Below are 115,343 nucleotides of genomic sequence, written 5' to 3'. Positions count from 1 at the left end.
AAAAATGACTGAATTGATGAAAGTACAATTAACCAAAGATGCACCTGCCGCCCATTGGGGCAAAGCCGATGTAACTTTTACTGCAGGCGGCGCGCAAATTCATTTAGCCGGTGGTGATGAACTACGTCAAATTCAAATGGCGGCACGTAAACTACGCAGCCAAGGCATTAGCTGCGTTGTATTAGACGGGGCGTTGTGGGATCTCAATAGCCAGTGGGTATTCGCCCAAGGTTTTGCGACAGCGAAAACAGGCTATCAAATCCATTGGTGCGGCGATGATGCGGTGCAAACTGAATTACAGCGTCGCTTTGATGTGGCAACTTTTGCCCGCCAGCTTATCAACGACACACCTGAAAACTTATCGCCAGTGAAATTAGCCCAACAAGCGGCGACATGGCTGGCAGATGTGGGTGGCGACAAAATTAGTTATCGTATTATCGAAGGCGAAGCGCTGCTTGAAGAACAGTGGATTGGTATCCATGCAGTGGGTCGCGGCAGTGAACGCCCACCAGCAATGTTAGAGTTAGACTTCAATCCATTAGCTGCCGATGCACCTGTATCGGTTGCGCTTGTGGGTAAAGGGATTACTTTTGATTCTGGCGGTTACAGCATTAAAGCCTCCGAAGGCATGTTAGGCATGAAATGCGATATGGGCGGCGCCGCCACTGTGACCGCTGCGCTCGGTTTAGCGATCAAATCAGGCCTAAATAAACGGGTTAAACTGTTCTTATGTTGTGCAGAAAACCTGATCAGCGGCCGTGCTTATAAGTTAGGTGATATTCTGACCTACAAAAATGGTGTAACTGTTGAAGTGGTTAACACTGACGCAGAAGGGCGTTTAGTGCTAGCCGATGGTCTGCAAGCTGCTTCTGCAACCGGTGCACCTTTTATTATCGATGCTGCCACATTAACGGGCGCTGCTGTAATGGCAGTTGGCTCAAACTACAACGCAATTTTCTCGCCACAGGCTGATGTATTGCAACTGGCTCAGCAAAAAGCCATCAGTGTTGCCGAGCGTGTTTGGCCGTTGCCGCTGGACGCTTGGCATAAAGAAATGTGCCCGTCGGCCTATGCCGATACGGCGAACAGCCGCGCCATGAAAGGCGGCGGTGCGGGCGGCGCTTCTAATGCGGCAGGTTTCCTATGGCGCTTTGTTGCACCAGAAGCAAAATGGTTGCATGTTGACTTAGCGGGCGCCTTTGAAGATTCAGCTTCTGCACTGTGGGGCGCTGGCGCCACGACTCACGGTGTATTGACCATCAGTGAATTAATCAAAGGCTAAACCTAGGTCAAAGTCAGCTATGTTAGCTAAGATCTATTGAGGTTTTACTGACTTGATGAAAACCGCCTTCGGGCGGTTTTTTATTGCGTGAAATCAGATACTACACGTTCGCTTGGCTATTACGTGGCTCCATGGCATGTTATGGCTAAGGTGTGTGTTGGAGAAACATGATGATAACGATACGAAAAGCGACTAAAGATGATGCTCAAGCCTGTTGGGATATTCGCAACGCGGCCATTAATAAAGGCTGTAGCGGATTTTATGATGCGGATGATTTACTTATTTGGACCGAGGGTGAATTAACCGAGCAGTTTAGCCGTATTGTTGCAGCACATTTTTATGTGGCAGAGCAGTTTAGTGTAAATACGCAGCTTAAAACCGTGGTCGGTAGCATTATGCTTGATGAACCCTATGCCCAGTTAGAAGCGCTGTTTGTCGCCCCAGATGCCATGGGAATTGGTGTAGGTAAAGCCTTATTACAGTTTATTGAAACCATGGCTTTTAATCAGGGTATTGCTCAACTCAGATTAGAATCAACCCTTAATGCGGTAGATTTTTATCGCCACAGTGGTTTTGGCGGTGAAGGCCTAGAAGAGGACTCTATTTACTGTTCGCCCAGAGGCATCGCCTTAGAATGTATGGTGATGTACAAGAATTTAGTGCGTAGAAAATGACGTTAAAATGGGATTGCTGACATATTCAAGGAAATCAACAGAGCAAGTATGGATGTGGAATTAACTCTGAATGTAATGGTCAAGGAAATCAACGGATCAAGCATGGATGTGGAATTAACTTTTCATGAGAGGTTGCTGACATATTCAAGGAAATCAACAGATCAAGCATGGATGCGGAATTAACTTTTCATGAGAGGTTGCTGACATATTCAAGGAAATCAACAGATCAAGCATGGATGCGGAATTAACTTTTCATAAGAGGTTGCTGACATACTCAAGGAAATCAACAGATCAAGATGGGGGAATTAACTCCCAAGAGTATGCCAACTATCGTTCTTTCGCCTGAAATCCCGATGCTGACAAGATTAGCGTTAATGGCTTAAATAAAACTTAATCCATAGGTAAAAGACTTTATTTAACCCCTTTTTTAGCTACTTATATTTCACACATGCTGAGCGTTAGTTTGCTTCTGGGCTATTGAGTTGTTGGCGCTTTTCCATTAAATCCTTAACTAAGGGTGTAAGAATTAACTCCATTGCTAAGGACATTTTCCCACCTGGAACTACTAAGGTATTGATTCGTGACATAAATGATCCTTGGATCATGTTGAGATAATAGGGGAAATCGACATTGTTGATGCCGCGAAAGCGGATCACCACAAAACTTTCGTCCAAGCTCGGAATATTTTTAGCGCTAAAAGGGTTAGACGTATCTACTGTGGGCACCCGCTGAAAGTTGATATGCGTACGGGAGAATTGTGGCGTCATGTGCTTAATATAATCGTCCATACTACGCACAATCGATCCCATTACCTTCTCACGACTATGGCCACGTTCAGAGGTATCGCGGATAATTTTTTGGATCCACTCTAAGTTGACGATAGGCACCATGCCGATCAGTAGATCGACATGCTGCGCGACATCCGCTTCATCAGTCACAACACCGCCGTGCAGGCCTTCATAGTAGAGCATGTCGGTGTTTTCAGGCAGAGGCCGCCATTGGGTAAACGTACCGGGCATTTGGTTGAAAGGCACGGCTTCATCGAAGGTGTGTAAATAACTGCGTGTTTCACCTTGACCCGTGCCACTGTAATCGCGAAAACATTGTTCTAGTCGGGCAAAGTTATTGGCCTCAGGGCCAAAATAACTGAGGTTTCGATTCTCTGTTTGAGATTTGCGGATCATCACTTCCATCTCAGCGCGGGTAAAATGATGAAAACTGTCACCTTCGACAAAAGCGGCGTTGATCCCAAGTTGCCGAAAAATATGGCTAAAGGCGGTGGTAGTGGTGGTGGTTCCTGCGCCTGATGAGCCTGTTACTGCAATAATGGGATGTTTTGCTGACATGTATTCTACCTAACTAGGAACCAAAAGAGCCGCTTATGAAGAAGCGATAAAAACGCGAGTACTATTTATACGGTACAGAGGTAGGACGGGTCAATCTTGCTGCTGTGCTATTTGATCTGCCGAGCGTATGGCGAAGGACTCGTCGTCCTCGCTGTACTCTAGCTTTAGCTTCCCCTGTTTAAGTGCTTGTTGACATTGGACTATCGCTTGAGATAACTCCTGTTCATCAAGGCTGCTAAAGCTGCCATCTTCCACTTGGCCGAGTAAATACTCACGGATTAAATTGACTAGGGTTTCTTTAGGGAGTTGTAACAGGGTTTCATAGGGAATGAGCATCGGTATTTCCTTGTGCGATAGCGTCGCGATTGATTGGACTAACATTCGATTGGTCAAGGTTATACTTGCCCACTAGAAACTGTAAAACTCGGCTTTCTAGATAGTAATGGGGTCTCCAAGGCGTGCCGCCATCGATAAAACCAACATGGCCGCCATGGGCATGTAATTCGTATTCCACATAGCCTGATAATTGACTTGGACGCGGGATAACTGCGTCAGTCATAAAGGGATCGTCCTTGGCATGTATAATCAGTGTTGGTTTTGAGATGCGGCTGACAAAGGGCAAGCCACTGGCACGAGTATAGTAATCGTCAACACCATCAAAACCGTGCAAAGGCGCGGTGACTTTATCGTCAAAATCATAGAAGGTGCTTAAACGGTCAACCTCTAACTGGCTTAGTGGCATAGATATAGCCAAGTCGGGATCGCTCAGCTTATGGCTTATTTTTTGTCGTAACTGTTTAATCAAATGACTTTGATAGACCCTTGAAAACCCGTGTTCTAAACGTTTTGCACAGGCCGATAATTGCAGTGGCGCCGAGACAACTACTGCGCGGGCTAATAAACTATCATCTTGATATTCACCTAAATATTTAGTCAGTACATTACCTCCTAAACTGTAACCCACGGCTAATAATGGTGAGTGTGGATAGGTATTTTTTAATATGGACAAACTAAACTGTAAATCGTCGGTGTCACCACTGTGATAACTGCGGGCGAGGCGATTGGCCTCACCTGAACAACTTCGGTGATGATGTACTACCGCTGCCAACTGTTGTGCTTTACAGGCTTGCAGTATCCGTCTGGCATAATGGGATTGAGCACTGCCTTCTAACCCGTGGATAATGACCACAATCGGTTTGCCAACTTGTGGAAGCCCCTGCCAATCTAAATCGATAAAATCGCCATCGGGTAACTCGACTCGTTGCCTTTGTAAGTCAGGTTTAGCCACTTTAGTGAATACGGGTAAAATCGTTTGTATATGTGGGCTCTTGGCCCACCAAGGTGGCATAAAGATATTTGGCATGGGTATTTATCTTGGTATCGGCTATTGCTGAAAATTAAAACGTGTGTTTAATTTATACCTAATTATTTAACAATGTAGAAACTCGTATGTTGAGGTCGCTTAGGTATAAACTGGCCGCTATTGTAGCACAATTGTTTTTTATACCGATATTTGGACGGATAGTTAGGAGCAGCAAATGAAGCGACGAACCTTTTTAATGAGCGCATTTGCCGGTACGGCGGCGTTAGCTTTAGGGGTTAATCTCTATTCGCCCGAGTTTAGTTTACCCGAAGACAGTGAGGCTAAAGATTACCGTTTGCTATTTAGCGTGCTGTTACCTGTGATACTCGATGGCGCCTTGCCTGATGTGACAACCCACAAGTTAGCGGCGCAAAATCGCACCTTAGATGCCATTAAGCAATCCATTGCAGTATTGCCAGATGAGCAGCAAACCGAGTTGTTTGAACTACTGGATATGCTTGAAAATCGCCTTGGGTTACTGGTGCTTACTTCTAGTATGACGCCGTTATTAATGCGCTCTCCCGCTGAATTAACTGACATGTTAGAAACGTGGCGTCACAGTTATTTTGCGCTGTTACAAACGGCTTATTTAGGATTGCGAGAACTCATTATGGCCAGCTTTTATGCCTGTCCTGAGCATTGGAACCGTTTACATTATGCTAAGCCAGAGCTATTTAAATCGTGAGCGTTTTAACGTTTAAGCCCTTTAAACCTGAGTTCCTTAAAACTGAGTTCTTTAAAACTTGAGTATTAAATAAAAACTGACTTGTAGGCGTATTAAAAGTCGAATAATAACAACCTTACCCGCGACAGTGGAGCACCCAAGTTGGCAATTATAGATCCCATAGTGAATGGCTTAAACTCAGGTTGGTTGTACACCGATGCGAGTCAATTGCAAGAAAACCAAACGTTTGAAGCCGATGTGATTATCGTTGGTACGGGGGCTGGCGGCGGCGTTGCGGCTGAAATCCTCACTCAAGCGGGGCTGAGTGTCATCATGATTGAGGCGGGACCGCTGAAATCGTCTAGTGATTTTAATATGGAAGAGCGCGTCGCTTACCCTAACTTATATCAACAGGCGGCGGCGATGAAAACCACCGACAAGGCGATTGGGATTTTTCAAGGTCGTGCTGTTGGTGGCTCAACCACTGTTAACTGGACCACTTCTATTCGCACGCCAACTGAGGCGTTAGCTTTTTGGGCACAACATAAATCAGTTGCTGGGCTCAATCGCGAGAGCTTAGATCCTTGGTTTGAAAAAATGGAGCAAAGGCTCAACATCCACGAGTGGAATTACGAACCCAATCGTAATAATGCCGCCCTAAAGCAAGGGTGCATAAACTTAGGCTGGGATTATACCGTGATCAAACGCAATGTAGCTGGTTGCTGGAATACTGGCTATTGCGGCATGGGTTGTCCCGTCAATGCAAAACAGTCGATGTTAGTGACTACGATACCCGCAGCGCTTGATAAAGGGGCGCAGCTGATCAGCCGCGCTAAAGTGATGAAGATTGAGCACCATAATGGTCAAGTTTTTGCGTTAAAAGCACAGGCGCTGGATACCCATTTACGCCCGACTGACGTTGAGCTGCTATTTAAAGCTAAACATTATATTTTGAGTGCTGGCGCTATCCATACTCCCGTGTTGTTGATGCGATCGCAGGTGCCCGATCCCTATCAGTTATTAGGCAAGCGTACTTTTTTACACCCAACACTATTATCAGGTGGTGTATTTGCCGATGCGATTAATGGTCATAGCGGCGCGCCGCAATCTATCTACTCCGATGAATTTGTCTGGAAAAATACCGCCGATGGTGAGCTGGGTTATAAACTTGAAGTGCCGCCAGTGCACCCAATTTTAATCGCCTCTAAAACCTTAGGCTATGGCGCAAGTCATGCCGAATTAATGTCGCAGTTCAATCAGTTGCAAGTGACTATTGCCCTTATCCGTGATGGTTACCATCCCGACAGTCAAGGCGGTGAAGTGCACTTAACGCCTAAAGGCTTTAATTTGGATTATCCGTTGACCGATGCCTTTTGGCGCGCCGCACGCCGCGCCTTTGCCAGTATGGCGGAATTACAATTTGCGGCAGGCGCGCTAAAAGTGCTACCGATCAGTGATGGCATGCCATATTTGTCGTCGTGGAAAGAGGCGAAAGAGAGTATTGCCAATATGGCGCTCGCACCGCTGCGCACTATCGTTGCATCAGCGCATGTGATGGGCGGTTGCCCTTTTGGGGAAGATGAAAAGCTTTCTATGGTCGATAGTTATGGTCAGTCGCACTATTTAGCTAATTTATCTGTGATGGACGGTTCTGTTTTTCCGACTAGCCTTGGAGCCAATCCTCAGTTATCGATTTATGGCATCACGGCACGTAATGCCACTAAGCTAGCCGAGAAGTTGACCGCTGGCTTAACTTAACTATCAGCTAAAATATTTAGCACAAATATCATCGAACCTATAACAGTATCACACCTATAACAGTATCAAAGTGCGCTCAACAATCTGATACTGTTATTCTTTTTACTACAATGTAGGGTAAGTAGAAACTATCGCAGATTAACCTAGCATTGTGATATCGACTGTTATCACTTTGATAAACTCACGGGTAAGTGCCCTGTTTTAACTAAGATAATGGTTTCTTCTTTTACAAACGGAAAATGGCCGCTCATATGTGGACTACGTATCCAAGTGTGGCGCGGATATTCGCCCTGTTCATCTTGAAACTTACCCGTTAGCACTAATATTTCTTCGCCACCAAAATGGCGATGGGGCTGAAAGACTTCATCTTTAGGCCATTTTACTAGCGCGGTATGCTCATGTTCAAACTCGTGCAGTGGCATAACTTGTAGGCCACCCATTCCTGTTAACCATTTAGTATGCTGGGTATTGAGTTTAACCACGTCAGTATCGCGCGGATCAAATTGATTAAGTTTCACAAAGATGATGCAACCTTCTTTACTAAAGGGCGCATGCTGGCTCCCCGGTGGATGGCGCAGATAACTGCCTGCGGGATAATCGCCATTTTCATCTGAAAATACGCCCTCAAGCACAAAAATCTCTTCACCAAACGGATGCTGGTGGGTCGCAAACTGCGAGTTCGCATCATATTTCACTATGCTACTGGTGTGCCCGGACTCTTTAGCTTCCCGTTCTAGCGGTTTGCGCCACACGCCTTTTGCAGGACTTGGCAGCCATGTTTGCTGCTGCGTATCGATAACGATGCGCTCGCTAAAGTTCATATTGAGCATAGTGTTACGCCTTATTTATCTTGAATGTCAGTACGTTAAGCGGCTTCATTTTAATCGTTGTGATGTAAAGTGATTGGCCTTCAATATCGGTAACGTTAAATTAATAGCATTTCAAATTTGAGCCACTGTTAATGTAACTCAGTTTTAATGTGGCTCACTTTTAATCTGCAAGGTTAAATCAGTTTCGTCCTGCCATCACGCCGCCGTCAATATCCCAAATGGCACCTGTAACCCAACTGGTTTCATCGGATAACAAAAAGCAAATGCTGTTTGCCACATCAAGCGCAGTACCTACTCTACCAATAGGATGAAAACCATTAAAGCTTGTCATGACTTGGTCAAGCTCTGCCGCGTCAATAAAAGCATGGTAGATGGGCGTGTTCACAACGGCGGGCGATACCGCATTCACTCTAATATTCTGGTCGGCAAGCTCCATAGCTAAGTGCTGCGTTAATGCATGTAATCCCGCTTTTGCCATCGAGTACGCCGATGATGGCGTTGCTTTTATAGCTTGCTTGGCCCACATAGAACCGATATTGACTATGCTGCCCCCTCCGGCTTGGATCATTTTATGGGTCACTGCTTGCGTAATTTTAAATAGCGCTTTATTTAAATCCATATAAAGATCGTAATCAGACTCTGAATGGTCGATAAAGGATTTAGGATTAAAGTAACCTGCGGCATTGACCAAATAACCTACTTTTTGTTCGAGCTGGTCAATGTGATTAATTAGGCGATTGATATCCGCAGCTTGGTAAAGGTTTGCTTGAAAACCCTCAACCTTCACGCCTTGTGCGCGGTAAGCATTGTTAAGTGTTGCTACTGCAGTGGTGAGTTTATCTTGCTGATTACCCACAATCAGCAGTGACACACCTTGCTTAGCAAGTTGTTTCGCTGTTTCAAAACCAATGCCGCTGCTACCACCGACAATAATCGCAAGATGTGCGCTATTAAATTTCATATTTTTATCCTAAGAATGATCAACGTGATAATCTTATGAATTCAATAACTATTTTAACAGTAAGTACAAATCGGTAAGTCAGGTACTTTTTGGTACATCTTTATGAATAACAATGAAAAAATTATTGTGAGAAAAACGCCGCCAGAACGCTCTGCCCGTATGGTTGAGACTATTTATGGCTGCAAATGGTCATTAACGGTTTATCAGCTTTTGGCCAGCGGAGTACAGCGGCCAGGAGAAATGGTGCGCTCCGTTGAGGGGCTTTCAACTAAAGTGTTGAACCAATGCTTAAAAAAGAACATCGAATTTGGCATTTTAGATAAAGTTATTTTTAACGAACTCCCGCCACGAGTTGAGTATCAAGTGACCGACTTTGGTCAAAAGTTTCTGCACATTTTGGATGAGTTAGAAAAGTTGCAGCAAGAAATCGACGCCTAATCTTACGGTTGGCGTCAATGTTTGCGATATTTTTATGGTTTGAGTCATGAACGTTAATAATGGCAGTCGGTTAATCTTGACCCATACAAGTGAGAATCATTGACTGTTTAGTGATGGTTAACGGTTTTATAAGACAGTCGCTTGTCGCTACAAGTTTGTAGCGCTAGCGAGTGATGAGATGTATTAACTAAATTGCAGTTACACAGAATCTGTTACCCCCTCTCGATAGAGCTTAAATACCTTGCCATGCAGCATTCAATCGCTGCTGCGCGGTCAACGTGTCATGCAATCTAAGCGATTAGTAGCATTTAACAAAGAGGCTAGAAAAAGCGATCACATCGCAATATATCTGCATCACCGAGTGCCTAGGGCGCTAACATGCCCATACTGTTGACATCAGCATCACCAAGACCAAATAAACTTAAATAACTCACTAGGTTACTCGACTGGCCGCTTGGCAGTATTCCACTGAGTTGATTTAAAATAGTCCGCTGGGCTTTGCGCTCCATCATTAATTCGACATCCAGCATTTGCTGATATTCGTTTTCAGCTAGGCGAGTTTTAGCAAGGCGACGCAGGCGGCGATAGGGCGACACAAAGCGTTCATCCCATTCGTTAATTGCAGTCGCCAGCATTTGCCACTGCTGCACGCTATATTCCCTTGGCCCCGCAACATCGAGGGTAATATCTAAATATTGCGCCAGCAAAAGTAGGTTTACGTTGACCTGGCAACTGTCTTGTAATTCGAGGCATAGGGCTTTATTTTGCCCATAACTCATATCACACCATTGCCAAATTTGACTGTCTAATTGGGTTACATCTGACATACTTTTCCTTCAAACACTAGGGTGCTTTTATGCGCGCGTATTACTGGCTCATGATCTCAAGTTCAAGAGCGTCAATCTCTTCTTGCAACTCAAGCCATTGCATTTCACTTTCTTCTAAGGTTTGCGTCAAGCGAGTTCGTTCGCTAAGTACCGCGGTTAGTTTCGCTTTGTTATCTTGATCATATAATTCGCTATCAGCCAATAAATGTTCTAACTCAGCAAGGCGCTCGCTCAGCTTATGTTGATCGGTTTCTAACTTAGTTTGCTTACGTTTTAAAGGCGATACTTTTTGGCGTACTTCAGCTTCAAGACGCTTTTGCAGCTTTTTATCTGCAGCAGGTTTGAGCTCGTCATTATTGCTGTTTTGGCTAGAACTTGCCTTTGCTGCATCGAGCAACCATTGATGGTAATCCTCTAAATCGCCATCAAAAGCGCGGACTTCACCTTGATCAACCAGATAGTAATCACTACAGGTTAAGCGCAGTAAATGACGGTCGTGCGATACGATAACCATTGCGCCTTCAAAGGTTTGTAGCGCCATAGTTAAGGCGTAGCGCATTTCTAAGTCTAAATGGTTGGTCGGTTCATCGAGCAGTAAAAGGTTAGGGCGTTGCCATACCAATAGCGCTAACACTAAACGCGCTTTTTCGCCGCCAGAAAAGGGACGTACTGGTGAGAGCGCCATATCGCCGTTAAAGCCAAAACCACCTAAAAAGTTACGTAATTCTTGTTCTCTGGCATTAGGCGCTAAACGCACTAAATGCTGCATTGGTGTATCGTCGAGGCGTAAAAACTCAATTTGATGCTGGGCAAAGTAGCCAATATTGACGCCAGGATTCGGTTCATACAAACCGGTTAGTGGCGACAGTTGACCAGATAACAGCTTGATTAATGTTGATTTACCCGCGCCGTTACGGCCCAATAATCCAATGCGCGCACCCGGCACTAAGTTTAAATGCACTTTACTGAGTATTTGTTTTTCACCATAGCCAACGGCGACTTGCTCCATCTTAATCAACGGATTTGGCAGGGCTTCTGGCGCACGAAACTCCATATAAAATGGGCTATCGGCTTGTGATGGTGATAGTTCAGCCATACGCTCTAGCGCTTTTAAGCGGCTCTGTGCCTGCTTGGCTTTACTTGCCTTGTAGCGGAAACGGTCAACGAAGGATTGTATATGCGCGCGTTCTTTTTGTTGGCGCTCAAAGGCAACTTGTTGCTGCGACATACGCTCGGCACGAATACGCTCAAAGGCACTGTAATTACCTTTATAGAAATTGAGTTTTTGATTTTCAACATGAACGATTTCATCAACGATTTCATCGATAAAATCTCTGTCATGGCTGATTAGAATTAGCGTGCCTTGATAGGATTTAATCCAACCTTCGAGCCAGTACATGGTATCTAAATCTAAGTGGTTGGTCGGCTCATCGAGCAGTAATAAGTCTGAGCGGCACAATAGCGCTTGGGCTAAGTTAAGGCGCATACGCCAGCCGCCCGAAAAGCTTTTTACCGGATTACTTTGGTCGGCTTCACTAAAACCTAATCCTGCTAATAATGAACCCGCGCGCGAATGAATCGCATAACCACCAATAGCGTCTATTTTGCCGTGTAACAATGCAATCGCATTGCCATCGTTATCTTCTTGCGCCTTGTGCAATAGGGCTTCTAATTGACGATATTCGCTATCACCATCGATCACATATTCCAGCGCCGAGACGTCGAGCGCAGGGGTTTCTTGGGCCACAGTGGCAATTTGCCAGCCAGAAGGCAGGCTAAACTCACCTTTATCTAGGCTTAAGTGACCTAAAATTAATGCGAGCAGTGAAGATTTACCTGTGCCGTTAGCACCGACTAACCCGACCTTATGGCCAGGATAAATCGTCAGAGAGGTCTCATCTAGCAGGGTTTTACTGCCACGGATTAATTGCGCTTGGTTGATGCTGATCATTGACTACAACTTGGTTAACACGAGAATTTATCAGGGCACAGATGATAGCGTACAACCCTGTTTCAAACCACAACCTGACTCGATAACTCGGACAATTAATCGACTTTTCAGGATGATCTTTCGTGAATCGCATCACATCGCCCTAAGGCTTCATACTTTAAGGTAACGCTGGTATTCAAGCATCACTGTGGCAAAATAGCGGCAATTCATTCGGCCGAATCACTTGGCCTCGCTATCTGGTCCTTTATCTATTATGACAAACACTAAAATCAAAAAGCGTTTCGTAGCCGGTGCTAAGTGCCCAAAATGCAGTGCTAAAGACACTATTTTGCTCTACAAGGAAAACGGCATCGAAACCGTTGAATGTACTGAGTGTGACTACCGTGAACAGCAAACCGATGAAAAGGTTGCTGAAAAAGCCACCGGCGCTGTGATCGGCGTGTTTAAACCGGATTAGGTTTCGCTAGGTAGTCCAGAAAATTAGATTCGTAAAAAACTCTTCGATGCGCAGTGTCGATTGGCAATATTACTTCAGTGATACGACGCCTATTGTTTTTAAAATAAGCTTCCCAGAGGGCTCGTCGGTGGCATCCATGCCACCGACGGCCACTTCCGTAATAATGCTAATCCTAACTAACCCTCTCACTGCTCATTCTGCTAAAAAACTATTGCCTCAACGGCTCAAAGATTAGCCATTTTTTGTTTGATAACTAGAGATACAAAAAGTAATAGATACTAAAAAGTAAGACCTGACCATGAGGGATTGCAAACATCGTTACAGTGAATCAGACTTGCCTAGTCTGGTTCACGCGCGAACGCGATCATTTTTCATGAGCTTTGGGCTAACAAATCTTTGCCTCATTCCGTGTTTCAGTTCGTTAGCTTAATCAAAAACTCCCGCTCCTGTTACCATACAAATTCTCGTCTTTTTTCCTAATGTTTGATCCTGCCGTAAATCGCCTAACAATGTATGGGTATACAGTCGTATTTAAATTTAGGTATTTTGGGATGATTTGAAGACAAGAACAGTGCGCACTAACTCCATCAGCAACAAATAAAACTCTATAAAATCAGGTGACTATAGTCGCTGACTTTGAGTTAATCGGTTTGGAAAACGCGCATGCGCGTTTTTCCAGATGGTTTATTTGGCAGAAAGCTGATAAGTTCTTTTCATACAAATAGTTAACCGTGCGCGTTTTCACTGGTCCAACGAGGTAAACGCGCATGCGCACGAATAAAATGTTAGGCAATCAATGAACTACGGATTACGATGAAAGCTTTATTTATTGGTGCTGGGGCAACATATGACTGCGGCATGCCTCTTGTCTGGGAGTTGACTGCTGAAATAAGACGTTGGTTAACTCCTGAAAAATTAATTGCATTCAATAAAAATTGGAAGTCTCAAGGTGGTGGCTGGGATCAAGATGTTATCTCATGTGTTGTATCTCTATTAGAAAATGAGAATTTACATTATGAGAACATCATTGGAGCCATTGAAGTAGAGTGCTCTAGGGAACGAGATCAACTTAAGAGGCAGAGTTATCATGCTGCGCTTGGCTTTCTACTTCAGGCTGTATATGGCTTACTGATGGAGCGTCAGGTGAAGAATACGAGCTATGCATTGGCCGCGTTGGAAGACTTTTCCTCAATCAAGGAAATGGTCAACAATAACAAACCGCTTTGGATTTTCTCCCTGAATCATGATTGCATCATTGAAATGTTGGCGCTCAAATTAGAAATTCCATTAAAGTCAGGTTTTAATGAGGAAGTTAATATCCCGATGAAAACCGCCAACGGTTCGATATATAGCTTCCCCTTTGAAAGGTTAAGTCGGAAATCCATTGAAGAAAATCAATATGATTTTTTTAGACACGGTGAGTTCGGCATTAACCTTATAAAGCTTCATGGGGCCTTAGATATATTTGGCCAAAATGACGAGCTTAACTACCTGAAAGTAAAGTCCGCTACAAGTAGCCCAGACTCTCTATCTTCACAGATTCAACTACTAGATAAAATAAATCAAGATATTGCAGTCCGAGATGGAATTGTATGCACGAACGAAAATATCTATGAAGATGAAAATGGAGAAATTCAGTTTCTACGGAAAAGCCTGCTATCAGGCGCTCACAAGTTTACTAATAAACTAAGCCAGATAGCGCCATCTGAGTTTCTATCGCTTTTCAAAGGGAATCTGAATTATGCCAATGAGCTTATTTGTATAGGTTATAGCTTTGGAGACAAACATATAGACGATCAGATAGCAGACTGGCTATCCTTCTCAGCATCTAGAAAGCTGAATATTGTCAACCCAGGAATCAATAGCTGCCCTGAGAGAATGAAGCATTTATCTAGTCAGGTGACATGCAGCCCACTTGGTGCTGCTGACTTCTTTACCCAATTAAGCAATAAGAAGCCAACGGTGTTTCAAGCCATGTTATGAAAAGCTAGAACATTAGCTCGTGATAAAATAAAACGTGATCTGACAGAAAATGCCTAACAAGCGCATGTTGTCGGACTGGTTTTTCGCGGTGCTCCAAACCAGCCGCAAATACGGGCGTTATCTCCATAGAAATTTGAATCCGAAACTGACGAGTTAGAGCAAATGGGCTATCACGCTTTTGTCCCAAAGTGAGCCAGTGAATCACTCTACATCAGACTGATTCACGCGAGCCCCTAAAACCCGCCCTAATCCCCCGTTTGCGGCTATTCTGGGGTGGTTTTTCCCCTTAAGATGAATCAAATCTCTAGAGAACTGATTCATCTTCCTGTTATGCCCATTCTGACTAGTTATATCAAGTGTTGATTGGTTTGTAGTTGAAAGAGGCGTTATTAATAGAATATCTAATCCGAATCTGGTTAATTAAGAGTAAATTATCTAACAAGGTTATGCTTCATATTTTTAGATGGCGATACAGTTGTATGGGGTGTGAGAATGGCCATTGGGGCATCAGTGACCGTTGGCGACATGGATGTCGCCGTCGAGCCCTCACGGAAGAGTTTACGGCGTGTCACTGGGGAGGCAATGGCAAGTGATTAAACGTTATTCAGTTTTTCTTTCAAAACGCTTAAGTGATAAGTCTAGTTTAAGCTAGCTAGAACGCTTTGTACTCAATCTTCAACCGTTCTATTTTATCGAATGTTTAGGCCGTGATTTCGCGTTATTCTTTTGTAAACTTCCTTGTTATTCTGCCTCCATCAGCAAAGCGTTTGCGTCTTGTGTTAGCCGTATAATCTTGACGTTTCACGCACCGCTTTGCTCAACCGATAGGAGAGCAGCAATGAAAGTATTAAGTCAGTTTTCCGCCAAAGCCGCGATGGATGGCGATGGGGTCAATATTCGCCGTGTCGCCGATTTTGTGACGACTAAATTTGATCCTTTCTTGATGATCGATGAAATTAAATCCGATGATGAACAAGACTTTATTGGCGGTTTCCCCGCACATCCCCATCGTGGGATGGAGACCTTCACTTATATTCGCAAGGGCGGCTTTGAGCACCGTGACCAAATGGGCAATGTGAAGGCGATCCGTGCAGGCGATGTGCAGTGGATGAGTACTGGGTTCGGGGTAGTGCATTCTGAAATGCCGCTGGCCGATGCGGTTGATGGTCTGCATGGGTTCCAAATTTGGGTCAACATGCCTGCCAAAGATAAGTTGCGCCCCGCGACGTACCAAGATACTGCGGGTAGTGCGAGCGTTGAAGTGACTAATGACACAGGTGCTAGCTTAAAAGCCTTAGCGGGTGATTGGGGCTTTAAAGATCAACCGCTGATTAGTGCGACCATTCAAGGATTAGCGGGCGAAGCTGCTATTGCTGATTTGAGCTTAGCGCCAAACGCTGAGGCTACGCTTGATTTGTCTCAACATGAGTTGGTGGCTTTGTATTTATATCAAGGTGACTTAAGCAAGGGTGAAGATTCACAATGGTCACATCATCAGGGCGAGTTTTTAGTGCTCGATAGTCAAAGTGTGATCAAATTTAAAGCTGATGAGCGCGGCGCTGGCATGTTACTGTTTGCGGGTAAACCTATCCGTGAAAAAATTGTCCAGATGGGCCCCTTTGTGATGAACACCCAAGCAGAAATTCAACAGGCGATCCGCGATTATCAAGAAGGGCGTTTTGGCCACATCGCGTAATTTATTAAATTAGCCGCACTGAGTTAATTCTGAAGCTAAATCTAAGCCCTGACTTCTAGCAGGGCTTTTTTGTTGCTGTTCAATCCTGTGGTTTGCATTGCTTAAGGGCTTAGGTAAAAGTCGCGCTTTGTTGCTACAATAGCCGTGCTTTTGGGTTGAGCTGGCTTAGATTTTTAATCTAGCCTAAAGCTAACCTTAATGTAAATAAATCAGTTAAATCGATAAGTAACGCAATTTCAGTAACCTAGCAGCCGCTTCGTTACCTACCACAGGATATTCACCTTGAGCAACTCTGATACTAAGCCTAATCCATCAATGGCTTTTTCGACTCTTAAGCTAAAACCCGAACTGCTTGAGAACCTTTCTTCTATGGGCTACAACGAGATGACGCCAATTCAGGCGCAAAGTTTGCCGCCCATTTTAGCGGGGCAGGATGTGATAGGTCAGGGTAAAACTGGCTCGGGTAAAACGGCCGCTTTCGGCCTAGGGTTACTGAACAAGTTAGATGTTAAACGCTTTCGTATTCAAACCTTAGTGTTATGCCCAACCCGCGAGTTGGCCGACCAAGTGGCGCAGGAAATCCGTACCCTTGCCCGTGGTATTCATAACGTTAAAGTGCTGACACTTTGCGGCGGCGTGCCTATGGGGCCACAGGTTGGCTCGCTGGAACACGGCGCGCACATTATTGTCGGTACGCCGGGTCGTATCGTCGATCATTTAGATCGCAATCGCTTAGATTTAAGCAATCTCAACATGTTAGTGCTTGATGAAGCCGATCGCATGTTAGAAATGGGCTTCCAACCCGCCCTCGATGCCATTATCGAACAAGCTCCGCGTGAGCGCCAAACGCTGCTATTTAGCGCAACGTTCCCTGAGCAAATTGAATCGATTGCTAAGCAAATCATGTATGAACCGACCATGGTTAAAGTGGAAGGTAATCACGACAGCTTAAGTATTGCTCAGCATTTTTATCACTTAGACGATGACAAGGCGCGCATGCAAGCGCTGCAATTATTGTTGTTAGAACATAAGCCTGAAAGTGCGGTAGTGTTTTGTAACACTAAGCGCGAAACCCAAAAAGTAGCCGATGAGCTTGAAGAGTTAGGCTTTAGCGTATTGGCTCTACACGGCGATTTAGAGCAAAGAGACCGAGACGAAACTCTGCTGCAATTTGCTAACAAGAGTGCTTGTGTGCTGGTGGCGACCGATGTTGCTGCCCGTGGTTTAGATATCGATGCGCTCGATGCTGTGTTTAACTATCACGTTGCCTACGACACCGAAGTCCATATTCACCGTATCGGTCGTACAGGCCGTGCGGGTAGTAAAGGCGCCGCTTATACCTTCTATAACGACCAAGACGGTTACAAGATTGCCTTGTTAGAAGAGTACTTAGATCGCGAAATCACTAGCGAATCATTACCATCTGAAAGCCTGCTCGGTAACACGCCCGCCGCGCCAACCATGATCACTTTGCAGATCGATGGCGGTAAGAAAGAAAAGCTGCGTCCAGGGGATATTTTAGGTGCACTGACGGGGGATAACGGTATTGAAGGCTCGCAAGTCGGTAAAATTCAAGTAACCGATTACCGCGCCTATGTGGCGGTTAATCGTCAAGTCGCTAAAAAAGCGTTGAACAAACTAACGGGCGGCCGCATTAAGGGCAAATCTTACCGTGCTTGGCCGATGAAATAAGACATATAAGCTGAATAAGGTTAATTGAGAGCCGACTCGATAAACCTAAGCAGCGGTGATTTAAGGGGAGTGGACTTAGGTTCATTCCCTTTTTTATATAAAAAATCCGAATGTATTAAATACATTCGGATTTTCATTTAGGCCAATAAGCGGCTAACTGAGTGTTTTATACCAACAATCGTTATTAGTCATCAAAATTGCCTTTTCAGTCGATTTACTGGTTATTTCATACGGCGGCGAATTGCTGCCAAAGGTAATAAAAAGGCTGTTAACCAACCCAGTGCACCGCCACCTGACGACTCGACTTTTTTAGCATTCACAGTAATCGTTGCAGTACCTGGATCACTCTCAAGTTTTCCGTCAGAAGCGGTCACTGAGAAAGTGAATACGTGGTCGCCAGCAGGAGCCGCGAAGTTAATTTTGCTACCACCATTGGTAAATGCGACTTTAGTGCCACCAGTTTGTACCCAGTTATAGGTTAACGTGTCGCCGTCAGCATCTTTCGCATTGGCCTCGGCTGTGACAACATAGCCTTCTGTGCTGACCATACCTGCCGGTGAAACCGTGGGTTTTGTATTATTAATCAATACAGTTACCGTTGCAGGTGCTGAAGTGTTACCCATAGTGTCCAGTGCAACAACTTCAACTTCTATCGTTTTGCTTTGTTGATTAATCACGGCGTCAGTACTTAAACGTACCGTGCCATCCTTATCGACTATGACCATACTGCTGCTAGAACCTAAGGTCACAAACTCAGAGAACGGGCTGGTAATCATATCAGGGTCGGTTGCAGTTAATGTACCTATAACAGTACCTGCTGCGGCACCTTTATCCACTGAAAGTGTCACGTCTGCTACTGTTGGTGCAGAGTTACCTTCATCTGAAGTATTGGCTGTAACTGACATAGAACCTGAATCGGATAAGAGCATAAAGCCGATTGCATTGTCGCCAACTTCAGCTTTTAAGGTTGCACTTGCACCTGGTTTTAGCTCAGTGACTTCATTACCTTCGGTATCAAGGAGCATGGCTGAGGTGCCTGAACCATCCAATAGCAATGTTGCAGTTACACTGTCTTCATCGCCTGAGGGGGTTGGCGCCCAGTCATTATCTTCAGTGCGAAAACGAACCGTGATAGTTTTACCTAAATCGGCTTGAGTTAGCCCTAAATCTTCAAAACAGGCGGTGCTAGTTAAAAAGTCATTACCTGTCACGTGGTACACAGGTTCTAATATCGTACCTTCATCGCCATAGGGAGAGACTAAGCCATAAATGACTTTAGGATAAGCTTCATTAAACCAGTTCAAATTGGCTGTGGCTACGGTGTAATCCCACTCGCCATCATTATTGAGGTCATAATCGACTGAATAATTACCCGCTAAAGGATGAATAATCGGATCGCGCATTTGGAAGGTGTTATAAATCGCAATACCTGCATTACATGAGCCATCTACTAAAGTCTCACTTGATACATTGAGCAAGTCGTGACGCTTGGTGATATCTACTGGGCTAGTTGCTAACAACGGCGCTGTAAATGGATCGCTAATGGATGTTGCACCTACGTTGGTGAGTGTACGCACTAAACCATCGGCAGTTTTTTCGGTAGTCACAGATATGGCTGCCGCTGCTTTCGGTAAAATGTGATAAACCAAATGTAATGCTTTTTCTTCGCCATCCATGAATTGAATCGCGCCATCGTATTCTGATAGCGTAAGTGCTGTTGATGCATCCTCAGCAGTGCCATCAAGCTCATAGGATGATGTGAGCGTCCATTCAGGCAGCTTTGTTGGGTCAATCGTTGCGGTCACATCGAAGCTAACCGTTTGTCCCGCTGGGATTGTCACACTTGCTGGTAATTCAAAGCTCAGCGCTCCAGAATCGATATCATTTTGGAAACGTTGCTCGGCTTTGAGCGTATAGGTTTTCTCTGCAGTGGAGAAGTTTTTTACTGAAACCGTTTTAGTGACTGAAGTGGTTTTATTGAGAGCGAGCAAACCAAAGGCTAATGCGGCTTGTTTTGTCTCTTTATTCCACGCGATAACAGGTAAATTAACTGCTTTTTCAATATCGACTAAACCTGAACCAATATAACTAATCGGTGCTAATTCGGCATCGGGATTAATCGATTTGGGTTCAAGTGTTACGTCTAGATTTGCGGCGTTCATCATCGTTGCTTTAATTTCAAAGGCATTACGATGAGGTAAGGCTTCACGTACGATACTGATAGCACCGGCTGTGATAGGGCTAGAGAATGAAGTACCACTAATTGGAGTTAAGCCATCACCTTTACCGGGTTCAGCGGTAAGGATATCGGTACCTGGAGCGGTAATTTCAGGTTTTAAAGTACCCGCAATAGAAGGGCCGCGTGATGTAAACGTAGCAATAGCACCCGCTGTCGTCACTTCAGTTGATGAAATACTAAAGGCAACATCGCCCGCAGCAAGAGCTGCTTTAATCGCATCACCGTCTTCTTTTGATACCATGACAGATGGAATGGTGATGCTATCATCCTCACCACCCATCACTATGGTGCCCGCAGCATTGTTTGCCACTACGACAAATGATGCCCCTTTAAGCTGAGCATTTAATACTTTAACGGCAAAGCCACATACACCACGATCGATTAGTACCGTTTTACCGGTTAAATCTTCAGTGTATGCGAGGCAACCATCCGTATTGGCGGCAGGATAGACCATTGGCGCTGTTGCATTGGTAAAACTGTACACATTTGATGTATTAAATCCGGCACCAATAGCATCAACAGCCCCGCCCATGAACATGGCATCTATTTTGCCAACTTTAGTGGTGGGGTGTGTCATCGCTCCAACTGATAGGGCACTATTGGTGGTACTCGGGCCGCCAACGATAAAAGGGGTTGCGCCATCGTTACCCGCAGAAATAACCAAGTTAACGCCAAGCTGCACCATTTCATCGATTAATACTTGAACGGCGCCGCCATCGGTATCACCAAAATCGCCGCCTAAAGACATGTTGACAGTATCAACGCGATCACTGATGTCTCCATCGCCATTAGGGTCCATTGCCGCTTCAAGAGCATTGAGCTGTGCAATACCTGAACAAGTTTTTTCACAAATAGAATAAACCAATAGTTCAACGTCTGGTGCAACACCTACGACAGAGTGACTAACATGGGTACCGTGGTTAGTCGTGGCGTCAATGGGGTTAGGATCGTTATTAACAAAATCCCAACCGCCAATCACTTTACCTTGTGGCCAATTAGGCGCTTCACTCTTAGCCGCAACGGCAGTGTTATAGTCAGCAATTAAGCCCGAACCGCCCAGCGCTTTGTGAGTGTAATCGACCCCTGTATCAAGAATGGCAACACGCTGACCTTTCCCTGAGGCAACGCCTGCTTCAATAACGGCTTTGGCTTTTATGTATTCAGCACTGGCGTCAACATTAAGCTTGTAGTCATAGACAGGTAATATCTCGGCGACTTCAGGATTTTTGAGTAAAGAGGTGATTTTTTTATAATCGCCCTGAACGATAATGGCGTTAACTAATTTTGACGTCGTAGCCACAACCTTAATATCGGCATCCATGCTCTGAATGGCATTTTTCACTTTTGATTGTGAACTTTCGATATTGCTCATTGCTGACTGACGATTAACCCCTTTTAACTGACTCTGTTGGGCAATCGAAGGCGCTTTTAAGCGGATCAGCCAAGCAGAGGCTTGTTTTTGATCATTGCTTTTACTTTTAGTGACACTGAGACCCGCATACTTATCCGTTGTTTGGTTAGTTGTATTGTATTGGGTGGGTGTACCGGCAAGTGCTGCGCCAGATAATAGGGCTGCAGAGATAGCGATTGATAGTTTCGTTTTCACAACTTCTTCCTTGTCAATTAATACGTTAGCACTTTATTTTCTAAAGTGCTGACGGTCGAATTGTTATAGTTATGCTTCGCTCTTTGGCGATAGCAATAGAAGTTGTAACACGGAAAGATAATATAGTTAACAGTTTGTAGCGAAAAAGATGTAAATCACACTTTGCCGTATTTTGTGTTGTTTGTGTGTTTTTTGATGATGTTAAGTTATGGCTTAACGGCTCTTACTATGGGGTTTTGTAGACTAATTAAGGTTTCTGTTGACTGGATTTCATCAATGGATTGAATGCGATTAATCAATACATGTTGTAAACCATCGATGGATTGGCACATAACCTTTACAAAAATACTGTAATTGCCAGTGGTATAGTAGGCTTCAACGACCTCTTCTAAGGCATTAAGTTTTGCAATCGCGGCAGGATAATCGCCCGCACTCTTCAGATTGATACCAATAAAACAACACACGTCATAGCCGAGGGCTTTGGGATTTACCGTGATCTGTGCACCGGTAATAATGCCCGCTTGCTTCATTTTTTCGACGCGCACATGAATCGTGCCAGCACTGACGCTAAAGCGTTTTGCAAGTTCAGCAAATGGCGTGCGCGCATCTTGCATTAGGGCTTCGAGGATATGGTTATCAAGTTGATCGCGTTGAAATGCGGTATCCATAATTAAATTCTCTATAACGTAATGAATTGTCATCAAGTTACGTTTTTTTCTAGAGAATTGCTATAGCATTTAGGTATATTCGCCGCGATTAGTGATCATTGTTCGCCTTGTGGCTCGCAAAAGGGAGCTTCAGCGTTAAAAGTCATACTGATTGCTGAATATGGGTGTTTGATGGTGAGCTCTGCAGCATGCAATAACAAGCGAGGTGCTAATGATTTTGCCAGTGGATCAGCATAAAAACCATCCCCTAAAATAGGGTGACCCAGCGCCATCATGTGTACGCGTAATTGATGTGAGCGACCAGTGATGGGGGTGAGTTTGACCAGTGTTGAGCGTTTGGCACGACTCAATACTTGGTAGTGAGTCAAAGATGGTTTGCCCACAAGATGATCGACCTTTTGTTTAGGCCGATTCGGCCAATCACAGATCAGTGGATAATCAATACTGCCAGTATCATGTTTGATATGACCAGCAACTCTAGCAAAGTAGGTTTTGCTGGTTTCTCGATCATGGAACTGGCGTTTTAATTCACGCTCAGCACTACGGATTAAGGCCACAACAATCACACCAGAGGTTGCCATATCCAGTCGGTGCACAATTTGGCTATGGGGATATTCGGCTTTAACGCGGGCATAAACACTGTCGTAATGGGCAGGCGAGCGACCGGGCACAGACAACAACCCCGAAGGTTTGTTAATCACGATAATGTCTTTATCTTGATAAAGGATATCTAGCCAAGGAGTGGTCGGTGGTTGGTATATAAAGTCAGTCATCATGAGGCCTATTCGTCAATGCGCGGCAAAGATACCCTGCTAGGCCTGAGGGTGCAAGTGCAGCGCCTAAAGATTGCCAGCGACATGAATCTTTCAGAGATACCTAAAGCACAGAAGTAAAGCGTATTAGTTGATGATTTGCTGATAGAGCTAAATTTTAGATTTTGTTATACTCACCTCCTTTTCGTTATTGATGATTTTGAGCCTGTAAAGCCATGAGCCAGCCAGATATTTACACCCCTGAGAATCTTTCTCACGTTCATAACCGCCTTGAGTTATTGGCGCCTGCAAAAAATGCCGATTATGGTATTGAAGCCATTCGCCATGGTGCCGATGCGGTTTACATTGGTGGCCCAGCATTTGGCGCACGGGCAACGGCAGGCAACAGTGTTGAAGATATCGCGCGTCTGTGCACTTATGCTCATCAATATCATGCGCAAGTATTTGTTGCTCTCAACACTATTTTGATGGATGACGAACTGAGCGCCGCCGAAAAACTGATTTGGCAATTGTACGAGGCAGGGGTTGATGCGTTAATCGTACAGGATATGGGCGTGTTGCAACTTAACTTGCCACCGATTGCCCTGCATGCCAGTACCCAAATGGATAACCGCAGCCCAGAAAAAGTAGCATTCTTAGAACAGGTTGGCTTTTCTCAAGTGGTACTCGCCCGTGAACTGGGCTTAAGCCAAATCCGTGATGTTGCAGCACACACTAATATGCAACTCGAGTTTTTCATTCATGGCGCGCTTTGCGTGGCTTACAGTGGTTTATGTAATTTAAGCCATTCTTTTAGTAATCGCAGCGCTAACCGCGGTGAATGTTCACAAATGTGCCGTTTACCGGGCAATCTTAAGACTCGCCAAGGTGATGTATTGGCACAAAACGAACATTTACTGTCCTTAAAAGACAATAACCAAACCGATAACCTTGATGCGTTAATCGATGCCGGTATTCGCTCGTTTAAAATTGAAGGTCGCTTAAAAGATTTAAGCTATGTTAAAAACGTCACCGCGCATTATCGCCAAAAGCTCGATGAGATTATCGCGCGTCGCCCAGAGTTTAAGGCGTCGTCCCATGGTCGTTGTGAGCACAGCTTTATTCCTGATCCCGAAAAGACCTTTAACCGTGGTAGTACCGATTATTTTGTTAATGAGCGTAGCCAAGGCATTAAAGATTTCCGTTCGCCTAAATACATAGGTGAAGAAGTGGGTAAGGTCATCGGTATAGGTAAAGACTTTATCCAAGTAAGCTCAAGCCATGAGTTTAATAATGGTGATGGTTTAGCATTTTTCCCAGCTAACTTTGCCACGGCAAAACAGTCCGACGATAAGTTGCAAGGCTTGCGGGTTAATCGTGCCGAAGGGCTTAAATTACATGTGTTGCAAGTGCCACGGGACTTAAATGTCGGCATGACACTGTATCGTAACCATAACCAAGCCTTCGAAACCCAGTTAGCCAAGGAGTCATCTAAACGGATTATTGGTGTTGATTTACGTTTGACTGACACCGATGATGGCCTAGCACTGACATTGACTGATATCTATGGATTAAACGCCACCGTTAATTTAGCGGTCGACAAAACGCCAGCCACCGATATTGATAAAACGTTGCAAAATACTCGCACTCAGTTGGGTAAACTCGGTAGTACCGACTTTGTTGCCCGCAGCATTAGTATCGATACCGCGCAGGCATGGTTCTTGCCCGCCTCAGTGCTTAATGGTCTACGCCGTGAAGGCGTTGCAGCGTTAGAGGCCGCCCGTGTGCAAGGTTATGTGCGTCCACTGCCGTGGAAACATAATCAAAATGCGGTGTATCCGGTTAAACATTTGAGTTACTTAGGCAACGTAGCAAACGAAAAAGCGAAAGATTTTTATCAACGCCACGGCGTGATTGAAATCCAAGATACCTATGAGAAGAATGGCGTAACAGAAGACGTACCATTAATGGTCACTAAGCATTGTTTGCGTTTTAATTTCAATTTGTGCCCGAAAGAAGTGCCGGGAATTAAAGCCGATCCTATGGTGCTTGAAATCGGTAACGATGTGCTTAAGCTGGTGTTTGATTGTCAAAAATGCGAAATGATGGTGGTGGGTGAGAATCGCCAAGTCAGAGGTAAAAAGGATCTCTGGACTGAAGCTTAAGTGAAACGGCTAACATCTTAAAGAATAAAAAAAGTGCGCTTAATAGCGCACTTTTTTTATATTTATTTTATAAGTCAGAAATAATTAGGGTCAGCATGAGATTGTTGGATACTTTGCCCACAAAACAGTAAAAATATATGTTTAGAGCATTCTATGTACTACTTAATCTAAAGTGATTTTTATTTGAACAATGAATCGATTTTATTATTCATAGGGGCTGATTAATTGCACCCGTTCGTCCAATTAATAAAATATCCGCATTACAGTAGCACTTTGTTGAGCACCCGTTGCCAGTTGCCGCCCATAAAACGGTCGCGATCAGTAGCTTTAAAACGCGCCTTAGCTAAGGCATCGTCGATACGACTCATGCGCTCAATATGGTTAAGCTCAGGGATCACCACATGTCTTGGCTCTGCATCGAAACCAAGTACACCTTTTGCTCGCAAGCTATACCACCATTGCTGATATTCTTTAATACCTTGGGTATTGTCGTTATCCAGTGCTAATAGGTTTTCTTGGCCACGCAGCGGGAAATCATTGGCGATTGCCACGCAATCGACACCGCCAATGCGCGACACGTATTCTAACTGACGAATATAATCGTCAATCGTAGGCACAGCATTATTGGTGAGCCAAAAACTCATCATAAACACACCAAATACGCCGCCGCTATCGCCAATGGCGCGGATCACTGCATCGGGAGAACAGCGGGCATTGTTTACAATACCGCGCGCCGCGCCATGACTTTGTACAATTGGTGATTTCGTTATCTTAGCGACATCTAATGCGGTTTGGGCGCTAGAATGACTCACATCCACCAAGATGTTGGCGTGATTGAGTTTGGCGATAAGCTCGCGTCCGTGGGCGGTGAGCGGATTATTAAGCCCACCATTGGCGTTGCTATCTAACGCGCCTCCCGCAAAGGTATTGCCATAATGGTGGGTAAGTTGCAGTACACGCAGACCTTGCTGATGGAACTCATCCACTCGCGCCCATTGGTTAGCGTCACTGTCTGCTTCGACGCAATCAGCCCCTTGGATTTGAAAAAATACCGCAGTGCGCTTGCTATCGCGGGCGCGTTGAATATCTCGTCCTCTCAAGCCTTGCAGTAAAATATCAGGACTTGCGCTTACCCGTTTAGCGGCTTGCTGAATGCTTTCCATGCAGGCTTTATAGGTGCGTTTATAGTTTTGCGTGCCATCGGCTTGTTCTATGGTCTCAATGGCCGAAATATCGCAAACATAGGCATCGAGTTTAGAGGCGGTTACATCACTTAAGTCATCGGGAAGAAAAGATAGACCATCAACATATATCCGCCTTTGTTCGGCGGCAAAGCTAGGTAAACTGGCGAGTGGGCTTAACAGGGTTGCTGCACCAAAACCTTTAAGGAGAGTACGACGGTAGTGATTGACTGCCTTGATGGGCATGCTTGGTTCCTATCAATAACGCAAATGTATCTTCTTTATACCTTTTTGGGATGTAGAAGTCTTTGATTAAATCCCTTTGTTGGCCTTTGTCCCTGAGCTAGATAGGTGATAACTGGCGATTAGCAAGTCGCTTTATCTCTGGCTTATCGCTGTTAACTAACTCCTTTGTCTATGATTATCTCGTGGCTTCAACCATAGCGTTTGCCAGTGAGTTAAGGCCGTTGGTACGCGATGGGCTGAGCTGGCCTTCTAGCCCTAGTTGTTTGAAGTAAGCCGTAGGATCAAAAGCTTGGATCTCATCGCGGCTTTTACCATGGCAGGCGCCAAGTAATAATCCGATCAATCCTTTAACGATACGGGCGTCACTGTCGGCTAAATAATAGTGTTTGCCTGCTTGCTCTAGATGATAAATCCACGCATCACTTTCACAGCCTTTGACCTGCGCTGCATCTACGCGAAACTCAGGGCTAAGCTTTGGTAAGTCTTTCCCTAACAGCATTATTTGACGATATCTTTCTTGCCAGTTAGGTGCCTTGGTAAAGCGCGTTAGCAAGGTTTCTGCACCTTGCACCGCATAGTGAAAATCTGCCTCGTTTGGTATCGGCATAATCGAGTCTGTCATTGCGCTACATCCTATCTTACTTATTTGAGCATCCTATACGTGGCATGCGGAGTCACGGCTAAATACTGCTTTATAGTAGTAAATCTTTTACCGAGGCTAACGCGGCAATAAAGCGGTCGATATCGTCTTTATGGGTGTAAATACCGATAGAGGCGCGGCAACAGCCCTTAAGGTTCAAACTGTGCATTAATGGCATGGCGCAGTGGTGGCCGCAGCGTACGGCTATGCCTTGTTGATCTAATAAAATGCCCACATCTTGATGATGTTCATCGGCAAGATTAAAGGCGACGACGCCGATATTGTCATCAAAGGCACCGTATAAGTGCACTTCACCGAGTGCGTGTAATTGGCATTGTAAATAGTTAAGCAGCTCGGCTTCATAGGCTTGAACTTGCTCCGTAAGCTCGGTTTGTAAAAAGGTAATGGCCGCACCTAAGCCAATTACTTCGGCAATTGGCGGTGTGCCCGCTTCTAAGCGGTTCGGCAGGCTACCAAATTCTGTTGCTTCAAAGCTCACGCGTTTAATCATCTCGCCGCCAGTTAATAATGGCGCGAGATTATCTAACACGTCAAAACGGCCGTAAAGCACGCCAACGCCCGTGGGACCGTACATTTTATGCCCAGAGAAGACGTAAAAATCACAATCGATTTCAGTCATATTCAGCGTTAAATGTGCAACTGCCTGCGCGCCATCAACTAAGGTGATGGCGCCTTGGGCTTTGGCTAACTGCACTAACTGAGCCACGGGATTGACTGTGCCTAGTGCGTTAGATACATGACATAGGGCAACGATTTTAGGCTTAAGTGCTAACAAAGCTTGATAGGCATTGATATCTAAGCGGCATTGTTTATCTAGTGGAATCGGCTTAATCACTGCGCCTGTGCGTTTTGCCAGTTCTTGCCAAGGGACAATATTGGCGTGGTGCGCCGCCGAGTCGATTAAAATCACATCGCCTGCGGTTAATTGTGCGGTTAATCCAAAAGCAACTAAGTTGATTGATTCAGTGGTGCCGTGGGTAAAAATGATTTCTTCGCGGCGTTTGGCCTTTAAAAAATGTTGTAATTGGTCGCGCACTTTTTCATAGCTTAGGGTCGCCCGCGCCGATAGCTGATGCGCCGCACGGTGCACATTAGCATTGTCGTTGGCGTAATATTGCGCCATCGCATCTAACACTATTTGTGGTTTTTGGCTGGTGGCCGCCGTGTCGAGATAACATAAGGGGTAGCCATCAAGCATCTGCTTTAAAACAGGAAATTGTGCACGGATGTTTGCGTTGTGGGGTGTTAGCAAGGCAGATTGAGTCATGGATGAGACTAAGGCAATGAAAAAGGCAAATAGATCTTCTGTTATCTGCAATATGAATGCAAGTGTTAGAGGATTTGCTAGCCCAGCAATAGTGTTTGTAGGTTTATGCCGTTATCTTTTTGCTTAATTCCAAACTTTACACTGATTACAAATAGCGACACCGTTATATAGGTCATGCGTTTTTCTACTTTTGCAGATACTGCATGACTGACCGTCAGTATTTTCATCTAAGGTTGCAGCATGTTCTACTTGGGGGATTTCCTGCGGCACTACCTCTGAGCCACAATGTTTACACCTTCGGGCCGCGCATTTTATTTCTTCAGCGCATTCTGGGCAGTCACGATAAAGTGATTTATCTTTTTGAACATTTTCATTTGGGTGTGCTTGAGCTTCATTTTTCGCGATTGCAGGCATACAAGCAACGCAAATAATGCCAATCAATGGGCTCACAATAAATGAGATGAAGAACCATAGAACGGCTGATCTGTTTTTACTCGAAGCTATAATTGCAGTGACAAAACATAGCATTAGCCAAAAAAATATATAGAACATGATAAGGTCCATTTAATCAATTGAGGTGTCATTCTACCGCTGAAAGCCTATGGCATCAGGTGGATTTACCTGATGCCATAGTTGCACTATTTAACCCGATTTAATCCGATTTAATCCGATTATCGACTATGGACAAGGTAATCTAAATTTCTCGGACAGTTGGTTTAAGCGCACGAGCAACTCAGGCGATAGCATAATGTTGAGGCTGTCGATATTTTCTTTGAGTTGGTACAAATCTGTGGCACCGATAATGTTAGAGCCGACAAACTTACGTGAGTTAACAAAAGCTAATGCCATTTGCGCGGGCGTAAGCTTAAACTCGCGCGCCAAATCGACGTAGGCCTTGGTGGCCTCAAGCGCCATTTGTGAGCCTGTGTAACGGGCGAAACGCTTAAATAAGGTGAGGCGAGCGCCTTCGGGCCATTGATCATTGCAGTATTTGCCAGTTAAGGCACCAAAGGCCAGCGGCGAATAGGCGAGTAGTGGCAGGTCTTCACGGTGGCAGATTTCACTCATACCCACTTCAAAACTACGATTTAGCAAGTTATACGGGTTTTGCACACTGACAATACGCGGTAAGCCGTGCTTTTCGGCGAGTTGCAGGTACTTCATCAACCCCCACGGAGTTTCGTTCGACACCCCGATATAACGCACTTTCCCTTGTCTGATAACTTCCGCTAGGGCTTCTAAGGTTTCGAGAATGGGCGTTTGTTGTTCATCATCTTGCTGTTCGTAAAATAGCTCACCAAAAAAGTTGGTATTACGATCGGGCCAATGGATTTGATAAAGATCGATAGTGTCTATTTGCAATCGCGCTAAAGATGCATCAACGGCTTGATGGATATTGTTCCAGTCCAGCGCCATATTTTTACGAATATAATCACTTTTTCCGCCAGGTGCCGCAATTTTAGTGGCGATAACCAGATCGTCACGGTTGCCCCGAGCCTTAATATATTGGCCTAAAATCCGCTCTGTTTCCCCTTGGGTTTCTGGCTTTGGCGGTACAGGGTACATTTCCGCCGTGTCGATAAAGTTGATGCCATTGCCTATGGCGTAGTCCAGCTGTGCAAATGCTTCGGCTTGGTTATTTTGCTCGCCCCAAGTCATAGTGCCCAAACAAATTTTACTGACCTCGAGATTGGAATTCGGTATGCGTCTGTATTCCATCTACTTCTCCTACTGAAACTATCTTAGTTTGAGGCTACCAAGCTTTTGCTGTAAAGCAAAGGTTAAACCATAGGCAGAAATGTTAATACGCTAAAAAATGACCAGTAAACTCATCCTTTTTATGCTCCATTAAAGGGGGAAGTTGGTTGTAATTTGTTCGCCGAGATACCGTTTCAACGCCTTGACGACTTTATTGGGATAGAAGCGTGATTTAGGGCTTATTTCACCAATATTCTGGTCAACTAAATCAGACTTAACGCATTAATTAATAAATGGTTATAAAACTACATTTACAATGTATGTGCCGGTAAATATGTCGATCAACATCACACTTAATAATAAATTCATGTATTTAACTTACGAATTGGCGGCAGAGTGTGACGCCAATAGCGGAATTTCTGTTCACAAAGCTATACCCTAAATGTATCTAAAAATTTTTTATGGTTGATATTTGTGATGGCAGATTTTTCAAACCAAATTGTAACGATTAAAAAAGGTCTTAATTTACCCATAGCGGGTGAGCCTTTACAGATCATTGAACCCAGCAATAAGCCATCTCTAGTGGCCATAATGGGCGAAGAATATATTGGCTTAAAACCGACGATGTTAGTCGAGGTGGGTGACAAGGTTCAAAAGGGTCAGCCATTATTTGAGGACAAGAAAACGCCTGGCGTACTGTTTACCGCGCCAGCCAGCGGTGAAATTGTCGCTATTAATCGGGGTGATCGCCGAGTGCTGCAATCTGTAGTGATCCGTTGTGATGGCTTAGATGTGCAGCAGCAGATCCGATTTGACATTCATGCCGATGTTTCAGCGTTATCTAGAGAAGTGATTCAAAAGCAACTGCTAAATAGTGGCTTGTGGACGGCTTTACGTACTCGCCCTTTTTCTAGGGTGCCGGCGGTAGATGCCATGCCAGCGGCTATTTTTGTTACCGCGATGGATACCAATCCCTTATGTGCTAATCCACGATTAATTATTGCCGAGCAAGCCGAGGCTTTTAAAGTGGGATTGCAAGTGCTGAGCCGTTTAACCGAAGGTAAAGTTTACCTGTGTCAGGATAAAGGTGAAGCCATTGTCAGCGAGTCATTGCCGCAACTTGAGGTGCGCCGTTTCGATGGTGTTCATCCAGCAGGTTTAGTTGGCACCCATATCCACTTTACTTTGCCCGTGAGTTTAGCGCGGCAGGTATGGCATATCGGTTATCAAGACGTGATTGCCTACGGAAAATTATTCCAAACTGGCGAGTTGTATACTGACCGCGTTGTAGCCTTAGGTGGCCCTAGCGTGCTCAATCCCCGCCTTTTACGCACCCAGTTGGGCGCTGAGTTAAGTCCCTTAGTCGCCAATGAAATCAAACCCGGCAATCAGCGCGTGGTATCAGGCTCTGTGCTATCAGGCCATACCGCTAAAGATGTGCATGACTTTTTAGGCCGATTCCATAACCAAATCTCAGTATTAGCTGAAGATGCACACCATGAAATGTTGTCTTGGGTACGCAGTGGTACAGATAAGTTCTCTATCACCCGCGCCGTGACTTCACGTTTGTTTGGCGCAACTAAGCTGTTTGAGTTTACGACGCATCAAGGCGGTTCTGCGCGCGCCATGATGGCCTTTGGTCAGCTTGATCGCGTTATGCCTCTAGATATTTTACCCACCTTATTAGTGCGAGACTTAGTCGTGCGTGACACCGATGAAGCGCAAGCTTTAGGGGCATTGGAGTTAGATGAAGAAGATCTGGCGCTGTGTACCTTTGTATGTCCCGGCAAATATGACTTTGGTAAAGAATTACGTGCCTGTCTAGATGTTATCGAGAGGGAAGGTTAATGACCAAACAAGTTAAAAAACCTGATTTACAGGAAGCCACTGATTTACAGCAAGCGACTGATTTACAACAAGCCACTGACTTACAACAAGAGTATTACGCCACCGGTAAGTCAATGAAGGGCTTTTTGCGCTCATTGGTGATAGCAAATGGCCGCAGTACTAAGGGTAAAGTGCATGTGCGTGATGCGATTGACGTAAAACGCACCATGACGCTGGTGGGCATATGTTTGTTACCTGCTATTTTATTTGGCTTATACAACATTGGTCTACAGGCTCAAGTCGCGCTAGCAAGTGGTTTAGCGACTCCCGACATCTGGAAACTGGCTATTTTTAATAGCTTGCTCGGTGGTCTTAGCCAAGACACTGGCGTACTGGGCTTATTTCTCTATGGCCTTAGCTTTTATCTGCCAATTTACCTCACTGCACTGCTCACTAGCCTGTTTTGGGAAGTGGTGTTTGCACGGGTACGCGGCCAAGAATTACATGAAGGTTTCTTTGTAACAGCACTACTGTTTACCTTGATTTTGCCGGTATCGACTCCGCTGTGGCTAGTCGCTATGGGGATTTCCTTTGGTGTAGTGGTGGCTAAAGAGCTGTTTGGCGGTATGGGGTATAACTTCCTCAACCCTGCATTGGCAGGTCTTGCCTTTATCTATTTTGCTTATCCGTCAGAAGTCGCCACGGTACAACAGTTAGTCGCTGTTGATGGTTTTACTGGCGCAACGGCGCTGGCGCAAACCGCTGCGGGTAAACTGAGTTTTGCTGATTATTCATGGTTTAGTGCCTTTAGTGATCCTAATTGGTTGAATAACTTTTTGGGCTTTACCGTGGGGGCGATTGGCGAAACCAGCACGCTGGCAATTTTGCTCGGTGGACTGATGCTGCTTATCACTCGTTTAGCGGACTGGCGTATCGTTGTTGGCGTGATGCTGGGCATGATAGTAACGGCAACTATTTGTAATTACATTGGTTCTAGTAGTAATCAAATGATGCACATGCCGTGGACTTGGCATTTGGTGACAGGCGGTTTTGCGCTGGCGATGATGTTTATGGCTACCGATCCGGTGACGACCTCCTATACCCGCCAAGGTAAATTTGCCTATGGTGCCTTGATTGGTTTTATGACTGTACTCATCCGTGTGGCAAATCCAAAAATGGCAGAGGGAGTCATGTTAGCGATTTTGTTCGCTAACCTTTGGGCGCCGTTGTTCGATTATTTGGTGGCCCGCGCCAACATCAAACGGAGAATTAAACGTCATGGAATTTAAAAAAGATACTGTAGCGGGGACTATGGTCTTCACCATTACGCTTTGTTTGTTGTGCTCTTTTATGATTACAGGCACCGCTGGCATATTAAAAGAACGTAAAGTGGCTAAAAAGCGCGACGAAGTACAACGTTATGTGCTGATGGCCGCCGATGTAGATTTAGGTCAGGGCAATGAGTTTAGGGAGATTTTCGCTAAATCCGTTCAGCCCTTATTGATCAACCTAGACACAGGTAATGTGGACTCAGACGCTAACGTACTCGATTTTGATGAGCGTATGGCGGCGATTAATCCTGAGACATCAAGTACACCTAAAAAAGATATCGCCAAGATTAAAACCCGTGCGAACGATGCCCGTGTGTTTAAAGTATTAGATGCCAACGGCAAGTTAACCAGCGTGGTGGTGCCTTTTTATGGCAAAGGTTTGTGGTCTATGATCTACGGCTATGTGGCGGTTGAACCCGATTTCAACACCATTAAAGGGCTAGTCGTTTACGAGCACGGCGAAACCCCAGGTATCGGCGATTTTTTAACGGATCCTAAGTGGATGTCACTGTGGAAAGGTAAACAATTGTTTGATGAAAAAGGTAAGTTTTCGATACGTCTTGTGAAAGGCGGCGCTAAACAAGGCGATGTTCACGGCGTGGATGCGGTGAGTGGCGCAACCATGACAGGTCGCGGCGTGCAGCGGGCAATGGAGTTTTGGTTTGGCGTGGAAGGGTTTCAAACCTTTTTCAACCAGCTGAAAGCGACGGCCGCGCAGGGTGAATTGCAAGGTGAGTTGGGAGAGGCAAAATGAGTAACACTTTATCCATGCGTGACATGCTAACCGGGCCAGTGTTTGCCAATAACCCCGTTGCGATGCAAGTGCTGGGCGTGTGCTCGGCACTGGCGGTCAGTAACTCAATGCAAACCGCAGTGGTTATGACGCTGGCGGTAACCTTTGTGTTGGTGTTTTCTAACCTAATTATCTCCGCTATCCGTAACTTTATCCCTAACAGTGTGCGTATTATCGCGCAGATGACCGTTATCGCCTCTTTGGTGATTATCGTCGATATGGTATTGCAGGATGTGGCTTATGAGCTATCAAAGCAACTATCTGTATTTGTAGGGTTAATTATTACCAACTGTATCATCATGGGGCGAGCAGAAGCCTTCGCGATGAAATATCCACCGCATTTAGCGGTTGTCGATGCACTCGGTAATGCCACAGGTTATGGCTTGATTTTGATAAGTGTGGCCTTTGTGCGTGAGCTACTAGGTACCGGTAATTTGTTCGGTCATCCGATATTTACCACCATTGAAAACGGCGGCTGGTATTTACCCAACGAGATGTTCAAGCTACCACCGAGCGCCTTCTTCCTAATCGGTGTGTTGATTTGGACCATCAATGTGATCCAGCGGAAACGGGGTTAAGGAGCTGATATGGAACATTATATAAATCTATTTTTGCAGGCTACTTTTATCGACAATATGGCGCTGTCGTTTTTCTTGGGCATGTGTACCTTCTTGGCCGTGTCTAAAAAGGTGTCTACCGCCTTTGGTTTAGGCGTCGCCGTGATTGTGGTAATGACCTTAGCTGTGCCGTTAAATCAGCTGATTTACGTCAAAGTGCTTGCGCCCGGTGCATTGTCTTGGGCGGGTTTACCCGGTATCGATTTAAGTTACCTGCAATTGATCACTTTTATCGGTGTGATTGCGGCGTTAGTGCAAATCCTGGAAATGTTTTTAGATAAATACATTCCTAGCCTGTATGACTCCCTCGGGATTTTCCTGCCTTTACTCACAGTAAACTGCGCGATTTTTGCTGGAGTGATTTTTATGGCTAACCGTGACTACAACTTCGGTGAGTCAGTGGTGTTTGCTATGGGCTCGGGTGTCGGCTGGGCGGTAGCGATTGTGCTGCTGGCCGGACTGCGCGAAAGAATGAAATTCAATGCGATTCCTGAGGGCTTACAAGGTATTGGTATTACCTTTATCACCACAGGTTTAATGGCGCTGGGCTTTATGTCTTTCTCTGGGATCTCGTTGTAAAGAGCTGCAGGCGAACCATTAGCTGAGAAAGCGTAACCGCATTCTTTTTAGAAAGAGCTAGAAAAGGGTAATACGATGGAAATGGCAATTGGCATAGGCATGTTTACGCTTGTAGTGTGTCTGTTGGTGATAGTGATTCTACTCGCCAAAAAACAATTAGTGACAACGGGTGAAGTCACTATCGGCATTAATGACGACGCTGAAAAAAGCATTAAAGTTGCGGCGGGTGACAAGTTGCTCGGCGCGTTAGCAAGCCAGAGTATTTTTATTCCGTCAGCCTGTGGTGGCGGCGGAACCTGTGGCCAGTGCCGCGTGACCATTAAATCGGGCGGCGGGGATATTCTGCCGACCGAAATGGGTCATATCACCAAGAAAGAAGCCAAAGAAGGTTGTCGTCTCGCTTGCCAAGTATCGGTGAAAACCGATATGGAGCTAGAGATCGACGAAGAAATTTTCGGGGTGAAAAAGTGGCCATGTAAAGTGATCTCTAACGATAACAAAGCAACGTTTATCAAAGAGTTATTACTCGAATTACCCGAAGGTGAAGATGTTCGCTTTAAAGCAGGTGGCTATATTCAAATTGAAGCACCCGCCCATGTGGTGAAATACGCTGATTTTGATATTCCAACAAAATACCGTGGCGATTGGGATAAATACGGCCTGTTTAACATTGTCTCGACCGTCAACGAAGAAGTGTTGCGCGCTTATTCTATGGCCAACTATCCCGATGAAAAGGGCCGCATTATGCTCAACGTGCGCATTGCAACGCCGCCATCGCCCAATGTACCGCCGGGTAAAATGTCATCTTATATCTTCAGTCTGAAAGCGGGCGATACCGTGATCATCTCCGGACCATTTGGTGAGTTCTTTGTAAAAGAGACCGATGCTGAAATGGTGTTTATCGGTGGCGGCGCGGGTATGGCGCCTATGCGGTCACATATATTCGATCAGCTTAAGAGCAAAAAAACCACCCGTAAAATGAGCTTCTGGTACGGCGCCCGTTCAACCCGTGAAGTGTTTTACCAAGCAGATTTTGACGCCCTAGCGGCTGAGAATGAAAACTTCGTTTGGCATGTGGCGTTATCTGAGCCCTTGCCTGAAGATAATTGGACGGGCTACACCGGCTTTATTCATAATGTGATTTATGAGAATTATCTTAAAAATCATAAGGCACCAGAAGATTGTGAGTACTACATGTGTGGTCCTCCAATCATGAACTCCTCAGTGATTAAAATGCTTGAAAGCTTAGGTGTTGAACCCGAAAACATCCTACTCGATGACTTTGGCGATTAGCAGTTAAACGCTTAGATTAAAGCTTGAAACTAAAAACTCGCGTTAAGTAAGGAAACTTAACGCGAGTTTTTTTTGTTTTGGCTATTAGGAGGGAAGCCTTAAATCAAACGCTAGTCGATTTTAAACGACTTGTAGGTGATTTTTTAATTAAGTATAAACTCACTAATAACTTTAACTAACTCAGGCTTAATAGGTAAATCCGGTTGGTTGTATGTTTGATAATTTGCTTGTTTATCAAGAGTAGCCTCTTTGAAAATATGATTCATTTCTTTAATCACAACTTTATCTGCCTTTTTATTTGCTGCTGCAAGCTTATCAGCATCCATTAAGCCAACTTGAATATCTGTAGAACCTTGAATAATCAACACCGGTTTATTAAGTTTAGAAATTTCTTTTTGTGGATCGTATTTGAACCAAGAAATCATATAAGGTTGTACACTTGGGCGAAATAATGAGTTTAAAAATTCAGGAACATTTTCAACTGTTTCTCCTTGCAATAGTTTATCTAAGATAGGTGTTGATTGCTCTATCACAACGGGAGGTTGAGCTGCTAATTGTTCTCGTATTGTTTGATCTATTGGCTGCCCTGAACCAGCTATAGAAATAAATTTATCTACATCTTTTTGCTGTGAAACAACCATACCAATTAATGAACCCTCGCTATGACCTATAACAACTATTTTATTAAAACGACTTAAATTATTGAGGTATTCAACCCAATGGCTTGCATCATCAATATAATTATCAAAACGCAGGTCAATTTCTTTTAACCCTGAGCTTTTACTTTTACCAATACCTCTTTTGTCATATCTCAACGATGAAATGCCTACTTTTGCAAGTTCATCAGCCAACATTTTTAAAGAATTATTTGTCATTGATGGGTTATTACCATCTCTATCAGTTGGTCCTGACCCTGCAATAATTAATGCAACTATTTTCGAATCTTTTACATCATCGGGGGTTAACAAAGTTCCCTCTAATTTTCCTGTGCCTGTTTCGATACTTACAATTTGCTTAATTGAAGTAGCGAATGAACTAAAAGTAATAAACCAAAGTAATACGATAAAAAATATTCTCATAATTTTCCTTATTAAAAAACCTAGTGATCCATTTTAGCTCAACAACATAATGCACTTTTGGTTTGCCTACAACTTTTACGAGCTAAAATTGCTTAAATTACAGTCATCAAAAGTTGAAGGGCTAAAGCTGAAAAAAGATGGTATATGCATAACTTCTAGGTCGAATGGGACCCTTTCACATCAACTTTTCTATAGGCAAAGCTTTACTTGGCCTATTTCCCTTTTTAGCTGTGAAACCCATTTCTGGGCAATAGTTCTTTAGCTAAACGAACAGTTAGAGGGGTGATGAGGATTGGCATTGTTGCAGCAGTGACCGTTGGCGACATGGTTGCTCACTCACATCCATGTGATCGCAACATTCGTGCATCCATGTGCTGCAGATGCCGTCGAGCCTATAGGGGTGCTTCTCTTAAAAGAAATAGACGTCGAGCCACTGTAAAAACAGTAGTAATAAAAACGTAACTAGCTTTGGGACTAAAGCATCTAGGACAATAGATTTATATTGCTTACGTTTGAGTCGCTTGTGAGGCGCAGCTTACAGGGGCAAACGAAACCATACTTATTCTTGGTCTGGCGGTGAGCCTGTATCACATTTCTTGCAGTTCAATTTAAAGCCAAGCATACCCGTCCTTCCGTTTTGTGATATTACCCATGGTCTTACTGACCACGGAGGGTTGTGGCGTACATGCTGAAAGTGACCGCAACTTAATTTCGCCACCCAATGATTCTCTGCATCAAGATGAAAATCTATTATCGGTTGTTCCACAAAACACCTATCCTTATTTTTAACTATATGTATTACATGTAATTTATTATTTTTCTATCGTTTTCATATACAAAAAACATCAGGAATGTACAAGTATATTGATTTATAAATGTTAAAAAGTAAGTAGTTAATATCGAGCGCCAAGGGGTCGTTAGGATTGGCATTGTTGCCCTAAATAACGGTTAACGATATAGATTTTATCATCGCGCTTATTAAGGGGGATGCTAATAAAGCTAAAGTGCGTCAAGTCAGTGGGGATCAATGGTAGTCATTATTGTTCCCCTTGACGCTTGCATCGATTTATTCCTACACGCCTTCCTCTAACACCGCTGCATGTTCTATTGATTAAGCTCTAGCAACATCGGTATTTCACAGGCATCGTGGCCTGTGTTACCTAGCGGTGCTGATAAATGCACAAAGCCCAATTTCTCATAGAGTTTTACCGCTTCATTTAGTACCGCTGTAGTTTCTAAATAGCAGTTTTGATAACCCGTTTTGCGGGCAAAATCGAGTGCCATTAACGCTAAGCGTGTCGCGAGTCCTTTGCCGCGAATTTCGGGCATAAAGTACATTTTTTGCAGTTCACAAATGCCATCATTGTTGGCTAAAGGCGCAATGCCAGCACCGCCTAAAATGCGGCCTTCTAATTCGATAATCCAATAGTTGGCGCCCGCTTGGGAGTAAATCTGGCTGAGGCAATCTAAGGTTGGGTCTGCCACGCCATAGCCTTTATCTGCGGTTAAACCGTATTCAGCAGAAACATCGCGGATGACTTTGGCGATTGCGGCATCATCTTGGGCTGTAGCTTGGCGAATCTGACAACCACTTTGCTGCTTGGCGTTATGTACGGCTTGGTTATATAACATAAGAGCTTCTTCTATTTGTGAGGTTTGTGCAGAGGTTAATTGGGCTAAAATTTCTTGAAATAATTGATTTTGCTGCGTATCTAATTTTACGAGTAATTTTTTACCCGCTGGCGTGAGTTGCACCACTAAGCAGCGGTTATCCCGTGGGTGAATTTGACTGTGGGCAAGATTTTTATCAACCAGATGTTTAATCGCTCGACTGGCGTTGGACTTATCGATGCTGAGTTTGCAGGCCAGCTCTTTGATGGTTAATGGCTGCTTACCTAGCTCAAATAAAGTATGTGCTTGCACGGGCGAGAGAGGCAAGTCTCCAAAGGCGGCGTTGAGCATGCCTAAATTTCTCACCAGATAGCGAGATAAGTGCCTGAGCTCTGTGGATGAATCTGGCTCAGCCGTTTGCCTAGTTTGAGGCGTTGGCTTAACTTGCGTCGCCATTATTGCAGAGCCTTGAGTCGATACTGCATCTGTTAGCGCCATAGCTGAATAGGTTTGGTTGTAGGTCACAACTAAGTTAGCGGGCTTCAACTGCGCTTGCAACATGTGACTAACAAGTTTGTGCGTAAATATCGGGATTTAGCAGTGGCGCCATGGCGAGAATTATCGCTTGAGTGTAATTGCTTTCACGGGTTGCATGCCCGTGGGTGAGTAAGCCAATAGCGCCACCTTTCTGCTTGATATTGATGGTGTTAAATAACCTATCCATCACATGCCCGAGTTCTTCGCCTGCTTCTAATGCGCGATAAACCTGCATTGGCAGCGGCAAAATTGCGCTACGGCCAATGGCGAGTTGGTCTTTATGACCAATAGCGATGTAGGCGAAAGTGGCTGGACCAAAGTCAAAGTTATCAACGCCACCCTCCATGGCAAAGTAGTAATCAGCCTTGGTTGCTTGCGTGTCTTGTTGTTGACAATAGTGCACCCGATTAATCGCGCCTTGGCGAGTTTCACTATCCGTCATTGGCTGCGCCGCTACGCCTGAAGGCGCATCCATACCCTTTACTTCGATAATGCTATCGGGGAACAGTTGCGCCATCGCCGTCGTTGCTGCATTGATTTTAACTGGGTTTTTAGAGCCCACTTTTATGTTAATTATTTTTCGCTGCACATTTTGTTTCATATATGTTGCTTATTTTGGTTATTAATGTGGACGCTCGTTTGAATCATTGCTTAAATGGTCTGAGGTGTCTAAGCGTTTGGGTTTTCTATTTTGCCACAGTCTTTGGTGAAGCTCAGTAAAAAAGCCAACAGTAGGGGAGGCAAAATAGCCAGCTTAGGCACTAGGAAGCGACATGCAACTATTGCTCCTTCAGTCATTTGTCTGGACAGGCAGTAAGGCAATGTCATTGAAGGAATCAAAACCAAGAGATAATAATAATGAAATTCAACAAACTCATGATCGCAATGGGAATGGCCTGCGGTGTCATACTCGCAGGTTGTAACGATAGCGACGATAGCTCTACGCCTACCGAACCTGAAACCCAATTACAAACTTTTGCGCCTAATGGTTTACTCAAAGCCAGTATTCGCCGTACTACCTACGGCGTGCCGCATATCCAAGCCGATAACTTAGAAAGCCTAGGTTTTGGTAGCGGTTATGCACAAGCGCAAGATAATTTATGTGTGTTAGCCGATGGCTTTATTAAAGCTAACTCGCAGCGCTCTATGTATTTTGGCCCCCATGCGTCAATTGATTTTACGACCGGTCTACCCACGGCTGAAGATAACGGCAACTTGATTTCAGACTTTGCCTATAAAGCATTAAAAATCAGGGCACAAGCCGAAGAAAAATGGCCTAGTTTTAGTGAAAACTCACGGGCATTAATCCAAGGTTTTACCTCTGGTTATAACCAATATCTTGCAGATGTCGAAGCGGGCAAACAAACGGCTGAACCTTTTTGTGGTGGTCAGCCTTGGGTGAAAGCCATAGCACCAGAGGATGTGGTCACCTATCTGTTTTCTATCGCGTTATTACCGGGCGCGGCTAATTTTCTCGATTTAATTTTCTACGCTAACCCAGGGGATGCGCAGGAATATATGCCGCGTATTGTTGGGCCTGCGCCAAGCCAAGACCAAACGGCATTTGTTGCCGATATGCAATCTAAGTTGATTGCCCGCGTGGCTCGTATTACTACGCCAGAGACCAATCCTGGTGAGTTAGGCTCCAACGGTTGGGGTTTAGGTAAAGATAAAACTGAAAATGGTAAAGGTATGGTGCTGGGTAATCCGCACTTCCCGCATACGGGCAACCTGCGTTTTTGGCAGTCGCATATCACTATTCCTGGGCATTTAGACATGATGGGTGGCTCGCTAGTCGGTATGCCTGGACCGATTAATATCGGCTTTAATAAAGACTTAGCTTGGACGCATACCTTTTCAACTGCTGAACATTTTGTGATATATAACCTTGAGTTAGTCTCAGGCGATCGGATGCAATATCTGTTTGATGGTAAGCCGTTGCCGATCACCAAAGAGACAGTATCGATTTTAGTTAATGGCGGCCCAGCGGGCATGCTGGTGGCTGAGAAGGATATTTATACCACAGCCAAAGGCCCTATGGTCGAAGCACCCGCTGCGTTAGCGCCATTTGGTTGGGATGATGGCGGCGCCTTTATGCTCCAAGATGCCAATATGGGCAATATGGATCCGGTTGACCATTGGCTAGCAATGGATATGGCGACCAATAAAGAAGAGTTTCAACAAGCCTTTAAAGATTACGACGGGGTTATTTTTAATAACACTATGTATGCCGATAAAGAGGGTAATGCCTTCTATATTGACGATTCTACTGTGCCGGGATTGTCAGAAGCGGCGGTAGTGTTACTCAAAACTTCGCCAGACATTAAGGCGGCAAAAGAGAAAGCTGGCTTTACGATTTTACCCGGTAATACTTCGCTGTTCAGTTTTGATGGCCCAACACCCTATGAGCGTGCGCCCAAACTTGAACGCACTGACTTTGTGCAAAACTCTAATGATTCATTCTGGTCAACAAACTTAAATGAACCACTCACTTATTTCTCGCCCATGTATGGTGTAGAAGCGGGGCAGTTATCACTGCGTACACGTATGGGGCTGAGCTTAATGCAAGATGCCGCTGGTGCAGATGGCAAGTTTAGTTTGGAAGAGCTTGAAGCAGCGGTGTTATCTAATCGCAGTTATTTAGCTGAGCTAGTGTTGCCTGATTTGATTGCCCAGTGTGATGCCCAAGGCAGCACGCCTGTGGTGGTGTCAGCGAGTTTATCAAAAGATGTCACTTCGGCTTGCGCAGCGTTAAAAGCATGGAATGGTAAGCAAGATAACGACAGCAAAGGCGGCGCCTTAGTGCGTGAGTTTGCCCACCAGTTTAGCCAAACGACGATGTTGACCCAAGGGTTTGATCCCGCTAATGCGGCCACAACTCCTAAAACGTTAACTGCCGATGGCAGTGCATTAGTCGCCTTGGCTTACGGTGCACTTAACCTTGAGGCGGCAGGCTTTGCCTTAGATGCACCATTAGGTGATGTGCAGTTTGTGGAAAAATCTTTGCCCGATGGAACGCCAAGTGGAACACGTTTACCTTGGCCGGGTAGCCATAATACTGAAGGTGGCTTTAACGTGTTCTCGACCAGTTTGTCGGGCGATGACACTTTGATCCCGCAGCACAAATACGCACCTGTTATGGATGTGGTCACGGGTAAGGCGATGAGTTCTGGTTTAACCGCGAAGGGATATCAAGTCCGTTACGGTTCGAGCTGGATGATGGCGGTGCATTTTACCGACGAGGGGCCAGTAGCGCGGGGGATTTTAACTTACTCTGAGTCGAGTAATATCTTAACTCCAGCTTTTGCCGATCAAAGTATCTTGTACTCGACTGAAAAAAGCTTCAGGCCGCTGTTGTTTAAAGAGGCGGATATCGCCCCTGCAGTGTTATCAACAACGGAGTTGAGTTTACAGAAACCTTAAACTCGATAGATTTAACTGCTCACCGTTTATTATTAATGGCTCACCGTGAAGTTTAATTCGCGCTGAGCCGTTTTTTATGCAGGGTAAAAACTGATAGTTATTTGTAAAAATTTAACATTGCCAATAGTGATCTAGATCAACTTTGCTTGCATGTTTGTGGTGTCGCGTCACATTTTATGGTTTTTTGTGATTCAAATTGATTTAGCTGTTTTTATCAACGCACAGGCAATGTCACGACATTGGGCTTTTGGTGAAAAACTTGTAATTTAATGGGGTTTTAGTGTTTGTTTTTTGCTGATAAATTGATGATTTATTACGTTAAATCAGAGATCTGCATCCCAATATTAGTTTATTATTAAATTCCCTTACATTAAGCGGTGTCAGATCAACTTTTATAGACTTTTTTTGGTTATCCTTAGCACGAATTTATTAAATCAGTCACATGTAAGGTAACTTCTATATGCAAAAAGATGTGATCAGTGTTCTTGGAACACCTCAAAGCACGCAAGAAAATAACACCACAAAAGACTTACCTTGGACACGCCAAGATACTACTTGGATGTTGAGCTTGTTTGGCACTGCAGTAGGTGCTGGTATTTTGTTTTTACCGATTAACGCGGGTATGGGCGGTTTTTGGCCGCTGGTACTAATGGCCGTAATTATTGGCCCTATGACTTATCTTGCTCACCGTGGTTTATCTCGTTTTGTGTGTTCATCAAGCATTCCCGGTAGTGATATCACCCAAGTAGTGGAAGAGCATTTTGGTATTGGTGCAGGTAAGGCCATTACAGTGCTGTATTTCTTTGCTATTTACCCGATTGTGCTTATTTACGGAGTGGGGATTACCAACACCGTTGATAGCTTTATCGTGAACCAGTTAGGTATGGCATCGCCACCACGCTTCATTCTATCAGGGGTGTTAATTCTTGGTATGATGGCTGTAATGGTTGCTGGTGAAAAATTTATGCTGAAAGTAACTCAACTTTTAGTGTATCCGCTGGTGGGTATTCTCGCTTTTATGTCCCTTTATTTAATGCCTGAATGGAAAATGGACGCGCTACAAGTGGTGCCAGAAGTGGGTGCATTTTTAGGAACCGTCTGGTTGACTATCCCTGTGTTAGTGTTTGCCTTTAACCATTCTCCTGCGATTTCACAGTTTTCAGTATCATTAAAACGCGACCACGGTGCTAATGCTTCTCGTAAAGCCGATGTGATTTTACGCAACACTTCGATGATGTTAGTCGGCTTTGTGATGTTGTTTGTATTCTCTTGTGTGTTGTCGTTATCGCCAGCTCAGTTAGCTGAAGCTAAAGCACAGAATCTACCGATTTTGTCTTACTTAGCTAACGTACATTCAAGTGGTTTTGTAAGCTACTTTGGTCCGTTTATTGCCTTTATCGCGATTGTGTCTTCTTTCTTCGGCCATTACATGGGCGCGACAGAAGGCATGAAAGGTGTGATTGTTAAGCAGTTACGTTCAAGTGGTAAATCTGTTTCTGATGTGAAAATCGACAAGTTTATCTTAGGCTTTATGTTCTTCACTATCTGGGCTGTGGCTGTGATTAACCCAAGCATCTTGGGTATGATTGAAGCCTTAGGTGGTCCAATTATCGCTGCAATTCTGTACATTATGCCTATGTATGCTGTGTATAAAGTACCAGCATTAAAAGCATATCGCGGCCGTATTAGTAATATCTTTGTTGTTATTGCAGGTTTACTCGCGATGACAGCAATCGTATTTGGTTTCTTTAGCTAGGGTTGAATGTTCGTCGACGCGCGGCATTAAGCTATTGCGTCATTTGTTAAAAAGGTCGAGCCACTGGCTCGACCTTTTTATTTTTGTGAATATTTTAAAGTGCTTATTTTTCTTCAAACATTAAGTAGTAACTCTGCTTCATTCCTAGTGCTTGGTAAGTCTGCTGGGCAGCAAGGTTTTCTTGTTCGACATATAAACGAAAACTTGCGGCGCCGCCATTGGTTTCGGCCAGTTGTTTAACTTGGTTATACAGTTTGCCATAGATACCTTGACGACGATTTTGCGGGCGAATATACACACTTTGGATCCAGTAATAATCCTTAGCACGCCAATCGCTCCATTCAAATGTCACCATCAGTGAGCCTACGATTTCACCAGCGATTTCGGCGACGAGATAAAACCCTTTTTGTGGGCTTTCAAGTAACGTGCCCACGCCTTGCGTGAGTGTGGTTTCATCTAAGGCTAAGCCTTCTGTTTCTTCGGCCATGGCTTGATTAAATTGCACTAAGGCCGTTAGGTCTTGGGCTTTCGCTTTACGGATTAACATACAACAACTCCTAGGCGGGTATCTTGATAGACCCTTCTTGTTAATAGAGGGATTTTTAGCGCCACTTTAACATAAAGTACAAAGCAAAAAACGACTAATGCCATAGCTAAATACAGGTTGAGATGATGACTATTAATCGCTGCTGTTAGCGTCGCTAACTTGGCGCAAGCTTAGTTTGTTACCGATTTATCGTTTTGTATAAAAGGCATTTTAGTCGACATTATTGACGTGTTTGGCTGATTTTGCGGCGGTTGATTCTTACGTGATACAGATCATCCTTAGATTTTTATCCTTTATGCTAGACTCTGCGCTCTGCTAATTAGGGGAATCGATTAGCACCTGCCAAGGATGGAATTTCGCCATATCTTCATTTCAAATTCAAGGTTATTAACATGTCAAAACAAACATCGTCAGCGTTAGGCCGCGTATGGTCCTACTGGATGTCAGTACCTTTATGGCTACAAATTCTTGTGGGTATGATACTGGGTATTACGGTCGGCGTGGTATTTGGTGAGCAAGCGACCGTGTTAAAACCGATTGGTACCTTATTTGTTAACATTATTAAGATGTTGATTGTGCCCTTGGTATTTTGTTCGCTGATTGTCGGTGTCACTTCAATGGAAGATACCGCTAAAATGGGGCGAATTGGCTTTAAATCTTTTGCCTTTTATCTTTGCACTACCGCAATCGCGATCAGTATCGGCCTAGTTGTTGGTTATGTGATTCAGCCTGGTGCGGGCCTTAATTTACCCCTACCTTCTGGTATGTCTGATGTGGTTAAAGAAGTGCCTTCTGTCATGCAGACATTGCTTGATATCGTACCGACTAACCCGATTGCAGCATTAGCAAATGGCCAAATTCTGCAAGTGATAGTGTTTGCCGTTGCCTTAGGTATCGCCTTGGTACTGATAGGTGACCACGGAAAACCTGCAATTAAAGTATTCGAAAGCTTAGCTGAAGCCATGTATAAACTCACCGATATGGTGATGAAGTTAGCGCCTTATGGGGTGTTTGGCTTAATGGCTTGGGTGGCGGGTGAATACGGTATCGATATGCTATTGCCGCTGCTTAAGGTGATTGTTGCTGTTTATATTGGCTGTATTATTCACGTATTAGGTTTCTACAGTATTGTTTTAAGCGTGTTTTCTAAGTTGAATCCTTTGCATTTTTTCAAAGGGATCAGCAATGCCATTGCAGTGGCTTTTACGACCTCAAGTTCTGCCGGTACGTTGCCCGCTAGCATGAAGTGTGCAAGTGAGTATTTGGGGGTTAATAAGAAGATTTCGAGTTTTGTATTACCTCTTGGCACCACAATTAACATGGATGGTACTGCGTTATATCAAGGCGTTACGGCACTTTTTGTAGCGCAAGCTTTTGGTATTGATCTCACTTGGGTGGATTATCTCACTATTATTTTAACTGCTACCTTAGCTTCTATTGGTACTGCTGGCGTGCCTGGTGCCGGTTTAGTGATGTTGACCTTAGTGTTATCGACTGTGGGTTTACCGTTAGAAGGCGTGGCGTTAATTGCGGGGATTGACCGTATTTTAGATATGGCGCGTACTGTCGTAAACGTCTCGGGTGACTTAGTGGCCACAACCGTGATTGCCAAATCTGAGGATGAGCTCGATATGGAACACTACAATGCCGATATGGTGCAAAGTGCTGTGTTAGCAGAGCAGAATATCATTCTCGAAAATACGGCAGCTAAAACCGTTAAGTCATAGCGATAAAACTGTATTTTGAGTATACAAAAACCGCCTGATGGCGGTTTTTCTCATTATTTATCTTATCTCGATTCCGCGTCAGCTTGATCTGAATCGATTGAGATATAATGCTTATTTCAGTTGGCTTAGCACCAACAGAGGTTTGTCGTCACTACCGAGTAAGGTCAGTCGACCTTGGACTAATTTGGCTTGGGTCACTAACGGCATCGCTTGCATCACTTTATGCTCCTGCTGCATTAAAGCATCAACGCAGGCTTTCATCGTACTACCTGCAGGAGATAGCTTAAGCTCTTGGCCTTGTTGGGTATATTGGCCAAAAAAGTTATTACAACTGTTGTTGCCGTGCAACTTACCTTCGGCTTCGAAGGTAATTTGTGCTGGGCTATAATCGATAGTGGGTTGACCTTGTACCATCTCAATTTGCCAACTGCCCAGCAATGGAATGGTGTCGTTTTTAGCGCTATCAGTACTCTCACAAGCAGTAAGCCCGAATAGTAACGCACTTAATATGAATGCTTTTTTTAACATTATCGCGGTTCCTTTTTCATTATTCTTGCCATAGTGTGACAAGTTTAGCTCAAAATCTAAAGAGGTTTATATGACGGATAGCATTAAAAATACTATGAATTTGTTGAAGTTTTTACATTGGTTAGGTGTATTGATGTTAGTTTGTGGGCTTGGTCTGTATATGTTGACTCAATGGAGTCTAGATATCAGTGGGATGTTAGTCATTGCTTGCTTGATTGGTTTAGGGCTAGTGCTTATGTCTCCTTATCCGGTAGTGCTATTTATCCAATGGGCTAAGCGCCAAGACGATATCGGTAAATAAAACCTTGGCTTAGCTGTGGCTCTATTTTTAAACTTGTATACTTACCACGATAAGTGCTCCCAAAATGATACTGCGAGAATGCTGTGAAGATTAGATTAGCCTTACCCCAAGACATTGATTTATTAGCGATGCTAGAGAAAAAACACCTCAATGACGAGTTAGCATCTGCCGCGATGGGGCTGCAAGGCCAAGCGTTTTCCCATCGTGAGTTAACTGAGCTAGTAAACAAGCATTGGGTTGTGGTGGCACAGGTTGAGCAGCAAATTGTGGGTTATGTTATTGCTGGTCGCTGGGGCTTTTTTGAGCATTGGCCCATGTACCGCACTTTACTCAATCGTTTACCCCAACTTGATTGGGATGGGCCTAAATTAACCAAAACTAACTCTTGCCAATATGGGCCGATTTGGGTGCAACAAGCCTACAGAGGGCAAGGTGTTTTTGCGGCGTTAGTTAATGAAATTCGCCGCCAAGTTGCCCCGCATTTTAGTTATATGTTGACCTTTATTGCTGAAGATAATGAGCGCTCTTTTGCCGCCCATTCAGGGAAAGGCCAAATGCAGGTGGTGGACTTTTTTACCGTAGCCGCACGAGATTATTATTTAATGGCGGCAAAAACACAGCTGTAATCACGCTAATTACTTTGCACTGGCTCAGGCTTATATATGCAAGATTTAGTATTAATGGCAGCCAATGCGACAGTGAATGATGGGAGTCGTACATGAGTACACAATTTGTTGAAGCATTATTAACGGCTTATGCGAGGGTTAATTTAGCGGCTTGGGATAATTTGAGAATTATCTTATCTGAGTGTGCTCAGCATGGGCATGAGGCGAGGGGATTGGAAGTCGAGTTTGCCTCATGCTCAGGGCAACAGCCGCACTATTGGGTACAAATAGGCCATATATGGCTCGATTGCGGCCGAACTAATGCGTATTCGGCGGCAATGACAATATTAACGGATGAAGATGTTATCCGCGCAAACACTCAAAAAACCTTAGAGTGCGCGATGTTATCTCAAGAGCAGATTGGTCTACTTTGTATGCAAAACGCCCATTTCGACCATTGTATTTAAGCGTTTTGCTAGGCTAAAAACAGTGCTAATTACGAGCTGTTTTGTGATGACACCGCAAGTCATGCTGTTGATTACCGCTTAAATGATGCTAAGCATAACGGCTAATGTATAGCCGTATTATTGTATTAGAGCTTTTATAGGTATCTAAAATCTACTGCTAGCATTAGTCATCTCAGCCATAAAATGTGTATTAATTATCCAATACACGCCATCAAATTGGCCGGCAAACTTTAGCTCTAAAACAGCGTTATTTTCCAACGAAACGGTTATCGGATAGCGTGGTTAAGGGATCTTGTCCATGCTCATACCAACCATCGCGGGTCGGGGTGATATTATCGAAAGCTTGAATATAGGGTTTGATATCGATAATTGGAGTCTGGTTTAATATATCGATCCCTTTTACATAAATACGATTGCCTTCGATGCGTTCAATTTCAACAATTGATAGCCCAATAGGATTGGGGCGTTTCGGGGAGCGGGTTGCAAAAATACCGCGTAATTGATTATCTAAAAAAGGCTTTACCTTTAAGGTGTAATCATTACAGCGGTGTAAGTGAAAGAGCACATATAAATGTGAAAATTCGTGTAAATCGGCTAATCCTTCAGTAAATTCAGCATCGATCACTAATACTCCCTGATTATTTGCCACTTTACATCCTTGAATTGGCATATTCGCTATGTCGTTATATTCGCTTTCAACAAAGCCTATTGCAGAGAAATTGATCATGATTAACTATCCTATGATTAACCCATTAAGGTTAATTTAAAACGATAAAGCCGCCATGCTGGAGGGCGGCTTTGTGCTTGAAAACAGATTGTCTCGTTATATTTTAACCTCAACACCTAACCAGTAATTGAGACCTTGTTCGATAAATCCTTCTGAATACTCATAACTATGGTCAAAAAGGTTATTGACTGAGGCATTGAGTTTTACATTTTCTGATGCAGTATAGTCAACTCGGATATTGGTTATTACAAACCCGGCAGCAACTTGAGAAGCATCGCTATTACTATAATTGGAAGAACGCGCTTCTTCTGCAAGTGTAATGCCGATAGGCTCCCATGGTGTAACCGTAATCCACGCATTCGCCATTTGGGTTGGTAAGCCAGTAATTTCGCCTATTTGACCACTTTTTACATCACTATTTGTATAGCTATAGCTCAGTCCCATTTCAGCAATACTGTTGATACGACCCTTGAGGCCTATATCGACTCCCGAATAATCAACTTGGCCTATATTTCGATTTTGTAATGTATTGGCATCAATATTTACCGCCTGAATTGCATCATCCACACGATTATAATAAATACTGGCTTCATAGCTCCAATCATCGTTGAATAAACCATTATAGGTAATATCAATACTACGAGCGCGCTCTGCATCTAAGTGTGGATTAACGATTGCCACTTGACCCGTAGAAGGCTTAGAGGTCGTATAGCGTTCTTTTAGTGTAGGGAAGCGGCTGCGATCAGAAAATGATACCGATAGATAATCCTGCTGACGAATTTGATATTTCGCCATTGCTTGCCAGTTAAAAGCATTTTGGTCATTATCGTCGTATTCAGTAATGCTACCGTTATTTTCAAATTGCATTGCTTGTAAGCTAGTGCGTTTATCGTAACTGATGCCCGCCACAATATTAAGCTTTTCATCGACAGCCCATTGGTATTCTGTGGATGCAGAAATAGTGCGATCTTTAAAGCGATCATAATCGCCAATAGGATCGTCTTTTTCCCTATGGATATCTTCTTTCCAATGAATTGCGAAAGCGAGTTGGTCTTGCTGGCGGACTTCTGCGGCTAATTGTAATCCTGCACCATTACTATAATCATCATAATGACTATAAGAGCCATTTTTATTATTTAAATCTTTTAATGAGTTATACATCATTAGGGTATTAACAAAATTATCATGGTAAACGCGGCTTTTAAGCGTAAAAATATCGCCTAATTTAGTCGTCCCTTGATAGTAATAACTTTCTTTATCATATTCAGGCCACTGCCAATACCGTGACTTTTGTGGGCTAGTACCTGCATAGGGTGGATTATTTTTTTCACTGTTTTGATTAATATAAGTAAAAACATACTCATCGTCAGCATTAGGGGTAAACCCCAGTTTTACTATGCCACGTTTATCATCTGCTGCAGAGTTGATTAACTCCCCATCTGAGCCAGCAATATCATTATCTGTGCCGTAAGGTAAGCCTAAGTAATCTTGTTTTAATTGGCTACCGGAAAACTGTAGATAGCCTAAATCATTACTCATACTTAATGAGGCATTAGCATCGTAGGCGTTAGTTTTATTACGGGTAAACCCTTGGCGGTAGCCTGCGCTGGCTTCTAACGTTTCTGTGGGTTTATGGGTGGTTAAATTAATTGAGCCGCCCATTTGGTTAGGCCCCTGTAGGAGTGAGGTATATCCTTTTGATACCTCAATCGAATCGAGGTTAGAGGTTAAAAATCGGCCTAAGTCTAGATTACCATCGTAGGGGATATAAATCGGAATGCCATCGTAAAACACCGGGACTTGGCGATTGTCAAAACCACGCACTCGTACTTGTAATTCGTTGCGACTCCCCGATTTTTGGAGTGAAACACCGGGAATCGTGCTTAAGGCATTAGCGACATTATTTTTACCTAATTTCTCTATCGTCTTTTGGTCAATGCGCGCACTGGTATCAGCAACGGCGCTCCCCCATATCGTTATTCTTTCTGGATTATTATCTGCTAATTGATTTTGTGCTATTTCATTAGCTATTAGAGGGTGTGAAATTCCCATTGCAATTAATAATGGAAGATAGATTTTTTTATATTGCATAGTAATCTCTTTCTTATAGATGTAGTTAAGTGAAATAGCAGCGCCTGATGACTGCTATTTTATTGATATTCAATTTTGGTCTTTATTAAAGTTGCAGTAGCTTGCTACTTATTTACTTAATGCCACTTTATCCCAATACACTAATGCCCAATCTCTAGATGGGGATATTAGTGCTTCTCCGATGCGGCTTTTATGTTGATAGTAATCAAATAAGCGATTATTCTCTTCATCTGTGAGTCCGCCTAATGACCAATCAATTGTTTTAGAAAACTGCTCGAAATTGTTATTTTTATCTAAACAATTATTTGATTTAATATAATCAACCTGTGGGTTAATCCCCATTTGATATAAAATGTTGACGGCAAAAATGTAATTAGGTAGTTCAATTACTTTTCGCCCGATTGCAGCTTGTATTTCAACATCCACAAAAGAGGTGGATACCGTATGTGTGGTATAAACCCTGAGTTTAGCTTTATCGTTAAGCTTAATGAGCGCCGCACGTAAGTCGGACACTAAGGTGGAGCGTGATGCAACGGCGATATCACATTGTGGAATATCCTGCCAATCATCTTCCCATGATTTATTCAGTAGGCTGACATTATTCAGTCCCATTGCGTTTGCCCGACGATGTGTGACATCTAACATGCCTTGGCTGTAATCTACGCCATAAACATGAGTTAGGTTTTCGGCTATGTTCAAACAGACTGAACCGGGACCACAACCCATATCGAATAAAGTTGAGGCGCCGCGCAAATCAATTTTTGCTAATAGTTGGGTCAAGTAACCGTCATTAGCAGGAGCACAATCGTTTGCCATGGCTTCTGCGCGCTTGTCCCAATGCTCTGGTTTTTTAGTGGTTCGCCCCGCTAATTGCATTTGCTGTTGGTATAATCCAGCGAAATCCAGCTCATCTAATAACATTGTTTTTCCTCATGTTTATCTTTAAATATCGAGGCCCAAGTGGTTTCTAATATCGCTTTCTTGGACACCATAAAGTGTGGTGAGACGCTTTGCGCTAAGCATGTCGTTAATCGAACCTTGTTGTATTGGTTGATCTTTTGCCACTAGTACTACCTTGTCTGCTACGGCCTTAGCATGCATAGGATGGTGCGTTGACATTAATACTGTCATGCCCTCTTTTTTAAGCGTGCGGATCCTTTCGAGTAAGGTAATTTGATGACCAAAATCGAGGCTAGCTGCTGGCTCGTCCATGATAAGTAGTGTGGGTTGTTGGATCAGTGCTCTGGCGATTAAAACCAACTGGCGCTCACCGCCACTGAGTGAAGGATATTGCCGTTTAGCGAGATGGGCGATATCAAGCATTAGCAACAACTCCATTGCCAAAGCGCGGTCTTTGACGCCAGGCTGGGAAAATAATTTTAGATGCGCGCAGCGACCCATCATCACCATATCAAGCACACTAAATGCAAAAGGACCATCATGTGCCTGCGGTACATAGGCCACGGTTTGTGCCAGCTCGGTGGTGTTCCATAAATGGAGGGCTTTATCGTGTAGTTGAATACAGCCACCCTTGAGCGGCAAAATTCCTAATAGGCTACGTATAATGGTGGTTTTGCCGCAACCATTCGTCCCCAAAAGACAGCACACTTCTCCCGTTTTTACGGTAAAAGAAACATCGCGGAGGACGGGATGTCGGTTATAACCGATATCGGCATGATTGAAATTGACGATAGTCACAGCCGCTCTCTCCTCATCAGTAAAATAAGGAAAAATGGCGCGCCAATCAGTGCGGTAATAATACCTAAGGGCAATTCTACAGTACCGACGCTGCGGGCAATGGTGTCGGTAAATAATAATAAAATGGCACCGACCGCCATCGACAATGGCAATAATTGTTGGTTATTCGCACCGATTAATGTGCGGCAGATATGAGGAACCACTAATCCAACCCAACCAATAATACCGGCAATGGACACAGTGCAGGCGGTGATTAAGGTCGCACTAATGATAAAGATAATCCGTAAGCGGGTGACATTAACGCCAATTGCTTTGGCTTCGTCATCGGGAAGGCTTAAAAGGTTCATGCGCCAACGTAGTAGAAATAATGGCAATAATCCTATGAGGATTAATGGCATAGCGATAGCAATATCATCTAAGGTAATTGAGTTTAGGCCACCAAGTAGCCAAAACGTAATCGAAGGAAGCTCAATATAAGGGTCTGCAAACACTTTTATTAGTGAAATCCCGGCACCGCATAAAGTGCCGATGGCGATCCCAATCAATACGAGTGATAACACCGGATCTTGTCGGCGCGTAAATTTGGCAATGACACACACCAACACGACTACTGTAATGCCCCCTGTAAAGGCAAAAGCCTGAATGAATAACATAGGTAATCCAAGCAAAATTGCCGCGCTTGCTCCTAAACCCGCTCCGGCAGAAACGCCTAAAATATCCGGTGAAACTAACGGGTTACGGAACATACCTTGATAGGCCGTACCTGCGGCAGAAAGGCTGGCACCCACCAATATGGCGGCCAACATTCTAGGCAGACGAATTTGCCAAAATACAATTGAAAGGCGAGGATCGCTGGATAAATGGGAAGAAAAAATCAGTTCGTTAATTTGCCCTAATGAGAGGGGATATTTGCCTGCTGTGAGCGCTAAAAACATACTCATTAAGAGTAGTAAGCTCACAACCCCGATGGTTTTTGACATCATCATGGCTGTTTCACTAATTGTTGGTATGACTCATCACTGAGCGTGCTATGGAAAAATAGCTCGAAGAAGGCTTGTGTATCTGCCTGTAACCCTGCCTGTATTTTAGGATCGAAATGGGCATGTAATCTTCGCAAACCTAATAAACGATTAATGCCCGGTGGTGCATCTAACCAACCAAACGGAAAACGAGGGTAGTGTAAAACCTGCTGTTGCTGCACAGCGTTAATACCTTGCCATTGGCTGTTGGTTAAAATGTGCTGATATGTGGATTCATCCTGTGTTAAAACTACATCCGGTTGCCATAGCAGTAATTGCTCCATTGATACTTGTCCAAGGCCATGGCGCCCAGCTTGTTTTGCTACATTTTCTAATCCAAGTAGTTCGGCTGCCTCGGTATGTAATGACCCCGCTAAACCGGTTTCTAATCCTTTTGCGCCTCTGGCGGCATAGAACCGCAGAGGTTTTCTTTGAGTTGATGAAAAGATGCGGGCATCAGTTAGTATTTTTTCAGCCATATTAGCTAAGGGTTCAGCCCTTGCTACCACGCCAAGAACATCAGCTACTTGCCTGATTTGTTCGGCTGAGTCAGACAATTTACCGCTAACTAAAAGATAGGGGATCCCCGTGAGTGCGGTAATACGCTCCGCCTGAGAGCGAAAAGTGTCAGTAACACTGCCGCTGTCGATAATAATATCTGGTTTGAGTGCGAGTAACTGTTCAATCGACAAGGTGCTAGCACGGCCCGATAATCGGCCTAGTTTAGGTAGTGTCTGTATGCTTTGTGAGAACCATGGGTTATTTCGTGGGATTTCAAAGGCTGAAAATCCAAGTAGTTTTTCGGGTACTAGGGCTAACAGTAATATATCAGCAGGAGCGCCAGCACTGAGTACGCGTTGGATTTTGTTAGCCGCAGGGAGCTTACCAAATGGGAAGACTAATGATTGATTCATCGCCCATAGTGTTGAGGGTACTGCAGTTAAAAGGCCGCAAGAAGCTAACGCTTTTAATAATAAACGCTTCTTTGTATCCATGAAATAATGCCACAATATTCGATATATAGTTATGTATATAGCGAAGGGTATGGAAACATTAAAATGATGTCAAGGTGTTGCAATTTACGCTGATAGAAATGTGATTTAGCTCTAAGTTGTATGATTTTTGTGAGTCTTAAGATTTGTTGCTTAGTAATTTTTATGCACTGGATTTTTATTAGCGCGCCGTTTTTCCGTGCATTTGCATGTAGTTCAGTTAAATCTGCTTGTTGCAGATTGAGTTAGCAGGTTTATTTAATCGGTTAAGTTAAATTTAGGATGTAAAAAAACCGCTGGGTAGCGGTTTTTATGTTTTGTAATCATAGCAGCTTAAATCGTAAACGATTTAAATTATAAACCCGCGTCAGCGCGCAGTGCTTCTGCTTTATCGGTCGCTTCCCAAGGGAACTCGTTACGACCAAAGTGGCCATAAGCGGCAGTTGCTTGGTAAATTGGGCGAGCTAAATCTAACATCGCCGTTAAGCCGTATGGACGTAGTTCAAAGTGTTGACGCACTAACTTGATCAGCAGTTCTTCAGACACTTTACCTGTACCGAAGGTTTCGATGCTGATAGAGGTAGGCTCTGCCACACCAATCGCGTAAGACACTTGGATTTCACAGCGATCAGCAAGACCCGCTGCAACGATATTTTTAGCCACATAACGGGCGGCATAGGCTGCACTACGATCCACTTTTGATGGATCTTTACCTGAGAATGCGCCGCCACCGTGACGGGCCATGCCGCCGTAGGTATCAACGATGATCTTACGACCGGTTAAGCCACAATCACCTACAGGGCCACCAATAACAAAGCGACCAGTTGGGTTGATAAAGAATTTAGTATCTTTATTTAACCATTGAGCAGGCAGAACTGGTTTGATGATGGTTTCCATCACGCCTTCAATTAAGTCGGCTTGTGAAACGTCATCTCTGTGCTGAGTCGATAACACGACAGCATCGATGCCGACAATTTTGCCATCATCATAGGCAAAAGTGACTTGGCTTTTCGCATCTGGACGCAGCCAAGGCAGGGTGCCGCTTTTACGTACTTCAGACTGGCGCTTTACTAATGCATGGGCATAAGTAATAGGCGCTGGCATTAATACATCGGTTTCGTTGTTGGCATAACCAAACATTAACCCTTGATCGCCAGCACCTTGCTCAGCAGGATCGGCACGATCTACACCTTGATTAATATCGGGTGATTGCTTACCAATGGCGTTTAATACTGCGCATGAGTCTGCATCAAAGCCCATATCTGAATTGGTATAACCAATTTCTCGCACGGTTCTGCGGGTGATTTCTTCGATATCAACCCAAGCAGAAGTGGTGACTTCGCCGCCCACTAATACCATGCCAGTTTTGACATAAGTTTCACACGCCACGCGTGCTTTTGGATCTTGAGCCAGAATTGCATCTAGCACAGCATCAGAAATCTGATCTGCAATTTTATCGGGATGACCTTCTGAGACCGACTCAGAAGTAAACAAGTGCTTTGCCATAGTAGGAAAATCTCGTCGTTAGCATTCAAACGTGTAGAAGCATCTACATCTAGACGGCTATTTTAGTGGAATTTCACTTTGATGACACCCCCTAAGCAAAATATTTGCGTATAAAGTGAGGTGTACCCCAAATGTGAAGATAATATCATCGCTTGGTTTATGATATAAGTTGATGAATTTAATTCATTTAAATTCATCTTTTCATTTTTAAATTAATCTGAAACCGTATGCGAACTCTCTCTAGCTTAGGCCATTTTATCCATAATGTTGTTAGGTATCAGTGACAAATAAGCCATGCTAATTTACATGCTAGTGCTATTAATACTGGGTATTTAGCGTGTTTAACGATCAATATACGTAAATTGGAGTGCTTTGGATCGGTTAAACTTAAGTGCTTTAGTGCATTTTCGTTTGCGTCCTCTTCGGATGTAGGGGAAAATATCCATCCAAATTGCCCGCTAGACCTCACAAACAAGCAGGAGAGAGCATGTCTTCCCGTAAAGTACTCGCAAACGCAATCCGTGCGTTAAGTATGGATGCAGTTCAAAAAGCTAATTCAGGCCATCCCGGCGCCCCAATGGGTATGGCAGATATTGCTGAAGTGCTGTGGAATGATTTCCTTAAGCACAACCCGACCAATCCTAAATGGGTAGATAGAGACCGTTTCGTTCTTTCTAATGGTCACGGTTCAATGCTGATCTACTCTTTACTACACCTGAGTGGTTATGAGTTACCGATTGAAGAACTGAAACAGTTCCGCCAACTGCATTCAAAAACACCGGGTCATCCAGAATACGGTTACACCCCAGGTGTTGAAACTACAACGGGTCCACTCGGTGCGGGCATCAGCAATGCTGTCGGTATGGCGATTGCTGAAAAAACCTTAGCGGCACAGTTTAACCGTGACGGTCACGATATTGTCGATCACTACACTTACTGTTTCCTTGGCGACGGCTGTTTAATGGAAGGTATTTCCCACGAAGCCTGTTCATTAGCCGGTACGTTAGGCTTAGGCAAACTGGTTGCATTTTGGGATGACAACGGTATTTCTATCGATGGCCATGTTGAAGGCTGGTTCACCGATGATACGCCAAAGCGTTTTGAAGCTTACGGCTGGCATGTTATTGCAGGTGTTGACGGTCACGATAGTGATGCTATCCGCGCGGCAATCGAAGCGGCTAAAGCGGTTACCGATAAACCAACAATGATTTGCTGCAAAACCATTATTGGTTTTGGTTCACCTAACAAATCTGGCAGCCACGATTGCCACGGCGCACCATTAGGCGATGCAGAAATTGCCGCAGCCCGTGAGTTTCTTGGCTGGCCATATGCCCCATTTGAAATCCCAAGCGAGGTTTATGCAGGTTGGGATGCTAAAGCTGCGGGTGCTGCCCGTGAAGCAGCTTGGAATGAAAAGTTTGCGGCTTACGCTACTGCCTATCCAGAACTGGCTGCTGAATACGATCGCCGTGTACTAAAAGGTGAGTTACCTGCTGATTTTGAAGAAAAAGCGCAAGCATTTGTTCAAGCATCACAGGACAAAGCTGAAGGTATTGCAAGTCGTAAAGCCTCACAAAATGCCATCGGTGCTTTCGGTGCTATGTTGCCTGAACTGTTAGGCGGCTCTGCTGACTTAGCGGGTTCTAACTTGACACTATGGTCAGGTTCTAAAGGTATTCAGGACGATCCAGCTGGTAACTACATCTACTACGGTGTGCGCGAATTTGGCATGAGCGGCATTATGAATGGTGCATCGCTGCACGGTGGTTTCATCAACTACGGCGCAACGTTCATGATGTTCATGGAATATGCCCGCAACGCAGTCCGTATGTCAGCGCTGATGGGGATTCAAAACATTTTCGTTTATACCCATGACTCTATCGGTCAAGGTGAAGATGGTCCAACGCATCAGCCCGTTGAGCAATTAGCTAACTTGCGTATGACGCCAAATATGGCCGTATGGCGCCCATGTGACGCGGCAGAAACAGCGGTTTCTTGGAAAGCGGCTATTCAACGTCGCAATGCTCCAACATCGCTTATCTTTAGCCGCCAAAACCTTAAAGCTCAAGCGCGTACTAGCGAACAGTTAGCTAATGTGGCTAAAGGTGGTTACGTATTGCAAGACTGTGCTGGTACGCCAGAATTTATCTTGATTGCAACGGGTAGCGAAGTACAACTAGCAATGGATGCCGCTGCGGCATTAACCGAACAAGGTAAACACGTTCGTGTGGTTTCTATGCCATCAACTACTGAGTTTGATAAGCAAGATGCCGCTTATAAAGAATCTGTATTGCCACGAGCAGTAACTAAACGTGTAGCGATTGAAGCTGCGCATAGTGACTTCTGGTATAAGTACATTGGTTTTGAAGGCAAAGTTGTAGGTATGACCACTTTTGGTGAGTCAGCACCAGGTAACGTGTTACTTAATCACTTTGGTTTCACTGTTGAAAATGTGCTGAATGCTGCAAAATCACTGGGCTAATGGCTTAAGAGATTAGATTCAATACAAAAGGTTAAACTTTTTAAGCGTTAATCTGTATAATACGGCTTGCAATGTTTTGCAGGCCGTTTTTGTATTTAGAGGAAATAGAGACCTCAATGATCCGAGTTGCTATCAATGGTTATGGCCGTATCGGTCGCTCTATTCTTCGTGCTTTGTATGAGTCAGGGAAGCGGCAGCAAATGCAGATTGTCGCGATTAATGAACTCGCTAAACCTGAAGCCATTATTCATTTGACCCAGTACGACACTACCCATGGTCGGTTTGCCCACAAAGTGAAGCTCGCAGACGATCACATGTTAATTGGCGATGATGCGATTAAAATTCTGCACGAGCCCGATCCCACAAAACTCCCTTGGCATGAAATGGATATAGACATAGTCTACGAGGCCACCGGTGTATTACTCGACCGTAAAAGCTGTGAAGCCCATATTCATGCTGGCGCTAAACAAGTACTGATTAGCCATCCATCCTCTGCCGATGTTGACGCCACGATTGTGTATGGCGTTAACCACGATTTACTCTGCGCAGAACATACCGTCATCTCTAACGCTTCTTGCACGACTAACTGTATTGTGCCGGTGATCGATGTACTCGATTATCATTTTGGCGTTAAAAGTGGCGCGATTACCACGATCCATTCCGCGATGAATGATCAGCAAGTGATTGATGCTTACCACGATGATTTACGTCGCACCCGCGCAGCGAGCCAATCTATTATTCCTGTAGACACTAAACTTGCACGTGGTATTGAGCGTATTTTGCCGCACATGAAAGATAAGTTTGAGGCTATTTCGGTGCGTGTGCCTACCATTAACGTGACCGCGATCGACTTGTCTGTAACCCTTGATAAAATTGTTGATATAGCCACGGTTAATCAGGTGTTGGAGTCCGCAGCCAACGGGCGATTTAACGGTATTTTAGGCTATACTGACGAGCCCTTAGTTTCATGTGATTTTAACCATGATCCGCGCTCCAGTATTGTTGATGGCACTCAAACCCGTGTCAGCGCTGGCCAGTTAGTAAAGCTTCTGCTTTGGTGTGATAACGAGTGGGGTTTTGCCAACCGTATGTTAGATACCAGTTTGGCGATGATTGCAGCCAAACGAGGCTGATAAAAAGTAGATTATTCACCGGTGGGTCATTCAGTTATATGCCAATTCGACGGGATGTCGAGTGCCTAGCGGCAGTAAATTGATACCGGCCATGTGTGAAACCAGTTTGTTTTTTGATTATAAAAGGAAGCGTTACCATGGCAATTATCAATATGTCAGATTTAGATCTACAAGGTAAGCGTGTGCTTATTCGCGAAGATCTCAATGTGCCCGTTAGCAATGGCGTCGTCACCAGTGATGCACGTCTGCGCGCCTCTTTACCGACTATCGAGTTAGCCCTTGCTAAAGGCGCCGCCGTAATGGTGATGTCGCATTTAGGTCGCCCGACTGAAGGTGAATACAATGCCGAATATTCACTGCAACCAGTGGTTGATTACTTGGCAAAAGCTCTGCCTTGTAAAGTGCGTTTAGCGACAGATTATTTAGACGGCGTCGATGTTGCTGTTGGCGAAGTGGTGGTGTTCGAAAACGTGCGCTTTAACGTGGGCGAAGGCAAAAACAACGAAGCGCTGTCGCAAAAAATGGCAGCATTGTGTGATGTCTATGTAATGGATGCCTTTGGTACAGCGCATCGCGCGCAAGCATCGACCCACGGTGTTGGCATGTTTGCTCCAATCGCCTGTGCTGGCCCATTATTAGCACAAGAATTAGATGCCTTAGGCAAAGCGTTAGATAATCCAGCGCGTCCTATGGTGGCTATCGTTGGCGGCTCAAAAGTGTCGACTAAACTCACTGTATTAGAGAGCTTATCTGGCATTGTTGATCAGTTAGTGGTTGGCGGCGGTATTGCAAATACTTTCATCGCAGCGGCAGGTTATAACGTAGGTAAATCACTTTATGAAGTGGATTTACTTGATGAAGCTAAGCGTTTAGTTGCCAATGCTAAGAGTCGTGGCGCTGATATTCCTGTGCCGACGGATGTGGTGGTGGCAAACGAATTTAGTCCAACTGCAGCTGCGACGTTGAAAGCAGTGGGTGATGTTAGCGACAGTGAAATGATTTTTGATATAGGTCCCGATAGCGCTGAAGCGCTGGCTAAAATCATTGAATCAGCGGGCACTATCGTATGGAATGGCCCCGTTGGCGTGTTCGAATTTGACCAATTTGGAGAGGGTACTCGCCGTATTGCACAGGCCATTGCCGATTCAAAAGCTTTCTCTATTGCAGGCGGTGGTGACACGTTAGCGGCAGTTGATAAGTACGGCATTGCCGATAAAATATCTTACATCTCTACTGGCGGCGGCGCTTTCCTTGAGTTTCTTGAAGGTAAAGAATTACCCGCAGTGGCGATGTTAGAAAAGCGCGGCGCATAAGATATAGATTTAAGAACGCGGCACGTAAGATGCCGCGATAAGCTTTGATAACATTAAAGCTTTCATAAAAAAGTAACATAATTATAAAAAAACCGCCCGTATTTAGTTAAGTGATTAGCTGAGTATGGGCATAAAAATCCATCCAAACGATAGCGACCTCGGTGATAGATATCACCCTATTATTGGAGTTACAAAATGGCGTTAATTTCCCTACGACAACTACTTGATCACGCAGCAGAACATGGATACGGTGTGCCTGCGTTCAACGTTAATAACTTAGAGCAGATGCGTGCCATCATGCAATCTGCTGAAGCAACAAATAGCCCTGTGATTGTGCAAGCCTCAGCGGGTGCGCGTAAATATGCCCGCCCACAGTTCCTTAAATATTTGATGGCAGCAGCCCTTGAGCAGTATCCAGATATTCCTGTGTGTATTCACCAAGACCACGGTACCGATCCTGACATCTGTCAGCGTTCTATTCAATTGGGTATGTCATCAGTGATGATGGACGGCTCTTTAATGGCTGACGGTAAAACGCCCGCCTCTTATGAGTACAACGTCGATGTTACCCGCCGCACAGTAGCTTTCGCCCATGCCTGTGGTGTGTCGGTAGAAGGTGAAATCGGTTGTTTAGGTAGCCTAGAAACAGGCCAAGCAGGCGAAGAAGATGGCATTGGTGCAGTAGGCACGCTAAGCATGGATCAAATGCTAACGACTCCTGATGAAGCCGCGCGTTTTGTGGCAGATACCCATGTTGATGCATTAGCGATTGCTATTGGTACTAGCCATGGCGCTTACAAGTTCAGCCGTAAACCTACGGGTGAGGTGCTGCGCATCGATCGCATTAAAGAAATCCACGCACGTATTCCTAACACTCACTTAGTAATGCACGGTTCATCTTCAGTGCCGCAAGAGTGGTTGAAAATCATCAATCAATATGGCGGTCAGATCCCAGAAACCTACGGTGTGCCATTAGAAGAAATCGTTGAAGGCATTAAGCACGGTGTGCGTAAGGTGAATATCGATACTGACTTACGCTTAGCCTCAACCGGTGCGGTTCGTAAGTTTTTAGCTGAAAACCCAAGTGAATTTGATCCACGTAAATTCCTTAAGGCATCAATGGAAGCAATGGCCGATATCTGTACTATCCGCTATGAAGCTTTTGGTTGTGCGGGTCAAGCATCTAAGATTAAGCCATTGTCTTTACAAGCAATGTATAAAGCGTACCAGTCTGGTGCGTTAGATCCAAAGATCAATATGTAAGCGTTATTGTTGTAGTAGAAACCCGCCTATGGCGGGTTTTTTTATGCTTTAAATAGATGCAATTTTCATTTTTTAATCGTCAATGCTAATATTGCGCAGATTTTCAGTGGGAAATACTAACCCTTATTAATATGTGTTTATCTAGTTATGTAGGACTAAACAGATATTTATAGGGATTGGATTTACAGAATAGGAACGAATAAAGATGAAGAAAGTACTGACAACCGCAATATTACTGACGACACCTTTTATGGCAACTGCCGGCGCAGATTTTGTTAAAGGCGATAGAACATTCGCTGGCGAAGCCGAGTTAGGTGCTACGTTAACTACTGGTAATACCGAAACCTCATCATTTAAGGGGCGTTTAAATCTTAAACATGAGCTAGGTGATTGGGAAAACCAATACTTACTCGAAGGCTTATACAAAGAGGATTCGGAGACCGTCACGGCTAAGCGTTATTTTGTCGGTGCTCAAGGCAACTATAAGATGACTGACCGTAGTTACTTGTTTGCCAATGCTAACTACGAAGTCGACCCGTTTACGGGCTATGAGTACACGGTTTCTGGTGCTACCGGTTATGGTCATCGGCTTTACGATACCACTAGAACCTTTTTAGATGTTGAAGTCGGCCCTGGTTATATCTATCAACGTCTGGATAATGAGCAAGCACTTATCGAAGGTTATGATACGAATGATAGTGTGGTGGCTCACGGCGTGATTAACTTCGAAACCGAAATTACCGACACCTCTAAATTCCAACAACGTTTTGTGGCTGATTATGGCGATAAACTCGATGCCCGCTCTGAGACCTCGTTAACTGCGAATATTATTGGTGCATTGGCGATGAAGTTTGCCGTTATCGTGCGTTATAACAGCGAGCCATTAGACGATAAAAAAGGTACTGATACTGAAACGAATATGACCTTGTTATATTCTTTCTAATAGTACGCAACCGTTTTAGAAAAGCACCTTAAAGGTGCTTTTTTTATGGATTATTTTTAGATTAAATCGAATGTAATTTAGTTAATCGTGCATTAGCGTCTACGATATATATACAAAAATTAATCTATTAAACTCCCTCTAGCGGCCTAGTAATATAAGAAGTATGCGTTTTATCAACATTTACGCTGGCATAGCTGTGGTAATTTTCTAACTAATTATCTTGGTAGAGATCAACTTTGATGAAATTACAACGAGCATGTAAAAATAGTGGGACAGCATTCCTGAGCTTATTCGGTATGGCGATACTGACAAGCTTGTTTTCACCTGCGACATGGGCAATGGCTGAAAACGTTGAACGGCTTAATTTAACCAGTGCAAGTGTGGGTTATATTGCAGTATGTATATTTGTGCTCGCTTATGTATTGGTTATGGCCGAAGAAACATTACACCTACGTAAATCGAAACCGGTATTGGTCGCGGCGGGGATCATTTGGGGGATGATAGGTTTTGTGTATGTGCAAAATGGTATGTCGGAATTATCTGAAGCGGCATTTAAACATAACCTACTCGAATACGCTGAATTATTGCTTTTTTTACTGGTGGCGATGACTTATATCAATGCGATGGAAGAGCGCAATCTATTTGATGCTATCCGCGGTTGGCTGGTGGGTCGTGGTTTTAGTTTGAGAACCGTGTTTTGGCTAACCGGGTTTATGGCATTTTTTATTTCGCCTGTCGCCGATAACCTGACCACCGCCTTATTGATGTGTGCCGTGGTGATGAAAGTGGGTGCGGGTCAGCGTAAGTTTATAACTCTCGCCTGTATCAATATTGTGGTAGCAGCTAATGCGGGTGGTGCGTTTAGTCCATTTGGTGACATTACAACCTTAATGGTGTGGCAAAAAGGACTGGTACATTTTAACGACTTTTTCCATCTATTTATTCCAGCCGTAGTCAACTTTGTGCTGCCAGCGGCCATTATGAGTCTGTTTATTCCTCATTTTGTACCAGAAAAAGCAAAGGAGCAGGTTTACACTAAGCCTGGAGCAAAACGCATCGTAGCACTATTTTTACTCACTATTGCGACCGCCGTTTGCGCTCATTCTTTTTTAGGTATGCCGCCAGTATTAGGCATGATGACAGGATTAGGTTTTTTACAATTCTTTGGTTTTTACCTGCGTAAAACGTTCAATAAATCTCTTGCCCGCGATCGAGCTAAAGCTGAGTTAATTCAAGATACATTGCGTCTACAGCAACTTGGCAGTGTGGTGCCATTTGATGTGTTCAGTCGAATTTCTCGCGCTGAGTGGGACACCTTATTGTTCTTTTATGGTGTGGTGTTATGTGTGGGTGGCCTCGGTTTTATGGGGTATTTGAGCTTAGTCTCCGAGGCAATGTATTCCCATTGGGATGTTACTTATGCCAACGTAGCTGTGGGGCTGCTTTCATCTGTGGTTGATAATATCCCGGTGATGTTTGCGGTATTAACCATGAATCCCGATATGCCGTTAGGGCAGTGGTTATTAGTCACGCTGACAGCTGGTGTTGGCGGCAGCTTGCTGTCGATTGGCAGTGCCGCAGGTGTCGCTTTGATGGGACAAGCTCGCGGCATTTATACCTTTGGTGCGCATTTACGTTGGACACCTGTGATTGCCCTAGGTTATGCGGCGAGTATTCTGGTACATCTGTGGATGAACTCATCCATGTTTTAACGTTTACTATCAATAACAAAAAAGGCATCCAGTGGATGCCTTTTTACTTAAATTGAGCAGTAACAATTAGATTGATGGCGCTTCAATTAAGCTCAGTTCGTTATTCGCCTTAGCGCCATAAATCTGAATCGCAACTTTGATTTGAGCAACAGCATGGCTGGGATCCTGTTGCTGCCAATCTAAAGCGGGTATTTCAAATTGATATTGCCCCGTCTGTATTTCTGTTAACTTACCGCCGCATTCCGTTGTATTTTGGCAACGATAACTTTGCGTGGTATGCCAGCGCTTCCATGCTTTAGGGTTTGAAGAAGCTTTATTGCTATCGGGAAAGCCAAAATAGTAAATATCATAGGCTTTTACCGCAGTAATGGCCGCTTGTTGCGCATCCGTTAATGAAAATTGAATCGTGCCTGTCTTTTGGTCAAACTGGTTGAGAGCGAGGTTGATTTGCATCGCCTCATCGATATTCACACTATTAACCGCTGGTGGTGATGGTGGCACCGGAGGGATGACTTCCTCTGATGTATTATCGTCACTGCCACATCCGCTAAGCAACAATATGCTTAAGGTTACTGCGAGTAATGGGTATTTCATTGCAGCCCCCTTAATTGAAGTGCCCTGTATGGCAAGTGGTGCATTCCATATCTGTTTTAACACTCGCAGCAGAACCTAGGGTGCTTGAACTGCCATGGCAGGTTTGGCAATCCTGTGCATCCGGTGTCGGTTTACTGCCAACCAGTCCGCCAATATTTTCACCTTGGTAAGCACGGTTTAATACATCAACTAAGTAATAAGCCATCGACGCAGATAGGCGGTAGCAACGTTCACCTTTTTTGGCAAATGGCAGACCAGAGGCCTTTGACCAGTTACTAATTGATGAATGACATAACACGCTTTTTGCCTTTGATGAGCTGACAACAAGCGCCGTTTTTTCTGCAGTGGAACCTATGCCAGCGACAAATTCGGCTGAAGCTAATGGCAGTGTTGTATTTTCGTAGTAGCGGAAGGTGTTACCAATTACAGCATTATTTTGACCGTTAATGTCATCTAAGATATTGACTAACATACCAATTGCATTGAGGTTGCCGCAAAGCGTGCCTTGACCTGCGACACCAGCAAAACCATAAGCTGCCAGTGCGGTTGGGATAGTTTTAAATTTAGCGGCATCGACACTGCTTGATTGAGCCAGCATGGTAATAACAGCATGAAACACTTGGTGCATACATCCCCCGCCGGTTTCATAGGCGAGCTTTGCCGTTGCCATCGGGTCAATGGGGGCGTATTTCAGTTTCTCTCCTAATGCTAAATAGTATTGTCCTTCTTCATTAGTGGCAGCGAGAACTGAAGTTCCCATCAGTGTTGCACCCGCGGCAACGGTGCTAATACCGATAATGCGGCTTAAGGCTTGGCGTCTATTGATACTCATCATCTATATCCTCTGTGTAGAATTACTTTTATTTATTAGGTGGCAAAAATAAATCTCTATGGTTTGAATGTTAAACACGCAGGCGATAAATGATGTGATTTAGGCCAGAGGATATGGACCTTTTAAGGATGCGAAAAAAACGTGCAATTACATGGGTTTTGCAGATTGAAATCCTATATTGTTATGCGTTAAGTAGATTGGTAAGTGACTCATACCTCGTTATTTGTAATATTTATGTAAATTTATGCGTAATTACACCAGTGCCAAGGAAGATTTATTTTTGTGAGCTAAAGCTGGCTTTGGTGGATTAGCCTTGAGCTTGGGGCTTGATTCACGAAACGTAACTATTTGCTGTCTTGGGTTAACAAGATCACATTAATCATCCGCTATTTTATCTAGACTTAATTCTATGTTTTTATGGAGTTGAGCGAATGATTATGCAATTGGGAGACTGCAGGTTTGATCGAGAACGAGGTACATTAACTGAATTGTCTCGTGATGAATGTTGGCATCTTCCTCGGGCTGAATTACAAGTGCTCTCTTTACTGGTTGAACACCAAGGTCAATTAGTTTCTAAATATATGCTTAAGATAGGGGAGGGGCAGCATCCACCGCTAACGGATACTTCGGTGGCCAGAGCCGTGTTTATGCTGCGATCCTTTCTCGGTACACGGCATGAAGGCTTAATTGAAACCGTCAAAGGCCAAGGTTATTTGCTACAACCATTAAATGGTAATAAACGTAAGTATGTCAATTATCTAAGACTACAGACAATCCCGTTATGGAGTGTATTGGTGTTGTTTGGCGCTATGTTAGCAGTGTCATTTTTTTATCTATATCAGATTGATCATAGTAAACCGACCCAAGCGTTGATGAGCTCCGAGATCTCATTGGCTTCTGGTGAGAATGTCCGATTACATCTCTATGCTAATTCTAATACCAATAACCTCTTACTCTTTAAATTAGGCGAGCGTTTAAGTGCTGGATTAACGGCCTGCGGCCAAAGTGATTGGAAGGATGTTTATGCTTCGTTATCCCATGATAAACAAGTGCTTAATGTAACCTTGCGTGGTGAGAAGTTAGGTCAGTCTGTGATCCGTAATATTAAGATCAGCGATTTTACGCAGCCAAAGGAATTTATTGATGCCACATGGCTGCGGGAGGTTGATATCTGTGGCTAGATGGCTAAAGTGGACGATTAATCTCGTTATTTTAACGGCATTGATTACGGCTTGTAGCGTGATTTATTGGCAGTTAATGACCAATCGGACACTGATTTTAAATTGCAGCTCTGAATTATTCGACCGCCATTCTCATGGTAATGTTGACGGTAAATACTATTTGCTCGTTGATGTATTAATTGCCGCTAATAATGCGCAGGTTAATTATCGTTACTTTAATTTCGATGGCACGAGTGCGGGCACGATTTCGATGCAAGGTAAAGTGGAGAAAATAGAAGCCAATAGTATGACCTATCAGATAGCAGTGCAGACGAAAACAGAGTCTGAACTTGAAAAACATAAAGACTGGCCTGAGCATATGAAATATCTTTCATACATCAGTAGCTTACATTTCAATGCGTCTGGGATACACAATCTGAGTATCGAAGTGCTTGATATGGATGACACTAAAGATTACGCGGTGGTTTTATTCCAACCGAGTAATACGGTTTGTGGTTGCCGAATCGTAAATAGTCGAATTTAATCAGTGTATTTGAGTTTATTTCAGTTAAGATTAGTACTCACTTATTCTCGTTTACTGCTATGAGTTATGCCTTTAACGGAGACTCATGAAAAGGATGCTGTGTCTAAGATACGTGTAAAGCAAGAAGAATCGCTATCGATTAAATTTAGCCATCAGATGGAAAAGGGCGATAGCCGTCAGCTCGATCTCTATTTCTTTTTACCCAAGGAAATGGGCATAGGCTCACATACGCTCAATGAAGAAGAGTACTATTTTAGCTCGATTGTCGGGCGCCGATCTTACTATTCTGAAGGTCTACATTTACCGCTGGTGCAGGGGCGTTTTGCCAGTTTGAATCGCCGTACCATTGAAGAGTTTCGCTTATACCTTAATTTATTCGCCTACCAGTTTGCCGTCGCTGTTGAAAACGATGTTAAAGAACTTAAACAAATATCTGACGTAGCTCACTTTTATCTCGCTCTTGATGAGCTGCGCGAACAAGTTATTCAATTACTGAAAAAGTTTCGCCGCAACGAACCTGAGGATCCTAAATGGAAATCCTATTTTGAAAACGCCGATAACTACTTGTCTTGGTTTTGTGAGCAGCAGTTACTGAAAGTGCTTGCTCATGCCACTCGTACCAGTGATTTTAATGATATTCAAGAGCGGGTATTAACCCTATGTCGCAATGAGTGTGCCTATCGGGATGAGCATAAATATAACTCAGTGCAAACGAAGCAAGACCCAAACAGAATATCTAATAAGATGTTGTTATTACGTCGGTTAATCCAGCAGGGCGTGGTGCTCAAAGAGGAATTAAAACCCTTAGGTATTGGCCTTAAAAAGTTCACCACAGGATTAGCGACCGCATTAGTGATGCTAGTGGTATCGGCATTGATTATTCAGGCTCAAGGTGCATTTAGTGGTTTCACCATTGCCCTAGTACTGACCTTGGCAGTAATTTACGGCTTTAGGGAAATTTTCAAGGACGATGTTCGTAATGCCATGTGGCGCTATGTGCAGCGCGGTAGACCTCGCTGGAGCCGCATTTTGCGTGATACAACCAGTCAGGCAATCATAGCTAAGCAATTAGTTTGGCTTGAGTTTATGCGTCAACAAGACTTACCAGATAAAGTCAGCGAAATTTTAAAGCACCGACATAGCCAAAATAAGGTCGATGCAGAAATTTTACACTATAAAATTGCCACTAAGGTGAATCAGAGCGAGTTCCAAGCGGGATATTCGACTATCCAAGAGCAAGTCAATTTTAGTTTAGTGCCCTTTGCCCGTTACTTAGAGCGAGGTAAAGCAAAGATTTATAAGGAAGTTGAAGGTAAAATCAGCCATGAATCGGTAGAGCGTCGCTATCAAGTTAATTTGATTTTAGTGTTACGTGAGAACCGTGAAGCCCCGCAGTATATTCGCTATAAAATTACCATGAACCGTTCAGCCATTATTGAAATTACCCAGAGCAAATTACCCGACTCGGTTAATGCTCCGGAATCTATCATTGATGACGAGTAAAAGCTTGGCCAATATTCTGCTCGTTATTTTGTTTAGCGCGCCTTAGGGCAATTTCAGCATTATTAAGATATTGCTCTAATGTTTGCCCCTCTTGATAACCCGCGATACCTATGCTGATACCTTCACTTAGGCCATTACCAGAGAGTTTTTCCATCATATTAAGCGCAAAACTATGGGCCTGGGTGGCGTCTGTGTCTGGTAACATCATGATGATCTTACCTAGTTGCCAATGCAAAATTTGATAATTAGCTGGGGTTTCAAGTAGTAATTGTACTTCGACTTCTTGTTGTCGATTCGCCAGTTGGTCTATGTCACTCATGTGACTCAACATACCCTCAGGGTTAATATCCATTAGCAATAAGCTAGAGCTAAGGCGGCTTTGCGGTGGTAACGAGCTAAAATAGCTTTCTAAATCGCCTAACCTTTGCAGTATGATATTTCGATGCGGGACTAGGTCACGTTTCTCTCTATTTGAGCCACGCTGATCTGCCTGTTCTAAAGTACATACAATATAATCAATCTCACCATCTGCTGTGACATGACCCTTTAAGGTAGCTTGCAAGCAATGGGATCGCGGCTCTTTGGGGGCACACAGTATTTGCCCTTGCCACTGACCTTGCATGGCGATTTGAGAGCTGATCCTTTGCCATTGATTACCTAAATCGTTGGCAAGTAATGAGGCTAAATCGTGATTTAAATCCCCATTGAGTTGCATCATGGCATCGAATGCCGGGTTAATTTTAATCAATTTACCATTGGCATCGGTGAGCGCGATAGCTACAGTGCTGTCGCAGAGTAGTTCATTGATGAAAGCCTGTTGTTTACTCTGGATTAGCTCACTAATATCTTCAAGGGTTATTAATAAATGTGGTGAACCTCGGCTTGCCCTTGGCGCTTGGCGTACATTAACCCTTAGCGTTGGGCCCTTAATGCTTTCTAGGCTGATATCTCCTGACCATTGCCCTATCTTATGCACTTGCTCCATTAACTGTGCGTATGTGGTGTCATCAAGGCACAAAGTTCGCTGCAGACTGCGGTCGGTCAACTCATCGAGTGGAACTAATGTTGCTTCAGCCGCTTTAGTATTGGCGCTAATCACTCGGGCATTTTCGTTGACCATCATAAAGCCGATATCACTGTTAAATAAACCATTAGCGACATCAATACTGTATTGGCGAGAACGTTGTTGTAAGCGATACATATGGCTAAGTAATATCACCCAAGCGGCTAACAGAGTGAGTATTAAAGATGCCGCGATAACAATATTTCGCCATTGATAAAATTGTGCCGCTATGTCTGAATTACGCACATAAGACAGTAAATAATACTCTCGGCGGGTCTCTGGCTGAGTTGTAAGCTCAAGCTTAAGGTAGACGAACGTGGCATCTTCACCGTGAAATTGACCAAAGTTACTCATCGACATATCACGCCACAATGCGGGGTAACTTTGCTTTAAACTCGCACCTAGAAAAGTGGGCACATTATTTAACGGGGCTAAGCTATTAGTACCAGTAAAGAGTAATCCCTGCGTATCGAGCATTAACATGGGCGATCGATTACTCGAAAATGCTGGCTTTATGGCCTCAAGCATTTGTTCCATAGAGTTATACGTCACTATATATCCCATCGAACTTTGATCAGCCTTTTCTAGCAATGCCATTTGATACAGATAGGCTTCTAACTTACCGTCAATAGGGACAAATTCTAGTGGTGAGGTATAGACTTCTCGGCCTCCCATCTGGCGACTCACACCAAGTAATGCGGGCGGTATGGGATCTTTGCTGAAATTAGAGGTGGTTGAAAATTTATAATTACCTTGTGGATCGTATAGCGCCACGCCGAGTAGCTCAGGAATTTTTTGAACCAATTCTTGCCAACTTTGTTGTAATTTGAGTTGTTGCTTGGCGGTGGGGTTGCTTAAGTATTGCTTTAGTCGTTCATCATTGGCAAAAATTAAGGTGCGAAATTGCTGAAAAGATATTTTGTCGGTGACAAGCGTGCCTATGGTTTGTAGTTCACTGTATCTCTGTGTAGCCCATTCTTCCTGCAGACGACGCTCACCTAAAGTAATAATCAAGTTAGTTAAAATGATCATGCCAACCACCAGCATGGAAAGCTGGCTTGCAACGGCTAATACACGTTGATGCGACCAGTAGATCCCTTGAGTTAATGAGAGTAGTGGCGCGAGGGAATACGTACTTGGATTATTCTTCAGCATGAATCGATTATGTAGGTGAACTGTTAATTACGCTATGTTAACACGAAAGAATTGTTACTACAGTGCCAGTTACAACGTAAAATTCCCATTGCAAAATTATGCTGGTTTTATGGGTAGCTTGGACGCAGCGATATAGCCAAATATTGTGATATTTTAGGCAGTGTTAACCTAAGGCGCCTAATAGACGATGCTTGAATTGGCAGCCATAACTCTCAACTTGTTCACGGCAACGAACGATATTAACCCCTGCTAACCCTTCAATCGCTGAAACTTGTACTGTGTCTATGTAGTGTGGGGCTAACGCAATAAAGGTATGCATTGCAGCATAAGAACCGGCGAGTTTTGGGCGACAATGTTCAATATAGGCGGCTTCATTATCTGCATTGAGAGAAATCGATAAGCTGTCTACGCAGCCAGCAAGTTCTGGCAGAATATTGCGTCTATGGACTAAATTGCCCAATCCATCGGTATTAATGCGTACTCGTCCACCTCTTTGCTTTATTTCTTTTGCCACAGCGAGCAGGGTTGGAAGATTTAAGGTTGGTTCGCCATAACCGCAAAACACATATTCTTCAAAGTCGGTAACTTTACCTAACAGAGGAATAATCTCTTCAGCTTTAGGTTGATGGCTCAAAGCCAATTGATATTCATGGATCTGTTTACTGCCATTATGTTTGGGGCAAAAAGCGCAGCGTAACGTACAGCGCCCAGTAATATTCAGGTAGCGACTACGGCGAATATCATAAACTAAGGTTTCTGCTGCACAGGTTCCGTTGGTGCAAACATCATCTGTAATGTGACCGTTCGCTAGGGTTTCAGTAGTGACAACGTGCGGGTTATCAAGGTGTTGATTATGCAGATACTTAGACATAATGACGGTTTCACTCTAACGACAACTGACGACTTAACCACAGTGTAGCGAAAGCGTAACGGCATAACTGTCAGCTAGATCGCAACTTGAAAGCTCAAACTCACTCACAGCAAAGTGACTTTGATGCTGATGTGGAATTGAGTGAGCACAGGCAATAAAAAAGAGAGCCTAAGCTCTCTTTTTAAGGATAAGACATTGATTAACTGTCTGTCGTTAACAGCCTGTCGTTAACAGCCTATAAATAGTCTTTCTTATAGTCAGTCGTGACAGCTTGCTCAAAATCCGAATGCTTAACGTCCTCATCATTGGTTTTTTTAGGCCGCCACCACCAGTTGAAAAAGCGGCTGCTAGCGTGCTTTATATCGTCGAGTATGATGTACAGCAGCGGCACTAAGATCAGCGTCACTACGGTCGAGAACAGGATACCGAAAGCGAGGGAGGTTGCCATTGGGATCACTATTTGTGCCTGTAAACTGCGCTCGAGAATAATGGGTACTAGGCCGACAAAGGTTGTGAGTGACGTTAAAATAATCGCCCTAAAGCGATAACAGCCTGAATCCACCGCTGCCTGTCTGACCGATTGGCCTTGCTCACGCGCTCGGTTCACAAAATCGACCAAAATCAAAGAGTCGTTTACGACAACTCCAGCAAGCGCCACGATGCCGCAAAGGCTTAATACGCTCATCGCGAGCCCCTGAATCAAATGACCAAACAGGGCACCAATAATCCCAAAAGGGATAACCGACATGATGATTAACGGCTGGCTGTAGGATTTTAGCGGGATAGCCATCAGGGCATAAATGGTAAACAGCGCAAAGAAGAAACCTTGCAGCAAACCGCCCATGGCATTCTGTTCATCTAAACTGCCGCCATCGAGCGCAGTTTGAATTTTAGGATACTTGGCTTGTAATTGTGGCAGGTAATCTTGTTGAATTTCCTGTACGACTTTTGAAGGTTCAACGATGTTTTTGTTGGCATTTGCCGTGATGGTAATTGCTCGCTTACCGTCAACACGGGTAATTGAGGCATAGGATTCACCTTTCTCAATTTGTGCCACAGTCGAGAACGGAACTGACGTGCCCTTTGGCGTACGGATCAGCATGTTTTCCAGATAACCCACAGTACGACGCTGCTCTAATGGATAGCGCACCATTACCTTGATTTCTTCTTTGTTGCGTAAAATACGTTGGGCTTCATAACCATAAAAACCATAACGTACTTGGCGGGCTAAATCAGAAAGGGTTAAACCAAGGGCTTCCGCCTCTGGACGTATCTTCAGGCGAATTTCATGGCTGCCCGAGGAGAAGTTATCAGCAATATCGTACACGCCCTCATAACTGGCGAGTTTTTGCTTTAGTTCTTTTGATGCCGCAGACAGTTCATCGAGATCGCTTGAGGTCAACCTGAAGGAAATATCGCCACCGGCATCATTGGTGCTCGCGTTAAAGCTGAGTTTTTTAACCGATAACAGTTCGGGCAATTGTTCACGCCACGCCGCAGCAATCGTCACGCCGTCGACTTCGCGGTCTTCGCCTTTGGTCAGTTCTGCAAAAATAAAAGCAGAGGTACGTGAACTCATGTTAATAAAGCTGTGCTTCACTACTTGATAGCCGTTATCTTGCTCCATTTTATCGTTCATTTTATACAGGGCTTCTTCTATGCTCTGTACCACCTTTAAGGTGTTATCTTCTGAGCTGCCCTCATCCATTTCAAGTTGAACTTGAATAAAATCTGATGGAATATCAGGAAAGAATACCCAACGTACTTTACCACTGGCAACTAGGGCTATTGACAGAATCAACACCCCGACAAAAACAGCCACTACATTGTATCTGTGCTTGATACAACGCTCGAGAAAGTGGCGATAACTGTGGTGAATAAAGTATTGCACTCTGTCGTTGAAATTAGCTTTAAAGCGACCCAAAAGTCCCCTTGGTGCGCCAGGCTTTTTAAACTTCATATGCGCTAAATGCGCTGGCAGGATGAGCTTAGATTCAATCAATGAGAACACTAAACAGAGAATGACTACCATACCGATGGATTTCCAGATAATCCCCATCGGGCCAGAAACGATCAACATAGGGATAAAAGCGGCAATCGTGGTTAATACGCCAAAGGTAGCGGGCATTGCCACTTTTTGCGCGCCGCGGATCACGTTTTCAACCGAGTGACCGTGGCGTTCGACTTCGGTGTAAGCGCTCTCACCAATGACAATAGCATCGTCGACCACTATCCCGAGCACTAAAATAAAGGCAAACAGGGTTAGCATGTTAATGGTCATTGAAAAAGGATCAAGTGGCATAATCAGCATAGTGCCAAGAAACGACACAGGTATCCCCATCATCACCCAAAATGCTAACTTCAGATCAAGAAATAGGGCTAGGATGATAAACACCAGTAAGGCACCGTAAAACATGTTTGACGTCATCATGTCTAAACGGCCCTTTAGGTAGTGAGTCATATCACCCCAAGTATCGAGCTGTGCGTTAGCGGGAAGCGTAGCGCGGCGTTTCTCAACATATTTTTTAACTTGGTCTGCAATATCTAAGGCGTTTTGGTCGTCAATGCTGGTGACTTCGATAATCGCCGCAGGTTTACCGTTGAAGCGGGTGTATTCCAAGCGTTCTTCAAAACCGTCTTTGATGCTTGCCACCTGCGGTAACATCACGCGGCTACCGTCTGGGCGAGTGGTGACAACGATATTCGCAAAGTCATCGCCGGTGTAAGCTTGCCCCTTAGTGCGTAGCAGAATATCGCCATCTTGAGCGCGAATAGAACCGCCGGGTAAATCAAAAGAGGAGTTTTGTACTGCTAACGCTACCTGTGAAAAAGTCAGGCCGTATTCACGCAGTTTGTCCTCTGAGGTTTCGATAGCGATTTCATAATCGCGTACTCCAGTGACTTTGGCGCGGGTTACTGCGGGGAGTTGGGTTAAATCATCACGTACTGATTTAGCCAATTCTTTCATATCGTGCAGTGATATATCGCCATAGACAGATACCCAAATAACGTTATTCTCGGGCTTAATTTGGTAGATGTTGGGTTTTTCAATGTTTACCGGAAAAGTCGAAATAGCATCTAATCGTAACTTGGCTTCATCGAGTACTGCTTGTACTTCATAGCCGTCCTCGACTTCAACTGTAATAGAGCCCACGCCTTCGCTCGCAACTGACGTGACTTTCTTAATGCCATTGATATCTTGAATGGCTTCTTCAATCTTGATGTTAATGCCTTCTTCAATTTCCTGTGGTGCAGCGCCGGGATAAGCGACGGAGATATTCAGTAAATTGAGTTCAAAAGAAGGGAACACCTCTTTATTGATTAAAACCGTACTAAATAAGCCGCCGATTAACAGCACCCACATTAGCAGGTTAGCGGCCACACTGTTGCGGGCGAACCACGCTAAAATCCCTGTTTGAGTGTCCATCATTTAACCTCAGTGGCCGCAAGACTCGATTCAGGCGTGTCTTCTGTTTGCATATTAATGGGTAGTGCTGCTTCGCCTAATACTTTGACCAGTTGGCCATTTGCCATATTGTTAAAGTGAGTTGTAGCCACTCGTTCACCCGTTTTTAAACTGTCCTTGATAAATACACTTTCAAGATCGCTACGAACGACATTGACATGGCGGATCTCAACAATATTTTTATCATTCACAAGCACAACTTGATCGTTACGGACCACATGGCGTGGTAATTTAACTATGCCATCGACAGTGCGGCCTTTAATAATGGCATTAACAAAAGCGCCGTATTTGAGCGGTAAGCTACCGACCACTTTATTAGCGCGTAAATACGGATCTTTTATTTCAGCAACTAAATACACCATGCGATTTTCTGCATCAATCACACCTTCGCTACGGACAATATTGCCTTGCCAGCTATTGTTTTTTCCGGCTAGAGAGGCGCTAAGCGTCACTTCGGTATCGGGATTATCAACAGACTCTAGGTAGGCTAAATCATCATTTGAAATCGGCAAGCGGATTTCGGCAATACTGGTATCGTAAAGCTCCCCTAGATTAGTGCCTAAGCTAACGTACTGACCTAAATCGACATTTCTTGCCTTGATGATGCCATCAAAGGGTGCGCGGATAACGGTGCGCTCAAGATTGCGTTGGGCACGTGCCAGTGCTGCTTGGGCATATTTTACGTTGGCTTGTTCTTTTTTGAGCTGCGGAATACGTAGGCCTAACTCAGGCGGTAAGCCCTTGTCATAGCCTTTAAATTCAATTTTAGCCACTTCACCGCGAGCAATTTCTTCGTTCAGTGCCGCAGTGGCTTGAGCTAAAGTAGCATCAGCCTGCATTAAGTCGGCCTCGTAATCTGAGGGTTCGATTTGGGCTAATTGTTCGCCTTTCTTGACTATGCCACCAGCAACAAAGTTTGCTGAAATTGTTAATAATCTGCCTTGAACTTCAGTTACCAATTGAGTTTTATATTTAGGGGTAACCACACCGTAAGAAGGTAAATTGAGTGATACAGTTTGTTGAGTCACCTGCAGGACATCGACAATAGGAACAGGTATCTCTTCAGCTTTTTGTTCTGGCGCCTCCTTCGTTTGCATTAATAAGGCTGCGCCCAAAACAAACAGTAGCAGAATAAAAAAAGGAGATAATCTCCTTAATAAGGTCTTCATCATATTATCGTTACATCCATGCTAATCGCGTAATGGGGGTTAAAGTATCAGAGTCGGCCACAGCAATAAATTTATTTTTGTAAATAAAATGTATCTAAAGAATAATGTTGTAAAATCTAACGCTTAGCTGTGTACGTTTATTGATGGCGGTAAGATCAACAGCGTGTGTGATTCGGGTTCGCTTTTTTGTTCGCTGAATGTGTTTTTACTGTCTATTTATAAACTTAGTCAAGTTGATAGAGGATCATGTTTAGGCTGGGTTCGTGGTTCGCTTTGTTGTTGTGTTCATCTTTATGTTATGGAGTATGTGCATAACCTGAGATCGGGATAAGCTCTGCGTCTCTACAGGTTATTTCTCCCTTTATCTGCGTTAACTTTGCTACTAATAGCCCACTATTAGGTATGTAAACTTGCCTTGATAACGGAAAAACTACCTCTGTAGAGTTAATTTTGCGAATAAGGTAATAAGATTAATCAGTTACCACAGCCACTATCTTGAGCTCAGGTTACATAATAAAAATGTAGCCAATATGCTGATAATAGGCGTGATAGGTATAAAAAAAGCCGCAAAAGCGGCTTTTTTTATAGAGTGCTAAAAAATGAATTACTTGTTCTTTTTTCTAGCAATCTTACTGGCTTTTTTAGCGGCTTCTTTCTTGCTGGTTTTCTTTGCAGCTTCTTTCGCTTTCACTTTGGCTTTTTTCTTACCCGGTGTGCGCGCTTCTTTATTCTTTGGACGCAGCTCTTCAATCACACGGCGTTTCAACGGCTGCTCGATATAACGCTCGATTTTACCTACGATACGCATGTCGTGGGCTTCGGCAAGTGAAATGGCAGTTCCTTTTGCGCCAGCACGGCCAGTACGACCAATACGGTGAATATAAGTATCGGCAGAGCGCGGCATATCAAAGTTGATTACATGGGTGATATCGTCGACATCAATACCGCGTGCAGCCACATCGGTCGCCAGTAATACGTTAACTTCACCTTTAGTAAAGCGGCTCAAGGCTTGGAAACGTTTCTTTTGCTCCATATCGCCACGCATGAAGGCGCAGGGAATGCCAGCTTTGAGTAACAGACCGTCTAAGCTAGAAACGAGCTCGCGCGTTTTCACAAATACGATAGTGCGTTTAACATCTTCTTGGCGCAGTAAATGACATAGCAGTTCAAACTTATGTTCTTTATCGTCCGCTAAGTGGATCCACTGGTGGATTTTAGCTTTTTCGCTACGTGGGGCTTCAACATCGATTTCAATCGGGTCGTTGAGTACTTCACGGGCAAAACGTTGTACGCCGCCGCCTTCTAAGGTGGCAGAGAACAGCATATTTTGTTTACGGCCTTGGGCTTCAATCGCAATCGCTTGCACAACCGAAGAGAATCCCATATCTAACATGCGGTCAGCTTCGTCGATAATTAAAATATCGACTTCTTGAGCGTTGAAGTTACCTTTATCAAGATATTCCATCAAACGGCCAGGGGTCGCAACTAGGATGTCCACGTTGCCGGCTAAGGCTTCTTCCTGTGGTCCGTAAGGCACGCCGCCAGTGACAATCGCGATATCTAAATCTTGGCCTGTGGCTAAATGGCAGGCATAGCGATGAATTTGGCTAGCTAACTCACGGGTTGGCGTGAGAATAAGGATACGAGCTTGCCCTGCAAAACGACGAGGGAAGTCAATTAAATGCTGTAGTGAAGGCAGTAAAAAGCTCGCAGTTTTACCTGTTCCTGTCGGGGCGCGCGCTAGAATATCTCTTTGCTCTAGGGCATAAGGGATAGTTTCTTGCTGAATAGTGGTGGGTGAATGATGCCCCATGGCATTAAGCGACTCTAATAAGCTAGGGTCAAGCTGGAAATCTTCAAATTGCATGCGCAGCGTCTCGACGGATATATAGCGCAGCATTATAAAGGTTATAGCGGTTAACTTAAATGACTTACTCTAGATCTCCGGTGTTTATCTTCTCAGTCGCTCAGGTTTTATGGTCGTAGGTATTAGCTAAATGCTTTTAGCTCAATGTATTAGCATTTGATTTGCGGGGTATTGCGCCTTTCATTAACTTTATCAAACTTAACTCTCTTTATGTAAAGTCTCAGAGGTGAGCCCAGTATCAGTATTTAAGGTAAAAATCTTGTATCAATTGCACCATAGTTTGGGTGTATTGGCCTGAAAGTTCTCGGATAATGATGTCACTGCTTTTAGGAGCCATTTCAGGCTGAGTTTTATGTGCAAGTACGCAAAGCACTCGATTGGCACTTTTCCCTACAACGCTGATAAGGTGAGTTATTTCAATCAAGCTGAGTTGTGAGAGTGCTAAACAATCATTAAAACGCGCCATACTCTGCATCGGTAATATAAGGCTTGCGTTTCCTTGCGGTGCTAGGCACACATGAATAGCATCGAGTAATGCGGTAAAACTTAAGCTATCAGTGTGACGGGCCATCGCGCGCTGGGATTGTATTGCTTGTGTGCCTTGTTCAAAATAGGGTGGATTACAAATGATATGCTCAAACTTCCCTTGATATTCAACCTGTTGGCAAAACTCTTGTATGCTGCTATTCACTAAGGTCAGTCGATTAACCCATGGGCTATTACCAAAGTTATGTTGGCAAGCATGGGCGGCACTTGCGTCTAACTCAACTGCGGTAATCTGTGCTTGGCTACGCTGCGCGGCCATTAAACTGAGTAAGCCACTACCGGCGCCGATATCTAAGACAGTTTTTGCTGTGGTTAGTTGAGCCCACGCGCCTAAGACGACACTATCTGTGCCTACGGCCATGCCGCAATTCATGTCGTCGATATGAAATTGTTTAAAAGTAAATGCCATTGATAGTTTGCTTTGCCGTTTGAGTGTGATGAGCGTTCAATTGGGAATGGGCATTATTCTAAAGCCTGCCTTGGGTTTTTAGCTACCGCTTTTAAACAAATGCAAAGACTTGAGTGACATAAGCCCTATTGCAGAGGGAGCTCATTTTTATCCTAACAATCCAGATTTCACTTAATTACCGCTTTAATTTATTGCCTCGATAACCTGTAGTTAGCAGTACATTAGCATTATTTTACCTTTTTAAGCCGCCAAGCCTAGTTATCTTGCATTAGCGTTGCAAGTTTGGTATTAGTTTCGCCCCCATTTTTAATCACTTTATTGATTAACGGATAGGTAAATGAGTTTTGTGGTGAATAAATAGACGGTTACGTCATGTTTAGCTTCGTCACTGTTTATTAACTCAGCAGATATTCAATATATTTACCACGGAAATGTGTAAACATAGATTTGCATTCCAAATGGGCTTTGTTTTAGCTATGGCTAATCGACACATAATCACTTAAGTTTGTAAAAAAACAATAAGACTAAATGGGGCTTCCAGTGCAAGACAATCACATGAGTATCGGGGATACATTGGGCTTAGGTTTTATGACCTTTGCATTTTTTTTGGGGGCAGGTAACTTAATATTTCCGCCGTTTGCTGGCATGTTGGCGGGGGATAATATGCCCTTCGCTATGTTGGGTTTTTTAATTACCGCCGTAGGTTTACCTTTAGTCGGACTGATAGCTGTCGCTAAGGCTCAAGGTAAGGTTATGGCTATGCTGCCTGTATTTGCAGCAACGACATTGGCTATCGCGATTTATATTATTATTGGCCCTGCTTTTGCGGCGCCGCGTACCGGTTTAGTGGCCTATGAAATAGGGGCTAAACCTTTTATAGATAACACCACAGCTACGTTTTTATTAGGTAATTTAGAACTCAACCTGTCGCAGTTGTTGTACACCTTGTGTTTTTTTGCTGTCACTATGCTATTAGCGCTTTTTCCTGGGAAATTGCTCGATAGTGTCGGTAAAGTATTAACACCAATCCTACTGATCTTATTGGTTGGATTAGCAGCCTCAGTGATCTTTTTACCCGCATCTGAAGTCGGCCAAGCGATGGGCGACTATCAAAAACATCCGCTTACCAAAGGTATTTTGGAAGGCTATAACACTATGGATACGCTCGCGTCCTTAATGTTTGGTATGTTGATTATCGATATTCTACGAAAAAAGGGCATATCAGAACCGAGCGCCCAAACTCGATACCTGATCCGCGCCGCCTTTATTGCTGCTGCAGGTTTAGCCTTCGTTTATGTGTCGTTGTTCTTTTTGGGTGCAACGGCAGGTGATATCGCGATTGGTGCTAAAAACGGTGGCGAAATTTTAACAAACTATGTCACACGTGAATTTGGCGATTTGGGTTCAATCTTACTTTCTACCGTAGTGACCTTAGCGTGTTTAACCACTGCTGTCGGTTTAGTGAGTGCTTGCTCTGAGTTCTTTAATGAACTGATGCCAAAATTGTCCTACCGCTTTTTGGTAATCTTTTTAAGTATAATTTGTGCTGTGATTGCAAACGTAGGGCTATCTCAGTTGATCGCGATTAGTATTCCAGTGCTAATGACTATTTATCCGGTAGCCATTGCGCTTGTAGTGGTGACTTTTCTGACGGCTTATTTTGCTAATCCGCAGTTTGCGCACCGTGCAGTGTTGAGCGTGGCGTTACTGTTCGGTATTTTCGACGGCCTTAAAGTGGCAGCGAGTAGTCTGACAGGCGCTGACGGTCAAGCGGTTAATGGCATGGCGCAGGGATTTATCCATATCGTTGATTCAATGTCTCCGGTGTTGTCTATGCTGCCGCTGTATGAAGAAGGTATGGCTTGGTTACTCCCCACAGCTGCAACGATTGCACTGTGCTTAGTATTCGGTCGTGGCCGAGGTCAAGTGGCTGCAGCTTAAATTTTATGATGAAGACTTACAGGCTCAGTTCAATTAAGCCTATATAGATTTAACCACATTTAATTTAATATCAACGGCGTATCATTTGATTACGCCGTTTTTTTATGGAGAATCTGTGCCTAAGACTTATCAGAGTGACCCACTTATTGATGCTTTTCTTGATGATATTTGGTCAAGTAAAGGGCTGAGTGATAACACGCTATCGGCTTATCGTACCGATCTGTGCCATTTTGAGCGTTTTCAAATTCAGCAAGAGGTTACGCTACTCGCGGTTTCTCAAGCTGATATTCGGGCGTATTTAGCCTTTAGGGTCGAACAGAATTTTGCGCGTACCAGTAGTGCTCGGCTACTCAGTAGTTTACGGCGTTTCTATAGCTACCTTATACAGACTAAACACATCACAACGGATCCCTTGGCGTTAATCGAGTCGCCCAAATTAACCCGTCATTTACCCGACTCATTGAGCGAGCCGCAGGTCGAGCGTTTGTTGTCTGAGCCCAATGTAGAAGATGCCGTTGAATGCCGCGATAAGGCGATGCTGGAGCTGTTATATGCCACAGGTTTAAGGGTGAGTGAACTCGTTAGCCTGACGATGGAACAAATGAGCCTGCGCCAAGGGTTAGTGCGGATTGTCGGTAAGGGCGGTAAAGAGCGCCTGGTGCCACTGGGTGAGTTGGCGATTACTGAAGTCGAAAGCTATATGAAATTTGCTCGCCAAGAACTGCTCAGTAATAAACAATCCGATGTGGTGTTCCCGTCCAAACGCGGACAGATGATGACTCGGCAAACCTTTTGGCATCGAATCAAGTTATATGCCCTGCGTGCTGGGATTGAGACTGCATTGTCACCACACACATTACGCCACGCTTTTGCTACCCATTTGCTCAATCACGGTGCCGATCTGCGGGTGGTGCAATTGCTGTTAGGTCATAGTGATTTGTCGACAACACAAATTTATACTCATGTGGCGCGCGCAAGGTTGCAGGAGTTGCATCAACAGCACCATCCTAGAGGTTAATAAAGGATTTAGTTACAGCATAAATTTGCTTTCCGAACGGCTTGCCTGTAACTTTTCGCCCCCATAGAGGGTCTATTAAGTATATCGAATTTGAACGACCTCAAAATCTCTTCGTAGAGACTCAATTTATAGGATGCCCCATGAAGTTAACCCGAGCATTATCTTTAATTTTTGCCCTTGTTGTTGCGCCTCTTGTGAACGCAGCAACGGCGACCTCGCCAGATACTGCGGCGATTAAGCAAAAACTGACCGAGACGTTAGATGTTGAAGTCATTTCTATGCAAGACTCACCCATTGACGGTTTGTATCAGGCTATGACCAACCGCGGTGTACTTTATATCACTCGTGATGGCTCAAAACTGTTTCACGGCAGCGTATATGACTTAGATAAAGGCATGAAAAACTTAACCGAAGCCGCATTAGCTGGCCCACGTTTGGAAATGATGAAGCCGCTTGAAGATAATATGTTGGTTTATAAAGCCAAAAACGAAAAGTACGTCGTCACTGTATTTACCGACGTTAGCTGTGGCTATTGCCGTAAATTGCACAGCCAAATGGATGAATACAATAAACTAGGTATTACCGTGCGTTATTTAGCGTTCCCGCGTGCGGGTGTACCTTCGGCCAATGCCGACGAGATGCAGGCGATTTGGTGCGCTAAAGATCCTTTAAAAGCCATGACAGATGCCAAAGCGGGTAGCAAAGTCGTCGCGGCTACATGCGATGCTAAGATTGCCGAACAGTATGCTTTAGGGGCAACATTTGGTGTTAATGGTACACCTGCAATCGTGTTAGACGACGGTAATATGATCCCCGGTTATCAACCCCCTGCAGACTTATTACGCACCTTAGAGGCGCGTCAATAATACTCAGAACCGTAAAAATTATCCCACTAAAGGTGAGCTTAACGCTCACCTTTTTGTTATCTTATCGCCACGATTCCCTCAGAGTAAGAGTCCCTTGATCCATAAGATAGTCCGTCGCCCAACCGTTGATGATAGCCATTTACCCGCTCATCTTTCGCCGCTATTAAAGCAGCTTTATGCTCGTCGCGGCGCGCTAACTCACGAGTGTGAACTTGCTCTGAAGGGGTTGTTAAGGCCTGACACCATGAAAGGTTTAGCTGAGTCTGCGGCACTTATCGCTGATGCAATGCAGGCGAAGAAATCGATTTTAATTGTCGGTGATTTTGATGCCGACGGCGCAACCTCGACCAGCGTGTGCATGTTGGCGCTGCGGATGATGGGCGCGACCAAAGTGGACTATTTGATTCCCAATCGCTTTGACTACGGCTACGGCTTAAGCCCTGAAATTGTTGCTGTTGCGGCGACTAAACAAGCCGAAATGTTGATTACGGTGGATAACGGTATTTCATCCATTGATGGCGTAGCCGCGGCCAAAGCCTTTGGCATGCAAGTAGTGATTACTGACCATCATCTACCCGGACATGAATTACCTAATGCCGATGCAATCGTCAATCCGAATCAACCCGGTTGTTCATTTGCCAGTAAATCGATTGCTGGCGTCGGGGTCGCTTTTTATTTGATGACGGCGTTAAGAGCCGAACTGCGAGCGCGAAACTGGTATCAAACGCGCGGTATTACTGAACCTAATTTAGGCTCTTTGCTCGATATCGTTGCCCTTGGCACCGTTGCCGATGTGGTGTCACTTGATGCCAATAATCGTATTTTGGTCGAAGCGGGTTTGCAGCGTGTGCGTGCTGGGCGCTGCCGAGTGGGAATTACCGCATTGCTTGAAGTGGCGAAGCGAAACCCTGCGCGTATCGTTGCATCCGACTTTGGTTTTGCCGTAGGCCCAAGACTTAATGCCGCAGGGCGGTTGGATGAAATGGCGCTTGGCGTTGAAACACTACTTTGTGAAGACATGATGCTTGCCCGCCGCATGGCTGCGGAGCTTGACGGGTTAAACCAAGAGCGGCGTGAGCTTGAAGTGGGTATGCAGCAAGAGGCATTGAAAACTCTTGAGCAATTAAAGCTCAACGAAGCCGAATTACCTTGGGGCATCGCTTTATTTCAAGAAGATTGGCATCAAGGCGTGATTGGTATTTTAGCCTCGCGCATTAAAGATAAATACCACAGACCGGTAATAGCCTTTGCCGATGCGGGCAACGGTGAAATTAAAGGTTCGGCGCGCTCGATTAAAGGGCTGCATATGCGTGACTTACTTGAACTGGTGAACACGCGTAACCCTGGGCTGATTATCAAGTTTGGCGGTCATGCGATGGCGGCTGGGTTATCACTTAAAGCCGGCAGTTTTGCTACGTTTGCCAAAGCCTATGATGATGCGGTGCGTGAACAGCTTAAAGCGGAGTTATTAACCGGTGAGTTTTGGTCCGATGGTGAACTTACCCCAACAGAGTTGAATCTGGAGATGGCGCAGTTATTGCGCAATGCTGGACCTTGGGGGCAAGCCTTTGAAGAACCGCTATTTGATGGTTACTTTACCATAGTGCAACAACGTCTCGTTGGTGAGCGTCACCTTAAGTTGGTGCTTGAAACCCAATGCGGCACAGTGATGCTTGATGCGATTGCTTTTAATGTGGATTTACACACATGGCCCGATGCAACTATTCGCCACGCCCGTATTGTTTATAAACTTGATGTGAATGAGTATCGCGGTAACTTCTCGTTGCAACTCATGGTTGAGCAAATTGAAGCCATGTAGCTACTCGCATGTTGTATCGCTTGACTATAAACGCACGGTCAGAGCACTGAATTCATCATACTTTCGCGGCGGGCGGAGTTAAATTCGGGCATTAACATTTAATTGCTCTTTGGTGTGATTGAATAGATATAAAAATAGCCAGCAATGCTGGCTATTTTATTGGGTTATCTCAAAGCGTATCGTAGATTAAGCAGCTTTGGTCTCAGCGGTTTCTTCATCACTATGGCGAATTAAGTAATCAAATGCGCCCAATGATGCATTTGCGCCGCTGCCCATGGCAATAATGATTTGCTTGAAAGGGGAGTCAGTCACATCACCTGCGGCAAAAATACCTGGAACAGAAGTTTGTCCGCGTGCATCAACAATAATTTCGCCCCTTGGGGTTAAATCAATGGTGCCTTTCAACCATTCTGCATTGGGTACTAAACCAATTTGTACGAAAATACCTGCAAGTGTGACATGGTGGCTATCACCTGTTGCTCTGTCTGTGTAGTTAAGGCCATTCACTCGGGTGCCATCGCCAGTCACTTCAGTGGTCATCGCTTGGGTAATAATAGTAATGTTACCCATAGAAGCCGCTTTACGTTGCAGTACATCGTCGGCGCGTAGGGTTTTATCAAACTCCAGTACCGTTACGTGCTCGACAATATTCGCTAAATCGATAGCAGCTTCAATACCTGAGTTACCGCCACCAATCACAGCTACGCGTTTACCTTTAAATAACGGGCCATCGCAATGTGGGCAATAAGCCACGCCTTTGCCGCGGTATTCTTTCTCACCGGGGACGTTCATTTCACGCCAGCGGGCACCTGTGGCCAATAATATAGTACGGCTACGTAATTTAGCGCCGCTTGCTAACTCAAGTTCAAACAAACCGTCAGTGCCTAACGACACGGCTTTCTGGTTGTCCATGATATCAACTTCGTAGTCTCTTACATGGGCTTCAAGGTTTGCTACAAGCTTTGGACCTTCAGTCGATTTGACTGATATAAAGTTTTCAATACCTACTGTTTCAGCCACTTGTCCGCCAAACTTGTCGGCAACAATACCAGTACGTAAGCCTTTACGCGCGGCATAAATAGCCGCTGCAGCACCTGCTGGGCCACCGCCAACCACTAATACTTCAAACGGGGCTTTTTCAGCAATTTCATCAGCCTTACGGCTGGCGGCATTGGTGTCGAGTTTATTCAAAATCTCGCCAATACTGATGCGACCTGCGGCAAACACTTCGCCGTTTAAGTAGACGGATGGTACAGCCATTATGTTGCGGCTATTCACTTCGTCTTGGAACAAAGCACCGTCAATCATCACGTTAGTGATATTTGGGTTGATTGCGGCCATCATGTTCAGTGCCTGAATGACATCAGGGCAGTTTTGGCAGGTCAGAGATACGTAAGTCTCAAAGGCATATTTGCCGGGCAGATCGCGGATCTGCTGGATAATCTCATCGCTGAGTTTAATTGGGTGTCCACCCGTGTGCAGTAAGGCCAGCACAAGTGAAGTAAATTCGTGACCCATAGGCAGACCAGCAAAACTAATTTGCGTATTAATCTGTGGGTTTATTACTGTCATTGCTGGGGTGCGTTCGCCCTGAATTTCTTTCAGGCTCACCAAAGAAGAAAGGCTGACAATGTCTTGCGCTAAACTTTTTAATTCTTGAGATTTTTTAGACTCGTCTGCAGACACGACAAGTTCAACTGGTCTCTTGAGGTTTTGCAGGTAGGTTTGCAGTTGATTTTTTAAATTCGCATCTAACATGTGATAACTCCAAAATTGCTTAAAAGGGAGAGATAAAAGGCGCCAGTCTAGGCCCATGCAGGGGCGGGCTTAGTCCTTTGCAATGTGGCGTTGCAGTTTCGGGGTGCAACGCCACTTAACTCAGGGTGCTAGACTGGCGGGGTTGACGCTTTGGGCTAAATTAGATTTTGCCAACTAGGTCTAAAGATGGTGCTAATGTGTCATCACCTGGCTGCCATTTAGCTGGGCAAACTTCACCATCGTGAGTCGCAACATATTGAGCAGCTTGAATTTTACGAACTAGCTCTTGAGCGCTACGGCCAATACCTAAATCGTGAACTTCGCTAACCTTGATTTGGCCTTCTGGGTTAATAACAAAAGTACCACGCAGTGCTAAACCGTCTTCTTCTATCATCACGCCGAAGTTACGGCTGATAGTGCCTGTTGGGTCAGCCAACATTGGGAAGTTAATCTTCTTAATGGTGTCTGACGTGTCATGCCATGCTTTGTGAGTGAAGTGAGTGTCAGTAGAGACTGAGTAAACTTCAACACCCATACCTTGTAGCTTTTCGTAGTAATCAGCCATGTCGCCTAATTCAGTTGGGCAAACAAAGGTAAAGTCAGCAGGGTAGAAGAATACCACTGACCATTTACCTAACAGGTCTTGCTCTGTCACTGGAACGAATTCACCATTGTGAAACGCAGTGGCTTTGAATGGTTTGATTGTGCTGTTGATAATTGATTGAGTCATTTTTATGCTTCCATATAGTTGATGATTGCTTAAGTTCATAACGAGGACGTTTGCTTGCGTCCTGTCGATGTGAAGCATACTACCGACTCGCTAATAATTAAGATAACGGATAAAAGCTATCATCCTAATCGGTTTAATAGAATACAAGTGAGATCTGGCCGGACTCAATCGGTTTACCACGCCCACTGCAGGTTTGGTGTGATTGGGGTTGCTCAGGGTTTTAGGCGAGTGCTTATCTGTGAAGGATGTGGGATAAATTTCAGGTATAAAAAAGGGATATCTATGATATCCCTTCAAACATAAATTCAATTAGAACAAGACCATTTTACAAATGCTTAGGTGCTGGCAAGCTAAATGTGATTACTGAGTCTTAGGCTGAGTTAGCCAAGTGCTGAGTAAACGTACGCCATAACCTGTTGCGCCAACTGGCACTACGGCGGTATCGGTGGCGGTTAACGCATTACCCGCGATATCAAGGTGTGCCCAAGGTTGTTCGCCCGCAAAGCGTTTTAAAAACATCGCCGCAGAAGAAGCGCCAGCACTTCCTTCTTTACCGGTATTTTTTAGATCCGCGATCGTGGATTTAATCTCATCAGCGTAGGCTTGATCTAACGGTAAACGCCATACTCTTTCATCAACCTGTTGTCCTGCATAGGTTAACTCTTTAACTAAGGCCTCAGAATCGGTAAACAATCCCGCATACACGCTGCCAAGTGCGCCGACTTTAGAGCCAGTTAACGTCGCGACATCAATGATAATCGAGGGTTTGTAGTGTTCTCGGGCATACCAGAGGCCATCGGCTAACACTAAACGACCCTCTGCATCGGTATTGAGCACTTCAACAGTAAGCCCTTGGGCCGTTTTAATCACGTCCCCTGGGAGCATCGCATGGCCGGATATCATGTTCTCTGCCATAGGCATAATCGCCACAACGTTGACCGCAGCCTTTTGAATCGCCATGGCTTTAATGGTGCCAAGTACCGTCGCCGCGCCCGCCATATCTGACTTCATCCGTGCGATTGAAGTGCCCGTTGCTTTGATATTGTAACCGCCCGAGTCAAAGGTAATGCCTTTGCCGACCAGTGCAATTGGCGCGTCTTTACTACCTGGCCAATGGGCGACGACTAACTTAGGTGGGCGCTCACTACCTTTACCCACCGCAGCTAAAGCGCCTAGTTGTAAGCGTTCGATATCTTTTGCTTCTAATACTGTGACTTTAACGCCGAGGGATTTAAGTTTTCTGGCTTCATTGGCAAAGCTATCGGGATACATAATGCCAGCAGGTGCGTTGGTTAAGTCGCGGGCTAAAAACACGCCTTCTTCAACCGCTTGTAAGTTTTTGTGGCGTTTCTGGTTGGCGCTTAAATCATCGACGGCAATTTGATAGTTTTTTTGCTTATGGGTACTGGCTTTAAACTGAGTGTAACGGTAGCTACGTAGCTCTATCCCATGGGCAAGCTCAGCAGCAAATAGTGGCGCGGCCGTTAAGCCTTGGGTAAATATACGCACCGTGGCCTGCGGAACAGTATCGAGTTTTGCAGCAATATTGCCCCCAATAGTATTAATGGAGCCTGGGGTTAAGATTTTTGCATCGCCAATGCCTACCAGTAATATCCGTTTAGCATCGATTTCGCTCGGTACTAAAATCTCGAGGGTTTCTCCCTGCTTACCTGAAAAAATATTATCCGCCGTTGCAAGGTTTAGTTGGTCTTGGGTCGACTGAGGTAAAAGGTCGATACCATAGGTGGTTGAATCAGCACTTTGGAATAGCACTAAGGTATCTGAGTTCAGTGAGCTACGAGTATCAAAACTAAAAATTTCGGCGTTAGCATTGAGAGGATTAAGGCCCGCCAGAGCCATAACGCTTAACATAAATTTGTGCTTATTTTTCATGGTACAACTCATATCATTGGAGTGTGAGAAGAATATCAAAGCTCAGCCTTAGGGTTAACTAATTTAAGCTATTTGGCTGAGATTAAGATTAAATCCAAGGCCCAAACCGCGTTAACGATCGCTCAAGGGCAAAGCCTAATTGCTGGGATAACGATTGGGCATTGCTTTTAAGGGCCGATGTACCTAAAAGCTGGGGTGTTTGGCTAGCAAAAATCACCCAATTACCGCCGCCCGTCAGGCAGGCGTCAACATGGGCAAAGTGCTGTTGTAAGTCGGCTAATAATTCGCGATTTTGGCTATGCTCTTTCCAGCAGTTCAGTACTAAATAACCGTTAGGTTTGATGAGTTTGGTGCATTGCTCTAGGAATACTGGCGAAAGCTGGCCTGCTTCGACTCCTTTGGCGGTGTATATATCGGCAAAAATCACATCGACTTTTTTATGCTCGCCAGCGGCTAAAAATGCGATGGCATCATCATTAATAAGATTCAGCTTTTTACCTATGGGGAGTTGGAAGTAGCGTTTAGCTAACTCAATCACTATAGGGCGTAATTCCACCGCCGTTAACTTTATGGCTGCGTCGAAATTGCGTAGAGAGTGAATAATCGAGCCACCACCTAAACCTAAAACAATAGCGCTCTTGGGCTTACAAAATAGCAAAACTAACAACATGGCTTGCACATAAGTATGCTGGGGGATATGTGGCGCAGCTTTTAAAATTTTACTCTGCTCATCATTATCCCCAAAGGACAGGATCCGTGAGTCGTCATAATCGATTACGCGAATTGGGCCTAATTCATCTTGAGTTTCATATAAGAGGGTAGAATCAACCATATTGAATCAAATACTCGGTTTTGCTGCATGGCTTGTTTGCGTGTGCTATAACTCAGCGCGCAAAAAAGTTAGAATTCAGACAGTTTAGTTAATTGAGCGGCTATTATGACAAATCAAATCCTGCTTGCCTGTATTTATCTTGCAGTGTTTCTCTTTTTACAGCGTGCATTAACCCATTGGGTGCGCAAACTTGCGCAAATGAAGCAGGTGAGTGTAACGCGCACCAGTTTAGTTACGCGGTTTATCTCATATGTGATGTTCTTTATTACACTATCACTGATGGCGGTCTCTTTAGGGCTTGGCTATCAGGATGTATCGCTATTTGTTTCCTCTGCTTTTGCGGTAATGGGCGTCGCGTTAGTGGCGCAGTGGTCAATATTAAGTAACTTAACGGCGGGTGTACTGATTTTCTTTGTATTCCCTTACCGCATAGGCGAACGTATTAAGGTGGTTGATAAGGATGAGGACATCAGCGGCGTTATTGTTGAAATCGCTTTATTCCATGTACTCATTCACCGTGATAACGGCGATATGGTGACTTACCCTAATAACTTGATGTTGCAAAAGGCGGTACTAAAGCTAGCCGATCAAACTCCATTAGCTCAGCGGCAAGCTCAGTCAGACAGTAAAAAACGCTTTGACCCAGAATAACCGGCAAACTTTCGCACATCTTGATAGCGCATCTACCTCGCTGTGAATGTGTTAGCTCGCCTTGATTCATAACATGAGGTTGAGCTCAGCTGTTATGATCTTAACCTTATTACCTACTTCTACTTCTACTTCCTCTTCTTTATATAGCTAGTTAACCAATGATGAAGTCATAACGTGCGTTTGGAGCATCCATGTCACTTTCTTTGACATGGCTTGTTTGCTGTATGACAAATGCCGACTTAAATTGATTCACAGGCATTAAATAGCGGTTTTATCCCAAATAGTATTGCTCCTAGCTACATGACTTGAGTCATCAACACACTTATTCGCCATTATTAATAAGCCAAAGTTGCTGGTTTTGTGGATAAGTCTGGGGGTAAGCGGTGGGTAGGGTGTGTCTAGTGTAGACATCGGCAATTAACGGCTAATTTAGTGAAAAAAGGGGTTGCACAAAATCTCCTGCTGCCTATAATGCGCATCCACTGACACGGCGATGCGCGTAAGCGATACGGCGAGTGAGGTTGAATTGAACAGGTTACTCTCTGTTGAGAATGGCACTTAATTCAACAGCAGCAAGAAGTTGTAAAAAACTCCTTGACGCACAATGGGAAATGCGTAGAATACGCAGCCCTAGCCACCTGGAAGCATTTGATGCTCAGCGTGGTACTCAGATTCTCTGATGAGATTGAGTTGCTCTTTAACAATATAAAACAAGAAATCTGTGTGGACACTCACAGGTGTTGAGTTAATCGAAACTGCTTAGCCTTTGGGTTGGCAGTCAAAAATTTAAATCAATGTAACAATGAGTGTTCATAGCAATATGTACAGTTTGTTTCTGCTTCCTTTATAAGGATGTGGAAACAAAAAATCAGAATTCATTGAGCCGCTGATTGGCTTCTTATTTATAAGAGGTTGAGAAGCAAAAAAACTTTAATTGAAGAGTTTGATCATGGCTCAGATTGAACGCTGGCGGCAGGCCTAACACATGCAAGTCGAGCGGCAGCGCAAGGGAGTTTACTTCTGAGGCGGCGAGCGGCGGACGGGTGAGTAATACCTAGGGATCTGCCCAGTCGAGGGGGATAACAGTTGGAAACGACTGCTAATACCGCATACGCCCTACGGGGGAAAGAAGGGGACCTTCGGGCCTTTCGCGATTGGATGAACCTAGGTGGGATTAGCTAGTTGGTGAGGTAATGGCTCACCAAGGCGACGATCCCTAGCTGTTCTGAGAGGATGATCAGCCACACTGGGACTGAGACACGGCCCAGACTCCTACGGGAGGCAGCAGTGGGGAATATTGGACAATGGGGGCAACCCTGATCCAGCCATGCCGCGTGTGTGAAGAAGGCCTTCGGGTTGTAAAGCACTTTCAGTAGGGAGGAAAGGTAGCGTGTTAATAGCGCGTTACTGTGACGTTACCTACAGAAGAAGGACCGGCTAACTCCGTGCCAGCAGCCGCGGTAATACGGAGGGTCCGAGCGTTAATCGGAATTACTGGGCGTAAAGCGTGCGCAGGCGGTTTGTTAAGCAAGATGTGAAAGCCCCGGGCTCAACCTGGGAATTGCATTTTGAACTGGCGAACTAGAGTCTTGTAGAGGGGGGTAGAATTCCAGGTGTAGCGGTGAAATGCGTAGAGATCTGGAGGAATACCGGTGGCGAAGGCGGCCCCCTGGACAAAGACTGACGCTCAGGCACGAAAGCGTGGGGAGCAAACAGGATTAGATACCCTGGTAGTCCACGCCGTAAACGATGTCTACTCGGAGTTTGGTGTCTTGAACACTGGGCTCTCAAGCTAACGCATTAAGTAGACCGCCTGGGGAGTACGGCCGCAAGGTTAAAACTCAAATGAATTGACGGGGGCCCGCACAAGCGGTGGAGCATGTGGTTTAATTCGATGCAACGCGAAGAACCTTACCTACTCTTGACATCCACAGAAGAGACCAGAGATGGACTTGTGCCTTCGGGAACTGTGAGACAGGTGCTGCATGGCTGTCGTCAGCTCGTGTTGTGAAATGTTGGGTTAAGTCCCGCAACGAGCGCAACCCCTATCCTTATTTGCCAGCACGTAATGGTGGGAACTCTAGGGAGACTGCCGGTGATAAACCGGAGGAAGGTGGGGACGACGTCAAGTCATCATGGCCCTTACGAGTAGGGCTACACACGTGCTACAATGGCGAGTACAGAGGGTTGCAAAGCCGCGAGGTGGAGCTAATCTCACAAAGCTCGTCGTAGTCCGGATTGGAGTCTGCAACTCGACTCCATGAAGTCGGAATCGCTAGTAATCGTGAATCAGAATGTCACGGTGAATACGTTCCCGGGCCTTGTACACACCGCCCGTCACACCATGGGAGTGGGCTGCAAAAGAAGTGGGTAGCTTAACCTTCGGGGGGGCGCTCACCACTTTGTGGTTCATGACTGGGGTGAAGTCGTAACAAGGTAGCCCTAGGGGAACCTGGGGCTGGATCACCTCCTTACCTATACGACTAACTTAATGTTTGTTGAGTGTTCACACAGATTGCTTGTTTAACTTCTCTTAGGAGAAGCAGAGCGAAACATCCCTCTTGCAGGTAGATGTTGTTCTTTAACAATTTGGAAAGCTGATAGTGATTAACATGATGATGTCTGTCGTTATGTTAATTACAAACCGATGTAAGTGTGGAAACACTTGCATCATGAGTTCTCAAACACTTTATTAAGTGTCTTGAATATTCAAAGTGAAGTATTTTGCTGTGGTGGCAGAGTATTTCACGTCTAAGGCGCGTCCACTTCCTGGTCGGGAGTGAGACAAGTAAAACCAAGCTGGTCGCAATGCGGCGCAGATGAGTGAAACTCATTTGGGTTGTATGGTTAAGCGACTAAGCGTATACGGTGGATGCCTTGGCAGTCAGAGGCGATGAAGGACGTAGTAACTTGCGAAAAGCGTTGGCGAGCTAGTAACAAGCATTTGAGCTAACGATGTCCGAATGGGGGAACCCAGCAGCATAAGCTGTTATCTGCACATGAATACATAGTGTGTAGAGGCGAACGAGGGGAACTGAAACATCTAAGTACCCTTAGGAAAAGAAATCAACCGAGATTCCCCTAGTAGCGGCGAGCGAACGGGGATTAGCCCTTAAGTCTATGGGGTGTTAGTGGAATGAGTTGGAAAGCTCAGCGGCACAGGGTGATAGCCCCGTACATGAAAACTAACCATAGATGAAAACGAGTAAGGCGGGACACGTGACATCCTGTTTGAATATGGGGGGACCATCCTCCAAGGCTAAATACTCCTGACTGACCGATAGTGAACCAGTACCGTGAGGGAAAGGCGAAAAGAACCCCTGTGAGGGGAGTGAAATAGAACCTGAAACCGTATACGTACAAGCAGTGGGAGCGGTTCTTGAGACCGTGACTGCGTACCTTTTGTATAATGGGTCAGCGACTTACATTTTGTAGCGAGGTTAAGCGAATAGCGGAGCCGTAGGGAAACCGAGTGTTAACTGCGCGTTTAGTTGCAAGGTGTAGACCCGAAACCGAGTGATCTAGCCATGGGCAGGTTGAAGGTTGAGTAACATCAACTGGAGGACCGAACCGACTAATGTTGAAAAATTAGCGGATGACTTGTGGCTGGGGGTGAAAGGCCAATCAAACTCGGAGATATCTGGTTCTCCTCGAAAGCTATTTAGGTAGCGCCTCGAGCGAATACCACTGGGGGTAGAGCACTGTTAAGGCTAGGGGGTCATCCCGACTTACCAACCCTTTGCAAACTCCGAATACCAGTGAGTACTACTCGGGAGACAGACGGCGGGTGCTAACGTCCGTCGTCAAAAGGGAAACAACCCAGACCGTCAGCTAAGGTCCCAAAGTACTAGCTAAGTGGGAAACGATGTGGGAAGGCTTAGACAGCTAGGATGTTGGCTTAGAAGCAGCCATCATTTAAAGAAAGCGTAATAGCTCACTAGTCGAGTCGGCCTGCGCGGAAGATGTAACGGGGCTAAGCTAGTCACCGAAGCTACGGGTGCGGTCCATTAGGACTGCGCGGTAGAGGAGCGTTCTGTAAGCCGTTGAAGGTGAAGGGGTAACCCACGCTGGAGGTATCAGAAGTGCGAATGCTGACATGAGTAACGATAAAGGGGGTGAAAAACCCCCTCGCCGGAAGACCAAGGGTTCCTGTCCAACGTTAATCGGGGCAGGGTGAGTCGACCCCTAAGGTGAGGCCGAAAGGCGTAATCGATGGGAAACAGATTAATATTTCTGTACTTCCGCTAACTGCGATGGAGAGACGGAGAAGGCTAGGCTAGCGCGGCGTTGGTAGTCCGCGTTTAAGGTGGTAGGTTGATTTCTTAGGCAAATCCGGGGAATCGCACTTTAGTGTGCAGACTGAGAGCTGATGACGAGGTCCTAAGGGACTGAAGTAGTTGATGCCATGCTTCCAGGAAAATCTTCTAAGCTTCAGGTTAGTGGGAATCGTACCCCAAACCGACACAGGTGGTCGGGTAGAGAATACCAAGGCGCTTGAGAGAACTCGGCTGAAGGAACTAGGCAAAATGGTACCGTAACTTCGGGAGAAGGTACGCTCCTGTTGGTGATGAGACTTGCTCTCTAAGCTGACGGGAGTCGCAGATACCAGGTGGCTGCAACTGTTTATCAAAAACACAGCACTGTGCAAACTCGCAAGAGGAAGTATACGGTGTGACGCCTGCCCGGTGCCGGAAGGTTAATTGATTGGGTTATCGCAAGAGAAGCTCATGATCGAAGCCCCGGTAAACGGCGGCCGTAACTATAACGGTCCTAAGGTAGCGAAATTCCTTGTCGGGTAAGTTCCGACCTGCACGAATGGCGTAATGATGGCCACGCTGTCTCCAGCCGAGACTCAGTGAAGTTGAAATTGCGGTGAAGATGCCGTATACCCGCGGCTAGACGGAAAGACCCCGTGAACCTTTACTATAGCTTGGCACTGAACATTGAACCTACATGTGTAGGATAGGTGGGAGACTATGAAGTTGTGACGCTAGTCATGATGGAGTCGTCCTTGAAATACCACCCTTGTAGTTTTGATGTTCTAACCGCGGCCCCTTATCGGGGTTCGGGACAGTGCCTGGTGGGTAGTTTGACTGGGGCGGTCTCCTCCCAAAGAGTAACGGAGGAGCACGAAGGTTGGCTAAGTACGGTCGGACATCGTACGGTTAGTGCAATGGCATAAGCCAGCTTAACTGCGAGACATACACGTCGAGCAGGTACGAAAGTAGGTCATAGTGATCCGGTGGTTCTGAATGGAAGGGCCATCGCTCAACGGATAAAAGGTACTCCGGGGATAACAGGCTGATACCGCCCAAGAGTTCATATCGACGGCGGTGTTTGGCACCTCGATGTCGGCTCATCACATCCTGGGGCTGAAGTCGGTCCCAAGGGTATGGCTGTTCGCCATTTAAAGTGGTACGCGAGCTGGGTTCAGAACGTCGTGAGACAGTTCGGTCCCTATCTGCCGTGGGCGTTGGATGATTGAAGGGAGCTGCTCCTAGTACGAGAGGACCGGAGTGGACGAACCGCTGGTGTTCGGGTTGTCATGCCAATGGCATTGCCCGGTAGCTACGTTCGGAATCGATAACCGCTGAAAGCATCTAAGCGGGAAGCGAGCCCTGAGATGAGTCATCCCTAGGAATTTAATTCCTCTAAAGAGCCGTTCGAGACTAGGACGTTGATAGGCATGGTGTGTAAGCGTTGTGAGGCGTTGAGCTAACATGTACTAATGACTCGAGAGGCTTAACCATACAACCCAGATGGGTTTTATATGGCCTTAGACGAATAGTGACACTTAATAAAGTTAAAGACTCAAAGCAAATCAGCTTTCCGAATTATTAATTAACAGGTTAATTACGCAGGTAATTGTTAGGCTGACAAAGCCGTGACGAGCGAGGCGCGGAGTGTACGTTAGTACATGAGCACAGTAGCGAGGAGACAATGCCGTCAGACGGACAATTAACCAGTAAGAATTTGCTTGGTGACAATAGCCTTGTGGAACCACCTGATCCCATCCCGAACTCAGCAGTGAAACGCAAACGCGCCGATGGTAGTGTGGGGTCTCCCCATGTGAGAGTAGGTCATCGCCAAGCGCCTAATTTAGGTTAATGTGTAAACGTTAACTTAAAGGAGCGGTAGTTCAGTTGGTTAGAATACCGGCCTGTCACGCCGGGGGTCGCGGGTTCGAGTCCCGTCCGCTCCGCCAACATAAAGACAAAAGCCTCATCGAAAGATGAGGCTTTTTTCGTTTTAGTAAATTGTCATTATCTATCAAAAAACGCCGCTTAGAATCATCTATTTGCGACGTCAACAGTTCTCTATTCTTTCAAAAATTAACGTAAAACTCGTTGGAAAAATGCCACAGCTTGCAGGTACATTTGCAGTGCTAACGCGGCATCGTAGCGTTCGCCTTCATCACGCATAAAAGCGTGCTGTGCATTGACTTCAAGCCAAGTGACATTACGGTTTAATGCCATTAATCGTTGATGAATCAACACTCGACCTTCTGCGGATACATGGGGGTCTTGTTTGCCAAACACCAGTACCAATTCCCCTTGAATATCGCCGCTGCGGCTCAGAGAATCATTACCATAAGCACAGGGTAGGGTATTCGAATGGATGTCAGTTGGATAGAGGCAAAATGCGCCGAGTATAGTGGGATTTAATGCGGCGCGGTAAGCTAAGTGCCCGCCGATACAAACGCCCATACTGCCAATTTTGCCGGTGCAATAGGTTTGTTGAAGAGCAAAGTCTACCAGTGCTTGAGTGTCACTATCATGATGCTCTAAAGGCTTAGTAAATTTATCGGCGTTACCTTTATCTTTACCTGACTCATCGTAGGCTAGCACTGTACCTATGGGATTGAGTTCGTGGAATACTTCGGGGACTAACACTACAAAACCGTGGCTAGCGAGAATATTAGCCGCGCGCGCGATAGGTGCCGTTTGCTGAAATATTTCAGAATAAAAGATTATGCTTGGAAATTGTCCCTGTGCTTCTGGGCGGTAGATATAAGTGCGCATTGGCCCTGAGGGCGTAACAATATCTTGAGTTTCCTGGATCACTAACATATTAAGGTCCACTATATGAGGCTTCAAAGGTGAAGCCTCACTTTAGCAGTCAGAATTTTATCTGTCAGTTAAAACAGTTCGTTACCTGATAGTTCCCCTGCAGATAATGCTTTTATGTTGCTTAAGGTCGTTTTGGCAATGGCGCTTAGAGCTTCTTCAGTAAGGAAAGCCTGATGACCCGTAAAAATCACGTTATGGCAGGCTGATAAACGGCGAAATACATCATCTTGAATGATTTCATTCGATTTATCTTCAAAAAATAGGCCTTTTTCGTTTTCATATACGTCTAAGCCAAGTGAACCAATTTGGCCTATCTTTAACGCTTCCATTGCATCAAACGCATTTAGCAGGCCACCACGGCTAGTGTTAATCACCATCACACCGGGTTTCATTTTGGCGAAACTGGCTTTATTGAGTAGATGATGGTTATCAGCCGTGAGTGGGCAATGTAGGCTGATAATGTCGCTGTTAGCATAAATCGCGTCAAGATCCTGATACTCCACATTGAGCGCTAACACTTCTGGATTAACGTAAGGATCTGCTGCGACGACTTTGCAGCCAAAGCCAAGTAGCACTTTAATCGTCGCCACACCTATTTTACCAGTACCGATCACTCCGACTGTTTTGCCAAACATATTAAAGCCGACTAAACCCTCAAGAGAGAAGTTGGCATCGCGGGTGCGTTGATAAGCTTTATGAATTTTGCGATTGAGTGTCAACATTAAGGCGACTGTGTGTTCAGCAACAGACTCAGGGGAATAGGCTGGTACGTTAACGACTTGCATGCCCAAACGTTTAGCGGCGACTAAATCAACATTGTTGAAGCCCGCACAACGCATTGCGATCACTTTTGTGCCGCCCTTCGCCAGTTCAATGAGCACTTCTTCGCAGAGTGAGTCGTTGACAAAAGCGCAGATAATTTCAAACCCTTCAGCAAGCTTCACGGTTTGCATGCAAAGACGATAATCAAAATACTCAATTTGTGCGCCAAAGGCGGTATTAGTACGGTCAAAATACTGTATGTCGTAATGCTTTGCGCTAAAAAATCCAATTCTCATTTCAATCTCCCACCGAATTTGCTGATATTGTTATCTGCTAAAGAGTGTAAGTGACTTAAGGCTCTTTGTCCTAAGCCTTAGAAAACCTACCATTAAAAGAGTGAGCTTTATCATCAAATTTTTAAATGGTTATAAAAAAGCGAGCCAAGATGGCTCGCTTTGAATGATGATACCTAGCTTTACGCTTTTTAATTTACAACTTTTGGCTAGTGATCCTTGGCAAATTTAGCCGCTTCAGCACCGGCAATACGGCCGTAAGTGACGATGTCGGATACTGCGTTACCACCTAGGCGATTAGCACCGTGAACGCCTCCGGTTACTTCACCCGCGGCATAGAGACCTTGGATGGGTTTACCCGTTTTTTCACTCTTCACTTCGGCTTTAGTATCAATTACAACACCACCCATAGTGTGGTGAACAGCGGGTGCAATTTCTAATGCGTAGAAAGGCCCTACATTAAGTTCACGCGGTAAATCAGGACGTTCAAATTGAGTATCTTTACCAGACTTTACAAAACCGTTATATGCAGCGATAGTTTTTGCTAGTTCAGCAGCAGGAACATTAAGGTGTTTAGCCAACTCTTCAACGGTTTTACCTTCTTTAACGATGTTTAGGTGCACATAACCTTCAATCGCCTTTAAGCTCTTGCGGATGGAGTCATCAAATACTAGATACGCACTTTCGCCTTTTTGTTGCAAAATGGCCGCAGAAGCTTTGTCACGAGTAGTAATCTCGTTCATAAAGCGGTTACCTTCACGGTTAACTACAATAGCACCGTTACCACGAACCGCTTCGGTGATCATTACGCCACCCGCTGGTGAATAGGTTGGGTGAGCTTGAATGAACTCTAAATCACGAGTTGCCGCGCCAGCTTGCTGAGCTACGTCTAAGCCATCACCGGTTGCACCTGGGTGGTTAGTGGCTTTAAAGCCTTTTAGCTTAGGATCGTATTTAGCTACGCGATCGTTATTTTTGGCAAAACCACCGGCAGCAATGACAACGGCATCGGCTTTGATGACGTAATAGCCAGTGTATTCGCCTTTGACTAGTACACCAGTCACATTACCTTTAGCATCTTCAATAATGCGAACAACACGGCTATTTAAACGGATATCAGTACCGCGTTTAACGGCGTTGTCCCATAGGACTTGTGCCACATGTGCACCGACACCAGCGCCACCCGTTGGACGGTGACTGCGGTTAACACTAGCGCCACCCATACGGCCAACGTCAGTCATATCGGCACCCATAGAGGTTAGCCAATCGATAGAGTCAGAAGAGTTATTCGCGAGGACCTTAACCAGCTCAGGATCGTTGATGTTACGGCCACCTTTCATGGTGTCGTCGATCATGATTTGCTTTTTGTCTTTAATATTTAACTTAGCTTGCGCCTTGGTTTCGGCAGCGTTCATACCACCTGCGGCAAGTTTAGTATTACCGCCAGGAACTGGTTCTTTTTCTAACAGGATAACTTTAGCGCCAGCATCACGGGCTGATACCGCTGCGGCAAGACCTGCACCACCTGAACCAATAACGACCACATCAGTGGTTTCTTTTACGCCCGCAGCAATGGCTTTATCTTGTGCTGCCTTGTCGGCATCAACAGGGACAAACTTACGTTCCCATTTGCCGCCGTAAGGCATGTTGAAGTCAAAACTATGGCAAGCATCGCAATAGGTGACTGATTTTTCGTGACCTTTATGGCAACTGGTACAAGCAATTTCGCCTATAAGGTGAGATTTATGTGGTGATACTTTATCTTTAGGTGCGGCGGCGGCCAGTTCTTTTAAATCGCCGTGACAGCTAATGCACTGAGCATTTTCATGGCTAAGATTGTCATCGCTGACGCCACCTTTGTCTGAAACATGGCAGCTATCGCAACTGCCCATTTCAGCGTGAATTTGCTGTTGCACGTGTTTCATAAAGTGTTTTCATAGTATTGACCTTCTAAGGTTAAGTATTAATTTAAGTTGCACGCAACTCAATTGCGGTAAACTATAATTCGATCTTTGGTGTGAATGCAAGTATATTGTGCGCAATATAGTTAATGTGTCGGATCTTCCTATGGCAACAACTCAACCCAATACCTGCGTTAATTCTGTCGATATAGCTAAAAATGTTAGTGCAGATGATGCCTTATGCCTTGAAAATCAAGTATGTTTTTCACTTTATAGCGCTGCGAATGCGATGGTGCGAGTTTATCGCCCTCTGTTAGATAAATTAGATTTAACCTATCCGCAGTATTTGGTCATGTTAGTGCTGTGGGAAGAGCAGGGGATTAGTGTTAAAACCTTAGGCGATAAACTTTTTCTCGATTCAGGCACGTTAACGCCATTGCTAAAACGATTAGAGGTAAAAGGATTTGTGACGCGTGGCCGCAGTGAACAGGATGAACGGGTGAGAGTGCTCGCCTTAACATCAGCAGGAATTGCCCTCAAAACACAGGCAAGTGAAATCCCCCATTTAATGCGTTGTAAAGTCGGCGGCGAGGCGAGTGAGTTACAAGCTTTAAAGGCCATGTGCGATCAAGCACTTAAAAAATTACATGCCAGTATTGATTAAACTCTTATGTCGATATTTGATCTAAGATTAACTTATTGACATATTAACGCTTATTAGCTGTTCGACTGAGATTGATTGATTGATTGAGTTCAGTAGGTCGGTCGTCTATGGAACATTAGCGAGAGTGAGTTATGGCTTGTTTCGATATAGCGATTATTGGCGGAGGGATTAGTGGTGTCGGCATTGCCCAATATGCGGCTGCGGCGGGCTATTCCACGTTGTTGGTCGAAAAAGGCGACATAGGCGGCCAAACGTCGGCCAATTCCAGCAAACTTATCCACGGCGGTTTGCGTTACTTAGAAACGGGTCAAATTAATTTAGTCCGTAAATCTTTACTTGAACGACGCCATTTGCTCAATCTGGCGCCAACTCTTGTTAAGGCTGTACCGTTTTATATTCCTGTATATGACAACAGTCAGCGTAGCCCTTTGACTATACGCGCTGGGCTGAGTTTATATGCGCTGCTAAGCCAGTTTGATCCCTTAGGACAATTTGTATCATTACCCGCCGTACATTGGCACCGTTTAACCGGGCTAAAACTCACAGGGTTAAAAGCGGTATTTCAATATTGGGATGCACAGACCGACGATAAATTATTAACACAAGCCGTCGCACGTAGCGCACAAGCGCTTGGCGCTGAGGTTTATGCAGAGGCTGAGTTGGTAGCATTAACGCATAGACACGAGAACTGCGAGCTGAGTTTTAGCCATAGAGGCGAGATCTGCAAAGCCGAAGCTAAATTAGTAATTAATGCAGCTGGGCCTTGGGTGAATGCGGTTTTGAGTAAAGTGTTACCTCCGCTAGCGGGTGTCGAACTCGATTGGGTGCAAGGCTCGCATGTGCTACTGGATATACCCGCCCCCAATGGCATTTTGTACTTAGAGTCTTGTTTTGATCAGCGAGTCATTTTTGTGATGCCTTGGTATGGTCAAACCTTGGTTGGCACCACCGAAACTGAGTTAGCTTCTTTGGATACACCGCCCAAGGCAACGGTGTCTGAGATTAATTATTTACTGGGGATTTATAAGCATTATTTTCCACTAGCGCCAGAGTTAGATGCCCTTAAAGCCAAAATAACCCAAACCTTTTGTGGTATTCGAGTTTTGCCTAAGCAAAATAGCCAAGCCTTTGAACGGCCGCGAGATACCCTGATGCAGACATCGATTTCCCATCCGCGAATACTCAGTTTGTATGGCGGGAAGTTAACCACTTTTCGCAGCACCTCGGCAGAAGTGCTTGAATGGATTGAAAAGGCGATTGGTAAGCGAGTATCGATTGCCGATGTGAATAAACTCACCTTATCTTGAATACGTCATAAATTGTGTGCTTGATGCGGATTTGAGTGCGCTTCAAGGTGATTTTTATCCGTAAAACCGCTACAGTGTGGCGCTTTTTACTGATACCTAGGATTTTTTGTGAGTGCTGCCACCGTGAACACTGTCATTGTTAATACCGTCAAACAATGTGATTATTTTAATCAAGGCCAGTGTCTTTCTTGCCGACATATTCAATTGCCTATGGCGCAGCAAGTGGCGGCTAAAAGCCAAATATTACAGCAATTACTCACACCTTTTATTCCCGCAAATTCGGCAGAACTTTTTCTACCTCCCATCACTGGCGATGACAGCGGCTTTCGTAATAAAGCCAAAATGGTCGTGCTCGGTGCCGCCCATGAACCCGTGTTAGGGATTATTAGCCCAAGTGGTGAGGCTGTTAATCTTTGCGACTGCCTGTTATATCCCACTGATATGCAAACGTTATTACACCGCTTAACCCGCTTTGTGCAGCAGGCAGGCATTCCTCCTTACCGCGTCGATAAAGCTAAGGGCGAACTTAAATTTATTCTGCTCACCCGAAGCCAAGTGCGCGGCGAGTATTTGCTACGTTTTGTTTTACGCTCTACCAATGGTATCGAACGTATCGAACGTGAATTGCCAACATTACTTGCGGAATATCCGCAGATCAAAGTGGTGTCAGTCAATATCCAACCCGTTCATATGGCAATCCTTGAGGGCGATGAGGAGATTTTCTTAACTGAGAATACTAGGCTTGAAGAGCGTTTTAATCATGTGCCTTTGTTTATTCGGCCTAAAAGTTTTTTCCAGACCAATCCGCAGGTTGCGGCTCAGTTATATCAAACAGCCCGTGAATGGGTTGCCGAGTTCTCCCCTGTCTCATTATGGGATTTGTTCTGTGGTGTGGGCGGTTTCGGACTGCACTGCGCATCGAAAGATATCAAGTTGACCGGAATTGAAATCGAAGCCGAGGCGATTGCCTGCGCACAAATGTCTGCGCAAATGATGGGGCTTGAAAATGTGCAATTTATGGCGCTTGATTCCACCGACTTTGCCAAGGGCAAAAGTGCTGCCGATAAGCCCGATTTGATTATCGTCAACCCACCGCGGCGTGGTATTGGTGAGGCGCTGTGTCAGTCCTTAAGCGAGTTTTCCCCTAAAGCGATTCTCTATTCCAGCTGTAACCCTAAAACCTTAGCTAAAGATCTCGAGCACATTAAAGGTTATCACTTAACCAAAGTGCAGTTATTTGATTTATTCCCGCATACGGAACATTTTGAAGTGTTAGCCATGTTAGTAAAAAATTGATGTTTTATTGCTTCTCTATTTTAAGCTAACTTATTGTGCCGGTTTATTTTATTAATCTTTTCGTTCCAGTTAATCATCTTAAGGGCTCTGCCGTGTGGAGCCTCTTGCCTTACGTTTATCAGCATTGCTCGCGTGATACTTCATCATAATGTCTTTTTAGTGACATAATCTTCAGTACTTTAAGCATTGATGGACGGCATTTTATGCTACAGATTTTCCTACGTTTTTTTACCTTGGGCTTGATGAGTTTTGGCGGGCCTGCGGCGCACATTGGTTATTTTCGGCATACTTTTGTTAATGAGCTAGGTTGGCTTGACGATAAGCGTTATGCCAGTTTGGTCGCCTTAAGCCAATTTATACCCGGACCAGGCTCGAGCCAAGTGGGCTTTGCCATTGGTTACCACAGAGGCGGGCTTGCTGGCGCGTTGGCAGCCTTTATAGGATTTACTTTACCTTCCTTTGTGTTGATGTATTTACTGGCAGTAACGACGGCCGCATGGCTCGCTAACCATTACGTTCAAGGAATGATTTACGGGCTTAAATTGATGGCAGTCGTTGTGGTTGCCGATGCTGTTCTGGCAATGTTTACACAGTTTTGCCAACGTCAATCTGCACGTTTATTAATGTTAGTCAGTGCTGCAGCAATGTTGATGGCGCCATTTATGTGGACACAAATGGCGCTATTACTCGTTGCTGCGACTGTGGGTATTTATACATTGAGCGCGATGCAAGATGATGTGACTCCACTTGCGCCGATTCGATTGAACTATGTCTATCTACTGCTGTTTTTAGTGTTACTCATTGGTAGCTTTTTTACCGTGCAGCTTGGGCCTGAGGCATCGATATTTGGTGAGTTTTACCGTGTGGGGAGTTTAGTATTTGGCGGCGGTCATGTTGTACTGCCGCTGTTAGAAACGGCGGTAGTCGATACCTTAAGTGGCGATCGTTTTCTAACGGGTTATGCCTTTGCCCAAGCTGTACCTGGGCCTATGTTTACCTTTGCCAGCTTTTTAGGCGCTGAGATGTTGCTCGATAGCCCATTGAAGGGCGCTGCGATTGCGACCGCTGCCATTTTTTTACCGGGTTTTTTATTGATGCTGGTGGCCCTAAAAAGCTGGCACGCCATTGCGGCAAGACCCAAAATTGCTGGCGCTATCGCGGGAGTCAACGCTTGTGTTGTGGGGTTACTCATCGCGGCGCTCTATCAACCGGTTTTTTCCCAAGCGGTATTTTCAGCTAAGGATATGGCTTTAGTGCTACTCGGTTTTGGCGTCTTAAAGTTATTTAGACCATCAATGCTATTACTGGTCGTTGGTTTTAGTCTGAGCGGAATGTTGCTGCATTCACTTTGATTCTTTATTAATTTTTTTGAATAAAGCTAATAATTTGTTAACTAAATAGCATCAGTATTTATTCATTTTAGCTATACTCAAAAAATAAATATAAGCAGTATCCCTTTGGAGTATCTAGGTATGTCGGACTTTAGTTTACGCAATAAATTATTAATGTTAGCGCTATTTCCATTAATCTTGGCACTATTGGTGTTGATGTCGGTATCTTATTATATCGAGGAAGATGCGCTTACTAATACAGTCGGCACCTTTAGAACCAAGCTTGTTGATGAGCGTAAACAACAAATCAAAGAAGCCACTGAAATAGCCGCTGGAATTGTCAGTTATCAACTGTCGTTAAAAGAACGGGGCGATGTAAATCAAGCGTTAAGGGATATACGTTTTGGCAGTGCCGGTTACTTTTTTATTTATGACTCTCAAGGAAAAAATATTTTTCATGCCACGATGCCCAATCTTGAGGGGCAAAATAAGATGGATATGACTCTGGCGCCAACTCTTGTTAAGGCTGTACCGTTTTATATTCCTGTATATGACAACAGTCAGCGTAGCCCTTTGACTATACGCGCTGGGCTGAGTTTATATGCGCTGCTAAGCCAGTTTGATCCCTTAGGACAATTTGTATCATTACCCGCCGTACATTGGCACCGTTTAACCGGGCTAAAACTCACAGGGTTAAAAGCGGTATTTCAATATTGGGATGCACAGACCGACGATAAATTATTAACACAAGCCGTCGCACGTAGCGCACAAGCGCTTGGCGCTGAGGTTTATGCAGAGGCTGAGTTGGTAGCATTAACGCATAGACACGAGAACTGCGAGCTGAGTTTTAGCCATAGAGGCGAGATCTGCAAAGCCGAAGCTAAATTAGTAATTAATGCAGCTGGGCCTTGGGTGAATGCGGTTTTGAGTAAAGTGTTACCTCCGCTAGCGGGTGTCGAACTCGATTGGGTGCAAGGCTCGCATGTGCTACTGGATATACCCGCCCCCAATGGCATTTTGTACTTAGAGTCTTGTTTTGATCAGCGAGTCATTTTTGTGATGCCTTGGTATGGTCAAACCTTGGTTGGCACCACCGAAACTGAGTTAGCTTCTTTGGATACACCGCCCAAGGCAACGGTGTCTGAGATTAATTATTTACTGGGGATTTATAAGCATTATTTTCCACTAGCGCCAGAGTTAGATGCCCTTAAAGCCAAAATAACCCAAACCTTTTGTGGTATTCGAGTTTTGCCTAAGCAAAATAGCCAAGCCTTTGAACGGCCGCGAGATACCCTGATGCAGACATCGATTTCCCATCCGCGAATACTCAGTTTGTATGGCGGGAAGTTAACCACTTTTCGCAGCACCTCGGCAGAAGTGCTTGAATGGATTGAAAAGGCGATTGGTAAGCGAGTATCGATTGCCGATGTGAATAAACTCACCTTATCTTGAATACGTCATAAATTGTGTGCTTGATGCGGATTTGAGTGCGCTTCAAGGTGATTTTTATCCGTAAAACCGCTACAGTGTGGCGCTTTTTACTGATACCTAGGATTTTTTGTGAGTGCTGCCACCGTGAACACTGTCATTGTTAATACCGTCAAACAATGTGATTATTTTAATCAAGGCCAGTGTCTTTCTTGCCGACATATTCAATTGCCTATGGCGCAGCAAGTGGCGGCTAAAAGCCAAATATTACAGCAATTACTCACACCTTTTATTCCCGCAAATTCGGCAGAACTTTTTCTACCTCCCATCACTGGCGATGACAGCGGCTTTCGTAATAAAGCCAAAATGGTCGTGCTCGGTGCCGCCCATGAACCCGTGTTAGGGATTATTAGCCCAAGTGGTGAGGCTGTTAATCTTTGCGACTGCCTGTTATATCCCACTGATATGCAAACGTTATTACACCGCTTAACCCGCTTTGTGCAGCAGGCAGGCATTCCTCCTTACCGCGTCGATAAAGCTAAGGGCGAACTTAAATTTATTCTGCTCACCCGAAGCCAAGTGCGCGGCGAGTATTTGCTACGTTTTGTTTTACGCTCTACCAATGGTATCGAACGTATCGAACGTGAATTGCCAACATTACTTGCGGAATATCCGCAGATCAAAGTGGTGTCAGTCAATATCCAACCCGTTCATATGGCAATCCTTGAGGGCGATGAGGAGATTTTCTTAACTGAGAATACTAGGCTTGAAGAGCGTTTTAATCATGTGCCTTTGTTTATTCGGCCTAAAAGTTTTTTCCAGACCAATCCGCAGGTTGCGGCTCAGTTATATCAAACAGCCCGTGAATGGGTTGCCGAGTTCTCCCCTGTCTCATTATGGGATTTGTTCTGTGGTGTGGGCGGTTTCGGACTGCACTGCGCATCGAAAGATATCAAGTTGACCGGAATTGAAATCGAAGCCGAGGCGATTGCCTGCGCACAAATGTCTGCGCAAATGATGGGGCTTGAAAATGTGCAATTTATGGCGCTTGATTCCACCGACTTTGCCAAGGGCAAAAGTGCTGCCGATAAGCCCGATTTGATTATCGTCAACCCACCGCGGCGTGGTATTGGTGAGGCGCTGTGTCAGTCCTTAAGCGAGTTTTCCCCTAAAGCGATTCTCTATTCCAGCTGTAACCCTAAAACCTTAGCTAAAGATCTCGAGCACATTAAAGGTTATCACTTAACCAAAGTGCAGTTATTTGATTTATTCCCGCATACGGAACATTTTGAAGTGTTAGCCATGTTAGTAAAAAATTGATGTTTTATTGCTTCTCTATTTTAAGCTAACTTATTGTGCCGGTTTATTTTATTAATCTTTTCGTTCCAGTTAATCATCTTAAGGGCTCTGCCGTGTGGAGCCTCTTGCCTTACGTTTATCAGCATTGCTCGCGTGATACTTCATCATAATGTCTTTTTAGTGACATAATCTTCAGTACTTTAAGCATTGATGGACGGCATTTTATGCTACAGATTTTCCTACGTTTTTTTACCTTGGGCTTGATGAGTTTTGGCGGGCCTGCGGCGCACATTGGTTATTTTCGGCATACTTTTGTTAATGAGCTAGGTTGGCTTGACGATAAGCGTTATGCCAGTTTGGTCGCCTTAAGCCAATTTATACCCGGACCAGGCTCGAGCCAAGTGGGCTTTGCCATTGGTTACCACAGAGGCGGGCTTGCTGGCGCGTTGGCAGCCTTTATAGGATTTACTTTACCTTCCTTTGTGTTGATGTATTTACTGGCAGTAACGACGGCCGCATGGCTCGCTAACCATTACGTTCAAGGAATGATTTACGGGCTTAAATTGATGGCAGTCGTTGTGGTTGCCGATGCTGTTCTGGCAATGTTTACACAGTTTTGCCAACGTCAATCTGCACGTTTATTAATGTTAGTCAGTGCTGCAGCAATGTTGATGGCGCCATTTATGTGGACACAAATGGCGCTATTACTCGTTGCTGCGACTGTGGGTATTTATACATTGAGCGCGATGCAAGATGATGTGACTCCACTTGCGCCGATTCGATTGAACTATGTCTATCTACTGCTGTTTTTAGTGTTACTCATTGGTAGCTTTTTTACCGTGCAGCTTGGGCCTGAGGCATCGATATTTGGTGAGTTTTACCGTGTGGGGAGTTTAGTATTTGGCGGCGGTCATGTTGTACTGCCGCTGTTAGAAACGGCGGTAGTCGATACCTTAAGTGGCGATCGTTTTCTAACGGGTTATGCCTTTGCCCAAGCTGTACCTGGGCCTATGTTTACCTTTGCCAGCTTTTTAGGCGCTGAGATGTTGCTCGATAGCCCATTGAAGGGCGCTGCGATTGCGACCGCTGCCATTTTTTTACCGGGTTTTTTATTGATGCTGGTGGCCCTAAAAAGCTGGCACGCCATTGCGGCAAGACCCAAAATTGCTGGCGCTATCGCGGGAGTCAACGCTTGTGTTGTGGGGTTACTCATCGCGGCGCTCTATCAACCGGTTTTTTCCCAAGCGGTATTTTCAGCTAAGGATATGGCTTTAGTGCTACTCGGTTTTGGCGTCTTAAAGTTATTTAGACCATCAATGCTATTACTGGTCGTTGGTTTTAGTCTGAGCGGAATGTTGCTGCATTCACTTTGATTCTTTATTAATTTTTTTGAATAAAGCTAATAATTTGTTAACTAAATAGCATCAGTATTTATTCATTTTAGCTATACTCAAAAAATAAATATAAGCAGTATCCCTTTGGAGTATCTAGGTATGTCGGACTTTAGTTTACGCAATAAATTATTAATGTTAGCGCTATTTCCATTAATCTTGGCACTATTGGTGTTGATGTCGGTATCTTATTATATCGAGGAAGATGCGCTTACTAATACAGTCGGCACCTTTAGAACCAAGCTTGTTGATGAGCGTAAACAACAAATCAAAGAAGCCACTGAAATAGCCGCTGGAATTGTCAGTTATCAACTGTCGTTAAAAGAACGGGGCGATGTAAATCAAGCGTTAAGGGATATACGTTTTGGCAGTGCCGGTTACTTTTTTATTTATGACTCTCAAGGAAAAAATATTTTTCATGCCACGATGCCCAATCTTGAGGGGCAAAATAAGATGGATATGACCGATCCTCGCGGCACTAAAATTATTGTTGGCTTGCTGGACGCCGCGAAACGTGGTGATGGTAGTTTTTCCTATTACTATCAAAAACCCAATACCAATGAGCAGATTGAGAAAATTAGTTACGTGATGATGGTGCCAAGTACCGAATGGATGTTAGGTACAGGAGCTTACATTGATGATATTGAGGCGGTCGTTGAGGATTATCGAGCGACAGCTGCAGCAGACATGGCTGATAAATCCTTTACCATTTTAGTCATCGCATTATTACTGACCGTGATCACAGGCTTTATTATCGTGATAGCGGCTCATCGTATGGTGTCACCAATTAAGAATATGGCCGATAACTTAAATGATATCGCAAAGGGAGAGGGAGACTTAACCAAGCGACTTAGCGTAAAAGGCGAGGATGAAATTGCGCAGTTAGGGAAATCCTTTAATCTTTTTGTGGATAAACTCCAAACGATTATTGGTGATGTAGCGGGGGCAACATCACGCGTTAAAGATGCCGCTAATGCGATTCACAACCAAACGAAAGTGATGTCAAGTCAGTTGGTGAGCCATAACAATGAAACTGACCAAGTGGTGACTGCGATTACTGAAATGTCGTCCACAGCTAACGAGGTGGCTAAAAATACCACCCAAGTGGCCGAAGCAACCCAAGCTGCTACGGGTGACGTGGCGAATGCCCAGCGCTGTGTTGATGCTTCGCTAGAGGAGATTGCTTCGTTAATGTCGCAAATCAATAATGCGGCGGGTAGCATTCAATCTTTGAGTGAGCAATCGCAAAAGATCAACAGTGTGTTGTCAGTGATAGGCGGTATTGCTGAGCAGACCAACCTCTTGGCGTTAAACGCTGCTATCGAAGCCGCTCGCGCTGGCGAACAAGGCCGCGGTTTTGCTGTGGTGGCCGATGAGGTGCGTAACTTAGCTAGTCGCACTCAAGCCAGTACTTTGGAAATCAACGAAATGTTGTCGGCGTTACATCAGTTAGTGACGCAAGCCGTTAAAGCGATGGAGGAAAGCCAACAAAGCTGTGTTCGTTCGGTTGATTCTTCTCGCACCATTTCAGAAAGTTTAGGCTCAGTAACATCTGCCGTGACGGCGATTAATGATATGAGTACCCAGATTGCGGCTGCGGCGACAGAGCAAAGCTCAGTGACGGAAGAAATTAACCGCAACGTGTATGCAATTCAAGAGATTGTGAATGAGCTGCTTCATTCAAGCGAAGATGCCGCTAGAGTGAGCTTGACAGTCTCAGAGGAAGGTATTCATTTAGGTAAGCTGGTGGGGCAGTTTAAGATTTAACCTAGAATCAATCTTAACCAATAACGGGAGGCTTTATGTCTCCCGTTTTTATTTGGTTTTTCAATAGTCATTTATCAGTAGCTTCCATGCTGCCGTTTTAATGGTTAGTCGGTGTTGAATTTGGGAGTGAGTATTTATTCTACTGAAAGTCTAATTTGCACTGCAAAGTTGCAGATCCTAAACCGCGTTAGCTCTGCCTAATAAACTCGCGTTAATATTGAATATGAGTTTTGGATAGGAATTAGCATCCAGTTTATTCACCTTAATATCAGGGTTAAGTTGATTCAACCCTTTTGGTTCGCTAATGTGGCTTAATGCTTAGAAATAATCAGTGTTATCCCATTTTATGAACAGTGCCCCACTAGGTTTACCCGCTGTGTTAGGTTAAAATGTGCGGTTATAAATACTGTTAATCATCGCCTCTTTTAGCGGAAGATCAATTAAAGCGGCCAAATAAAGAAAGTTGAAAATTCATGTTTGAAGTTAATCCCGTAAAATTCAAAATTAAGGAGCTTGCCGAGCGCACGCAGCTTCTTAGGGGGTATCTTTGACTACGATGCCAAAAGTGAGCGTCTAGAAGAAGTGACCCGTGAGCTTGAAAGTTCAGAAGTATGGAATGACCCTGAGCGCGCCCAAGCCTTAGGCAAAGAACGCGCCGGTTTAGAAGCTGTAGTTAAAACTATCGACGATATGGACTCAGGTCTTGAAGATGTTGAAGGCTTACTTGAGCTTGCTATTGAAGAGGAAGACGAAGATACCTTCAATGAAACCAGTAAAGAGCTGGATTATCTCGAAAGTCGCCTTGCTGATCTTGAGTTCCGCCGTATGTTCTCCGGCCCGCAAGATGCGTCAAACTGTTATTTAGATATTCAGTCTGGCAGTGGCGGTACAGAAGCCCAAGATTGGGCCAACATGGTACTGCGTATGTATCTACGTTGGGGCGATGCCCATGGTTTTAGCCCTGAATTAATGGAAGTCACCGATGGTGATGTCGCTGGTATTAAAGGCGCGACCATTAAATTCACTGGCGAATATGCTTTTGGTTGGTTACGCACCGAAACAGGCGTACACCGTTTAGTGCGCAAATCGCCATTTGACTCATCGGGTCGTCGTCATACCTCATTTTGCTCAGTATTTGTTTATCCAGAAATCGATGACGATATCACCATTGATATCAATCCATCGGATCTACGGATTGATACTTACCGCGCATCTGGCGCGGGTGGTCAGCACGTTAACAAAACGGAATCAGCCATTCGTATTACTCACTTACCGACAAACACCGTCGTGCAGTGTCAAAACGACCGTTCTCAGCATAAAAACAAAGACGCTGCGATGAAACAGTTGAAAGCCAAGCTGTTTGAGTTAGAAATGCATAAGCAAAATGCGGATAAGCAAGCTGCTGAAGATGCAAAGTCTGATATCGGTTGGGGTAGCCAAATTCGCTCTTATGTATTAGACGATGCCCGTATTAAAGACTTACGTACAGGCGTTGAGACCCGTAACACGCAGGCGGTGCTCGATGGTGATCTGGACAAGTTTATCGAAGCCAGTTTGAAATCTGGGCTGTAATTAATTCAAGCTATAGACGAGAAATTAAGATGACTGAACAAGTAATAGACGAGAACAAACTGATCGCCGAGCGCCGTGCCAAGCTAGATAGCATTCGCCCAAACTGCAGTGCTAATGCACATCCTAATACGTTCCGTCGCACTCATAAAGCGGCTGAACTGCAAGAGTTGTATGGCCATAAGACGAAAGAAGAACTTGAAGCCTTAGGTTTTAAGACCAGCATTGCTGGCCGTATCATGGCCAAACGTGGTCCTTTTTTAGTGATCCAAG

88 protein-coding genes, 1 tRNA gene, 3 rRNA genes and 1 pseudogene (2 of these 93 only partly in view) are annotated in these 115,343 nt (G+C 44.6%); 50 read left to right on the top strand and 43 right to left on the bottom strand.

All coding sequences use genetic code 11. The features are described from left to right. Both pepB and C9I43_RS12360 read left to right on the top strand, forming a co-directional pair. Positions 1 to 1,282, top strand: the 3' portion of a protein-coding gene (gene pepB, locus C9I43_RS12365) for an aminopeptidase PepB (protein ID WP_107883641.1). Its footprint begins 11 nt before the window's first position; only the last 1,282 of its 1,293 coding nucleotides appear in the window; its start codon lies off the left edge, out of view; it ends in the stop codon at positions 1,280 to 1,282. 170 nt (positions 1,283 to 1,452) lie between these two features. Next, on the top strand, positions 1,453 to 1,956 hold the full coding sequence (locus C9I43_RS12360; RefSeq protein WP_181317918.1) for a GNAT family N-acetyltransferase: 504 nt from the start codon (positions 1,453 to 1,455) through the stop codon (positions 1,954 to 1,956). 458 nt (positions 1,957 to 2,414) lie between these two features. Here the strand turns inward: C9I43_RS12360 and C9I43_RS12355 are convergent, their stop codons facing one another. The 3 genes from C9I43_RS12355 to C9I43_RS12345 form a co-directional block, all read right to left on the bottom strand. After that, a complete protein-coding gene (locus C9I43_RS12355; RefSeq protein ID WP_107883639.1) occupies positions 2,415 to 3,302 on the bottom strand; it encodes a phosphoribulokinase in 888 nt (295 codons plus the stop codon). Positions 3,303 to 3,392: 90 nt separating this feature from the next. Beyond that, positions 3,393 to 3,638, bottom strand: a complete 246-nt coding sequence (locus C9I43_RS12350) for a YheU family protein (RefSeq protein WP_076497675.1) — start codon at positions 3,636 to 3,638, stop codon at positions 3,393 to 3,395. Then, entirely contained in the window at positions 3,622 to 4,665 is a 1,044-nt protein-coding gene (locus C9I43_RS12345; protein WP_107883638.1) for a hydrolase, read from the bottom strand. Before C9I43_RS12345 ends, C9I43_RS12350 begins: the two co-directional genes overlap by 17 nt. A gap of 175 nt (positions 4,666 to 4,840) precedes the next feature. Here C9I43_RS12345 and C9I43_RS12340 point away from each other — a divergent pair, with 175 nt between their 5' ends. Both C9I43_RS12340 and C9I43_RS12335 read left to right on the top strand, forming a co-directional pair. Next, on the top strand, positions 4,841 to 5,350 hold the full coding sequence (locus C9I43_RS12340; RefSeq protein WP_076497670.1) for a TAT leader-containing periplasmic protein: 510 nt from the start codon (positions 4,841 to 4,843) through the stop codon (positions 5,348 to 5,350). A gap of 141 nt (positions 5,351 to 5,491) precedes the next feature. Then, on the top strand, positions 5,492 to 7,087 hold the full coding sequence (locus tag C9I43_RS12335; protein ID WP_107883637.1) for a GMC family oxidoreductase: 1,596 nt from the start codon (positions 5,492 to 5,494) through the stop codon (positions 7,085 to 7,087). Between the two features lie 167 nt (positions 7,088 to 7,254). Here C9I43_RS12335 and C9I43_RS12330 read toward each other — a convergent pair whose 3' ends face one another. Together C9I43_RS12330 and C9I43_RS12325 are read right to left on the bottom strand one after the other, a co-directional pair. After that, on the bottom strand, positions 7,255 to 7,917 hold the full coding sequence (locus C9I43_RS12330; protein WP_107883636.1) for a cupin domain-containing protein: 663 nt from the start codon (positions 7,915 to 7,917) through the stop codon (positions 7,255 to 7,257). 178 nt (positions 7,918 to 8,095) lie between these two features. Beyond that, positions 8,096 to 8,878 carry an SDR family NAD(P)-dependent oxidoreductase gene (locus C9I43_RS12325; RefSeq protein ID WP_107883635.1) on the bottom strand — a complete coding sequence of 261 codons (783 nt, stop codon included), beginning with the start codon at positions 8,876 to 8,878 and terminating at the stop codon, positions 8,096 to 8,098. Positions 8,879 to 8,980: 102 nt separating this feature from the next. Here C9I43_RS12325 and C9I43_RS12320 point away from each other — a divergent pair, with 102 nt between their 5' ends. Then, positions 8,981 to 9,316 (top strand): winged helix-turn-helix transcriptional regulator, encoded by a 336-nt coding sequence (locus C9I43_RS12320; protein WP_076497662.1) that lies wholly within the window; start codon positions 8,981 to 8,983, stop codon positions 9,314 to 9,316. Between the two features lie 365 nt (positions 9,317 to 9,681). Here C9I43_RS12320 and C9I43_RS12315 read toward each other — a convergent pair whose 3' ends face one another. Both C9I43_RS12315 and C9I43_RS12310 read right to left on the bottom strand, forming a co-directional pair. Next, entirely contained in the window at positions 9,682 to 10,143 is a 462-nt protein-coding gene (locus C9I43_RS12315) for a DUF2390 domain-containing protein (RefSeq protein WP_076497660.1), read from the bottom strand. A 40-nt stretch (positions 10,144 to 10,183) separates the two neighbouring features. Further along, positions 10,184 to 12,094, bottom strand: coding sequence for an ABC transporter ATP-binding protein (locus tag C9I43_RS12310; RefSeq protein WP_076497658.1), 1,911 nt, complete (start codon positions 12,092 to 12,094; stop codon positions 10,184 to 10,186). A gap of 253 nt (positions 12,095 to 12,347) precedes the next feature. On the opposite strand from C9I43_RS12310, the gene C9I43_RS12305 reads away from it, so the two are divergent. The 4 genes from C9I43_RS12305 to dbpA all read left to right on the top strand — a co-directional run bounded on the left by C9I43_RS12305 (position 12,348) and on the right by dbpA (position 17,922). Continuing rightward, positions 12,348 to 12,551 carry a YheV family putative zinc ribbon protein gene (locus tag C9I43_RS12305; protein WP_076498043.1) on the top strand — a complete coding sequence of 68 codons (204 nt, stop codon included), beginning with the start codon at positions 12,348 to 12,350 and terminating at the stop codon, positions 12,549 to 12,551. Between the two features lie 813 nt (positions 12,552 to 13,364). Then, complete coding sequence (locus tag C9I43_RS12295) at positions 13,365 to 14,534, top strand: hypothetical protein (RefSeq protein ID WP_076497654.1); 1,170 nt, start codon at positions 13,365 to 13,367, stop codon at positions 14,532 to 14,534. An 838-nt stretch (positions 14,535 to 15,372) separates the two neighbouring features. Beyond that, positions 15,373 to 16,230 (top strand): pirin family protein, encoded by an 858-nt coding sequence (locus C9I43_RS12290; RefSeq protein WP_076497652.1) that lies wholly within the window; start codon positions 15,373 to 15,375, stop codon positions 16,228 to 16,230. A 315-nt stretch (positions 16,231 to 16,545) separates the two neighbouring features. Then, positions 16,546 to 17,922, top strand: coding sequence for an ATP-dependent RNA helicase DbpA (dbpA, locus tag C9I43_RS12285; protein WP_076498041.1), 1,377 nt, complete (start codon positions 16,546 to 16,548; stop codon positions 17,920 to 17,922). A gap of 221 nt (positions 17,923 to 18,143) precedes the next feature. Here dbpA and C9I43_RS12280 read toward each other — a convergent pair whose 3' ends face one another. The 3 genes from C9I43_RS12280 to rluA form a co-directional block, all read right to left on the bottom strand. After that, positions 18,144 to 21,767 (bottom strand): S8 family serine peptidase, encoded by a 3,624-nt coding sequence (locus tag C9I43_RS12280; RefSeq protein ID WP_107883634.1) that lies wholly within the window; start codon positions 21,765 to 21,767, stop codon positions 18,144 to 18,146. A 206-nt stretch (positions 21,768 to 21,973) separates the two neighbouring features. Then, complete coding sequence (asnC, locus tag C9I43_RS12275) at positions 21,974 to 22,435, bottom strand: transcriptional regulator AsnC (RefSeq protein ID WP_006080290.1); 462 nt, start codon at positions 22,433 to 22,435, stop codon at positions 21,974 to 21,976. 95 nt (positions 22,436 to 22,530) lie between these two features. Continuing rightward, positions 22,531 to 23,208: a bifunctional tRNA pseudouridine(32) synthase/23S rRNA pseudouridine(746) synthase RluA gene (gene rluA / locus C9I43_RS12270; protein WP_076497648.1), complete on the bottom strand. Its 678-nt coding sequence runs from the start codon at positions 23,206 to 23,208 to the stop codon at positions 22,531 to 22,533. Between the two features lie 215 nt (positions 23,209 to 23,423). Between rluA and C9I43_RS12265 the strand changes: the two genes are divergently transcribed. Further along, positions 23,424 to 25,352, top strand: a complete 1,929-nt coding sequence (locus C9I43_RS12265; RefSeq protein WP_107883633.1) for a peptidase U32 family protein — start codon at positions 23,424 to 23,426, stop codon at positions 25,350 to 25,352. Positions 25,353 to 25,612: 260 nt separating this feature from the next. Here the strand turns inward: C9I43_RS12265 and C9I43_RS12260 are convergent, their stop codons facing one another. The 5 genes from C9I43_RS12260 to C9I43_RS12240 form a co-directional block, all read right to left on the bottom strand. Then, a complete protein-coding gene (locus tag C9I43_RS12260; RefSeq protein ID WP_076497643.1) occupies positions 25,613 to 26,779 on the bottom strand; it encodes a membrane dipeptidase in 1,167 nt (388 codons plus the stop codon). Between the two features lie 175 nt (positions 26,780 to 26,954). After that, the gene (locus tag C9I43_RS12255) at positions 26,955 to 27,401 is read right to left on the bottom strand and encodes a SufE family protein (RefSeq protein ID WP_107883632.1); all 447 of its coding nucleotides are present in this window, start codon (positions 27,399 to 27,401) and stop codon (positions 26,955 to 26,957) included. Between the two features lie 70 nt (positions 27,402 to 27,471). Next, complete coding sequence (locus C9I43_RS12250; RefSeq protein WP_107883631.1) at positions 27,472 to 28,707, bottom strand: cysteine desulfurase; 1,236 nt, start codon at positions 28,705 to 28,707, stop codon at positions 27,472 to 27,474. Positions 28,708 to 28,830: 123 nt separating this feature from the next. Further along, positions 28,831 to 29,259: a hypothetical protein gene (locus C9I43_RS12245; RefSeq protein ID WP_107883630.1), complete on the bottom strand. Its 429-nt coding sequence runs from the start codon at positions 29,257 to 29,259 to the stop codon at positions 28,831 to 28,833. A 126-nt stretch (positions 29,260 to 29,385) separates the two neighbouring features. After that, complete coding sequence (locus C9I43_RS12240) at positions 29,386 to 30,426, bottom strand: NADP(H)-dependent aldo-keto reductase (RefSeq protein ID WP_107883629.1); 1,041 nt, start codon at positions 30,424 to 30,426, stop codon at positions 29,386 to 29,388. Positions 30,427 to 30,882: 456 nt separating this feature from the next. On the opposite strand from C9I43_RS12240, the gene C9I43_RS12235 reads away from it, so the two are divergent. The 6 genes from C9I43_RS12235 to nqrF all read left to right on the top strand — a co-directional run bounded on the left by C9I43_RS12235 (position 30,883) and on the right by nqrF (position 36,845). Then, entirely contained in the window at positions 30,883 to 32,253 is a 1,371-nt protein-coding gene (locus tag C9I43_RS12235; RefSeq protein WP_107883628.1) for a Na(+)-translocating NADH-quinone reductase subunit A, read from the top strand. Next, the gene (locus C9I43_RS12230) at positions 32,253 to 33,521 is read left to right on the top strand and encodes an NADH:ubiquinone reductase (Na(+)-transporting) subunit B (RefSeq protein ID WP_107883627.1); all 1,269 of its coding nucleotides are present in this window, start codon (positions 32,253 to 32,255) and stop codon (positions 33,519 to 33,521) included. The genes C9I43_RS12235 and C9I43_RS12230 overlap by 1 nt, the downstream gene beginning before the upstream one ends. Further along, positions 33,511 to 34,317 (top strand): Na(+)-translocating NADH-quinone reductase subunit C, encoded by an 807-nt coding sequence (locus C9I43_RS12225; RefSeq protein WP_076497631.1) that lies wholly within the window; start codon positions 33,511 to 33,513, stop codon positions 34,315 to 34,317. The genes C9I43_RS12230 and C9I43_RS12225 overlap by 11 nt, the downstream gene beginning before the upstream one ends. Continuing rightward, positions 34,314 to 34,934, top strand: coding sequence for an NADH:ubiquinone reductase (Na(+)-transporting) subunit D (locus tag C9I43_RS12220; protein WP_076497629.1), 621 nt, complete (start codon positions 34,314 to 34,316; stop codon positions 34,932 to 34,934). Before C9I43_RS12225 ends, C9I43_RS12220 begins: the two co-directional genes overlap by 4 nt. Positions 34,935 to 34,943: 9 nt before the next feature. Continuing rightward, on the top strand, positions 34,944 to 35,552 hold the full coding sequence (nqrE, locus tag C9I43_RS12215) for an NADH:ubiquinone reductase (Na(+)-transporting) subunit E (RefSeq protein ID WP_076497627.1): 609 nt from the start codon (positions 34,944 to 34,946) through the stop codon (positions 35,550 to 35,552). A gap of 75 nt (positions 35,553 to 35,627) precedes the next feature. Further along, complete coding sequence (gene nqrF, locus C9I43_RS12210; protein WP_107883626.1) at positions 35,628 to 36,845, top strand: NADH:ubiquinone reductase (Na(+)-transporting) subunit F; 1,218 nt, start codon at positions 35,628 to 35,630, stop codon at positions 36,843 to 36,845. 143 nt (positions 36,846 to 36,988) lie between these two features. Here nqrF and C9I43_RS12205 read toward each other — a convergent pair whose 3' ends face one another. The 4 genes from C9I43_RS12205 to yjjX all read right to left on the bottom strand — a co-directional run bounded on the left by C9I43_RS12205 (position 36,989) and on the right by yjjX (position 40,661). Then, positions 36,989 to 37,924 carry an alpha/beta hydrolase gene (locus C9I43_RS12205; RefSeq protein ID WP_181317882.1) on the bottom strand — a complete coding sequence of 312 codons (936 nt, stop codon included), beginning with the start codon at positions 37,922 to 37,924 and terminating at the stop codon, positions 36,989 to 36,991. Between the two features lie 559 nt (positions 37,925 to 38,483). Continuing rightward, on the bottom strand, positions 38,484 to 38,690 hold the full coding sequence (locus C9I43_RS12200) for a DUF3565 domain-containing protein (RefSeq protein WP_107883624.1): 207 nt from the start codon (positions 38,688 to 38,690) through the stop codon (positions 38,484 to 38,486). A 338-nt stretch (positions 38,691 to 39,028) separates the two neighbouring features. Then, positions 39,029 to 40,096: a bifunctional helix-turn-helix transcriptional regulator/GNAT family N-acetyltransferase gene (locus C9I43_RS12195; protein ID WP_181317881.1), complete on the bottom strand. Its 1,068-nt coding sequence runs from the start codon at positions 40,094 to 40,096 to the stop codon at positions 39,029 to 39,031. Positions 40,097 to 40,100: 4 nt separating this feature from the next. Continuing rightward, positions 40,101 to 40,661 carry an inosine/xanthosine triphosphatase gene (gene yjjX / locus C9I43_RS12190; protein WP_076498038.1) on the bottom strand — a complete coding sequence of 187 codons (561 nt, stop codon included), beginning with the start codon at positions 40,659 to 40,661 and terminating at the stop codon, positions 40,101 to 40,103. A 269-nt stretch (positions 40,662 to 40,930) separates the two neighbouring features. On the opposite strand from yjjX, the gene C9I43_RS12185 reads away from it, so the two are divergent. Together C9I43_RS12185 and C9I43_RS12180 are read left to right on the top strand one after the other, a co-directional pair. Next, positions 40,931 to 43,495 carry an acylase gene (locus C9I43_RS12185; RefSeq protein ID WP_107883623.1) on the top strand — a complete coding sequence of 855 codons (2,565 nt, stop codon included), beginning with the start codon at positions 40,931 to 40,933 and terminating at the stop codon, positions 43,493 to 43,495. 460 nt (positions 43,496 to 43,955) lie between these two features. Further along, positions 43,956 to 45,251: an SLC5/6 family protein gene (locus C9I43_RS12180; protein ID WP_107883622.1), complete on the top strand. Its 1,296-nt coding sequence runs from the start codon at positions 43,956 to 43,958 to the stop codon at positions 45,249 to 45,251. Between the two features lie 103 nt (positions 45,252 to 45,354). On the opposite strand, the gene C9I43_RS12175 is transcribed toward C9I43_RS12180, so the two are convergent. Next, positions 45,355 to 45,798: a GNAT family N-acetyltransferase gene (locus tag C9I43_RS12175; protein ID WP_076497611.1), complete on the bottom strand. Its 444-nt coding sequence runs from the start codon at positions 45,796 to 45,798 to the stop codon at positions 45,355 to 45,357. Between the two features lie 392 nt (positions 45,799 to 46,190). On the opposite strand from C9I43_RS12175, the gene C9I43_RS12170 reads away from it, so the two are divergent. Then, positions 46,191 to 47,525, top strand: coding sequence for a dicarboxylate/amino acid:cation symporter (locus tag C9I43_RS12170; protein WP_107883621.1), 1,335 nt, complete (start codon positions 46,191 to 46,193; stop codon positions 47,523 to 47,525). Positions 47,526 to 47,636: 111 nt separating this feature from the next. Here the strand turns inward: C9I43_RS12170 and C9I43_RS12165 are convergent, their stop codons facing one another. Beyond that, a complete protein-coding gene (locus tag C9I43_RS12165) occupies positions 47,637 to 48,053 on the bottom strand; it encodes an META domain-containing protein (RefSeq protein WP_107883620.1) in 417 nt (138 codons plus the stop codon). Between the two features lie 70 nt (positions 48,054 to 48,123). Between C9I43_RS12165 and C9I43_RS12160 the strand changes: the two genes are divergently transcribed. The 3 genes from C9I43_RS12160 to C9I43_RS12150 all read left to right on the top strand — a co-directional run bounded on the left by C9I43_RS12160 (position 48,124) and on the right by C9I43_RS12150 (position 49,426). Beyond that, the gene (locus C9I43_RS12160; RefSeq protein WP_076497604.1) at positions 48,124 to 48,354 is read left to right on the top strand and encodes a hypothetical protein; all 231 of its coding nucleotides are present in this window, start codon (positions 48,124 to 48,126) and stop codon (positions 48,352 to 48,354) included. A gap of 83 nt (positions 48,355 to 48,437) precedes the next feature. After that, a complete protein-coding gene (locus C9I43_RS12155) occupies positions 48,438 to 48,980 on the top strand; it encodes a GNAT family N-acetyltransferase (protein ID WP_107883619.1) in 543 nt (180 codons plus the stop codon). A 92-nt stretch (positions 48,981 to 49,072) separates the two neighbouring features. Then, the gene (locus tag C9I43_RS12150; RefSeq protein WP_107883618.1) at positions 49,073 to 49,426 is read left to right on the top strand and encodes a hypothetical protein; all 354 of its coding nucleotides are present in this window, start codon (positions 49,073 to 49,075) and stop codon (positions 49,424 to 49,426) included. A gap of 247 nt (positions 49,427 to 49,673) precedes the next feature. On the opposite strand, the gene tsaA is transcribed toward C9I43_RS12150, so the two are convergent. The 7 genes from tsaA to metK form a co-directional block, all read right to left on the bottom strand. Continuing rightward, positions 49,674 to 50,153 (bottom strand): tRNA (N6-threonylcarbamoyladenosine(37)-N6)-methyltransferase TrmO, encoded by a 480-nt coding sequence (gene tsaA / locus C9I43_RS12145; protein WP_076497596.1) that lies wholly within the window; start codon positions 50,151 to 50,153, stop codon positions 49,674 to 49,676. A gap of 96 nt (positions 50,154 to 50,249) precedes the next feature. Further along, positions 50,250 to 52,244, bottom strand: coding sequence for a TonB-dependent receptor plug domain-containing protein (locus tag C9I43_RS12140; RefSeq protein WP_107883617.1), 1,995 nt, complete (start codon positions 52,242 to 52,244; stop codon positions 50,250 to 50,252). Positions 52,245 to 52,352: 108 nt separating this feature from the next. After that, complete coding sequence (locus tag C9I43_RS12135) at positions 52,353 to 53,165, bottom strand: class I SAM-dependent methyltransferase (protein WP_107883616.1); 813 nt, start codon at positions 53,163 to 53,165, stop codon at positions 52,353 to 52,355. Positions 53,166 to 53,186: 21 nt separating this feature from the next. Then, complete coding sequence (locus tag C9I43_RS12130; RefSeq protein ID WP_107883615.1) at positions 53,187 to 53,942, bottom strand: ABC transporter ATP-binding protein; 756 nt, start codon at positions 53,940 to 53,942, stop codon at positions 53,187 to 53,189. After that, positions 53,939 to 54,928, bottom strand: a complete 990-nt coding sequence (locus C9I43_RS12125; RefSeq protein ID WP_258191904.1) for a FecCD family ABC transporter permease — start codon at positions 54,926 to 54,928, stop codon at positions 53,939 to 53,941. Before C9I43_RS12125 ends, C9I43_RS12130 begins: the two co-directional genes overlap by 4 nt. After that, a complete protein-coding gene (locus tag C9I43_RS12120; protein ID WP_107883614.1) occupies positions 54,925 to 55,956 on the bottom strand; it encodes an ABC transporter substrate-binding protein in 1,032 nt (343 codons plus the stop codon). The genes C9I43_RS12125 and C9I43_RS12120 overlap by 4 nt, the downstream gene beginning before the upstream one ends. 351 nt (positions 55,957 to 56,307) lie before the next feature. Beyond that, positions 56,308 to 57,459 carry a methionine adenosyltransferase gene (gene metK, locus C9I43_RS12115; RefSeq protein WP_076497580.1) on the bottom strand — a complete coding sequence of 384 codons (1,152 nt, stop codon included), beginning with the start codon at positions 57,457 to 57,459 and terminating at the stop codon, positions 56,308 to 56,310. Positions 57,460 to 57,946: 487 nt separating this feature from the next. On the opposite strand from metK, the gene tkt reads away from it, so the two are divergent. The 6 genes from tkt to nhaD all read left to right on the top strand — a co-directional run bounded on the left by tkt (position 57,947) and on the right by nhaD (position 66,305). Beyond that, entirely contained in the window at positions 57,947 to 59,941 is a 1,995-nt protein-coding gene (tkt, locus tag C9I43_RS12110; protein WP_107883613.1) for a transketolase, read from the top strand. Between the two features lie 116 nt (positions 59,942 to 60,057). Further along, positions 60,058 to 61,074, top strand: a complete 1,017-nt coding sequence (epd, locus tag C9I43_RS12105) for an erythrose-4-phosphate dehydrogenase (RefSeq protein WP_076497574.1) — start codon at positions 60,058 to 60,060, stop codon at positions 61,072 to 61,074. Positions 61,075 to 61,211: 137 nt separating this feature from the next. After that, entirely contained in the window at positions 61,212 to 62,387 is a 1,176-nt protein-coding gene (locus C9I43_RS12100) for a phosphoglycerate kinase (protein WP_076497571.1), read from the top strand. Positions 62,388 to 62,582: 195 nt separating this feature from the next. Further along, positions 62,583 to 63,650: a class II fructose-bisphosphate aldolase gene (fba, locus tag C9I43_RS12095; RefSeq protein WP_076497569.1), complete on the top strand. Its 1,068-nt coding sequence runs from the start codon at positions 62,583 to 62,585 to the stop codon at positions 63,648 to 63,650. Positions 63,651 to 63,855: 205 nt separating this feature from the next. Beyond that, positions 63,856 to 64,593 (top strand): DUF481 domain-containing protein, encoded by a 738-nt coding sequence (locus C9I43_RS12090; protein WP_107883612.1) that lies wholly within the window; start codon positions 63,856 to 63,858, stop codon positions 64,591 to 64,593. Positions 64,594 to 64,832: 239 nt separating this feature from the next. Then, complete coding sequence (gene nhaD / locus C9I43_RS12085) at positions 64,833 to 66,305, top strand: sodium:proton antiporter NhaD (RefSeq protein ID WP_107883611.1); 1,473 nt, start codon at positions 64,833 to 64,835, stop codon at positions 66,303 to 66,305. Positions 66,306 to 66,371: 66 nt separating this feature from the next. On the opposite strand, the gene C9I43_RS12080 is transcribed toward nhaD, so the two are convergent. Continuing rightward, positions 66,372 to 66,899, bottom strand: coding sequence for a hypothetical protein (locus tag C9I43_RS12080; protein ID WP_107883610.1), 528 nt, complete (start codon positions 66,897 to 66,899; stop codon positions 66,372 to 66,374). A gap of 10 nt (positions 66,900 to 66,909) precedes the next feature. Next, positions 66,910 to 67,731, bottom strand: coding sequence for a cytochrome c3 family protein (locus C9I43_RS12075; protein ID WP_076497561.1), 822 nt, complete (start codon positions 67,729 to 67,731; stop codon positions 66,910 to 66,912). A gap of 431 nt (positions 67,732 to 68,162) precedes the next feature. On the opposite strand from C9I43_RS12075, the gene C9I43_RS12070 reads away from it, so the two are divergent. From C9I43_RS12070 to C9I43_RS12060, 3 genes are all read left to right on the top strand, one after another. Then, entirely contained in the window at positions 68,163 to 68,912 is a 750-nt protein-coding gene (locus C9I43_RS12070) for a winged helix-turn-helix domain-containing protein (protein WP_107883608.1), read from the top strand. After that, the gene (locus tag C9I43_RS12065) at positions 68,905 to 69,435 is read left to right on the top strand and encodes a hypothetical protein (RefSeq protein ID WP_107883607.1); all 531 of its coding nucleotides are present in this window, start codon (positions 68,905 to 68,907) and stop codon (positions 69,433 to 69,435) included. The genes C9I43_RS12070 and C9I43_RS12065 overlap by 8 nt, the downstream gene beginning before the upstream one ends. Positions 69,436 to 69,534: 99 nt before the next feature. Beyond that, a complete protein-coding gene (locus tag C9I43_RS12060) occupies positions 69,535 to 70,938 on the top strand; it encodes a hypothetical protein (RefSeq protein WP_076498036.1) in 1,404 nt (467 codons plus the stop codon). Here C9I43_RS12060 and C9I43_RS12055 read toward each other — a convergent pair. From C9I43_RS12055 to C9I43_RS12030, 6 genes are all read right to left on the bottom strand, one after another. Further along, a complete protein-coding gene (locus C9I43_RS12055) occupies positions 70,922 to 73,156 on the bottom strand; it encodes a PAS domain-containing protein (protein WP_076497554.1) in 2,235 nt (744 codons plus the stop codon). The genes C9I43_RS12060 and C9I43_RS12055 overlap by 17 nt on opposite strands. 163 nt (positions 73,157 to 73,319) lie before the next feature. Continuing rightward, positions 73,320 to 74,027 carry a TatD family nuclease-associated radical SAM protein gene (locus tag C9I43_RS12050; RefSeq protein WP_107883606.1) on the bottom strand — a complete coding sequence of 236 codons (708 nt, stop codon included), beginning with the start codon at positions 74,025 to 74,027 and terminating at the stop codon, positions 73,320 to 73,322. 235 nt (positions 74,028 to 74,262) lie between these two features. After that, complete coding sequence (locus C9I43_RS12045) at positions 74,263 to 77,454, bottom strand: efflux RND transporter permease subunit (RefSeq protein WP_107883605.1); 3,192 nt, start codon at positions 77,452 to 77,454, stop codon at positions 74,263 to 74,265. Then, positions 77,454 to 78,665: an efflux RND transporter periplasmic adaptor subunit gene (locus C9I43_RS12040; RefSeq protein WP_107883604.1), complete on the bottom strand. Its 1,212-nt coding sequence runs from the start codon at positions 78,663 to 78,665 to the stop codon at positions 77,454 to 77,456. Before C9I43_RS12040 ends, C9I43_RS12045 begins: the two co-directional genes overlap by 1 nt. A gap of 601 nt (positions 78,666 to 79,266) precedes the next feature. Continuing rightward, positions 79,267 to 80,529 carry an ATP-dependent RNA helicase SrmB gene (gene srmB, locus C9I43_RS12035; RefSeq protein ID WP_076498035.1) on the bottom strand — a complete coding sequence of 421 codons (1,263 nt, stop codon included), beginning with the start codon at positions 80,527 to 80,529 and terminating at the stop codon, positions 79,267 to 79,269. A 238-nt stretch (positions 80,530 to 80,767) separates the two neighbouring features. Then, positions 80,768 to 81,484 (bottom strand): tRNA1(Val) (adenine(37)-N6)-methyltransferase, encoded by a 717-nt coding sequence (locus C9I43_RS12030; protein WP_107883603.1) that lies wholly within the window; start codon positions 81,482 to 81,484, stop codon positions 80,768 to 80,770. A gap of 528 nt (positions 81,485 to 82,012) precedes the next feature. On the opposite strand from C9I43_RS12030, the gene brnQ reads away from it, so the two are divergent. From brnQ to recJ, 4 genes are all read left to right on the top strand, one after another. Beyond that, positions 82,013 to 83,425 (top strand): branched-chain amino acid transport system II carrier protein, encoded by a 1,413-nt coding sequence (gene brnQ / locus C9I43_RS12025; protein ID WP_181317880.1) that lies wholly within the window; start codon positions 82,013 to 82,015, stop codon positions 83,423 to 83,425. 115 nt (positions 83,426 to 83,540) lie between these two features. Next, positions 83,541 to 84,443, top strand: coding sequence for a site-specific tyrosine recombinase XerD (gene xerD / locus C9I43_RS12020; RefSeq protein WP_107883601.1), 903 nt, complete (start codon positions 83,541 to 83,543; stop codon positions 84,441 to 84,443). A gap of 140 nt (positions 84,444 to 84,583) precedes the next feature. Next, positions 84,584 to 85,309 (top strand): bifunctional protein-disulfide isomerase/oxidoreductase DsbC, encoded by a 726-nt coding sequence (dsbC, locus tag C9I43_RS12015; RefSeq protein WP_107883600.1) that lies wholly within the window; start codon positions 84,584 to 84,586, stop codon positions 85,307 to 85,309. Between the two features lie 94 nt (positions 85,310 to 85,403). After that, on the top strand, positions 85,404 to 87,128 hold the full coding sequence (recJ, locus tag C9I43_RS12010) for a single-stranded-DNA-specific exonuclease RecJ (RefSeq protein WP_107883599.1): 1,725 nt from the start codon (positions 85,404 to 85,406) through the stop codon (positions 87,126 to 87,128). Between the two features lie 186 nt (positions 87,129 to 87,314). On the opposite strand, the gene ahpF is transcribed toward recJ, so the two are convergent. The 4 genes from ahpF to C9I43_RS11990 all read right to left on the bottom strand — a co-directional run bounded on the left by ahpF (position 87,315) and on the right by C9I43_RS11990 (position 92,341). Next, the gene (ahpF, locus tag C9I43_RS12005) at positions 87,315 to 88,886 is read right to left on the bottom strand and encodes an alkyl hydroperoxide reductase subunit F (RefSeq protein WP_107883598.1); all 1,572 of its coding nucleotides are present in this window, start codon (positions 88,884 to 88,886) and stop codon (positions 87,315 to 87,317) included. A gap of 160 nt (positions 88,887 to 89,046) precedes the next feature. After that, positions 89,047 to 89,616, bottom strand: coding sequence for an alkyl hydroperoxide reductase subunit C (ahpC, locus tag C9I43_RS12000; RefSeq protein WP_076497531.1), 570 nt, complete (start codon positions 89,614 to 89,616; stop codon positions 89,047 to 89,049). Between the two features lie 360 nt (positions 89,617 to 89,976). Then, positions 89,977 to 91,509 carry a leucyl aminopeptidase gene (locus C9I43_RS11995; protein ID WP_107883597.1) on the bottom strand — a complete coding sequence of 511 codons (1,533 nt, stop codon included), beginning with the start codon at positions 91,507 to 91,509 and terminating at the stop codon, positions 89,977 to 89,979. 88 nt (positions 91,510 to 91,597) lie between these two features. After that, positions 91,598 to 92,341 carry a spermidine synthase gene (locus C9I43_RS11990; RefSeq protein WP_107883596.1) on the bottom strand — a complete coding sequence of 248 codons (744 nt, stop codon included), beginning with the start codon at positions 92,339 to 92,341 and terminating at the stop codon, positions 91,598 to 91,600. Between the two features lie 105 nt (positions 92,342 to 92,446). Here C9I43_RS11990 and C9I43_RS11985 point away from each other — a divergent pair, with 105 nt between their 5' ends. The 5 genes from C9I43_RS11985 (at position 92,447) to C9I43_RS11965 (ending at position 99,197) form a co-directional block, all read left to right on the top strand. Next, on the top strand, positions 92,447 to 92,992 hold the full coding sequence (locus C9I43_RS11985) for a mechanosensitive ion channel family protein (RefSeq protein ID WP_107883595.1): 546 nt from the start codon (positions 92,447 to 92,449) through the stop codon (positions 92,990 to 92,992). Positions 92,993 to 93,923: 931 nt separating this feature from the next. Next, positions 93,924 to 95,466, top strand: a 16S ribosomal RNA gene (locus tag C9I43_RS11980). Positions 95,467 to 95,837: 371 nt separating this feature from the next. Next, positions 95,838 to 98,742 (top strand): 23S ribosomal RNA (locus tag C9I43_RS11975). Between the two features lie 226 nt (positions 98,743 to 98,968). Then, positions 98,969 to 99,084 (top strand): 5S ribosomal RNA (gene rrf, locus C9I43_RS11970). The 16S, 23S and 5S rRNA genes sit together here with 1 tRNA gene alongside, the layout of an rRNA operon. 36 nt (positions 99,085 to 99,120) lie before the next feature. Continuing rightward, positions 99,121 to 99,197, top strand: a tRNA-Asp gene (locus C9I43_RS11965). 127 nt (positions 99,198 to 99,324) lie between these two features. On the opposite strand, the gene C9I43_RS11960 is transcribed toward C9I43_RS11965, so the two are convergent. The 3 genes and pseudogenes from C9I43_RS11960 to fccA form a co-directional block, all read right to left on the bottom strand. Then, entirely contained in the window at positions 99,325 to 100,062 is a 738-nt protein-coding gene (locus tag C9I43_RS11960) for a dienelactone hydrolase family protein (RefSeq protein WP_107883594.1), read from the bottom strand. A gap of 68 nt (positions 100,063 to 100,130) precedes the next feature. Further along, a complete protein-coding gene (locus tag C9I43_RS11955; protein ID WP_107883593.1) occupies positions 100,131 to 101,120 on the bottom strand; it encodes a 2-hydroxyacid dehydrogenase in 990 nt (329 codons plus the stop codon). A gap of 206 nt (positions 101,121 to 101,326) precedes the next feature. Next, positions 101,327 to 103,018, bottom strand: a pseudogene (gene fccA, locus C9I43_RS11950) (fumarate reductase flavoprotein subunit FccA); the annotation flags it as partial. A gap of 166 nt (positions 103,019 to 103,184) precedes the next feature. Between fccA and ohrR the strand changes: the two are divergent. The 10 genes from ohrR to lysS all read left to right on the top strand — a co-directional run. Then, complete coding sequence (gene ohrR / locus C9I43_RS11945) at positions 103,185 to 103,682, top strand: transcriptional regulator OhrR (RefSeq protein ID WP_076496192.1); 498 nt, start codon at positions 103,185 to 103,187, stop codon at positions 103,680 to 103,682. A 131-nt stretch (positions 103,683 to 103,813) separates the two neighbouring features. Then, the gene (locus tag C9I43_RS11940; protein ID WP_107883592.1) at positions 103,814 to 104,989 is read left to right on the top strand and encodes a glycerol-3-phosphate dehydrogenase/oxidase; all 1,176 of its coding nucleotides are present in this window, start codon (positions 103,814 to 103,816) and stop codon (positions 104,987 to 104,989) included. A gap of 123 nt (positions 104,990 to 105,112) precedes the next feature. After that, the gene (rlmC, locus tag C9I43_RS11935) at positions 105,113 to 106,285 is read left to right on the top strand and encodes a 23S rRNA (uracil(747)-C(5))-methyltransferase RlmC (RefSeq protein WP_107884144.1); all 1,173 of its coding nucleotides are present in this window, start codon (positions 105,113 to 105,115) and stop codon (positions 106,283 to 106,285) included. 203 nt (positions 106,286 to 106,488) lie between these two features. Next, complete coding sequence (gene chrA, locus C9I43_RS11930) at positions 106,489 to 107,637, top strand: chromate efflux transporter (protein ID WP_107883590.1); 1,149 nt, start codon at positions 106,489 to 106,491, stop codon at positions 107,635 to 107,637. Between the two features lie 120 nt (positions 107,638 to 107,757). Further along, positions 107,758 to 109,068: an FAD-dependent oxidoreductase gene (locus C9I43_RS11925; protein ID WP_107883591.1), complete on the top strand. Its 1,311-nt coding sequence runs from the start codon at positions 107,758 to 107,760 to the stop codon at positions 109,066 to 109,068. A 123-nt stretch (positions 109,069 to 109,191) separates the two neighbouring features. After that, positions 109,192 to 110,364 (top strand): 23S rRNA (uracil(747)-C(5))-methyltransferase RlmC, encoded by a 1,173-nt coding sequence (rlmC, locus tag C9I43_RS11920; RefSeq protein WP_107884144.1) that lies wholly within the window; start codon positions 109,192 to 109,194, stop codon positions 110,362 to 110,364. Between the two features lie 203 nt (positions 110,365 to 110,567). Beyond that, on the top strand, positions 110,568 to 111,716 hold the full coding sequence (gene chrA / locus C9I43_RS11915; RefSeq protein ID WP_107883590.1) for a chromate efflux transporter: 1,149 nt from the start codon (positions 110,568 to 110,570) through the stop codon (positions 111,714 to 111,716). Positions 111,717 to 111,836: 120 nt separating this feature from the next. Then, a complete protein-coding gene (locus tag C9I43_RS11910) occupies positions 111,837 to 113,501 on the top strand; it encodes a methyl-accepting chemotaxis protein (protein WP_107883589.1) in 1,665 nt (554 codons plus the stop codon). A gap of 473 nt (positions 113,502 to 113,974) precedes the next feature. Next, positions 113,975 to 115,073 (top strand): peptide chain release factor 2 gene (prfB, locus tag C9I43_RS11905; RefSeq protein WP_167368899.1). Its coding sequence is split into 2 segments (ribosomal slippage): positions 113,975 to 114,049 and positions 114,051 to 115,073, totalling 1,098 coding nucleotides; the frame shifts between segments, so codons are not numbered across the junction. A gap of 29 nt (positions 115,074 to 115,102) precedes the next feature. Continuing rightward, positions 115,103 to 115,343 carry the 5' end (the start) of a lysine--tRNA ligase gene (gene lysS, locus C9I43_RS11900; protein ID WP_107883587.1) on the top strand. 1,262 nt of this gene lie beyond the right edge of the window, so 241 of the gene's 1,503 nt are visible here — the first part of the coding sequence; its start codon is at positions 115,103 to 115,105; its stop codon lies off the right edge, out of view.

It is taken from the genome of Shewanella morhuae (genome assembly GCF_003028295.1).
In the GTDB taxonomy this organism is placed as follows: Bacteria; Pseudomonadota; Gammaproteobacteria; order Enterobacterales; family Shewanellaceae; genus Shewanella; species Shewanella morhuae.
Note: the sequence above shows the minus strand (reverse complement) of the source record. Positions and strands in the feature narration are given on the sequence as shown.

Bases quoted from the DNA above. Each gene is read 5' to 3' on its own strand.
- nhaD (WP_107883611.1), top strand. From the start codon at position 64,833: ATGAAATTACAACGAGCATGTAAAAATAGTGGGACAGCATTCCTGAGC.
- C9I43_RS12350 (WP_076497675.1), bottom strand. From the start codon at position 3,638: ATGCTCATTCCCTATGAAACCCTGTTACAACTCCCTAAAGAAACCCTA.
- C9I43_RS12290 (WP_076497652.1), top strand. From the start codon at position 15,373: ATGAAAGTATTAAGTCAGTTTTCCGCCAAAGCCGCGATGGATGGCGAT.
- C9I43_RS12140 (WP_107883617.1), bottom strand. From the start codon at position 52,244: ATGCAATATAAAAAAATCTATCTTCCATTATTAATTGCAATGGGAATT.
- C9I43_RS12245 (WP_107883630.1), bottom strand. From the start codon at position 29,259: ATGTTCTATATATTTTTTTGGCTAATGCTATGTTTTGTCACTGCAATT.
- tsaA (WP_076497596.1), bottom strand. From the start codon at position 50,153: ATGATCAATTTCTCTGCAATAGGCTTTGTTGAAAGCGAATATAACGAC.
- C9I43_RS12100 (WP_076497571.1), top strand. From the start codon at position 61,212: ATGGCAATTATCAATATGTCAGATTTAGATCTACAAGGTAAGCGTGTG.
- C9I43_RS11995 (WP_107883597.1), bottom strand. From the start codon at position 91,509: ATGAAAAATAAGCACAAATTTATGTTAAGCGTTATGGCTCTGGCGGGC.
- chrA (WP_107883590.1), top strand. From the start codon at position 106,489: ATGCTACAGATTTTCCTACGTTTTTTTACCTTGGGCTTGATGAGTTTT.
- C9I43_RS12320 (WP_076497662.1), top strand. From the start codon at position 8,981: ATGAATAACAATGAAAAAATTATTGTGAGAAAAACGCCGCCAGAACGC.
- C9I43_RS12355 (WP_107883639.1), bottom strand. From the start codon at position 3,302: ATGTCAGCAAAACATCCCATTATTGCAGTAACAGGCTCATCAGGCGCA.
- C9I43_RS12250 (WP_107883631.1), bottom strand. From the start codon at position 28,707: ATGACTCAATCTGCCTTGCTAACACCCCACAACGCAAACATCCGTGCA.
- C9I43_RS12185 (WP_107883623.1), top strand. From the start codon at position 40,931: ATGAAATTCAACAAACTCATGATCGCAATGGGAATGGCCTGCGGTGTC.
- C9I43_RS12240 (WP_107883629.1), bottom strand. From the start codon at position 30,426: ATGGAATACAGACGCATACCGAATTCCAATCTCGAGGTCAGTAAAATT.
- C9I43_RS12180 (WP_107883622.1), top strand. From the start codon at position 43,956: ATGCAAAAAGATGTGATCAGTGTTCTTGGAACACCTCAAAGCACGCAA.
- C9I43_RS12050 (WP_107883606.1), bottom strand. From the start codon at position 74,027: ATGTCTAAGTATCTGCATAATCAACACCTTGATAACCCGCACGTTGTC.
- C9I43_RS12170 (WP_107883621.1), top strand. From the start codon at position 46,191: ATGTCAAAACAAACATCGTCAGCGTTAGGCCGCGTATGGTCCTACTGG.
- C9I43_RS12305 (WP_076498043.1), top strand. From the start codon at position 12,348: ATGACAAACACTAAAATCAAAAAGCGTTTCGTAGCCGGTGCTAAGTGC.
- C9I43_RS11940 (WP_107883592.1), top strand. From the start codon at position 103,814: ATGGCTTGTTTCGATATAGCGATTATTGGCGGAGGGATTAGTGGTGTC.
- C9I43_RS12030 (WP_107883603.1), bottom strand. From the start codon at position 81,484: ATGGCATTTACTTTTAAACAATTTCATATCGACGACATGAATTGCGGC.
- C9I43_RS12090 (WP_107883612.1), top strand. From the start codon at position 63,856: ATGAAGAAAGTACTGACAACCGCAATATTACTGACGACACCTTTTATG.
- srmB (WP_076498035.1), bottom strand. From the start codon at position 80,529: ATGCAATTTGAAGATTTCCAGCTTGACCCTAGCTTATTAGAGTCGCTT.
- metK (WP_076497580.1), bottom strand. From the start codon at position 57,459: ATGGCAAAGCACTTGTTTACTTCTGAGTCGGTCTCAGAAGGTCATCCC.
- C9I43_RS12160 (WP_076497604.1), top strand. From the start codon at position 48,124: ATGACGGATAGCATTAAAAATACTATGAATTTGTTGAAGTTTTTACAT.
- C9I43_RS12315 (WP_076497660.1), bottom strand. From the start codon at position 10,143: ATGTCAGATGTAACCCAATTAGACAGTCAAATTTGGCAATGGTGTGAT.
- C9I43_RS11985 (WP_107883595.1), top strand. From the start codon at position 92,447: ATGACAAATCAAATCCTGCTTGCCTGTATTTATCTTGCAGTGTTTCTC.
- C9I43_RS11960 (WP_107883594.1), bottom strand. From the start codon at position 100,062: ATGTTAGTGATCCAGGAAACTCAAGATATTGTTACGCCCTCAGGGCCA.
- brnQ (WP_181317880.1), top strand. From the start codon at position 82,013: ATGGGGCTTCCAGTGCAAGACAATCACATGAGTATCGGGGATACATTG.
- C9I43_RS12220 (WP_076497629.1), top strand. From the start codon at position 34,314: ATGAGTAACACTTTATCCATGCGTGACATGCTAACCGGGCCAGTGTTT.
- C9I43_RS12195 (WP_181317881.1), bottom strand. From the start codon at position 40,096: ATGTTGCAAGCGCAGTTGAAGCCCGCTAACTTAGTTGTGACCTACAAC.
- C9I43_RS12205 (WP_181317882.1), bottom strand. From the start codon at position 37,924: ATGAGAATATTTTTTATCGTATTACTTTGGTTTATTACTTTTAGTTCA.
- C9I43_RS12055 (WP_076497554.1), bottom strand. From the start codon at position 73,156: ATGCTGAAGAATAATCCAAGTACGTATTCCCTCGCGCCACTACTCTCA.
- C9I43_RS12165 (WP_107883620.1), bottom strand. From the start codon at position 48,053: ATGTTAAAAAAAGCATTCATATTAAGTGCGTTACTATTCGGGCTTACT.
- C9I43_RS12265 (WP_107883633.1), top strand. From the start codon at position 23,424: ATGAGCCAGCCAGATATTTACACCCCTGAGAATCTTTCTCACGTTCAT.
- C9I43_RS11990 (WP_107883596.1), bottom strand. From the start codon at position 92,341: ATGGTTGATTCTACCCTCTTATATGAAACTCAAGATGAATTAGGCCCA.
- C9I43_RS11925 (WP_107883591.1), top strand. From the start codon at position 107,758: ATGTCGGACTTTAGTTTACGCAATAAATTATTAATGTTAGCGCTATTT.
- chrA (WP_107883590.1), top strand. From the start codon at position 110,568: ATGCTACAGATTTTCCTACGTTTTTTTACCTTGGGCTTGATGAGTTTT.
- C9I43_RS12075 (WP_076497561.1), bottom strand. From the start codon at position 67,731: ATGAGTATCAATAGACGCCAAGCCTTAAGCCGCATTATCGGTATTAGC.
- C9I43_RS12120 (WP_107883614.1), bottom strand. From the start codon at position 55,956: ATGGATACAAAGAAGCGTTTATTATTAAAAGCGTTAGCTTCTTGCGGC.
- C9I43_RS12260 (WP_076497643.1), bottom strand. From the start codon at position 26,779: ATGCCCATCAAGGCAGTCAATCACTACCGTCGTACTCTCCTTAAAGGT.
- fba (WP_076497569.1), top strand. From the start codon at position 62,583: ATGGCGTTAATTTCCCTACGACAACTACTTGATCACGCAGCAGAACAT.
- dsbC (WP_107883600.1), top strand. From the start codon at position 84,584: ATGAAGTTAACCCGAGCATTATCTTTAATTTTTGCCCTTGTTGTTGCG.
- C9I43_RS12295 (WP_076497654.1), top strand. From the start codon at position 13,365: ATGAAAGCTTTATTTATTGGTGCTGGGGCAACATATGACTGCGGCATG.
- asnC (WP_006080290.1), bottom strand. From the start codon at position 22,435: ATGGATACCGCATTTCAACGCGATCAACTTGATAACCATATCCTCGAA.
- C9I43_RS12360 (WP_181317918.1), top strand. From the start codon at position 1,453: ATGATAACGATACGAAAAGCGACTAAAGATGATGCTCAAGCCTGTTGG.
- C9I43_RS12225 (WP_076497631.1), top strand. From the start codon at position 33,511: ATGGAATTTAAAAAAGATACTGTAGCGGGGACTATGGTCTTCACCATT.
- C9I43_RS12230 (WP_107883627.1), top strand. From the start codon at position 32,253: ATGACCAAACAAGTTAAAAAACCTGATTTACAGGAAGCCACTGATTTA.
- ohrR (WP_076496192.1), top strand. From the start codon at position 103,185: ATGGCAACAACTCAACCCAATACCTGCGTTAATTCTGTCGATATAGCT.
- C9I43_RS12330 (WP_107883636.1), bottom strand. From the start codon at position 7,917: ATGCTCAATATGAACTTTAGCGAGCGCATCGTTATCGATACGCAGCAG.
- C9I43_RS12135 (WP_107883616.1), bottom strand. From the start codon at position 53,165: ATGTTATTAGATGAGCTGGATTTCGCTGGATTATACCAACAGCAAATG.
- epd (WP_076497574.1), top strand. From the start codon at position 60,058: ATGATCCGAGTTGCTATCAATGGTTATGGCCGTATCGGTCGCTCTATT.
- C9I43_RS12255 (WP_107883632.1), bottom strand. From the start codon at position 27,401: ATGACAGACTCGATTATGCCGATACCAAACGAGGCAGATTTTCACTAT.
- C9I43_RS12125 (WP_258191904.1), bottom strand. From the start codon at position 54,928: ATGATGATGTCAAAAACCATCGGGGTTGTGAGCTTACTACTCTTAATG.
- C9I43_RS12040 (WP_107883604.1), bottom strand. From the start codon at position 78,665: ATGATGAAGACCTTATTAAGGAGATTATCTCCTTTTTTTATTCTGCTA.
- C9I43_RS12235 (WP_107883628.1), top strand. From the start codon at position 30,883: ATGGCAGATTTTTCAAACCAAATTGTAACGATTAAAAAAGGTCTTAAT.
- C9I43_RS12310 (WP_076497658.1), bottom strand. From the start codon at position 12,094: ATGATCAGCATCAACCAAGCGCAATTAATCCGTGGCAGTAAAACCCTG.
- C9I43_RS12325 (WP_107883635.1), bottom strand. From the start codon at position 8,878: ATGAAATTTAATAGCGCACATCTTGCGATTATTGTCGGTGGTAGCAGC.
- C9I43_RS12070 (WP_107883608.1), top strand. From the start codon at position 68,163: ATGATTATGCAATTGGGAGACTGCAGGTTTGATCGAGAACGAGGTACA.
- C9I43_RS12345 (WP_107883638.1), bottom strand. From the start codon at position 4,665: ATGCCAAATATCTTTATGCCACCTTGGTGGGCCAAGAGCCCACATATA.
- nqrF (WP_107883626.1), top strand. From the start codon at position 35,628: ATGGAAATGGCAATTGGCATAGGCATGTTTACGCTTGTAGTGTGTCTG.
- nqrE (WP_076497627.1), top strand. From the start codon at position 34,944: ATGGAACATTATATAAATCTATTTTTGCAGGCTACTTTTATCGACAAT.
- tkt (WP_107883613.1), top strand. From the start codon at position 57,947: ATGTCTTCCCGTAAAGTACTCGCAAACGCAATCCGTGCGTTAAGTATG.
- dbpA (WP_076498041.1), top strand. From the start codon at position 16,546: ATGGCTTTTTCGACTCTTAAGCTAAAACCCGAACTGCTTGAGAACCTT.
- rluA (WP_076497648.1), bottom strand. From the start codon at position 23,208: ATGACTGACTTTATATACCAACCACCGACCACTCCTTGGCTAGATATC.
- C9I43_RS11955 (WP_107883593.1), bottom strand. From the start codon at position 101,120: ATGAGAATTGGATTTTTTAGCGCAAAGCATTACGACATACAGTATTTT.
- C9I43_RS12150 (WP_107883618.1), top strand. From the start codon at position 49,073: ATGAGTACACAATTTGTTGAAGCATTATTAACGGCTTATGCGAGGGTT.
- ahpC (WP_076497531.1), bottom strand. From the start codon at position 89,616: ATGACTCAATCAATTATCAACAGCACAATCAAACCATTCAAAGCCACT.
- C9I43_RS11910 (WP_107883589.1), top strand. From the start codon at position 111,837: ATGTCGGACTTTAGTTTACGCAATAAATTATTAATGTTAGCGCTATTT.
- ahpF (WP_107883598.1), bottom strand. From the start codon at position 88,886: ATGTTAGATGCGAATTTAAAAAATCAACTGCAAACCTACCTGCAAAAC.
- C9I43_RS12175 (WP_076497611.1), bottom strand. From the start codon at position 45,798: ATGTTAATCCGTAAAGCGAAAGCCCAAGACCTAACGGCCTTAGTGCAA.
- C9I43_RS12045 (WP_107883605.1), bottom strand. From the start codon at position 77,454: ATGGACACTCAAACAGGGATTTTAGCGTGGTTCGCCCGCAACAGTGTG.
- C9I43_RS12340 (WP_076497670.1), top strand. From the start codon at position 4,841: ATGAAGCGACGAACCTTTTTAATGAGCGCATTTGCCGGTACGGCGGCG.
- C9I43_RS12080 (WP_107883610.1), bottom strand. From the start codon at position 66,899: ATGAAATACCCATTACTCGCAGTAACCTTAAGCATATTGTTGCTTAGC.